The organism is Verticiella alkaliphila (assembly GCF_018904615.1).
Classification (GTDB): Bacteria; Pseudomonadota; Gammaproteobacteria; order Burkholderiales; family Burkholderiaceae_B; genus Verticiella; species Verticiella alkaliphila.
The window spans coordinates 1-115,343 of record NZ_JADCNH010000006.1 but is presented as its reverse complement, the minus strand read 5'-3'; the positions used below and the strand labels follow the sequence as shown (position 1 = coordinate 115,343).

Sequence of the window (115,343 nt, the reverse complement as noted above, 5' to 3'; positions counted from 1 at the left end):
GACTGCGCCTTCTGTGTGAGGCGGCGCACGGCCCAACGCTCTGCATTCGTGCCCGCATCGTTGCTGTGCTGCAACAATGAGTTGAGGGTTTAGGGACTTATCGGACCTCGGGTAAACCCGGAGAATCTGGGTCATGGCGAATCAACGCCGCAACTCAGAACGAGGCTCCATCATGAAAAACGTCCTTACGATTTCGCTTCTTTCGGCAACAATGCTGGCTGGCCAGGCGTTCGCTGCACCCAGCACGATCGGTGAAATGCCCGACTACCCCGCCAATGTGATGGTGAAGTCGAATGCCCCGGCCAAGACGCGTGCCGAGGTGGTTGCCGAGTTGCAGGCCACTCCGGTGACCGGCACCGAGCTGGGCGACATGCCCGACTATCCGCAGGCCTATCAGCATGCGAGCGCTGCACCCGCCAAGACCCGCGCTGAGGTGCGTGCCGAGCTGAACCAGGCCGTGGCAGACGGCACGATGCTCTCGAGTGGGATCGACTACCCCGGCGCCTTCTAAATCAGTCCGACATTGGGATGGCGACCGGTCGCACCCGGCGCTCGCCCAGCGCGACATGCGGTGGATCCGGCATCTCCTGATCCGAAGACTGCAACAAGGCCGTCAGGTGCTCCGCGAGGTAGTCGATGAGCACCCGCACGGCGGGCACCATCCCGCGCCGGGAGGCATACGCGCCGTAGACGATGCCCTCCGGTGCGCGCCAATCCGGCAGTAGTGGCACCAGATTCCCTGAGCCGTTATCCACCCGTCGCCACAGCTTATGGGGCAGAAGGCCTATGCCTTCGCCGCTGCGCACGCTCTCCAGCAATGCCTGGAACTCGGCGCACACGAGTCTTGGGTAATGCACGACATCCAGCGCCTGGCCGGAAGGGTCGTACAGCCGCCACGTATCGGCGCCCGTGCTCGCAGCATCCCAGCTCACGGTCGTGTGGTCCCGCAAGTCTGAAGGTGAGGTGGGCGCGCCGCAGCGTGCGATGTAGTCCCGGCTGGCGACGAGGCTCAGTTCGCTCACGCCGTAGCGTCGCACGATGACGTTGGCGTCTTCTTCGACTTTCTCGCGTACGCGCAACGCGATGTCCACCCGGTCCTGGAACAGATCCACGATCGTGGCGGTCGCGTGCACGCGCAGTGTCACCTTCGGGTACGCCCGCAAAAAGCCGGGTAATACCACGGGCAACACCGCCTGGGCCAGACCGATCGGCGCGCTCAGCGTGACGGGCCCCGTCGGCTCGGCAAGCAGGTCCAGCATCGCCTCGTCCGCCTCCTGCGCCGTCTCCGCGATAATCCGGCAATACCCCAGATAACGCTCACCGGCCTCCGTCGGGATGAGCTTGCGCGTGCTGCGCTGAAGCAGGCGCAGGCCCAGACGCTGCTCGAGCGCCGCCACGCGCCGGCTCAGGTGCGACTTGGACACTTCCAGAGCGCGGGCAGCGGCGCTGAATCCGCCATCGTCCACGACGCGGGCGAAATAGTAGAGATCGTTCAGATCCCTGAGGCTTGTCGGTCGAAGCCCCGGCAGGTCGTGCTCGGCAGAGTCAGGCATGGAATTCCGGTTGCAGGGTCCGTTTCTTGCATGGGCAGGGCTCACGTCTTCAGCCATCCCATGAGGAGAATACGCCATGACACAGCCTAAGGACCCCTCCGAGCGCCGCGGCGAGACTGCCGAACAGAATCATGTCGGCGAAAAGCGCCCCAAGCTGCCGCACGAGCACGACGAGTCGTCCGGCAGCCAGGCCAGCGAGCCGCGTGATGTCATGCGACAGGCCAAGGCGGACATCGACAACGGGCAGGAGGATACCGATCTGCGGGGTAGCCAAGGCCGACGCGAGAAGGCCATACCGCCGAGCACGGGACGAGGCTAGCGGCACGCTGTTTGCTGGACTGTAAGCACCTTTCCTCAGGAGTACCACCATGTTGTATTACGCCGTCGTGTTCTTCGTGATCGCTTTGATTGCTGCGTTCTTCGGGTTCGGCGGTATCGCCGCGGGTGCAGCGAGCATCGCCAAGATTCTGTTCTTCATCTTCCTCGTGATCTTCGTCGTGACGCTGGTCATGGGGCTGATGCGCCGCTGAGCCCGTCCACTCACGAACTTGTCAGGAGAATGCCCGGATGAACTTCAATAGCAAAGATATCAACGCCAGCCGCCGCAAGGTGTCCGAAGGCTTTCATGACCTCCTCGAAGGCGTGGAAGAGATGCTGCGTGCCTCGGGCCGCCAGGTGCGCCAGGAAGCCGACGCCTCGCACGGTCGCGTGGGCCGCGGCGTGGAACAGGTCCGCGATTGGGCCGATGACGTAGGCACGCAGGTGCGCCGCGGGTATCACGACGTGGCGGAGTCCGCCTCTGGCTACGTGAACACCGCACAGACCTACGTGCGCAGCCACCCCGGCACCGTGGCCGGCATCGCTGCCGCCGTGGCCGGCGTCGTGATCGCCTGCCTGCTGACCCAGCGTCGTTGAATCGAGCGTCGGGGCGAACCTTGTGTCGCCTCGACGCTGTCCACGAGGAGATTGCATGAGCCAGGATGACACCACGCCCACGCCGCCGCCCGTCGGCGACCCGCCGATTTCTCCCGCCGGCGATCCGCCGGTGCAGGATCCGCCGCCAGCGCCGGGCCATCCGCCGTCTGAGCCGCCGCCACCCAGTGCCCCGCCGGCAGAGCCGCCGGTCCGCTAGCGCCAGGGCGTCCGGAAGGAGAGACGCCATCACCCGAATGAGGAGGAGAACCATGTCCAGGATTGTTGCCGCACGATTCGACACCTTCGAGGCTGCCGAGCAGGCGTCGTTGGCCTTGCAGCGGTCGCAGTTCGCGGCCGACGCGATCTCGGTATTCTTCGTGACCCAGCCTGGGGAGCACGGCAGCTATCCTGTCGGTGGCGATCGCACGAATGATCCGGCCGCCAAGCACTCGCCCAAGGGGGCCATCATCGGTGCCGTGGGGCTTGGGCTGGTCGGTCTCGTCGTGGGTCTGGTCATTCGCTACGGCTTTTCCATCTCGCCCTGGATCCTCTTCGTGACGACTTTGCTCGGGGCCTACATCGGCTCGTTGCTGGGGGCGCTCATCGCGACCAAGCATCGACGTCCTGCGCGCCAGCCGGGTCGGCCCACCGGGCGCCGACAGGCGGGTGTGATGGCTGCCGTGCGCGTCGACGCCACCACCGAGACGCAGGCCGTGCGCACGCTGCGTGACGCCGGCGGCCTTGATATCGAGCAAGCCGAAGGCCAGTGGCGCGACGGCCAGTGGGTTGACTTCGACCCGGTGCATTCGCCAGTGCTCACCGACAAGTTGCCGGCGACGGCCCACTGAGACCGCGGACCCGACGCGGGTTGCGTACAATACGCCCACGCTAGGCGGCCCTGGCGCGCGGCCCGTCACGGGCTCGCGCCGGTGCCCGTTCATCAAGGAGTTGGGATTGGCCTCGAGCCCACGTGACAAGTTCATCCATCAGGATGCCGAGGAGTGCGCGCGCGAGCCGATCCATATCCCGGGCAGTATCCAGCCGCATGGCGTCCTACTCGTCGTTGGCGCGTCCGACGGCACCATTCTGCAGGCCAGCCGGAATGCGGCCATGTGGTTTTATCGTCCGACCGACGCCATCCTCGGCCGGACGCTGTCGGAAGTGGCCCCCGAGGCGGCGGCTCTGCTGAGCGCGCGGCCTGTGCTGCTGGAAGGCGGTGCCACGCATCTGGGTGATGTGGCGATCGACGGTGGCCGGCGCGTCGCGCTGCTCGTGCATCGCGTGGATGACGCCTTCGTGGTCGAGTTCGAGCCGGCGGACGATCTCGTCCAGATTCACGAGACGCTGTACCCGCTGGTGCGCACCTTTCTGCCTCGATTGCAGGCGGCGCAGGACGTGCGCGCCATGTGCGAGCTCGCGGTCCAGGAGATTCAGCGCGTCACGGGCTTCGGTCGCGTCCTGGCGTATGACTTCGATGCGGAAGGCCATGGGCACGTGCTTGCCGAGGCGTGTGCGGAAGGCTATGCAACGTATGACGGCCTGCATTTTCCGGCGTCCGACATCCCGCCGCAGGCCCGCGATCTTTACGTGCGAAACCGGATTCGCGTCATTCACGATGCCGATTACGAGCCATCGCCCATCGAGCCTGCGCTCGATCGGCCCCTCGATCTGAGCTACTCCGTGCTGCGCAGCGTGTCACCAGTGCACGTGCAGTACATGAAGAACATGGGCACGTTCGCGTCCATGTCGGTGTCCATCATCGTCGATGGAGAGCTCTGGGGGCTCATCTCCTGCCACCACCTGCAGGCGCGGCACGTACCGCTGCACGTGCGCACGGCATGCGAACTCCTGAGCCGCGTCCTGTCATTGCAGATCGAAGCGGGCGAGCGCCACGCCCTGGTGTCGGCTCGGTTTCGTCTGCGCCGCGACATCGTCACGATGCTCACGGCCATGTCCGACTGCGACAGCGTGACGCGCGGCCTGATGTCGGTGCCCGATACCTTTGTGTCGTTCGTGGAAGCGGACGGTGCCGCGGTGGTGGCCGGGGAGCGCTGCGAACGCTTTGGTCTCGCGCCCTCTCGGGAGACAGTGCTGGCCCTGTGCCAGTGGTTGGGCGCACGCGAAGGGCAGGACGTGTTCCAGTCCATCAATGTTTCCCAGGATATCCCCGAACTCCCGACGCTGGCCGACGCCTGCGCGGGCGTGCTCGCCGTGCCTATCTCGTCGCTGCACTCGCATTATCTGCTGTGGTTCCGGCAGGAGCAGGTCCAGACCGTGAACTGGGCCGGCAAGCCCGAAAAGCTCCAGGACACGGCCGGCCGGCTTTCGCCGCGCCACAGCTTTTCGCTGTGGCAGGAGACCGTGCACGGTTACTCACGTCGCTGGGTGGACGTCGATGCCGAAGCGGCGCGCGAACTGCGCAACGCCGTGCTCGGCCTCGTCCTTCGCAAAGCCGAGGAAAAGGCCCAGCTCGCGTCGGACCTGGCCGAGAGCAACCGCGAACTCGAAGCGTTCTCCTACAGCGTATCGCATGACCTGCGCGCGCCGCTGCGGCACATCGCAGGCTATACGGAGCTCTTGACGGACACGGAGGGCGAGAAGCTCTCCGAGCGCGGTCGGCGCTTTCTGAGCAACATCGAGGAGTCGGCACGCTTTGCCGGCACGCTGGTCGACAATCTGCTGAGCTTCTCGCAGATGGGCCGGGCCGCGCTACGCTACTCCGATGTCAGCCTGCAGGCCCTTGTAGACACGATCCGCAGCGAAATGGCGCCGGATCTGGAAGGCCGCGTGGTGCAGTGGAAGGTGGCCCCGTTGCCCGTGGTGCTCGCCGACGCCGCCTTCGTGCACCTGGCGCTACGTAACCTCCTTGGCAATGCCGTGAAGTACACCCGGCAGCGCAATCCCGCTATCATCGAGGTGGGTGCCGAGCTGGGAGACGATGAAGTGGTCATCTTCGTGAAGGACAACGGCGTCGGCTTCAACATGAAGTACGCCAACAAGCTCTTCGGCGTATTCCAGCGCCTGCATCGCATGGAAGACTTCGAAGGAACCGGTATTGGTCTAGCCAGCGTGCGTCGCATCATCGAGCGGCACGATGGCCGCGTCTGGGCAGAGGGCGAGCCCGATCACGGCGCCACGTTCTATTTTTCGCTGCCGCATCACGGCGCTACCCGATGATTGTGTCTTCGCCTCTCATGCTCAAGCCCATTCTCCTGACTGAAGACAACCCCCGCGACCTGGAGCTCACGCTGATCGCGCTCGAGCGCAGCCAGCTCGCCAACGAGGTCGTCATCGCGCGCGACGGCGTGGAAGCCCTGGATTACCTGTTGCGCCGAGAGCAGTACGCTGATCGGCCGGAAGGCAATCCCGCGGTCATGCTGCTCGATCTGAAGCTGCCGCGCGTCGACGGCCTGGACGTACTGGCCACCGTGCGCGCCACGCCCGAATTGCGCAGCATCCCGGTGGTGATGCTCACGTCCTCGCGCGAAGAGCCCGATCTGCTTCGGGCCTACAGCCTGGGCGTGAATGCCTACGTGGTGAAGCCGGTCGAGTTCAAGGACTTCGTGGGCGCGATCTCCGATCTCGGCGTGTTCTGGGCAGTGCTCAATGAGCCACCGCCAGGCTCCATGCGCCTGCAGCGCGCACGTCTGGCACCTCACGAACCCCGAGAGGACGCCTGAGTCTTCCGCACGCGCTGTCACGGTTTGCCGTGACGGCCCCTTGTCGGACATCACCGGCGCAGCATGGTCACGCAGAACATCGACATCCTCCTCATCGAGGACAGCAAGCACGACGCGGAACTCGCTCTCATCGTTCTCGAGAGGGCGGGCTACGAGGTGGCTGCCAGGATCGTGCACGATCGCCAGGGCATGGACGAGGCGCTGCGCACTCAGCGCTTCGATCTGGTCATCTCGGACTATGTGCTGCCGAGCTTCTCTGGATCCGAGGCGCTGCAGATCGCCAGGGAATACGTTCCCGAGACCCCGTTTCTCTTCTTCTCCGGCGTCTTCGGCGAAGCCCACGCCGTCGAGATGATGCGCATGGGGGCGACGGATTACGTCCTCAAGCAGAACCTGTCACTGTTGCCCAAGGCGGTCGATCGCGCCTTGTCGGAAGTGCGGGAACGTCGCGAGCGCAATCGCATCGAGACCGAATTGCGCGAGCTCGAGTTGCAGTCGCGCCTGGCCATCGACGCGGCGCGACTGGGCGTCTGGGATCTGGATCCTCGCACCGGCCGTCTGATGTGGGACGAGCGGTGTCGCCAGCTGCTCGAATTGGAACCGGGTGCCGAGCCGTCGATCGCTGGCTTCCTGAAGCGCTGCCGCCCGGATGACCGCGCCCGCCTGATGGCCACCGTGCGCCAGGCCATGGAGGTCGAAGGCACCGGCGATTATCAGGAACAGTATCGCGTGAGGTTGCCCGGCGGACGACATCGCTGGATCTCCACCCGCGGCCGGGCCTTGTTCCAGGATGGTCAATGCGTCCGCTTCACGGGCGTCGTCATGGACGTGACGAGCGAGCGGCTGGCCACGCAGGCCCTGGAGCAGCAGAACGAGGCACTGGGCGAACGTGTCGAGCTGCGGACCCGCGAACGCGATCGCACCTGGGCGCTGTCGCGCGACATCCTCACGATCTGTGACTCGACGCTGCGACCGACGGCGGTCAATCCCGCCTGGCGCGACGTGCTGGGCTGGACCGAATCCCAGATCCTGGGTCATTCGTTCTTCACGCTCGTGCACCCCGACGACATGGCCGCCACGCACCGCGTGGTCGACGCGTTGGGGCAGGGCACCATCATCAGCCGTTTCGTGAACCGTCTGCGCCACGCGGACGGCAGCTACCGATGGATCTCATGGTCGGCCGTACCCGAGAACGACGTGATCTACGCGAGCGGGCGTGATATCACCCGGGACATGCATACCGTCGAGGAATTGGCGGCGGCCAATCGCGCGCTCACCGAACAGATCGACGAGCGCGAGCGCGTGGAAGCGGCGCTGCGGCAGATGCAGCGACTGGAAGCCGTGGGGCAACTCACGGCCGGGGTGGCACACGACTTCAACAACCTGCTCGTCGTGATCCTCTCCAGTGCGGCGCTGCTCGAGCGCGACATTCCGCCAGAACTGCTGCGAGAGCGCGCCAGCCAACGGCTGCGCAACATCCGCGAGGCGGGCGAGCGTGGGGCCAAGCTCACGGCCCAATTGCTCGCCTTTGCACGGCGCCAGCAGCTCGAACCGCGCGTGATCGACCTGAACGAGGCCATCACGGCCATGCTCGGTCTGCTGCAGAGCACGCTCGGGACTGCCGTCACGATCGAGACCTCGTTCGACCCGGCCGTGCGGCCCGCGCTGGCCGATCCGACGCAGCTCGAACTCATCGTGCTCAATCTCGTCATCAACGCGCGCGACGCGATGCCCGAGGGTGGACGACTGATGTTGTCCACCAGCAATTGCACGCTGGTGGATCCGCCGCAACGGGCCGAGGAGCCCGAGCCCGGCGAGTACATCGTGCTGGAAGTCACTGACAGCGGTACCGGCATGACCCCGGAAGTGCTCGCCAAGGCATTCGAACCTTTCTTCACCACCAAGGACGTGGGCAAGGGCTCGGGGCTGGGCCTCGCTCAGGTGTTCGGCTTTGCCAAGCAGACGGGCGGTGGCGCTCGCATCACCACGGTCCATGGCCAGGGCACGACCGTCACGGTCTTTCTGCCGATGGTGCCGGGTGGGCAGCCCACGACCGAGGCGGTCATCCCCGGGCTTGCCGCCGGCACCCAGATCGCGGGCCCGGTGCGCACCGTCCTGCTGGTGGACGACGATGACGCCGTGCGGGAAGTCACGGCCATCCTCCTGGAGGATCTGGGCTGCGACGTGATTCAGGCCAGTACGGGCCAGGCCGCGCTGGAGATCCTGCGGTCGGGCAGAGCCGTGGACGTGCTGATGACGGACTTCGCGATGCCGCGCATGAACGGCGCCGAGCTTGCTCGCGCCGCCCGTGCGCTCGATCCGACGTTGCCGCTCATCTTCGTGACGGGTTATGCCGAATTGCGTGGCCTGGAGATCCCCGACGCGCAACTGCTGCAGAAGCCCTTTGGCGAATCGGATCTGATGGAGCGCGTGCAGCGCGCCACCCGCGAGCCCGGCTGAACGCTCGCCCCACGGCGGGGGCAGGGCGGGGCCGCATGCCCCGCCGCCTCGCAGCGGGAGGCGCCCGGGTCGGTTACGTGAGGAACACCGCTAGCAGCACGATGCCCAGCAGCACCCGGTAGATGACGAAGGGCAGCAGCCCCGTGCGCGCCAGCAGGGCGAGAAATGCGCGAATGCACAGGTAGGCCGTTACGGCCGAGATCACGATGCCCCACCCGATGGCATGCCAGTCGATGGGCACGGCGCTACGCGCGAGCTCCAGACCTTCCACGCCACCGGCCAGCACGATCACCGGGATGGACAGCAGAAACGAGAATCGGGCCGCTGCCTGGCGCGTGAGTCCCGCCATCATGCCGGCGGTGAGGGTGATCCCCGAGCGCGACGTGCCAGGGATGATGGCCAGGACCTGCGCGCAGGCGATGAACAGCACGTCGCGCGGGCGCATCTCGCGTTCGGTGCGTGTGCCGCGATGGCGCCAGTCCACCCAGCCCAGGAGCAGACCGAAGACGATCATCCCAAACGCCAGCACGACGGGCGAACGCAACTGCGTCTCGACCAGGCCCTTCAGGAGCAGGCCGGCCAGACCGATGGGAATCGTCCCGAGCAGGACCGCCCACGCGAGCTTGGCATCGATGGTGGTGCCCTTGCCAGTGACGGAGGCGAACCAGGCCACGGTCATGTTGGCCAGATCGCGTCGGAAGTACCAGAGCACGGCGGTCAGCGTGCCGACGTGCAATGCGACGTCGAAAGCCAGGCCCTGGTCGGGCCAACCGAGCACCACGGGGACGAGCACCAGGTGGGCTGAGCTGGATACCGGAAGAAATTCGGTGAGGCCTTGAACGATGGCCAGCACCACGATATGTAGGAATTCCACTGCGACTCCCTGCCTGAGCAGATTCACGCCGCGGCCGCCGCTCGGTCGGGCATGGGCCGGGATCGTACCGCGAACCTGGGTGCCCTGTGAGCGACTTTGCAGGGTTTAGGACCCACGAAAAAGTCGCCTGTTGTAACATCGGTCGGTTATGCCCGTCGCACCGGGTTCAAGTCTCTCGGATTTATCTCACGATGATTGCTTCGCCCCGCCAATCGACGAAGGCTCTCTACGTTGCGATTGCGTTTGTCGTCGGCACGTTGCTCGTGGTGGATGCCCTCACGGCACGCGGTTATGCCGAATGGATACTGCATGCAAGTGCCATTGCCATGTGCCTGTTTGCTGCAAGCCGCTTTGCGCCGCTGGTCACGGCCGCGGCTGCCTCGCTCGCGTTGGCGCTCGGATTTCTGTTGTCGCCCGGTGGCGAGATCACCGAGATCGGCGTCTTCAACCGCACCGTGGGCGCGCTGACGTTCTGGATTCTGGCGGGCATCGTGTACCGCTACATCATCTCGCGCGATCGCTTTCAGCATCAGACCTGGTTGCAGCAAGGCTTGGGGCGCATCGCGAGCGCGGTGCGCGGCGAGGCCGTTCCCTCGCGCGTGGCGGGCAATGTCCTGCGGACGCTCACAGGCTACCTGCATGCCGACGTGGCCGCCTACTACATCATCGAATCCGGCAAGCTGCGCCGGCTCGCGACCTGGGCGGTGCCGGCTGAAGGCGACCTCCCCGAGACGATCGATATCGGCGCGGGTCTGCTCGGTCAGGCGGTGGTGGACAACCGGGTGATCCACGTGCGCGGCATCCCCGCCAACTACCTGCGCCTGGGCTCCACCCTGGGCTCGAGCCCCTCGGGCCAGGTGATCGTGGCGCCCATCACGGCGGATGGTGACGTGATCGGCGCCATCGAGCTTGGCTACGCTCGCGGCGATGGCGATCCGGCGGGGGTGATCGAGTTCCTGGGCGTGGCTGCCGAGGCTATCGGCATGTCGATTCGTGCGGCCCTGTACCGCCATCGTCTGGAAGACCTCCTCTCCGAGACGCAACGTCAGAGCGAAGAGCTCCAGGTGCAGCAGGAAGAATTGCGCGTGTCCAACGAGGAGCTTGAGGAGCGGGGCAGGGCGTTGATGGAGTCGCAGACGCGACTCGAAGCCCAGCAGGCCGATCTGGAGCAGTCCAACGTGCGCCTGGAAGAGCACGCACAGGATCTGGAACGTCAGAAGCAGCAGTTGCTCGCGGCCCAGCATGCGCTGGCCGAGTCCGCGCACCAGCTAGAGTCGGCCAACCAGTACAAGTCGCAGTTCCTCGCCAACATGTCGCACGAGCTGCGCACGCCACTGAACAGCTCGCTCATTCTGTCGCGTCTGCTCATGGACAACAAGCACGGCAACCTGAGCGAAGAGCAGGTGCGTTATGCCGGCACGATCCACTCGTCCAACGCGGATCTGCTCACGCTGATCAACGACATTCTCGATCTGTCGCGTGTCGAGGCAGGCCACATCGAGGTCGAGCTCGAGTCGGTGCCGGTCGCCAACATCCTGCAGTCGCTGGAGCAGACCTTCCGGCCGCAGGCAGTGCAGAAGGGGCTTACCCTGGCGCTGGAATCGGCGCCCGGCGTGCCGGCCGCCTTGGTGACGGACAATCAGCGGCTCACCCAGATCCTGAAGAATCTCATCGCCAACGCGCTCAAGTTCACGGAAGCCGGCGGCGTCACCGTGCGCGTGGCAGCCGAAGGCAGCACGCACGTGCGTTTCGAGGTGCAGGACAGCGGGATCGGCATCCCGCCCGAGCAGCACCAGGACGTCTTCGATGCCTTCCGGCAGGCCGATGGCAGCACGCGCCGCAAGTATGGCGGCAGCGGACTGGGCCTGGCCATCTCGCGCGAGTTCGCCGAGCTCCTGGGCGGACGCATCGAAGTGGCAAGCCAGGTGGGCGAGGGCAGCACCTTCACGCTGTATCTGCCCGTGGTGTCATCGCCTGCGCCGGCTCAGCGGCCGGCCGCACCGGATCCGGCACGATCCGCCCGCCCTGGGCGCGCGAGCACGCCGGCACCGATCGCCGCTGCGCCCGTGTCTGCCCCTGTGGCCGCGCCGGCGACGCCGGTCCGTGTGGTCGATGATCGGCACAGCCGCCAGCGGGGCGATCGCCTCATCCTGGTCATCGAGGACGACGCTGCCTTCGCGCGCATCCTCTATGACCTCGCCCACGAGCTCGACTTCGACTGCGTGCTTGCCGGCACGGCCCAGGAAGGCATCGCGCTGGCACGCGAGCACCAGCCCTGCGGCATCCTGCTGGACATGGGCCTGCCGGACAACTCCGGGCTGTCGGTGCTGGAACAGTTGAAGCGCAGCCCGGACACCCGCCACATCCCGATCCACGTGGCGTCTGTCGAGGATCATGCCGAGACGGCGCTGCACCTGGGCGCCGTGGGCTATACCTTGAAGCCTGTCGCCCGCGAGCAGATCATCGCCGCCATCGATGCGCTGCAGGATCGCCTGGCCCACCGGCTGCGCCGCATCCTCGTCATCGAGGACGACGACACGCTGCGCGAGAACATCGGTCTGCTGCTCAGCACCGACGGCGTCGAGATCCGCGGGGTGGGCACGGTGGCCGATGCCATCGCCGAGCTCACCACCGGCCGCTACGACTGCGTCGTCATGGACCTCGTGCTGCCCGACGGCACGGGCTATGACCTGCTCGAACTGATGTCCGAGCAGGGGCGCAACACCATGCCCCCCGTCATCGTCTACACCGGCCGCTCGCTCTCGGCCGAGGACGAGCGCCGTCTGCGCCGCTACTCGCGCTCGATCATCATCAAGGGCGCACGTTCCCCCGAGCGCCTGCTCGACGAAGTCACGCTCTTTCTGCACAGCGTCGAGGCCGAGCTGCCGCCGGATCGCCAGCGCATGCTGAAGGAGGTGCGCCAGCGCGACACGATGTTCGAAGGGCGCACGATCCTGCTGGCCGAGGACGACATCCGCAACATCTTCGCGCTCTCGCAGGTGATCGAGCCGCTGGGCGCCAAGCTGGAGATCGCCCGCAACGGACGGGAGGCCGTCGAGCGCCTGAATCGCGCTGGTGACGAGGTCGACCTCGTCCTCATGGACATCATGATGCCGGAGATGGACGGGCTGGCCGCGATGGAAGCCATCCGCGCGCAGCCGCGTCACGCCAAGCTGCCCATCATTGCGCTGACGGCCAAGGCGATGGCGTCCGATCGCCAGCGCTGCATCGACGCCGGCGCCAACGACTACATCGCCAAGCCCATCGACGTGGACAAGCTCCTGTCGCTGTGCCGCGTCTGGCTGCCGCACTGATGCCGCACAACGATCCGGAATCGATGTCGCTCTTCGATATCGAGCTCAGACTTCTCCTGGAGGCCATCCAGGCAAAGTACCAGCACGATTTCAGGGGCTATTCGATGGCGTCGCTGCGGCGTCGCCTCGGGCGCGCGTTGGAGGATCTGCGCGTCGACAGCCTCTCGCAGCTGCAGCACCGGGTGTTGCGCGAGCCGGCCGTGTTCGCCCGCCTCATGCAGTACCTCACCGTGCAGGTGAGCGAGATGTTCCGCGACCCGTCGTACTTTCGAGCCCTGCGCGAAGCGGTGGTGCCGGTCCTGAAGACCTACCCCTCGGTGAAGGTGTGGGTGGCCGGCTGCAGTTCGGGCGAGGAGCTCTGGTCGCTGGCCATCCTCTTTGCCGAAGAAGGCCTGGCCGAGCGCACCATCTTCTATGCGACCGACATCAATCCCGAGGCGTTGCGCTGCGCGCGCGAGGGGGTCTATGCAGTCGAACGCATGGCGGGCTTCAGCACGAACTATCTCGCTGCCGGCGGCAAGGCTTCGTTGTCGGACTACTATCACGCGAGTTATGGCGGCGCACACTTTTCGCGTGACCTGATCGGCCAGGCGGTGTTCGCGGACCACAGCCTCGCCACGGACAACGTGTTCTCGGAAGTCCATCTCGTGTCCTGTCGCAACGTGCTCATCTATTTCAATCGCGAGCTGCAGGATCGGGCCGTGGGTCTCTTCGGCGAATCGCTGGTGCGGCGCGGCTTTCTCGGACTGGGCAGTCAGGAGAGCCTGCGGTTCTCGCGGCACGCCGCGGATTTCGAGCCCGTCGTGCCCGCCGAGCGGGTGTACCAACGCCGATGACGACGCCGACCCGCTCTGTCACGCCCGCACCGCCCGACACCCTTGTCGTCATGGGCGCCTCGTCCGGCGGCGTCCAGGCTTTGCTGAGCCTGCTGCCCTCGCTGCCGGCCGATTTCGCGCCCGCCATCGTCGTCGTCCTGCACATTCCGGCTGACGCGCCAGCGCGCTTGGCGGAGCTTTTCGGGAGCCGATGCCGCTTGCCGGTGGCCCAGGCCGAGGACAAGATGCCGCTCGCGCCGGGCACCATTCTCTTCGCACCGCCCGGGTACCACACGCAGATCGAAGCCGACGGCAGCATTGCGCTCTCGGTGGATCCACCGGAACATTTCTCGCGCCCATCGATCGATGTCTTGTTCGAATCCGCTGCCTGGGCCTGGCGCGAGCGTTGCCTTGGCGTGCTGCTCACCGGCGCGAATGCCGATGGCGCTGCCGGGCTGGCGGCGATCCATGATGCTGGCGGGCGCACCTGGGTGCAGGATCCCATCAGCGCCCAGGCACAGGAAATGCCGCGCAGCGCCCTCGCGCTGGGCACCCCCGCCGACGTGCTGTCTCTGCGCGCCATCGCCGAACGTCTCGGCCGCATGACGCGCGAACACCCCACCGATTTTCCTTCATCGCCCTCCGGGCATTCACCTACCTAGCGATGGCAGATCCGATCAAAGTCCTCGTCGTCGACGACATCGAGCAGAACCTGGTGGTCCTGCAGGCCTTGCTCGAGCGTCCCGGACTCGAACTGCTCTGTGCCCATTCCGGCGCCGAAGCCCTCGAACTGCTGCTCACCCATTCGGTGGCCCTCGCCTTGCTCGACGTCCACATGCCCGCCATGGACGGCTTCGAGCTCGCCGAACTCATGCGCGGCAGCCCGCGTACGCGCCAGGTGCCGATCATCTTCCTCACGGCCACCGATCGCAATGCGATGCGTACCTTCCGGGGCTATGACGCCGGTGCCGTGGATTTCCTCTACAAGCCATTCGATCCGCACATCCTGCGCAGCAAGGTCGAAGTCTTCGTGAAGCTTTTTGCCGGGCAGCGGCAACTCGCCGAGCAGAACGCCGCGCTGCAGGAAGCGCTGCGCATGAACGACATGTTCGTGGCCGTGCTGGGCCACGACCTGCGCAATCCGCTCGCGGCGATGATGAACCTCGCCGAGATCGTGCATCGCGTGGGCGAGAGCGAGAAGGTGCGCTCAGCCGGCCAGCGCATCTCGCAGAGCGGCCAGCGCATGGCACGCCTCATCGAACAGATGTTGGACCTGGCCATGGTGAGGGCAGGGCGGGTCACGCTCGCCCCGGTCGACATGGACATGCGCCTGTTGTGCGAGCAGATCGTGGGCGAGTTCGCTGGCGCGAATACCGAGCAGCAGCTCGAATTGGAATGCATTGGCGCCACGCGCGGGCAGTGGGATCCGGACCGACTCGGGCAAGTCCTGTCCAATCTCATTGGCAACGCGGTGCAGTATGGTGTGGGAAGCGCTGTGCACGTCACCGTGGATGGCTCGGTGGCCGAGAGCCTGCGCGTGCGCGTGAGCAATGCCGGCCACATCGCGCAGGAAACCATCGAACGGCTTTTCGAACCGTTCGAACGCGGCGAGCGCGACGGTGCAAGCGACGGCTATGGCCTGGGGCTCTTCATCGTCCACGAACTCGTGACGCTGCACCACGGTACGATCGGGGTACACAGTCAGGGCGGGCAGACCACGTTCGAAGTCGTCCTGCCGAAGCGGCCGCCCTCCAGCGCTCGCGCGGCGCGGATCTGACCCGACTATCTGGAGCGATGCATGACGACCCCTGCCGATTCGCCTGCCTTTGACCGTATTCAGGCCCGCGTGGCTGACGTGGGCGGCATCCCGGTGCATCGCGTGCTGCCCACGCGGCTGCGGCGCACCATCGGCCCGTGGTGCTTTCTCGATCACGCCGGCCCCAGCGTCTTTCGCGTGGCCGCCGAAGGCATGCAGGTGGGGGCGCATCCGCACATCGGGTTGCAGACCTTCACCTGGATGATGGCGGGCGAGCTCATTCACCGTGACAGCCTCGGCAGCGAGCAGCGCATCCGGCCTGGGCAGGTCAACCTGATGACGGCCGGACGCGGCATCAGTCACACCGAATCCACGCCCGAGGGCTGCACCGCACTGCATGCCGCGCAGCTGTGGATCGCCTTGCCGCCCGAGCACCAACATGTGGCGCCACGCTTCGATCACTATCCCGAACTGCCGCAGCGCAAGGAGGGCGGCGTGACACTCACCCTGCTCGCAGGCACCGCCTTCGGACAGACCGCACCGACCCTGACCTACTCGCCGCTGGTGGGCGTCGATCTGAACTGGCATGCAGACGGCGAGGTCACGCTCGCGCTCGACCCCGCCTTCGAATATGGCGTGCTGCCCGTCACTCAGGCGATGGAAGTCGACGGCGAGGCCCTGCCGCAGGAATCGCTCGTCTATCTCGGCCGCGGCGCCATGAGATCCGCGTCAGCGCCGAGGCCGGCACGCGTGCCATCCTGGTCGGCGGCATCCCGCCTGCCGAGCCTGTGCTCATCTGGTGGAATTTCGTCGGCTACGACAAGACCGTGATCGCGCAAGCCCAGCGGGATTGGGAAGCGGCTGATGCCCGGTTCGGCACCGTGCCCGGGCCGTTGCAGGACAGAATGACGGCGCCGCCGCTGCCCTGGCCGGGGGTGTAGTCTTGCGTATCGCATCAAGGCTGCCATTGACGGTTACACGAATGCGCGGCAGGATGGGTGCAATCCTCACGTGATGTAACCATTCACGATAATTCTAAAAATACGGTGACTGGGTGAGGCCGACGTTGCGTAACTCGGTCATGGCTTGCATGCACCTCGCTTTCTGCTTCCCGCTACCGCCGTTTTCCTGGAGCTTGTCATGGCGCCCACGCCAATTGTTCACGATGCCAGCCACGATGCAACCAACAGTATGCTGGCCGATGACAGCCCGCCCTCGATCAGCGGCAACATCACCGTACCCGCCAACGCCGCTTATAGGGCAGGTCAGACGCTCGACTTTACGGTCACCTTCACCGAAGACGTGATCATCACCGGCACCAGCAGCATGTTGGTCATGGACGTTGGCGGCGCGGCACGCAGCGCGACGTACCACACGCATTCGAGCACCAGCATCACCTATCGCTATACCGTGCAACCTGGAGACAGCGACTCCAATGGCATCCAAGTCACGAATATCGTGCTCAACGGCAGCACCATTCGCGATGCGGCTGGCAACGACGCCATTTTTTGGCTGGCCGGTCACCTGCCGTCGACGGCAGGCATCCTGATCGATACCACCGCGCCCGCTGTGGCCACCGTCGCGGTGCCGTTCAATGCCGTGTATGGTGCCGGGCAAAACCTGGATTTCACCGTCAACTTCGACGAGAACGTCCAGGTGACGGGCAGCGACAGCACGCTCAGCCTGACCGTGGGCGACGCGACCCGCAGCGCGGTATTCCTGTCCAGCAGCGGCAACACCGTGACCTACCGCTACATCGTGCAGGCGGGCGACAGGGATGCGAACGGCATCGTGGTCGGCGCCTTGAACACGGGCAGCAGCACCATCCGCGATGCCGCCGGCAACCCGGCCGACCTGACCCTGCAAGGCGTTGGCGTGACGACCGGCGTGATCGTCGATGGGACCGTCCCGTCGATCAGCGGGACGATCGCCGTCCCGGACGACGGTAGCTACCCAGAGGGCCAGGTTCTGCACTTCACCGTGACGTTCGATGAGAACGTCATCGTCACCGGGACGGCAAGCACCCTGACCCTGACGATTGGCAGCGCGCCGCGCAGCGCCACCTACGAATCTAAGACGGCCAACAGCATCACCTACACCTACACCGTGCAGGCGGGCGACAACGACGCCGATGGCATTGCCATCAACGGTATCGCGCTCAACGGCGGCACCATTCGCGACGCTGTCGGCAACAACGCGGATCTCAGCCTGGCGGGGCATCTGCCATCGACTGCCGGCATCCTGATCGACACCGTGGCGCCTGTCGTCAGTGGTGACATCGGCGTGCCGGCCGATGGCCTGTACGGTTTGGGCCAGACGCTGAGCTTTACGGTGACGTTCGACGAAGAGGTGGCGGTCACGGGCACGGACAGCGCGCTGGGCCTGAGCATCGGCGGCACGCTGCGCGAGGCGGCCTACGCCGACAAGACGGCCAATGCCATCATCTACACCTATACCTTGCAGGCCGGCGACAACGCCGCCGACGGCATCGCGCTGGGCGCGATCACGCGCAACACGACCGCGATCACCGATCTCGCAGGTAACGCTGCCGTCCTTTCGCTGGACGGTGCGGTCCCCGCGCTGGACGGCATCCGGGTCGACACGGACGCTCCGATCTTCACGGGCGCCACCGTGAACGGCCGGACGCTCGTCATGACCTACAGCGACACGGCCGAGCTGGATGCGGTGCATGCGCCCCCCGTCAGCGCGTTCGCGGTGATGGCGGGCGGCAGGAGCGTGACGGTGAGCAGCGTGGCGATCGATGCGGCCGCGCACACCGTGACCTTGACGCTGGCTACGACCGTGACCTTCGGCCAAGTGGTGAGCGTCGCTTACGCCGACCCGACGCCCGACGATGACGTGCACGCCATCCAGGATGCGGCGGGCAACGATGCCGCGAGTCTGCCGGGCACTGCCGTGACCAACCACACACCTGCGCCGGTGCCGCCACCGACCCAGACGACCCTCATCGATGGGGTGCCTGTCGTCAGCAGCACGGCCGTGCGCAGCGACGGCACGGTGGTCCAGGTGCTGACCGTGCCCATCGTGACGCCGTCGCGGCAGGACCAGGGCGGCGACCGTGCACGGGCCGACATTCCGCTCGTGAAGCATGCGGCGGGGGATACGCTGCTGCTCGCGCAGGTGCCCGTGGGCTTCGGCCTGGAGGCGAGCGGCGTCCAGCCCCAGCTACCCAGCCTGTCGCTGAAGCATCTGATCCGTGAGATCACGGCGCACACGGCCGACGGCTCGGCAACGCAGCAGGCCATGACCGGCGGCGGTCAGGCCTTCGTGGAGGAGCTGGCAGCCGACAGCTTGCTCCTGGTGCAGACGATCGTCGTCATGGGTGAGGGCGATGGCAGCGGGATGCCACTGGTGCTGAGCAGCCAACTGCAGAGCGACGAATCGGTGCGTACCGCACTCGTGATCGATACACGCGGCTCGGCGAACAGCTCGCCTATCGAACTGCAAAACGTGGCGTTTGCCGCGATCATCGGCGAGGCGACCGTGACTGGCGGCAACGGCGCGCAGGTCGTCTGGGGGGATGATGCCGACCAGACCTTCATCCTGGGCGCCGGTAACGATACCCTGTACGGCGGAGATGGCGATGACCTGATCGTCGGTGGAGAGGGCGATGACTACCTCGACGGAGGCCAAGGTCATGACACCGCAGGCTTCAGTGGGCGTGCCGACGATTATTCGCTGCGCTTCCAGGATGGTGTGCTCGTCATCACCGACAAGGCCGGCAACGACGGCACGGACACGGTAGCCGCCGTGGAGACGCTGCGCTTTGCAGGCGGGCAGGGCACAGGAACGGACGCCGTGTTGGCGCGCCTCTACGAGGGCCTGCTTCAGCGCCCGGCGTCCGCCGCAGAAGTGGCATTCTGGGAGGATCAGCATGCGAAGGGCGCGTCGATGCACGACGTGGCGGCCGCGATCCTGGCGTCGGCCGAGGCTGGCCAGCCGGGGAATCTCGGCGGGGTCATCGACGACGCGGCGTTCGTGGCCAGCCTCTACGAGAGCGTGCTCGGCCGTGCAGGCGATGCGTCCGGCACGGCGTTCTGGCTGGCGGCCATGGCGGACGGAACCGACCGCGCAAGCGTTGCGCTGAGCTTCGTGAACGCCGTAGAGAAGCTGTCTGCATCCTACGATCTCGATTTCAACCACAGCGACCCGGCGGTGCTGGTGCGCATGTACCACGCGATGTTCGGCCGGGCACCGGACGAGGCGGGACTCAATTTCTGGCTCGGCGCCCGGGAGCAGGGCATGTCGATGGGCGCGATCGCTGACACCTTCGCGGCGTCTGACGAAGCCCGCAGCCTGCAGCAGCAAACCGGCGATGTCGGGTTCATCGATCATCTCTGTCACACCGCGCTGAACCGTGAGGCTTCCGGAGCCGAGAAAGCCCTGCTGCTGGCGCAGTTGCAGCAGGGCGTCTACGACTATGGTCAGGTGCTCCTGAACGTGGCCGAGTCTGCCGAGAGCATTGCCCTCGTGGGCAACGTGAACACCAGCCTAAGCTTCGTGTAGGGTCAGATCACGGCGCGCCGCAACCGGTTCGACACCCATTCCGACAGGAACACCGTGCCCAGGATGGCTGCGAAGATCACGGTCACCTGTGGCCAGGCGAGCGTGTCCACGGACGCGGCCAGCGGCATGCCGATGCCGCCCGCGCCCACGATGCCGAGGACCGTGGATTCGCGGATGTTGATGTCCCAGCGGTACAGGGCCGTGGCGATGAACGCAGGCTTGACCTGCGGCACGACGGCATAGGCGAGCGTTTGCGCACCGGTGGCCCCGGTGGCGGTGATCGCCTCCACCTGGCGCGCGTCGATCTCTTCGATCGCTTCATACACGAGCTTGCCCACGAAACCGACGGAGCGCAGGGCGATGGCGATGATGCCCGCGAGCACGCCGGGGCCCACGACCGTGACGAGCAGCATCGCCCAGATCAGTGAGTTCACCGAGCGCGAGGCCACGATCATCAGCAGCGCGACGGGCCGCACGAAGCGCACGCTCGGGCTGGTGTTGGACGCCGCTGCGAAGGCGATCGGCAGGGCGATCACGGTGCCGATGGCCGTGCCCAGCGTGGCGATGTTCAGCGTGTCCCACAAGGGCTTGACGATGGCCTCGGCATACGACCAGCGTGGCGGCCACATGCGTGAGACGAGATCCCAGCCGGCGGCCGGTGCATCCCAGGCGAAGGCCCAGATCGTGTGCTCGCTGATGCGCGACCAGCAGATGGCGAAGAGGAGGGCAGCACACAGCCACCCGAGCCAGGCGAGGCGAGCCTGGGCCGGCGTGCGGGCCTCCCAGGTGGTAGGGAACGTCGTCATAGGCAGCGGCGCCGCACCCAGCCCGAGGCATACTCGCAGGCAAGGACGATGGCGATGATGATGAGAAGAATGGCCGCAGCCGTCGTGAACTCGTAGCGGTCGAACGCCGTGTTGAGCGTGGCGCCAATACCGCCGGCCCCCACGATGCCGATGATGGCCGACTCGCGAAAGTTGATGTCGAAGCGGTACATGGCCAGGCCCGCCAGGCGCGGCATCACCTGGGGCTGCACGGCATAGCAGACGAGCTGCCACCAGCCGGCGCCCGTGGCGCGGATCGCCTCGAGCTGGGCGGCTTCGGTCGTCTCGATCTCTTCGGCCAGCAGCTTGCCGAGAAAGCCCATGGACGCGATGACGAGCGTGATCATCCCAGCCAGCGGCCCGAAGCCGAACATCTTCACGAGCAGGATGGCGATGATGAGCTCGGGAAACGCCCGCGACACGGCGATGAAGCCCCGGCACACTGCATACAACATCGGGTGGCTCAGGTTGCGGGCTGCGCCCAGCGCCAGCGGAATGCTCAGCACCACGCCGATCGCGGTGGCCACCACCGTCATGGCTAGGCTCTCCAGGATGCCTTCGGAGATCTCGCGCCAGCGCGTGACGAAGTCGGGTTCGGCGAAGGCAGCGACGAAACGCCAGCCCCGCACGAGGCCCTCGGCGACGCGGCCAGCGTCCATCTGCACGGAGCCCAGCGCCGCCCACAGGTAGGCCAGCGCAGCGGCCGCGACTGCCCAGCGCCAGCCGGGGGACAGGCGGCGCGGCGGCCGCCAGGTGGTGGGCATCGTCATGTCGCAGGCGCCCGTGAGTAGGACACGGCGGGCCGGGCAGCGGGCAGGGCGCTCACGCTGGGTACGGACTCTGGCGGTGGCTCGGTCTGACCGGCGTCAGTCGTTCCCGGCGCATTCCAGTCTTCCTCACCGTAGATGGCCGTCAACGCGGCGGCACCCAGACCCGCCGGTGCGCCGTCGTACACGATGCGGCCTTTCTGAAGGCCGACGATGCGATCGGCGAATCGCGTGGCGAGGGCCACGTCGTGGATGTTCACGATGGCCGACAGCCCGCGTTCGCGACACAGCTCGCACAGGAGCCGCATCACATGACGCGAGGTGCGGGGATCCAGGCTCGCGGTCGGCTCGTCCACGAGCAACAGCAACGGATCCTGCATCAGCGCGCGGGCGATCCCGACCCGCTGGCGCTGACCGCCCGACAAGGCGTCGGCGCGCTGATTCTCGTAGCCCGACAGGCCCACGCGCTCCAGAAATGCATACGCCTGGGCGACGTCCTCGCCGGAGAACCGGCGCAGCCAGCTGCGCCAGAACCCGGTGTAGCCCAGACGGCCCGAGAGCACGTTCTCCATGACGGTGAGCCGTTCGACCAGTGCATACTCCTGGAAGATCATGCCCAGCTGACGCCGAGCTTCGCGCAGGCCGCGCCGGCCCAGTCCGGCGAGTGAGCGACCGGCCAGGCTCAGCTCGCCGGACGACGGCTCGACCAGACGGTTCACGCAGCGGATCAGCGTGCTCTTGCCGGCCCCCGAGGGGCCGATGAGCGCCAGCACCTGACCGGCGGGCACGTCCAGATTGACGTCCGACAGGGCCGTAGCCCCCGTCGGATAGCGCTTGGACAGGCCACGCACGCGCAGCAACGGCAGGGCGCTCGTCACGGTTTCGGGCATCGTCATTGGCACGCGTAGCTCACGTCCATCGCCTTGTCGATGTCACGCACCACGGCCCAGTGCTCGCGGTAGGTGATAGGCAGGAAGGCTTCCTGAGCCGGCTCGGCCTTGCCGAACTCGGCCAGGAGCGCCGAATCCGTCCAGTCATACGTGAAGAAGGCTTCCTTGACCTTCTCTGCAAGCTCGGGCTTCAGGTTGTAGACGTAGCCATAGCCTGTGGTCGGAAACGACTGCGACTTGTAGATGCTGCGGATCTTGGTGCTGTCCACGGCGTTGCGCGCGAACATGCGCTTCATCACCGAATTGGCCACGGCGGCGGCGTCGTAGTCGCGGTTGGCGACGCCAATCACGGAGTTGTCGTGCTTGCCCGAGAACATCGGCGTGTAGTCCTTCTCGGCGTGCATCTGGTATTCGCTCGCGAGCAGTGCCGAGGGCGCCTTATAGCCGGAGTTCGACGTCTGCGACGTGAACGCGATGCGCTGGCCGCGCAGATCCGGGATCCGCTGGGCCTTGCTGTCCGCCGGCACGATGATCTCCATCTCGTAACCATAGGCGCCGTTGCGGTCGGCCATCATCGCGAAGGGCACGAAGCCCGCGCAGTTGACGGCGAGCGGGTTGCCGCCCGTGTTGAAACCCGCCACATGCAGGCGGCCGGCGCGCATCGCCTCGATCTGGGCCGCATTCGATTGCACAGGGAAGAACTGGCTTTCCATTGCCTCTCCTTTACCCACCTCAATCACACGCATAATGTGTATTATGTCAAGTTAAGTGCATATACGGATTCAGGAGGATCCAGCGGTGAGCCCTTCACGGGTCCATTGGGTCACCGGGAGCGTCGAGCATGCCACCGCTAGACTCGCGTGGGCGGCGTCGGCGTCCATCTTGCGCGACCCGCTTCGCGGCACAGATGATGAGTCGGTGACTCAGCGCTGCTCGTCCTCATGCCATGGGTGCAGACCCCATGTGCTCCCGTCTCCCAACGATCAGTCCAATGCCGGCTCGTCCGGCGGTGCGCTTGGCCGTGCACGCCGGACACGGCCTGCCGCTGCGGTGACGATGCGATCGAGACGTGCCTGGGCGTCGTGACATTGCTGCTTCCAGGCGTCGACCTGCGTGCCCAGATCCGTATTGCGTTCCCGGAGCGCAGTCTGGATGGCCTCCGCGGATGCCTGGACGTCCCGGCAGCGGGCTTCCCACTGTTGAGCCGCGGCACGCGCGATGGCGAGCGCCTCGCGCGCCTCACCTGCGCCGGATTCGGCCGCGGCGCAGCGCGCCGTGAGCGTGGCCACCTGACCGGTCAGGCCTTGTCGTTCCTGCTCCCAGGCCTTGTGCGCACGCCGGGCGGCCTGACGCTCGCTGTCCAGTTCGGTCAGCCAGCGCCGTTCATGCGTGGCGTGTCGTTGCTCGGCCTGTGCCAGAGCATCCCGCTGCGCTTGCACGGCCTCCTGCATGGCGCGCTCGTGGCTGCGCTGTGCCTCACTCATCGCCGCTTGATGATGGGCCTGTTCGTCCTGCAACGCCTGGGCGGCGGTACGTTCGGCCGTCTGCGCGGCATCTCGCTGCGCCAAGGCCGTCTGCAGCGACGCCTCTGCCTGGCGCAACCGTGCCTCCAGCGCCCGTGCGCGGCCCTCGGCCGCCTCCGCCTGGGCGCGCGCCGCGCCCACGGCAGCCACAAGATCGGCTTCGCGTTGCCGCAGGCGCTCGGCGTCGCGGTGCAGGGCCTCGCGATCCTTGTCCAGCGCCGAGCGGGCAGTCGCCAGCGCGTCGTGTTGCTCTGTGAGCGCCGCCTGGGCGGCCTCTCGCGCGGCATCGTTCGCACTGCGCCAGACAGCCTGGAAAGCCTGCGCCACGGGCGCCGGCATCGCACCGCCCTCCTCTGCCGCGCCCCCCTCCCCCGCGAGCCGCGCCCCGAGCGTGCGGAACCAGGCCTTGAGGTGAGGGCCGACGGTATTGGGCGATCCGCGACCCAGATGAGCCCGCACGCGCTCGATGGTGGGCTGGTCGCCCGCGAGCAGCAGCGCATCGGCCGCTGACCACACATCCGTTGCCTGAATTCCGATGGCCATGCGCCGCTCCTGGGAGGAAAATCACGAAACCGATGTTTAGGTTGGATAACAGAAGATTATCCGACGTAAACGATATCAATGTGTACTATATAATACGTATCACGTATTTATCAATACATTCCTGTTGCGACCATGCCCTACCCGCCCGATTCGGACCCGACCCATCCACCGACGCCCGATGATTCGGCACACCCTGCCATCGACGGCGCGGCACCGGACTCGAACGGCCCTGATTCAGCGCCGCGTCGGCCGCACCCTGCCCCTGTCGTGCAGCGCCGCGCCGTTGCCCGGCCCGCGGCACGCAGCACAGCACTCTCCCTGGAGGTGCTCGGCGACAGCGAGGCCTCGCTGCGTGCGCTGGTGCGCGAAGGCAGCGCGGACAACACCGTCGCCGCCTATCAGGCGGCCATGCGCTATTGGGAAGCCTGGTACGGCATGCGTTACGGTGGCGCCCTGCCCTGGCCCGTGCCTGAAACCGTCGTGCTGCAGTTCGTGGCCGACCACGTCGAGCACCAGAGCGCGCGCGGCATGATCCACGACCTGCCCAAGGCCATCGACGAGGCGCTGGTCGCCTGCGGTGCCAAGCGCGCCGTCGGACCCTACCGGCTGACGACGGTCATGCACCGCGTCGCCGTGCTGTCCGAAGCCCATGAAAGCCAGGGACTGGCCAACCCCTGCCACGGCCGCGCCGTGCGCACTGTGCTTGCCAAGACGCGCAGCGCCTACGCCCGCCGCGGCGAGCGTCCGGTGCGCAAGGAGGCCCTCACGCGCGAGCCGCTGGAGCAGTTGCTCGACACCTGTGACGACTCTCTGATCGGCTTGCGCGATCGTGCCCTGCTCCTCTTTGCCTGGGCCAGCGGCGGCCGCCGGCGCTCGGAAGTCGTTCGCGCCACCTGCGAGAACACGCGTCGCACGCCGGAGGGCTTTGTCTACAGCCTGAGCTATGGCAAGAACAATCAGGAGGGCCGCGACCGCGCCAACATGCACAAGCCCATCGTCGGCCGGGCGGCCGAGGCGCTGCAGGCTTGGCTGGACGCCGCAGGCATCCGCGACGGCGCGCTCTTTCGGCGTGTACGTCGTGGCGGCAACGTCGGCGAGGCGCTCGGCGCCGAGGCCGTGCGGCGAATCGTGCAGGCCCGCGCGCTGGCCGCCGGCCTGGACGGGGATTTCGGTGCCCACAGCCTGCGCTCTGGATTCGTCACCGAAGCGGGCCGTCAGGGGGTGCCGCTGGCCGAGGTGATGGCGATGACGGGGCACGTCAGCGTGGCCACTGCGATGCACTATCACCAGGCCGGTGCGGTGAGCGGTTGGCGCGGCGGGCGTCTTCTCGACGAGCCGGCCGCAGCGCACGGACGTGCGCGTTCAGGCCTGCAAGATCCGCGAGCGGTTGACGACGAGTAGGACGACACCCACGTCGACGACCGCCGCCATCCACATCGCGTTTGCGCGCACTCCATCTGGCGAGGGCGCGTAGCGCCGTGTACAGCCATCCGGGCACGTCGTGTGCAGAGCGGGCACTGTAACCAGGAGCGTCAGACAGTGCTTGCGGTGGCACGGGCCCCGAAGCGTGTCTGCAGTCATCGACGTGAGAATCATCGTGACCCGCATGCGCGGGATGGTGGACAGGTTGCACCCGTGCGGATCAGGGCTGGCAGGCAGCCATGGCATTGCTGCAAAACGGGCAGGAACACACAGGGCACACCCTGTATCTACGCCGGGGTCAACCCTGCAAGATCCAGGGTTGCTCATCCCAACGGCTAGGTCTACGCCTACCGCGCTTAGACCATTTTATTGTCCATACGACGCATCCGACGGATCGGACGTTGACATATCATCTGACCCATTACATCTTCATACCGGCACGGCCAGCATTTCCGGGAGTTATGGGTGGTTTTGCTTAAGCAGTGTAACTTGTTGTACCCGGATTTCGCCATGCGGACATAATACTTGCGGCGATGCCCGCGGTGTCCGATTCCTGGACGTAGGCCAACGCGCCCGCGCCAGGGATTGGTCACCCGGCAACTCGCCTCTGCTTAGGGGTGGCGCATGACCAAAGTCGTACTCGTCGAGGCACATCCATTGATACGCCTCGGCCTGCATCAACTGCTGGGTGCCATGGCGGGAAGCTGGGATGTCATGGCCCTGGATGCGCGGTCCATCAGCGAATTCGCTTACCTGGACTGCGATGTGGAGTTGGTCATCCTCGGCATGGCACCAGAGCCGGCACAAAGCTGGCAGACCCTGGCCGAGGTCGAGCGCATCCTGCATCCGCGCCGCACGCTGTTGCTGTCCGAGCCGGCCGCGGCCTGGCAGCCGCCCGCCGGCATGCAGTACGCCAGCGTCTACGGCTGTATTTCCCGGACCGCGCCCGTCGAGGTGGTCGAAGCCGCGATCCGTCTGGGGATGGCCGGCGAACACGTCGTGGCGCAACGCACCGCTGTCACCCCGCAGAGCAAGTCTGCCACGCCGTGGCCGGCTCCCCCCGAGCCCAATCGGTGGCAGCCGCCGCCGGTGCACTTGAACGGCGCCGAGCCGGAACTCGAATCCGAGCCGCCTGTGGCGGTGGCGCCCGTTGTACCGACGCGCACGGCCCTCGATCCCGTGGCCGGCGCTCAGCTCCTGAACGTCACGCCGCGCCAGTACGAAGTGTTGACGCTGCTTGCCCGAGGCTACCCGATCAAGACCGTGAGCCGGATGCTCAACATCTCGACGGCGACGGCCAAGGCGCACGCCTCGACCCTGTATCAACGTCTGCGCGTGAACAGCAAGGGCGAAGCGGTTTACGCCGCACGGCAACGAGGCGTGTTCTTCGACTGATCGGCCACCCGGCCTACCCGGGTTTAGACCGTACGTCCAATGGGCGCTCGCCCGTAAAAGGCGTGCAATGGTGTCAAGCGTTACCAATTCCGGTACCGCTACGCGCGAGGTCCGCGACCGGCCTCACGCCACCTGGCACAGGACGTTTCCATGCACTCGACCGCCAAAGCCGCTCAGGCCCGCTCCCAGCCCACGCTCTACGGTGCCGAGGGCATCCGCGGATTCTGGCCCGCAGACCTGCACCCCAACTTCGCTCGCAGCCTCGGCCAGGCCCTGGGACACTGGGTCCGCGCCCAGGGGGAGACGGCCATCATGGTGGGCCGAGACATGCGGCTGTCGAGCGTGCAACTGAGCGCCGCCCTGCAGTCGGGCGTGCGCGAGGCGGGCGTGAAGGTCTACGACGCTGGCATGTGCAGTGCCCCAGTGCTCTACTTCGGGGCCCGTCTTCTGGAATGCCCTGTCACCGTTCGCGTCGGCGCGGCACACGACCTGGCTGAACGCAATGGCGTCGAAATCGCGCACGACGGCAGCCTGCTCGACGCCGCGCAGTGGACGGCAGTGCGCGAGCGCATGAGTCATCCGGCGCCGAATGCGCCCACGCCCGCCGGCGCCTACGCGCCCGTGGCCTTGCAAGCCTGCTACATCGCACGCCTCCTGTGCGACATCCCGTCGCTTGCCGGTCTTCGCGTGGTGATCGACGCGGGCAACGGCACGGCAGGGCTCACGGCGCCGGCGCTCTTTCGGGCGTTGGGCTGCGAAGTGACCGAACTCTTCTGTGACCCGGACGAGACGTTCCCGCAACACTTGCCCGACCCCACCGATCCGCGCAATCTGCAGGACCTCACCTACTGCCTGCGGTATGCCAACGCCGACCTCGGTCTGGCCTTCGATGCGGACGCGCGCCGTGTGGTGGCCGTGACGCCGAGTGGACAGATCATTGGCGTGGATCAACAGCTGGTGCTCTTCGCACGGGACCTGCTCAAGGACAACCCCGGTGCGCGCATCCTGAGCGACACGCAGAACAGCCGGCGCGTCACGGCCGCCGTGGAGGATGCGGGCGGACAGTCGATCGCCGCCGCCGGCGGACGGGCCGGAATGCGCGAGCGCATGCAGGCGGTCGGCGCCGCGATCGCGGGCGATGCGGCCGGGCACGTGTGCTTCACCGATCGCTGGTTCGGCGCGCCCGACGCGCTCTACACCGCGGCGCGTCTGCTCGAGATCGCCTCGCGCACGAACGACACCGCCGCCGTGCTCGAAGCGCTGCCGCGCGCGTATGCAACGCCCGAACTCCAAGCCGATACCGGCGCCTCGGATCCGCTCAACGTCCTGCAGTCGCTCGCGAGCCAGGGGCAGTTCACCGGCTCGAGCCAGGCGGTCGATGCGACGGGCCTGCGGGTGGAATACGCCGATGGTGTGGGCGTCGCGCGCAGCGCCGACAGTCTTGCCGGGCTCGTCTTCCGGTTCGAGGCAGACACCCCACAGGCGCTCGTGCGCATCCAGAGCACTTTCCGCCGTCAACTGCGCCGCGTGGCGCCCCGTGTCCAGGTGCCTTTCTGATCATGGCTTCCTCTGTCTTCGGAACCGACGGCGTGCGCGGCACTGTCGGTGGCCCGCGCATTCATGCCGCTTTCGCCCTGCACCTGGGCTATGCCGCGGGTCGCGTGCTGGCGCGCGAAGCCGGCGGGCGCGCCGGCAGCCGCCCGACCGTCCTGATCGGCAAGGACACCCGGGTGTCCGGCTATATGCTGGAGTCTGCCTTGCAGGCGGGTTTCTCGGCCGCGGGTGTGGACGTGGTGCTCGCAGGGCCGTTGCCGACGCCCGCCGTGGCCTATCTCGTGCGGGCACAGCGCCTGACCGCCGGGGTCGTGATCAGTGCATCGCACAACCCCTTTCCCGACAACGGCATCAAGTTCTTCTCGGCGCAGGGCACGAAACTGCCCGACGCCACGGAGGCCGCGATCGACGCGGCCCTGGTCGACCCGCCCGGCTGTGTCCCGTCGCACCAGCTGGGCCGAGCGCGGCGCCTGGATGATGCCGCGGGCCGCTATGTGGAGTTCTGCAAGAGTACGTTCCCGACGCGGCTGGACCTGAACGGCATGCACATCGTGGTCGATGCCGCGCATGGCGCGGCCTATCACGTGGCTCCCGACATCTTTCGCGAACTCGGTGCGCGCGTCACGACGATCGGGTGCGAGCCCGATGGTTTCAACATCAACGAGAACGCTGGGTCCATGTACCCACAAGCGTTGGCGGATGCGGTGCGCGGCAGCGGGGCCGACCTTGGCGTGGCGCTCGATGGCGATGCAGACCGGTTGATCATGGCCGACAGCAGCGGCCGCATCTACAACGGAGATGAACTCCTCTATGCCATCGTGCGTGAGCGAGCACAGCATGCGACGGTGGACGGGGTGGTCGGCACGCTCATGTCCAACCTCGGCCTGGAGCGCCGCCTCCAGACGCTGGGCATCGGCTTTGCCCGCGCCGCCGTGGGGGACCGCTACGTGCTGGAACGCATGCAGGCACTGGGCTGGCACTACGGCGGAGAAACCTCCGGACATTTGCTCTGCCTGGATCGGCACACGACCGGCGACGGCCTGGTGGCAGCCCTGCAGGTGCTGAGCGCGCTGCGCCAGTCCGGCCTCGGGCTCGCGCAATGGGTGTCCGATCTCACACTGTATCCGCAGCACATGGTCAATGTACCGCTCGATCCGGGTACGCCCTGGGAGCAGCACGCCGGGCTGACGCGGGCGCGGGCCGACGTCGCGCGGCAACTGGGCGATCGGGGCCGCATCGTGATTCGCGCGTCCGGCACCGAGCCCAAGCTGCGTCTGATGGTCGAGGCCGAGGACGCGAGTCTCGCCCACAGCTGCGTCCAAGAGCTCGCCCACGCCGTCATGGCGCGCGGCTGATTCGCGCCGGCACCATGATGCCGGCGCCCTCCCTACTCCATTGAATCTAATCCCACGTGCGCCCGAGGCACGCGTGGGTCACCGTCAGTTGGTGTCGCCCGTGCGTGCCACGCTATCGCCCGGCAGCAGGTTGACGCCCCGCCGCGTGGCGAGCTGAATGGCTTCCTGGCAGTTGGTCACATCCAGGCGGCGATACATGGAGGACGCATGCGCTTTGACGGTCGCCTCGGAAATGCCCAATGCGCGGCCGACGGCCTTGAGCGACATGCCATGCGCGCGCAATACCAGAATCTCGAATTGACGCGGGGTGATGCGCAGTTCGCGCGAGCCTTGCGCGATCAGGCGCGGCCCGGGCAACAGCGTCGCCGGAGCCACCGGGGCAGGCTCGACGGACACGACGCCTTGCTCGGCGTGGGGCGTGTCCGGGAAACACCGCCCGCCAGCGAGGATCAGCTTGACGGCGGCTTCGACCAGGTCGGACGGCGCCGAGCGCCGAATGCGCCCGGCCACGCTGGCATGGCGCACCAGCGGGACGCGCAGCTCATCCGTCAGTAGCAGGATGTGTCGAGGCGCCGTGAGGGCGATCATGCGATCAAGCAGGAGCTGATCGTTCCTGTCGTCGCCGCTCAGGCCGAACAACAGGATCTGGACGGACAGCGAGGTCAGCGGCCCACCGGTGGGTCGAGCAACTCGGGATCGTAGGTGTGGATCTCGCCAATGCTGCTGATGGCTCCGAGAATGCGAGCCAATCCCAGACGCAGCAAGGGTTGCGGATCCATCAAGGCCGCGGCGAACATGAGGGGGCTGGCTCCCGTACTGGCCCTCGGTGGCGGCGTTCTGCGCCTGCTCGGGACCGACGATTGGTAACAGCCCTACATTAGAGGAAGTGACGTCACCCGGCATCGGCAAGATGGCGTAGGCGGGGGCAATGCGCTGGATTAGGCCCGCGAGCGCCCCAGCAGAGGCTCGCCGCCGCGCCGGTACAACAGGATACTGTCGATCCAGCCCATGAGGGTCATCAAGCCGGCCACGGCGTAGAGGTAACCTGCATGCGTCGACATCGCTTCCAGCAACGGCGCTTCGCTGGTGTGCGCAATAAAAGGCACTACGCCTCCGGCCACCAGCGCCAGAAAGGCTGCTGCCAGCGTCCAGCCGACGCCAGCCAACCACCATCGTTTGCGTTGCACCGCTTGCATGTCGTTCCCCGCGCGCCGAGCATGATTTCGCGCCGCAGGTGAGAACTATAACCCGCTACCGCCTTCTGGCGTAGTCCATCTGCAGCGTTGTAGCCACCCAAGGGGTTTTCCTAAGATGCCTCCCACGGGTCGCGATCTCTCGATGGACTCCCTCTACAGGCTGGTGCGATGAACCGACACGCTTCCCCTTTGTCCCGTGCAATGCTGCCAACGCTGCTGGCGGCCGGACTTTGCCTGGGCCACGCTGCGCACGCGCAGCCTTCGTCCCGCGATGCCGTGCGCAACGAGGTCGATGCTGCCCGCGCCGCGGGTGCCGCGGGGCTGGCGCTGGACATCGCCTCACGCCAGCGCAGCGCGTTCAGCGAGCTCGAGTTCGCTCGCCTGCGGCACGCGGCCCTCGCCCAGCGCTTGCGCTGGGCGCAGGACGAAATGCGTGAAAGCATTGCCCGCACCCGGACGCGGGATCTGGATGCAGCGCTGGGCGAAGGATGGCAGCTCCTGGACAGTCTGCCGGCCACGGGAGACTTCGCACCGCTGCGCATGCAGGTCACCTACGACATGATCTTCGGCCTGGCGCTGCGGGGTCGCGCCAGTTCGGCCACGCAGCTCTTCGAATCGCTTGGCAAGCAGATGGATGCCTACCCGCCCTACGTGCTTGTCGCCGCGGGCGATGCCTACGAATTCCAGGAGCGGCTGGATTCCGCCATTGCCGCCTATGAGACGGCGCTGCGCATCTCGGGCCCGGGCGACGTGGACGAAGTCGGTGTGCGCGAGAAGCTCTTCTACGCCTACCTGGACCGGGGCCGACCCGAGGAGGCTGGCGAGAACCTGGAGCGTATCGAGCGCGCCTCGCCCGCCCTCGTCGAGCTCGCGCCGAACCCGGAAACGCCGAACGCAGACTTCGAGCGTGCCAACCGAATGAAGGCACAATACCTTCTGTACACCGGCCGCACCTCCCAGGGCATCATCGCGGTGGACGCCCTGCGCCATGACGCGCCGTTCAGCACGGGTCTGCGCAATGCCGCTGCCGATGCCCGCATGAGCGATGGCCATCCCGAGCAGGCCCGGGAAGCCTTCCGCATCGCGACCCAGGAACAGCCGAACGACACCGAAGCGCTCATCGGGCTTGCCCGCTCATCCCTCACGTTGCGAGACATTCGCACGGCCAAGGAGATCAGCACAGCGCTTTCCGAGCGGCTGCCCGAATCCAGTGCGGTGCGCAATCTGCGCCGCGACGTGGACGTGTACGAATCGCCGCTGCTCGTCATGGAAGGCGCCGCTTCGCGTGGGCCGAGCGATGGCAGCATCGTCGCCGGCAAGGAGTGGTCGCTCGACACCAAGCTCTACTCCGCACCGATCGCCAACGACTTTCGCGTGTTCGCGCACCAGTTCACCGGACAGGCCAACATCGAGGACCAGAATCGCTCGCGCATCCGCAATGGCGTGGGCGTGGACTACCGGCGCGACCGCGTCGAGGCCTCGGCGGAGATCCACCGCTCCACCGGCATGGGCGCACGTACGGGCGTGAGTGGTGACATCCACTTCTATCCGGCCGACACCTGGCGGCTGACGGCGGGGTTCGACACGGACAGCAACGACCTGCCCTGGCGCGCGTACTGGAACGGCGTGCATGGCTGGACGGGCACGGTGGGCGTGCGCTATCAGCCCAATGCGCGCCGCTACCTGGATGCCACCTACAAGCGGGATGACTACAGCGACGGCAACGTGCGCCAGTCCGCCGGGCTCACCTGGTTCGAGACGCTCTATGAATCGCCGCGCCATGCGGTCTCGGGCTGGGCCTCGGTCACGACCTCGCGCAACAGTCTGACGGACGTGCCCTACTTCAGCCCGAGCCACGACGCCACCGCGCAGTTGACCGCGATGTACGAGTGGCGGCCCTGGCGCGATGGCCAGAAGGCCTTCCGTCAACGCGTGTACGGCACCGTGGGCGGCTACCGCCAGGCTGGCTTCAGCACCGAGCCGCTGTGGGAGATCCGCCTGGAGCAGGTGTGGGATCTGCCACGCCACACCACCATCACCTATGGCATCGGCTATGGCCGGCGCAGCTACGACGGTCAACCCGAGAACCGGGCCTCCGCCTACTTCAGCCTCAACGTACCTTTCTGACGCCATGCCACGCCTCCCGCGCTTCCTGTCCGTCCTTCTGCTCTGGACGAGCGTTGTCCTGGGTGCACAGGCCGCCTCGCTCGCGGCCCTGGACACGACACCGCCGCCTGACCCGGACGACGGCCTCACCTTCCGGGTGCTCTGTCTGCACGATGTGCGGGACGGGTTGCGCGCGTCCTTTCGCGACCATCCGGACGCCTACGCGATCGACACCCGCGCCCTGGTCGACATGTTCGAGTGGCTTCGTACGCACGACTACCATCCCGTGAGCCTGGCGCAGGTCGAGGCCGCGCGCAGCGGCGGCCCGCGGCTGCCCCCGCGGGCGATCCTGCTCACGTTCGACGACGGGCTGGCCAGTCACTACACCAAGGTCTTTCCCCTGCTCCAGCGCTTTCAGTACCCGGCGGTGTTCGCGCTGGTGACGAGCTGGGTGGAGCTGCCGCCCGCGCAGGCCGTCAAGCTCGGGCCTAAGCTCACCGTGCCGCGCGACACGTTCCTCAATTGGGATCAGGTCCGCGAGATGTCGCAATCGCCGCTGGTGGAGTTCATCTCGCACTCGCACGATCTGCACCACGGCATCCTGGCCAATCCGCAAGGCAACGAGCGCCCCGCGGCGGCCACCCGGCTCTACCTGCCCAAGGAGAACCGCTATGAGACGGACGACGAATTCCGCGCCCGGCTGCGCGGGGACCTGGCCGAGAGCATCCGGCTCATCACGCAGCACACCGGCAAGACCCCGCATGCGATCGCCTGGCCGTATGGCGCGCAGAATCGCGATTCGGACGCTGTCGCCGAATCCCTGGGTTTGACCACCATGCTCACTCTGCGCACGGGGCCGAACACCCCGGACGTGCCGCTCTCGCAGGTTCGTCGTTCGCTGGTCGATTACCAGACATCGGTTGGCAAGCTCGCGGCGCTGATCAACCAACCTACCTGGAAGAACGAGAAGCCCGCGCCCGTGCAACGCATCGTGCAGGTCGATCTGGACTATGTCTACGATCCAGATCCGGAGCAGCAGGAGCGCAATCTCTCGCGACTCATCGACCGCATCAAGGATCTGCAGCCCAGCGCCGTGTACCTGCAGGCCTTTGCCGATCCGGACGGCTCGGGCAACATCACCTCGCTGTATTTCCCGAACCGGCACATGCCGATGCGCGCGGATCTCTTTAACCGCGTGTCCTGGCAGCTGCGCACCCGGGCCAACGTCAGCGTCTACGCGTGGATGCCTGTGCTCACTTTCACGCTGCCGCAAGGCCATCCCATGCAGGGGCGTGTCGTGCAGTCCACGCGTTCTGCTGGCGAACGCGGCCTGGGTAGCCCCACACGTCTGTCCCCGTTCGATCCGGGCGTGCGCCAGGTGGTCGATGATATCTATGAAGACCTGGCCAAGTCGTCCTGGTTCGAAGGCCTGCTGTTTCATGACGATGCCGTGCTGGACGACACGGAGGACGTGAGTCCGGCCGCGCTTGCGACCTATGCGAGCTGGGGGTTGCCCGCCGACGTCGCCGCCATCAAGGCAGATCCCGCGGCGCACGACCGGTGGGTCCGGGGCAAGACACGCTTTCTGATTGACTTCACTCAGGAGATCACGCGCACCGTGGAGGCCTACCAGCGTGGCGAAGTGATGCGGCGTGCGCGCAACCTCTACGCCCGGCCCGTGATGGACCCGGCTGCCGAGAAGGACTTCTCGCAGAACCTGCCGGACTTCCTCGCCAATTACGACTATGTCGCCCTCATGGCCATGCCGCGCATGGAGGACGCCGCACATCCGCAGCGCTGGCTGCGGGCCCTGGCTGATCGCGTAAAGGCGATGGGCGGACTGGGCCGGACGATCTTCGAGCTGCAGAGCGTGGATTGGCGCAACGGACAACCCGTCGACAGTCACGAATTGCTCGCCGAGATGAATCTGTTGCGCAGCGCAGGCGCGGTGCACTACGGCTACTACCCGGATGACTTCGTCGCGGATCACCCGAACATCGAGGTGCTGCGTGAGGCGATGTCGCTCATGTCCACGTTGCAGGTGCGGCGCATGACCCCCGAACAGCAGGAAAGCCGCGAGCGTGTGCTCCAGGCTCAACAACAGCCCTGACGCGGAAAAAGTCGAGATCATGGAGCCCAATGTCCATTTCGGGGTGACGAGTTTCGTCTTCTACTACCCCTTCTTCATGTCGTACCTGTGGATCATCGGCGGGCTGCTGCACTACTTTCTCTTCGAGAAGGGACGCGAGCTGCACGACACCCAACTCCCCAGCCAACCCCGCGTGGCCGTGGTAGTGCCTTGTTACAACGAGGGCGAGAACGTGCGCGAGGTGATCGCGCACCTGCACACGCTGCGCTATGCGAACTACCACGTCATCGCCGTCAACGACGGCAGCCGGGACGACACGGGTGCGCTGCTCAACGCCCTGGCGGACGAGTATCCGGACATGCTCGTGGTGCACCAGCACCGCAACGAGGGCAAGGCAATCGGCCTGAACACCGCCGCCCAGCTGACCGACGCGGAGTACCTCCTGTGCATCGACGGCGATTCCCTGCCGGACCCGGACAGCATCACCTACATGCTGTCGCACTTCCTGAACGACCGGCGCATCGGCGCGGTGACGGGCAACCCGCGCATCCGCAATCGATCGACCATGCTGGGCCGCATGCAGGTGGGCGAGTTCTCATCGATCATCGGCCTCATCAAGCGCACGCAGCAACTCTACGGCCGCCTCATGACGGTGTCGGGCGTGATGGCCATGTTCCGCCAGCGCGCCCTGCGCGACGTGGGGTACTGGAGCCCGGAGATGCTCACCGAGGACATCGACGTCAGCTGGAAGCTGCAGATCGGCGGCTGGCTGATTCGCTACGAGCCGCGCGCACTCACGTGGATCCTCATGCCCGAGACCTTCAAGGGCCTCTTCAAACAGCGGCTGCGCTGGGCGAAGGGCGGCATCCAGACCGCGGTCAAGTACGCCCCCAAGCTGCTGCATCCGCGCCATGCGCTCATGTGGCCGATCTTCGCCGAGTTCTGGCTGAGCGTGATCTGGGCGCACAGCCTGATGCTGCTGATCGTGCTCGCGCTCGTCGGCCTCGCGATCCCGCTGCCGGACGGCTGGCGCTACGACATCATCCCGCGATGGCACGGCACGCTGCTCTTTCTGACCTGCCTGGCTCAGTTGCTGGCCGGGGTGATCATCGATCACAAGTATGACTACCGCATCTTCCGTTACTTCACGGACACGGTGTGGTATCCGGTGGCGTTCTGGGTCATTGGCATGATCACGACAGTGATTGCCCTGCCCCAGGTCGTCTTCAAGCGCACCGCCGGACGCGCACGCTGGGTGAGCCCTGACCGAGGAGTCAAGTATGAGAAGCCTGATCATTGATGCAAGCGCGGCCCCCTTCAGCGACTTCATGCGTCGCTATGGGCGCACGGACGGCATGCTCTACGCCGTTTGGTACCGCGTGGCGCGGCCCGCCATGGTGATCCTGATGTGGGTGCTGTTCGGGCTCTACGTGCACCATTCGCTGGTGACCGTGGGCGGCACGGCAGCCGAGATCGCCGAACTCATCGTGTACGTGGGCGTCGTGGCGAGCATGGCGGCTCTGCTCGTGAGCTGGATGATCATCGGCGGCTTTCACAGCTGGATCCGGTTGCGCGACATGGCCGAGACCCAGGCGCTGTACGAAGGCGACGCCCCATTGAACGTCGCAGACTGGCCGGTGCCTGAGCAGACGCAGCGCGTCCTCGTCGTGCACGACGATCTTGGCCGCATCGTGGCCGTCGAGCCCTGGCAGGCGACCGATGCCGAGCCTGATCCGGTGCTGGAGATCGTGCACGATGGCCTTCCGACCGTGCCGTCCTACCTCATGCGGCGCACGGGCTGAACGCGCGACACGATTGCACACAGCCTGTCACGGCGGGGCGTGAGACGATGCGGGCTTGTTGGCCCCGGCAGGGACCGGCGGCCTGCCACACGTTGGCGTAGCCGCTGGCGGATGCTCGGGGCGTCCACTCGGAGATGTGACGTGACGCGAGGCAACGTGCCGAATCCCCCCTGGCGGGGTCCCCTGGCCGCGACGCTGGCCGCCCTTGCGGTCGTGGCGGCGAGTCCGGCTCAGGCTGACGGCCCCTTTCCCGACATGCTGACCAGCGCGGATCGTGACCGCCTGTCGATGTTCGACCCGATCCGCCGGGACATCCTGGCCTACGTGGGCCAGCATGCGAGCCGACTGGACCGGGAAGAGCTCAATCACGTGCTCTCGGGCTCTGCCACCGATCTCGCGCCCGCCGATATGGCAGGCGACTGGCGCTGCCGCTCGATCCAGATGTGGCGCGACCCGGGGCTGCCGATCGTGATCTACGGGGACTTTCGCTGCCGCATCACCGATGATGGCGCGGGCTTGCGCCTGGAGAAGCTGACGGGCTCGCAACGCACGGGCGGCACGTTCTATGACGTGGGCGAGACACGTCTGGGCTACGCCGGCGCGCAGGCGCTGGGTAACGAGAAGACCATCCCTCGCTATGGCGCGAAGCGCGAGCGCAATCAGGCCGGTTATCTGATGCCGATCTCGCGCGATCGCATGCGCCTGGAATTCCCGCGGCCGACGAACGCGGAATTCGAGATCCTCGAACTGCGCCGCTGAGCCCGGGATCGACGCCGCTGGGGCCTGGCGCAGATCGCCGACCGTGCCTTGCGGCATGCCTGTTGCGCTCCGCGCGGAGTCGGGATCCATGACGGGGCGAAGGTAGCCCTTGAGTCTCCCTGACACGAGCCCTGCCGCGCTACCATATCGGCTTCTGCCTGCCTCACCTTTCGGACCCGCCATGAGCGCTCCCTCCCTGCCCGGCCTGGGCACTCCTCTTCTGCCCGGCGCATTGCGCGTCATGCTGCTGGGCGCCGGCGAACTCGGCAAGGAGGTCGTCATCGCCCTGCAGCGTCTGGGCGTCGAAGTCATCGCTGTCGACCGCTACGCCGATGCACCCGCTCAGCAGGTGGCCCACCGCGCCCACGTCGTGGACATGACGGACCCGGCGGCCCTGCGCGCCGTGATCGAGGCCGAAGCGCCGCACATCGTCGTACCCGAGATCGAGGCGATCGCCACGGATCTGCTCGTCGCCATGGAAGCCGCCGGCCAGATCCGGGTCACGCCCACCGCCCGCGCAGCCCAGCTCACGATGAATCGTGAGGGCATCCGCCGGCTTGCCGCCGAAACCCTCGGCCTGCCCACCTCGCCCTATCAGTTCGCCGACACGGAAGACGCCCTGCGCGCTGCCGTCACGGGCGGCATCGGCTTTCCCTGCCTGGTCAAGCCCGTCATGTCCTCCTCGGGCAAGGGCCAGTCGCTCTTGCGCAGCGAGGCCGATATCGCGCCGGCGTGGGCCTACGCCCAGGCGGGCGGGCGTGCTGGTGCTGGCCGTGTGATTGTCGAAGGCTTCATCCAGTTCGACTACGAGATCACGCTGCTCACGGTGCGAGCCCTGGGCGCGGACGGCAGCGTGCGCACCCATTTCTGCGATCCGATCGGCCATCGCCAGGTGGACGGCGATTACGTGGAGAGCTGGCAACCGCAGCGCATGTCCACGGCGGCGCTCGTGCGTGCGCGGGAGATCGCAGCCAAGGTCACGGGCAACCTGGGCGGCCTGGGCGTCTTCGGGGTCGAACTCTTCGTGGCGGGCGATCAGGTCTGGTTCTCGGAAGTCAGCCCGCGACCGCACGACACTGGCATGGTCACCCTGGTCACGCAGGCGCAGAGCGAATTCGCCCTGCATGCCCGCGCCCTGCTGGGCCTGCCGGTCGATACGCGCATGCGGGAGCCGGGTGCGAGTGCCGTCATCTACGGGAGCGTCGACGCCGAGGCGGTTGCGTTCGACGGCGTGGCCACTGCTTTGTCCGAGCCTGGCACGGAAGTTCGCCTCTTCGGCAAGCCGCGCAGCTTCGTCAAGCGCCGCATGGGCGTGGCGCTCGCCGTCGATGGTGACGTCGACAGCGCGCGCGCCAAGGCCAAGCGCGCGGCCGAGGCCGTGACGGTCCGAGTGCGCCCGAGCACAGGCCTCGCCTGATGGCGGGCACGGCGATTTTCTGGTTCCGGCGCGATCTGCGCCTGGCGGACAACACCGGCTTGCTACGCGCGCTGGCCGAAGCCGCGTCCGTGCAGCCGGTCTTCGTCTTCGACACCACCATCCTGGCGGGGCTGCCCCGCCAGGATCGCCGCGTGGATTTCATCCACCGGAGTCTGCAGGCACTGCACGAGACGTTGCAGACATGCGGCGGGGGTTTGCGCGTGGTGCACGGCGACCCCGTTCGCGAGCTGCCGGCGCTCGCCAGGGCCCTCAAGGCCGATGTCGTCTATTGCAACGACGACTACGAGCCTGCCGCCGTGGCCCGCGACGCTGCCGTCGAGTCCGCGTTGAACGCCATGGACGTGCGCTTCGAACGCAGCAAGGACGCCGTGGTGTTCGCCCGCGACGAGGTGCTGACCCAGCAGCGCAAGCCCTACACGGTATTCACGCCGTACCGCAAGGCGTGGTTCGCCCGCCTGAAGGCAGAGCCACTCGCCGATCTGGACACCTTGAGGGCAGAGCCGCTGGCAGCCTTGCACAAGCGGCTCGCGCCGTCGCGTGGCGGTCAACTGCCGAGCCTGGCGGATCTCGGTTTCGAGACGACCGATCTGGACGCCCTGGGCGTCGTCGCCGGGACCACCGGGGCAGAGGCTGCGCTGCAGCAGTTCCTGCAACACGCCATCGGCGAATACCCCACCGACCGTGACATCCCTGGCACGGAGGGCACGTCTCGCCTGTCGCTGCACAACCGCTTCGGCACCCTGTCGATCCGCCGACTCGTGGCCGAGGCGCAGGCGCACGCGCACGACCATCCTCGCCATGCCGAGGCCTGCACGACCTGGATCAGCGAGCTCGCGTGGCGCGACTTCTTCTTCCAGATCCTGCATCACCATCCGCATGTGGCCGAAGGACCGTTCAAGACGGTCTACGAGCATCTCGCGTGGGAGAACGACGACGCCCTCTTCGCCGCCTGGTGCGAGGGACGGACGGGCTACCCCATCGTGGACGCCGCCATGCGCCAGCTCGTCGAGACGGGCTTCATGCACAACCGGCTTCGCATGGTGGCGGCCTCCTTCCTCACCAAGGATCTGCTCATCGACTGGCGCCGTGGCGAGGCGTTCTTCGCCTTGCACCTGCTCGACTACGAGCTTGCCTGCAACAACGGCAACTGGCAGTGGGCGGCATCCACGGGGTGCGACCCGCAACCCTACTTCCGGGTCTTCAACCCGGCGCGCCAGAGCGAACGCTTCGACCCGGAAGCGCGCTTCATCCACGCCTATCTGCCGGCCCTGCGTGCCGTGCCGGCGGACTACCTCCATGAGCCGGCCAAGCATGCCAAGGTGCTGGCCCGGCACGGTGTGGTCCTGGGCAAGGACTATCCCGAGCCCGTCGTGGAGCACGCCGAGCGGGCGCGCCGTGCCGTGCGCCTCTTCGAGCTCGCCCGCCAGAGCGCCGAGTAGCCGAGCGCCGGCCTCATCGCCGATGAGCAGGATTCGCGGGTGGCCCAGCAGGATGTGCCACCCGCGCTTGCCCCTGACCCGCTGTTGCCACAGGGCACGCCCTTTGCCTTGATCCTTCGCACGCGCCGCGCACGTTGCCGCGGCAGGCTTCGGAGGAACAGCATGAAAGCCTTGTGTTGGCACGGCAAGCAGGATATTCGGTGGGACACCGTCCCGGACCCCATCCTCGAGCATCCCCGAGATGCCATCCTGAAAGTGTCGAGCTGCGCGATCTGCGGCTCCGACCTGCATCTCTTCGGCGGCTTCATGCCCAGCATGAAGTGCGGCGACGTGATGGGTCACGAGTTCATGGGTGAAGTCGTCGAGACAGGCAAGGAGACCGGCGACCTGAAGGTCGGCGATCGGGTCGTCATCCCCTTCACCATCACCTGCGGGGAGTGCGACCAGTGCCGTCGCGGCTTCTTCGCGGCGTGCGAACGCAGCAACCGCAATCGGGACATGGCCGCCAAGGTGTTCGGTCACACCACGGCAGGTCTCTTCGGGTACTCGCACCTCACCGGCGGGTATGCAGGCGGGCAGGCCGAGTATGTGCGCGTGCCCTTTGCGGATCACACGCATGTCAAGGTGCCCAAGGACATCCCCGACGAACAGGCCCTGTTCCTCGGCGACATCCTGCCCACGGGGTGGCAGGCAGCCGTGCAGTGCGACATCGAACCCACGGATACGGTCGCCATCTGGGGCGCGGGCCCCGTTGGCCAGATGGCGTTGCGCAGCGCCGTGCTGTTGGGTGCCAGGCAAGTCATCATGATCGATCATCTGCCTGACCGGCTTTCCATGGCGCGCGCCGGCGGTGCCATCACGATCAACTTCGATGAGGAGAGCGTGCTCGAGCGGCTTTGGGACCTGACCGCGGGCAAGGGGCCGGAGAAGTGCATCGACGCAGTCGGCATGGAGTCGCATGCGGCACGTTCGCTCGACTCGCTGGTCGACCGTGCCAAGCAAGCCATGTGGCTCGAGAGTGATCGTCCGCACGTGCTGCGCGAAATGATCTATGTGTGCCGGGCCGGCGGTGTCCTGTCGATCCCTGGCGTCTACGGCGGACTGATCGACAAGCTGCCCATGGGCGCCTCCATGAACAAGGGGCTCACATGGCGCATGGGACAGACGCACGTCAAGCGATGGACGGACGACCTCGTCAAGCGCATCCTCGACAAGCAGATTGATCCCTCCTTTGTCATCACCCACACCAAGCCCCTGCAAGAGGGCCCTGACATGTACCGGACATTCCGCGCCAAGGAAGATGGCTGCGTGAAGGTCGTGCTCAAGCCCTGAGGAGAATCCATGGAACGACAAACCATCGTGCGAAAAGCCGGGCGGCGTGTGCAGCGCTCCGGAGAGAGCGTGGCACACGGCGCGGCGTGGTTCAGCATTGCACTGGGCGTGGTGGAGCTGGTGGCGCCACACGCCGTCGCGCGGGTGGCGGGCCTTCGCCCCGGCAGCTCCCATGTCGTGCGGCTGTGCGGCATTCGCGAGATCGCCACGGGCATTGGCCTCTTGCGTGCGCGCAATGCGGCGCCCTGGCTGTGGGGCCGCGTGGCCGGCGACCTGCTCGACGCCGGCATCGTGGCCAAGCTCGCCGACAAGCACAGCGTGGCGCCGGTTGCCAAGGCCGTGAGCGCGGTCGCCGCTGTCGGCGCCATCATGAGTGTCGATGCCTTCACGGCTCACCATTACAAGCAGCCTGCCCGTGGCGTGGCCCCGTGGGAAGACTACAGCGATCGCAGTGGATTTCCTGGCGGCGTCGATGCCGCGCGGGGCGCAGCCAGCGATGCGCCTGTGCCAGCGGACACGCGCACACCGCCCGCCTTGCGGCCTTGGGAGGACGACAAATCGCCGACGCTCGCTGACGCCGCCCGTCTCGGTGACGCGCCGCCTCGGCCAGGGAATACGCCACCCAAGTCGCCGGCTGATCGCCCGGAAGGCGGCTCGCCGCCGCCTGCCAAGCCGGGCGACGGCGTGGCATCTGCGGCGACGTCGAAGGCCTGACGCCATCGGGGCGGCCGCGCGGCGGCGCGGTCAGTCTGCGCATGAGAAGAGGGACGGCCTCGGCCGTCCCTCTTCTCATGCTGCCAACGCGATCATTTCTTCTTGACGGGTGGCAGATCCGTGCAGTGGCCGTCCGCGGCCTCCGCCGCCAGGCCGATCGATTCACCCAGCGTCGGGTGCGGGTGGATGGTCTTGCCGATGTCCACGCTGTCCGCGCCCATCTCGATGGCCAGGGCCACTTCGCCGATGAGATCGCCGGCATGCGTGCCGACGATGCCGCCACCCACGATGCGGCCGGTGGCCTCATCGAAGAGCAGCTTCGTGAAGCCTTCGTCACGGCCGTTGGCGATGGCACGGCCCGAGGCGTTCCACGGCATCACGCCCTTCTTCACCTTCACGCCCTGCTTCTTGGCGTCGTCTTCCGTCAGGCCCACCCACGCGATCTCCGGATCCGTATAGGCCACGGACGGGATCACGCGCGCATCGAAGTGGCTCTTCTCGCCGGCGGCGGCTTCCGCGGCCACATGGGCTTCGTGCACGGCCTTGTGCGCCAACATGGGCTGGCCCACGATGTCGCCGATGGCGAAGATGTGCGGCACATTCGTGCGCATCTGCGAGTCGACCTCGATGAAGCCGCGCTCGGTCACCGTCACGCCTGCTTTGTCGGCATCGATACGCTTGCCGTTGGGCGCACGGCCCACGGCCTGCAGCACCAGGTCGTAACGCTGCGGTTCCTTCGGGGCGCCCTCGCCTTCGAAGGTCACGTAGATGCCATCCTCGCGGGCCTCGGCACCCACCGTCTTGGTCTTGAGCAGGATGTTGTCGAAGCGCGGGGCGTTCAGCTTCTGCCAGACCTTGACCAGGTCACGATCGGCGCCCGGCATCAGGCCATCGAGCATCTCGACCACGTCCAGACGCGCGCCCAGTGTGGAATACACCGTGCCCATTTCGAGCCCGATGATGCCGCCGCCGATGATGAGCATCTTCTTGGGCAGGCTGCGCAGTTGCAGCGCGCCCGTGGAATCGACGATGCGATCGTCTTCCGGCAGGAACGGCAGCTTCACCGACTGGCTGCCGGCGGCGATGATGGCGTTGCGAAACGCGACGATCTTGCCGTCCTTGCCCGTGACCGCCAAGTGGTTGGGGCCGACGAACTTGCCCTCGCCCTGCAGCACGGTGACCTTGCGCATCTTGGCCATGGCCGCGAGGCCGCCCGTGAGCTTGCCGATCACGCCGTCCTTGAAGCTGCGCAGCTTGTCCAGATCGATGGTGGGCTCGCCGAAGCTCACGCCGTGCGCGGCCTGGGCACGCGCTTCATCGATCACGGCAGCCGTGTGCAGCAGCGCCTTGGACGGGATGCAGCCCACGTTCAGGCACACGCCACCCAGGGTGGCATAGCGTTCCACCAGCACCACGTTCAGGCCGAGGTCGGCCGCGCGGAATGCGGCCGAGTAGCCGCCGGGGCCCGCGCCCAGCACGAGCACGTCGCACTCGATGTCGGCCTTGCCCTCGTACGCCGCGGCCGCCGGGGCCGGAGCTGCGCTCGAGGTGGCGGGCGCTGGCTTGGCAGGCTCGGCCGGCGCCTTGGGCGCGGCCGCCGCCTTGTCTTCGGTCGGCTTGGCGGCAGCCTGGCTGTCGCCTTCGCTCGCGGCGCCTTCGGCGGCGGGCTCGAGCTGCAGCAGCACGCTGCCCTGCTTGACCTTGTCGCCCACCTTCACGCTGAGCGCCTTGACTAGGCCGCCCTGCGACGCGGGAATCTCCATGGAAGCCTTGTCGGATTCCACCGTGACGAGGCTTTGCTCGGCCTCGATGGTGTCGCCGACGGCCACCAGGACTTCGATGACTTCGACTTCGTCGAAATCACCGATATCGGGAACCTTGATCTCTACGGTATTGGCCATGGATGTCCCGTCCTTACAGCATCACGCGGCGAAAGTCGGCCAGAAGGCCGGCCAGGTGGGCGTTGAAGCGCGCCGCTGCGGCACCGTCGATGACGCGGTGATCGTACGAGAGCGACAGCGGCACGGTGAGCTGGGGCACGAAGGCCTTGCCGTCCCACACCGGCTTCTGGTAGCTGCGCGACACGCCGAGAATGGCCACTTCCGGCGCATTGATGATGGGCGTGAAGTGGGTGCCGCCGATGCCGCCCAGGGACGAGATCGAGAAGCAGCCGCCCTGCATCTCCGCAGGCGAGAGCTTGCCGTCGCGTGCCTTCTTGGCGAGCGCGGAGGTCTCCTCGGCGATCTCAAGAATGCCCTTCTTGTCCGCATCGCGGATCACCGGCACGACGAGCCCATTGGGCGTGTCGGCAGCAAAACCGATGTGGAAGTATTGCTTGAAGACGAGGTTGTCGCTATCGAGCGACGCATTGAATTGTGGGAACTTTTTCAACGTGGCCACGACGGCCTTGATGAGGAAGGCCAGCATCGTCACCTTGATGCCGGATTTCTCGTTCTCGCGATTGAGCTGCACGCGCAGCGCTTCCAGGCTCGTGATGTCCGCTTCGTCGTTGTTCGTGACGTGCGGGATCATGACCCAATTGCGATGCAGGTTCGCGCCCGAGATCTTCTGAATGCGCGAGAGCGCCTTCGTCTCGATCGGGCCGAACTTGCTGAAATCCACCTTCGGCCAGGGCAAGAGGCCGAGTGCGGCGCCATCTGCGCTGCCCGAGGCCGCGGCTGCCGGGGCATTGCCTGCCAGCGCCTGCTTGACGAAGCCGCGCACGTCGTCCTGCGTGATGCGCTGCTTGGGGCCCGTGCCCCGCACCTTGTGCAGATCCACGCCCAGCTCGCGGGCGAACTTGCGCACCGAGGGCGAGGCATGCGGCACCGGCACCGCGCTGTCCGTGGCAGCAGCCTGCACGGGCGCACTGCGCGCGGCCTGCCCGGCGGGTGCCGTCGCCGGCTTGTCCTGGGCCGGCTCGGCCTTCACAGGCGCGGCCTCGGCCTTGGCCGGCTGGGCTGCCGGCGCTTCAGCCTTCGCGGGCGCGGCCGCAGGTTTGTCGTCTTCGGCGGGCTTGGCCTCGCCCTCGCCTGCAGGCTCGAGCTGCAACAGCACGCTGCCCTGCTTGACCTTGTCGCCCACCTTCACGCTCAGGGACTTCACCACGCCGCCTTGCGACGCGGGGATTTCCATGGAGGCCTTGTCGGACTCCACCGTGATGAGGCTTTGCTCGCCTTCGATGGTGTCACCCACCGCCACCAGCACCTCGATGACCTCGACCTCGTCGAAGTCGCCGATGTCCGGAACCTTGATCTCTACCGTTTGGCTCATCGTCTGCGTCCCCGATCAGGCAGTGTGCGGATTGGTCTTGCCGGCATTGATGCCGTACTTCTGGATCGCCTTGGCCACCGACTCGGCCGGCACCTTGCCTTCATCGGCCAAGGCGCGCAGCGCGGAGATCACGACGAAGCGGCGATCCACTTCGAAGTGCTCACGCAGCTTGGCGCGGAAGTCCGAACGGCCGTAGCCGTCCGTACCCAGCACGCGGAAGGCACGATCCGTCGGCAGGTAGGCGCGAATCTGCTCGGCGAACATCTTCATGTAGTCGGTCGAGGCAACCACCGGGCCGGGGTGATCGGCCAAGGCACGCGCCACGTAGGGCACGCGCGGGGCCTTGTCTTCCGGATGCAGGAGGTTGTGGCGCTCGGCATCCATGCCGTCGCGGCGCAGCTCCGTGAAGCTCGTCACGCTCCAGACGTCCGAGGCCACGCCCCAGTCGTCGCGCAGCAGGTCCTGAGCGGCCATCACTTCGCGCAGGATCGAGCCGCAGCCCATCAGCTGCACGCGCGGTGCGTCCTGCTTGTCGGTGCGGGCCGACTGCAGCAGGTACATCCCGCGGATGATGCCGTCCTCGTCGCCCGGCTTCAGGCCCGGGTGCGGGTAGTTCTCGTTGAGCAGCGTCAGGTAGTAGTAGACGTTCTCCTGGTCCTGCACCATGCGCTTCAGGCCATGCTGCACGATGACGGCGACTTCGTGCGAGAAGGTCGGGTCATACGAGACGCAGTTCGGGATGGTGCTGGAGATGAGGTGGCTGTGGCCATCCTCGTGCTGCAGGCCTTCGCCGTTCAACGTCGTGCGCCCGGACGTGCCGCCCAGGAGGAAGCCGCGCGCCTGCATGTCGCCAGCGGCCCAGGCCAGATCGCCGATGCGCTGGAAGCCGAACATCGAGTAGTAGATGTAGAACGGCACCATGATGCGGTTGTTCGTCGAGTACGACGTGGCCGCGGCGATCCACGAGCTGAAGGCGCCCGCTTCGTTGATGCCTTCCTGCAGGATCTGACCGTTCTTGGCTTCCTTGTAGTACATGACCTGGTCCTTGTCGACCGGGATGTACTTCTGGCCTTCCGGGGCGTAGATGCCGATCTGGCGGAAGAGCCCTTCCATGCCGAACGTGCGCGATTCGTCCGCGACGATGGGCACCACACGCGGGCCGAGTTCCTTGTCGCGCAGCAGCGTGGTCAGCACGCGCACGAAGGCTTGCGTGGTGGACACTTCACGGCCTTCGGCGGTGGGATCGAGCACGGCCTGGAACGCGGAGAGCGCCGGCACCGGCAGCGTCTCGTCGGCGCGCTCGCGGCGCTTGGGCAGGTAACCGCCCAGGGCCTTGCGACGCTCGTGCATGTACTGCATTTCCTCGGAATCCGCCGGGGGCATGTAGTACGGCAGCTCTTCGAGCTTGTCGTCCGGCACCGGGATGTTGAAGCGGTCGCGGAATTCGCGGATCGATTGCGTATCGAGCTTCTTCTGCTGGTGGGTCGGGTTCTTGGCTTCGCCCACGCGGCCCATGCCATAACCCTTGATGGTCTTGGCGAGGATGACCGTCGGCTGGCCTTCGTGGTTCACGGCAGCATGGAACGCGGCGTAGACCTTGTGCGGATCGTGGCCGCCACGGTTCAGGCGCCAGACGTCCTCGTCGGTCATGCGGCTGACCATCTCCAGGAGCTTGGGGTGCTTGCCGAAGAACTTCTCGCGCACGAAGGCGCCGTCATTGGCCTTGTAGGCCTGGTATTCGCCGTCGACCGTCTCTTCCATGATGCGGCGCAGGATGCCTTCCTTGTCGCGCGCGAGCAGCGGATCCCAGTAGCCACCCCAGATGAGCTTGATGACGTTCCAGCCGGAACCGCGGAAGTCGCCTTCGAGTTCCTGGATGATCTTGCCGTTGCCGCGCACCGGGCCGTCCAGACGCTGCAGATTGCAGTTGATGACGAAGACCAGGTTGTCCAGCTTTTCGCGGGCCGCGAGGCTGATCGCACCGAGCGACTCGGGCTCGTCCATTTCGCCGTCGCCGCAGAACACCCAGACCTTGCGGTTGCTGGTGTCGGCAATGCCACGGGCATGCAGGTACTTCAGGAAACGCGCCTGGTAGATGGCCATCAGCGGGCCCAGGCCCATGGACACCGTCGGGAACTGCCAGAAATCCGGCATGAGCTTCGGGTGGGGGTAGGACGACAGGCCCTTGCCCTCGACTTCCTGGCGGAAGTTGTTCAGCTGGTCTTCCGTGAGGCGGCCTTCCAGGTAGGCGCGGCCGTAGATGCCGGGCGAGGAGTGGCCCTGGAAGTAGACCAGGTCGCCGCCGTGGTTCTCGGATTCGGCATGCCAGAAATGGTTCTGGCCGGTGCCGATCATCGTGGCGAGCGAGGCGAACGAGGCGATGTGGCCGCCCAGATCGCCGCCATCGGCCGGCGCGTGGCGGTTGGCCTTGACCACCATGGCCATGGCGTTCCAGCGCACATAGGAACGGATGCGCTCTTCCAGGTCATGACGACCCGGCGACGGCGCTTCCTGGTGCGGGGCGATGGTGTTGACGTAGGCCGTGGTGGCCTTGAACGGCATATTGGCGCCGGAACGGCGGCCCAGCTCGATCAGACGCTCCATCAGGTAGTGCGCGCGGCCGGGACCCTCCCGATCGAGCACGGCTTCGAGCGCCTCGAGCCATTCCTGGGTCTCTTGGGCGTCGTCGTCGGGGGGCGTGGCGGGCAGCGCGGACATAGGATCGTCTCCGTGGAAATCGGTGAATGCGCGAATTCTAGGGGCTCGGACAGGCCCCCGGCAATCAAAATTTCATATTGCGGCGCATCATTTCATAATATGAAATCGCAAAACAGTGACCCCGAATTACACTACGCACGCTATGGCTCGTCCTCCCACCCCCGGCCAGTCCGCCGCCTCTCTCGAAGCCGGCCGCACGCGGCGCAACCTGTATTGGGTCACGCCCCTCATCGCCCTGGTGGCGGTGCTTGGGGTGCTCGCGGCCGTCATCGTCTGGATGGACCGGCTGGAGAGCCCATACTTGGCCCTGACCGGCGCTTCGCACCGCACGCTGCTGTGGGTGGTGGTCTCGCTGTCACTCGTGATCGTCTGGGCCTTGTTGACTCTGTGGCGTCATACCCGGTTCCGCCAGCGCGCCGAAGCCGCCCTCATCGCCGAGACGGCCTTTCGACGCGCCATGGAGAACTCCATGCTCACCGGCATGCGCGTGCTCGACATGGATGGGCGCATCACCTATGTGAACCCGGCCTTCTGCCGCATCATCGGCTGGAACGAGTCCGATCTCATCGGTCGCACCGCACCCTTTCCCTATTGGGTGCCAGGCCAGCACGCCGCGCACCAGCGCATGATGACGATGCTGCTGGCCGGCAATGCGCCCACGTCCGGCCTGGAGATGCAGGCACAACGCCGTGATGGCTCGCGCCTGACCACGCGGATGTACGTCTCCCCCCTGGTGGACCGGCACGGCGTGCAGACGGGCTGGATGACCTCGCTCACGGACATCACCGAATCCAAGCGCATCCGCGAGACGCTGGCCGCCGCGCACGAGCGTTTCATGACGGTGCTCGAGGGCCTGGACGACGCGATCTCCGTCACGGCCGATGGCGCCCAGGGGCTGGAGCTCCTTTTCGCCAACAAGACCTATCGTCGCATTTTCGGTTCCCAGGCAAGCGGCCATGGGCAGCTCCTGGCCGGCCGGCGCGGCCGCTACACCGAGGAAGCCGTCGAGGTGTTCTCGCCCGCGGTCAAGCGCTGGTTCGAGGTGCACCACCGCATGCTCGCCTGGACGGACGGACGACGCGTGCGCATGCAGGTGGCGCGCGACATCACCGAGCGCCGCGCCCAGGAGGAAGCCTCGCTGCTGCAGCAGGAGAAGATCCAGATCACGAGCCGGCTCATCACCATGGGCGAGATGGCCTCCTCGCTCGCCCACGAGCTCAACCAGCCGCTCACGGCCATCGCCAACTACAGCATGGGCGCCGTGGCGCTCGTGCGCGCAGGCAAGACCGAGCCCACCTACCTGCTGCCCGCTCTGGAGAAGGCCGCCGCGCAGGCCGAGCGGGCCGGGCTCATCATCCGGCGCATCCGCGAGTTCGTCAAACGCAGCGAGCCGCGTCACCAGCGCGTGCAAATCAACGGCATCATCGACAATGCCGTGGGCTTTGCCGAGATCGACGCCGAGAAGCGCCGCATCGAGATCATCCGCCAGGTGCCGCCGGATCTGCCCGAAGTGTTGGCCGATCCGATCCTCATCGAGCAAGTGCTGCTCAACCTCATCAAGAACGGCATGGATGCCATGGTCGAGGCCGAGCGACGCGTCGTCTTCGTGCGCGTCGTGCAGCGGCCCGACACGCTCGAGATCTCGGTCGTGGATCACGGACACGGCTTGGGCGATCTGGATCCGCAGCGCCTCTTCGAACCGTTTTTCAGCACCAAGGCCGAAGGCATGGGCATGGGGCTGAACATCTGTCGCACCATCATCGAGTCCCATCATGGCCGCCTCTGGGCGGTCCCGAACGCAGAAGGCGGCACGGTCTTCTCGTTCTCGCTGCCCTGGGTGGCACCTCAGCCCGCGGCCGACCGCGACGTCGACAACGAGACCGAGACCGGCAACGTACCGGCATTGGCATTCACAAAGGAGCAACCCGCATGAGAAACACCTCCCCCTCGAATACCGTCTTCATCGTCGATGACGACGAAGCGGTACGCGACTCCCTGCGCTGGCTGCTCGAAGCAAACGGCTATCGCGTGCGGGCCTACGAGAGTGCCGAGGCGTTCCTGTCAGCGTACGATCCCGCCGTCGTCGGTGTGCTGATCGTGGACGTGCGCATGCCGGGCATGAGCGGGCTGGAGCTGCAGGAGCACCTGATCGCTCGCCAGATTCCGCTGCCGACCGTCTTCATTACGGGCCACGGCGACGTGCCCATGGCCGTGTCCACCATCAAGAAGGGCGCGGTCGACTTCCTCGAGAAGCCGTTCAACGACACGGACCTGCGCCAGATCGTGGCGAACATGTTCGATCGTGCCCACCGCCAGGCCGCCGAGGCCGCCAACCGGCGCGACCGCGAGGCCATGCTCGCGCGCCTCACCTCGCGCGAACAGCAGGTGCTCGAACGCATCGTCGCGGGCCGGCTGAACAAGCAGATCGCCGATGACCTCGGCATCAGCATCAAGACCGTCGAGGCGCACCGCGCCAACATCATGGAAAAGCTCCAGGTGGCTACGGTGGCCGATCTCATGAAGGTCGCGCTCAGCAAGGCCGACGCCTGAGCCCCAAGCCTTCCCCCCTTTTTCGCATCGCCAAGGACTTACACGCATCATGACCGCGCGCATCATCAACGGAACCGAACTCGCCCGCTCCCTTCGTGCCCAGGCCGCCGAGCGGGCCGCGCGCCTCGTCGAGCGCCACGGCGTGAAGCCTGGCCTCGCCGTGCTGCTCGTGGGCGCCGATCCGGCCTCGCAAGTCTATGTGCGCAACAAAGTCAAGGCGTGCGAGGAAGCGGGCTTTCACTCCGTCATGGAGACCCTGCCGCCGGATCTCTCCGAGGCCGACCTGCTCGCTCGCATCGACGCCCTCAACCACGACCCGGCCATTCACGGCATTCTCGTGCAGTTGCCCCTGCCCGGCCACCTGTCCTCGCACACGGTGATCGAAGCCATTGCGCCCGAGAAGGACGTCGATGGCTTTCACGTCGCCAACGCTGGCCAGCTGATGACGGGCAAGCCGCAATTCATTCCGTGCACGCCGTATGGCGTCATGAAGATGCTCGAATCCGTCGAGGTGCCGCTGCGCGGGGCCGAGGCAGTCGTGGTGGGTGCGAGCAACATCGTCGGCAAGCCGATGGCCATGCTGCTGCTGCAGGCCGGCGCCACCGTGACGCTGTGCAACTCCAAGACGCGCGATCTCGCCGCGCACACGCGGCGCGCCGACGTGCTCGTGGTGGCCACGGGCCGCCCGGGCATGATCACCGGCGACATGGTCAAGCCCGGTGCCGTCGTGATCGACGTGGGCATCAACCGCGGCGCCGACGGCAAGCTCTGCGGTGACGTGGACTACGCCTCGGCGCAGGCCGTCGCCGGCGCCATCACCCCCGTGCCGGGCGGTGTGGGCCCCATGACCATCGCCATGCTGCTCATCAATACCCTGGAAGCCGCCGAACGCAGCCAGGCCGCCTGACGCGGCCACTTTCCTGACCCGCCGGGGGCATTCGCTTCGGGCGGTGGCGCGTGGGGACGGGGCCGGCCTGCGGGGCGCGGAACTTGTGTTTGCGCGCGCCATCCCAACCTGTCCTCCATTCTTCTGATACGGATCCCCCGCCGCCATGACCAACCCCCTGCTGCACATCGGTGAACTCCAGGCCTTCGCGGACATCCGTCCCGAGCATGTGGAGCCCGCCATCGATGCCCTGCTCGTGCAGGCGCGCGACGCCGTCGAGCGTGCCGCCGATCCGGCACTGCCGGCGACCTGGGAGGCCGTGGTCGACCCGCTCGACGCCGCCACCGAGCCGCTCTGGCGCGCCTGGTCGGCCGTCGGCCACCTGAACGCTGTCGTCAACACGCCGGAACTGCGGGCGGCCTACAACGCGGCCCTGCCCAAGGTGACGGAATTCTCCACCTGGGTCGGGCTGCATGAGGGTCTGTACCGCCAGTACCGACGACTGCACGAATCCGTCGCGGCCGAGCTGCCGGCCACGCGCCAGCGCATCCTCGAGCTCGCGCTGCGCGACTTTCGCCTGAGCGGTGTGGAACTGCCGCCCGAGCAACGTGCCCGCTTCGCCGAGATTTCCGAAGCAGAAGCCGCCGCCTCGCAGAAGTTCTCCGAGAACGTCCTCGACGCGACGGACGCGTTCGCCTACGTGACCGAGGACGCGGCCGAGCTCGCAGGCCTGCCCGAGGACGTACTCGCCACGGCGCGCGCCACGGCCGAGGAAGACGGCCTCGCGGGTTACAAGCTCACCCTGCAGGCGCCCTGCTACATCCCCGTGATGCAATACGCGGAGAATCGCGAGCTGCGCGCCCGCTTCTACCGCGCCTACGGCACGCGCGCGTCCGACAGCGGCGACACCGCGTACGACAACTCCACCCTCATCGAGCAGTTGCTGGATCTGCGCGCCGAAGAATCGGCCATGCTGGGCTTCTCGCACTTCGCCGAGCGCCAGTTGCAGACCCGCATGGCCGAGTCCGCCGACCAGGTGCTGGGCTTTCTGCGCGACCTGGGCGCGCGCGCCCGCCGCTTCGCGCAACGCGATCTGGAGGAAGTGCGCGCGTTCGCCGCCGATTCGCTCGGCATCACCGACCTGCAGCCGTGGGACGTGGCCTTCGCGTCCGAGCGGCTGCGCACCCAGCGCTACGCGTACTCCGAAGACGAGGTGAAGCAGTATTTCCCGCAGCCACGCGTGGTGCAGGGGCTCTTCGCGGTGCTGCAGGATCTGTTTGGCGTGCAGATGCGTGCGGTCGAGGCGTCCGTCTGGCACCGTGACGTCCAGGCGCTGCGGGTGGAGAATGCCGATGGCAGCCTTGCCGGGCACCTGTACCTGGACCTATTTGCCCGCACCGGCAAGCAGGGCGGCGCGTGGGTGGATCTGGACCGCAATCGCCATCGCACCGCCCAGGGGCTGCAGGCGCCGGTGGTGTTCCTCACCTGCAATTTCGCGGCGCCCTCGGCCGACACGCCCTCGCTGCTCACGCACGACGACGTGATCACCCTCTTCCACGAAATGGGCCATGCCCTGCACGCGCTGCTCTCCGAAGTGGACGATCCGGGCGCCTCGCCCTTCTCGAGCGTGGAGTGGGACGCCATCGAACTGCCGTCGCAGTTCATGGAGAACTTCTGCTGGGAGTACGACGTGCTCGCGCGGCTCTCGGGCCACGTGCGCACGGGCGAGCCGCTGCCGGCCGCCCTGCACGCCAAGCTGCTGGCCGCGCGCAACTTCCAGAGCGGGCTTGGCGCGGTGCGCCAGATCGAATTTGCCCTCTTCGACATGCTGCTGCATCAGGGCACGCGCCAACCCGCCATCTCGGACGTCCTGCAAGTGCTGGAGGACGTGCGCCGTGAAGTCGCCGTCATCACGCCGCCCGAGTGGCACCGTTCCCCGCACAGCTTCTCGCACATCTTCGCGGGTGGCTACGGCGCGGGCTACTACAGCTACAAGTGGGCCGAGGTGCTCTCGGCCGACGCCTTCGCGGCCTTCGAAGAGGAAGCGGGCGATGCCACGCGACTCTCGCCGGTGGTGGGCGAACGCTTCCGGCGCGAGATTCTCGCGGTGGGTGGCAGCCGCCCGGCGATCGATTCCTTCCGTGCCTTTCGCGGGCGCGAGCCGCAGATCGACGCGCTGCTGCGCCACTCCGGCATGGCGGATTGAGGGTGCGTCCGGCGCGCCCCGCGCTGCTACACTAGGTCGATAATTAGAAAATCCGGGATGGTCCACGCGGGCCTCCCGGCCGCAAACGACCTGGAGGAAGACGTTCCATGAAAGCGCTTTTGTGCAAGCAGTATGGTTTGCCGGACACCCTGAGCCTCACCGACGTGGCTGACCCTCAGCCCGGCAAGGGCGAAGTCGTCGTCGACGTGCAGGCCGCCGGGGTGAACTTCCCAGACGTGCTCATCATCCAGAACAAATACCAGTTCAAGCCGGAACTGCCCTTCGCGCCGGGCGGTGAGATGGCGGGCGTCATCAGCGCCGTGGGCGACGGCGTGACCGACCGCAAGGTGGGCGACCGCGTGCTCGGCCTGACGACCTACGGCTCGTTCGCGGAGAAAGTGGCCCTGCCCGCCGCGCGCAGCGTGCCGATCCCGGAGGGCGTGGGCTTCGACACGGCCGCGGCCTTCCTGCTCACCTACGCCACGTCCTGGCACGCTCTGAAGGATCGCGGTGCCCTGCAGGCGGGCGAGACGCTGCTGGTGCTTGGTGCGGCGGGCGGGGTGGGCCTGTCGGCCATCCAGATCGGCAAGGCCCTGGGCGCACGCGTGATCGCTGCGGCCTCCACGGACGAAAAGCTCGCCATCTGCCGCGCCAACGGGGCGGACGAGACCATCAACTACAGCACCGAGGACTTGCGCGAGCGCCTGAAGGCCTTGACCGATGGCAAGGGCCCGGACGTGATCTACGACCCGGTGGGCGGCGACTACGCCGAGCCGGCGTTCCGCAGCATCGCCTGGCGCGGGCGCTACCTGGTCATCGGCTTTGCCAATGGCGAGATCCCTCGCCTTCCGCTCAACCTCGCTCTGCTCAAGGGGGCGGCGATCATTGGCGTCTTCTGGGGCAACTACACCGCGCGCGAGCCGGCGCACTTCGCCAAGGACGTCGAAGACATGTTCGCCCTGGTGCGCGAGGGCAAGTTGAAGCCGCACATCTCTGGCCGCTACCCGCTCGCCGAGGGGGCGCGTGCGCTGGAGGACATGATGAACCGCAAGGTCACCGGCAAGGTGGTCATCGAGATGGGAGCCAAGGCATGACGACCCGCAATCGCCGCATCGTGCTCGCCTCACGTCCCGACGGGGCCGTGACACCGGACAACTTCCGCTTCGAGACCGTGGACGTGCCTGAACCCGCCGAGGGCCAGGTGCTCGTGCGCGTGCACTACCTCTCGCTCGATCCCTACATGCGCGGGCGCATGAACGATGGCCGCTCCTACGCCAATCCGCAGGCGCTGGACGAGACCATGGTGGGTGGCACGGTGGGCGAAGTCATCGCCTCCCGGGACCCGGGCTTTGCCGTGGGCGACAAGGTCGTCGGCAACCTCGGCTGGCAGGAATACGGCGTGGCTGACGCCAAGATCCTGCAGAAGGTGGACGACAGCCGCGTGCCGCTCTCGGCCTTTCTGGGGCCCGCCGGCATGCCCGGCGTCACGGCATGGTATGGCTATCGCAAGATCATCGCCCCCAAGGCGGGTGAGACCGTGGTCGTCAGCGCCGCCAGCGGCGCCGTGGGCAGCGTCGTGGGCCAGCTCGCCAAGGCCGACGGCATGCGCGCCGTCGGCATCGCGGGCGGCCCCGAGAAGTGCGACTACGTGGTGCGAGAGCTGGGCTTCGATGCCTGCGTGGACTACAAGGCCGCCCAGACGCCCAAGGAACTCGCCCGGCTCATCAAGGAGGCCACGCCTGACGGCGTCGACGGCTACTTCGAGAACGTGGGTGGCGACATCCTCAACACCGTGCTCGGCCGGCTGAATACGTTCGCGCGCGTGGCGGTGTGCGGCCTCATCAGCGACTACAACAACAAGCCGGGCGAGGCAGCCAAGAGTGCCATCCAGAATCCGGTGATGTTCCTCGTGGCGCGCTTTCGGATGGAAGGCTTCATCGTGTCCGACCATCTGGACATCTGGCCCGAGGCGGTGCGCGAACTCACGGGCCTGCTCGCCGAGGGGCGCCTGAAGTACCGCGAATCCATTGCCGAGGGCCTGGATGCCACCCCCGAGGCCTTCATTGGTCTTCTCGCCGGGCGCAACTTCGGCAAGCAGCTGGTGCGGCTGGTCTAGCGGCCCTACTGCCCGAGCACGGTCACGACCACGCTGCGATGGTGCGGCCGTGACCGGTGCTCCCAGAGATACACCCCCTGCCAGGTGCCCAATGCCAGCCGGCCGCCCGTCACAGGCACACTCAATGACGTCTGGGTGAGCACCGAGCGCAGGTGTGCCGGCATGTCGTCGGGGCCTTCGTCATCGTGCTGGTAGCGGGGATCGCCATCCGGCACCAGGCGGGCGAAGTAGGCTTGCAGATCCACATGCACGGCAGGATCCGCGTTCTCCGTGATGATGAGCGAGCAGCTCGTGTGCTGCGCGAAGACCTGGGCGAGCCCTGTCTGTATGCCGCTGGCGCGCACGATGCGCCCCAGCGCGGGCGTGATGTCGGTCAAACCCCGGCCGGGGTGTCGATGTCGAGGCGGTCCTGCGCAATGCGCAGGCCAACGGAAGATTCGGCGGGCATGCCGCCATCATCGCATGGCCGCGCTCGCCCGACACGCCTGCGAGGGCTAAAATCGGCCCTTTGCCCAGGCAAGGCCACGCTGCGCCAGGCGCCTCATGAGCGACGTCCCCTTCAACCTGCGCGCCATCGCCGTCCCGGCGTTCGGTCCGTCTCTGCTGTACGGCCTCTCCACGGGGGCGACCCTGCCGGTCACCGCGCTCACGGCGCGGGATCTGGGTGCCTCGGTGGCGGTATCCGGCATGATCGCCGCCTTGATGGGCATCGGCTCGCTGGTGAGCAACCTGCCGGCGGCGGCGCTGGCCGCCCGCGTGGGCGAGCGCCGCGCCATGATGGGTGCCGCCGTCTTCGGCGTGCTCGCACTGTTGCTGTGCCTCGCGGCCACCCACATCGCAATGCTGGCCACGGGCGTCTTCATGGTGGGCATGGCCTCCGCCGTCTTCCTGCTCGCCCGCCAGAGCTACCTCACCGAAGCCGTGCCGCTGCCCATGCGCGCGCGTGCCATGTCCACCCTCGGGGGTACCACCCGCATCGGGTTTTTCATGGGCCCTCTGCTGGGCGCAGGGTTCATCCAGTGGCTCGGCTTGTCCGGCGCGTACTGGGTGGCACTGCTCGGCATGGTGGGTACTGGCGTCATTGCTTACGCCTATGCGGATTTCGGCACAAGCGGCAGCTCGCGCAGCGCCCCGGGTCAGCGCGGCCCGAGCACGGTACAACTCATGCGCGACCACGGACGGGTGCTCGCCACGCTCGGCCTGGGGGTCGTGCTGGTCAGCGTGCTGCGCGCCTCGCGCCAGGTCGTGGTGCCGCTGTGGGCCGACCACCTCGGCCTGGAAGCCACGGTGATCTCGTTGATCTACGCCTTCGTGGCCGCCATCGACATGGCAGTGTTCTACCCGGCCGGCAAGATCATGGACGAGCGTGGCCGCGTCTGGGTGGCGGTGCCCTGCGTAGCGCTGATGGGCGCCGCCCTGATGCTCATCCCCCTCACCAGCGCGCCTGTGGCCTTCGTCCTCGTCTGCCTGGTGCTCGGCTTTGGCAACGGCATCGGCTCAGGCATCGTCATGACCCTCGCCGCCGACTCGGCCCCCGTGCAGGGGCGCACGCGCTTTCTCGGCATCTGGCGTCTGCTCTCGGACATCGGCAGCAGCGGCGGGCCGGCGCTGCTGGCCGGCATCACCGCCCTCGCCTCGCTGGGCCCGGCGATTGCCACCATCGGCGCGCTGGGCTGGGTCGCCGCCGCCCTCTTTTGGCGCCACCTCCCCCACGACACGCCGCCGCGGTGATCCCGCCCAAGTCCACGATGCGTATCTCCAGCCTGCAGAGCACCGCCTTGCGTTACTTCCTGGAAGTCGCGCGACACGGCTCTCTCGCCGGGGCTTCGCGCGCGCTGCATGTCGCCGCCTCGGCGATCAGTCGTCAAGTGGCCGGGCTGGAACGCAGCGTCGGGCAACGGCTTTTCGATCGACTGCCGCGCGGCATGGTGCTCACCCCCGCGGGCGAGATCCTCGCGAGCTACGCCCGCCGGGCCGACCAGGAGGCCGAACGCGCCATGCAGGACGTGCTCGGCCTGCAGGATCTGCACGCCGGCCAGGTGCGCGTCGTGGCCTCCGAGGGCTTCGCGAGCCACCTGCTGCCGCGCGCCATGGCGGCGTTTCGGCAGAGCTACGCCGATATCGCCTTCACGCTGGACATGGTCACGGCGGACATGGTCGCCGAGCGGGTGCGCGAGGGCGACGCGGACATTGGCGTGGCCTACCAGCTCGCCCCTGCCGCGGACATCCGTGTGGTCTACCGTCAGCGTGCCACGGCCAAGGCCGTGATGCGTGCCGATCACCCCCTCGCGCGGCACGCCAGTCTCACCTTGCGCCAGATCGCCGCCTACCCTTTGGCGGTATCGGATCGGCGCACGACGCTGCGGCAGGTGCTGGATGCGGCCTGTGCACGCCAACGCGTCGTGCTGGAGCCGGCGCTGGAGACGAACGCCATGTCCACGCTGCACGCCTTCGTGCTCGCGGGCGGCGGCCTCACCCTGCTGAGCGAAGTCTCGCTGCGCCACTTGCCCTCCGATGGCGAACTCGTTGCCGTGTCGCTCAAGGAACGCTTCCTGCCGGCGCGCGAGTTCACGCTGCAGGTGCTCCAGGGCCGCACCCTGCCGCCCGCTGCCGATCACTTCCTCCAGTTCCTCATCGCCCGTCTGGACGCGCCGCTGGACGCGAACTGATCCTGCAACGCAGGGCCGCGCAAGTGAGCGCAGGCCAGGGTGGCGCACTTTTGCCTTGCCGAATCGGCAATGGCTACCTCGACAATCGATGATTGTGGCAATGCAAGATCGCGGCGTACATTCCTCGCATTCTGCTTCGACGCCTGTTCATGTCACGAGACCATGCTATCGCCCTCGCCGTCCAGACGCTGGACTCTGGCCGTTTTGCCACGGCGCTTGCCCGCCGCGTCGCCTATGTGACGGAGAGCGAGGAGCCCGACGCCGCAGCAGCGGCATTGCGCGCCTATCTCGACGAGGAGATGCGACCCACCCTCGCCGGCCTGGGCTTCACCGTGCTCGACATCGCCAACCCGATCGATCCGCGTCTGCCCGCCATCATTGCCGAGCGCATCGAAGATCCTTCCCTGCCCACCGTCCTCCTGTACGGGCATGGCGACGTCGTGCGCGGTCATGCGTCACAGTGGCGCGACGGCCTCGCCCCCTACACGCTGACCGACGAAGGCGACCGCTGGTACGGTCGGGGCACGGCCGACAACAAGGGTCAGCACTCGGTCAATCTTGCCGCGCTCGAAGCCGTGCTCCAGGCGCGCGAGGGCCGGCTCGGCTTCAATGTACGCGTGCTCCTGGAGATGGGCGAGGAAGCCGGCTCGCCGGGGCTGCGCGAGATCTGCCAGACGCACCGTGACGCCCTGGCGGCGGATTTGTTCATCGCCAGCGACGGCCCCCGCGTGGCGGCCGAGCGGCCCACGCTCTTTCTGGGCTCGCGCGGCGCCATCAATTTCACCCTCACGCTGCAGCGCCGCGAGCGCGGCTATCACGCGGGCAACTGGGGCGGCGCGCTCGCCAATCCCGCCATCGAGATGGCTCACGCGATCGCGAGCCTGGTCGATGCGAATGGCCGTCTGGCTGTCGCCGGATTGCGGCCCGACAGCCTGCCAGAGGCCGTTCGTGCGGCGCTGCGCGATGTGCCGCTGGGTGGCGGCGCCAACGATCCCGCGGTCGACGCGCACTGGGGCGAGCCCGGACTCACGCCCATCGAGCGCGTGATCGGGTGGAACGACCTGGAGGTGCTTGCCATGACCGCCGGCACGCCCGGACGCCCGGTCGGCGCGATCCCCGGCAGCGCGACCGCGTGGTGCCAGATGCGCCTGGTGGTGGGCACTGACGTCAACGATGTGCCGCACCGAGTACGGGCGCACCTCGATGCGCACGGCTTCTCGCACGTGGCCCTGGAGGTGGGAATGCGCGCACCTGCGACCCGGCTGGACCCGACCTCGCCCTGGGTGTCCTGGGCGATGGACGCGATGGCGCAAGCCCTTGGCCAACCGATCACCTTGCTGCCGAACCTGGGGGGGTCCTTGCCCAACGACATCTTTGCCAACGATCTGGGCCTGCCCACGCTCTGGGTGCCGCATTCCTATGGCGCGTGTGGGCAGCACGCCGCCGACGAGCACATGCTCAAGCCCGTCGCCCGCGAAGGGCTGGCCATGATGGCCGGCCTTTTCTGGGCCCTGGGTGACACCGGCGATACCGTCCGTCAGGCGCACCTGCGCCACGCCGCCTCATCCGCTCATTCCCCCTCGCAGGCCTGAAGGAATCCTCCGCATGACGCCCGTTCGCACTCTCGCTCTTCTCACCGCCAGCGCGTTCGCTGGGACCGCTGCCGCGGCCGCGCCGTGGCCCGCGCAGCCGGTCACGATCGTCGTCCCCTTCCCGCCCGGCGGCGGGACGGACATCGTGGCGCGCCTGCTGGCCAACAAGCTGCAGCCTGCGCTTGGCCAAGCGGTGCTCGTGGAGAATCGCCCGGGCGCGGCCACCGCCATTGGCGCGCGCGCCGTTGCTGCCGCCAAGCCGGATGGCTACACCCTGCTGCTGTCGGGCTCGTCCACCTACGCTGTGGTGCCGGCCCTGCGCTCGGATCTGCCCTATGACCCCTTGAAGAGCTTCGCGCCGATCGCCATCGTGGCCGATGCCCCGCTCGCGCTGCTCGTGAGCAATCAGAGCGGCATCAAGAGCGTGCCGGAGTTGGTCAAGACCTTCCAGAGCGATCCCCAGAAAGGCATGTACGCGACCTTTGGCAGCGGCTCGGCGCCGCACCTGGCCGGTGCGATGTTCGCCGAGACGCTGAAGGTCTCGCTCACGCCTGTGCCCTACCGCGGCAGCGGCCCGGCCATGACCGCCCTGATGGGCGGCGAGGTGCCCTTGAGCTTCGACACGATCGCGGCCTCCGCGCCGCAAGCGCGCGCCGGCAGCGTGCGCGCCCTGGCCGTCACCGGCGATCGCCCGTCGCCCTCTTTGCCCGGCGTGCCAACCTATGCCGAGCTCGGCATCGGCGACGCCTCCATGGTGGGCTGGTACGCGCTGGCCGCACCGGCCGGCACGCCCGCACCTGTGCTAGACGCGATCTATGCCGCGGTGAAGACGGCCATGGAAGACCCGCAGGTGAAGGAGAGCTTCGTGACGAACGGTCTCGATCCCGTGCTGGTGGACGCTGAGGGTTTCCGCGAGCGCATGGAGCGCGAGCTCAAGCAGTTTGCGGAAGTGGCGCGGCGGTCTAATATCACCATGGAATAAACTTCAGGACTAAAGCAATGCACACGCTCACGCGCGAGGACTGCATCCAGCGGGACACCGCGGATCGCCTGGCAGGACTTCGCTCGCAGTTCGAGCTGCCGGACGGCACCATCTACCTCGACGGCAATTCGCTGGGCGTGCTGCCCCGCGCCACGCCGGACCGCGTCCAGGCCGTGATCCGCCAGGAATGGGGCCAGGATCTCATCCAGAGCTGGAACAAGGCGGGCTGGATCACGCAACCGCAGCGCGTGGGCGACAAGATTGGACGGCTGATCGGCGCCGGCCCCGGCCAGGTCGTGGCGACGGATTCCACCTCGCTCAACCTCTACAAGGTGCTGTCGGTCGCCCTCGCCCTGGTGCGGGCCCGCGATCCCAAGCGCACGGTGATCGTGTCCGAACGCGAGAACTTCCCGACGGACCTCTACATTGCCGAGAGCCTCGCGCGCCAGCACGGCTTCACGCTGCGCCTGGTCGAGCACGATGGCATCGATGCCTCGCTGGACGACACGCTGGCCGTCTTGATGCTCACGCAGGTGAATTACCGCACCGGCCGTCAGCACGACTTGCGGCGCATCACCGCGGCCGCGCACGCAGCCGGCGCGCTCACGGTCTGGGATCTGGCGCATTCGGCCGGCGCCGTGCCGCTCGCGCTGGAAGCCGACGATGCCGATTTCGCCGTGGGCTGCGGGTACAAGTACCTGAACGGCGGGCCCGGTGCACCGGCCTTCGCCTGGGTGCATCCGCGCGTGGCGGCCCAGCTCGATGCCGACGCCGCCTGGCAGCCGCTTGCCGGCTGGATGGGTCACGCGGCGCCTTTCGCCTTCACCACGGATTACCGGCCCGCCGGCGGCATTACCCGATTCCTGAGCGGCACGCCCTCGGCCATCGCACTGTCGGCCCTGGAATGCGGCGTGGACACCGTGCTCGCCGCCGAACCGCACGGCGGCATGGCGGCCCTGCGCGAGAAGTCGCTCGCGCTCACGGATGTCTTCTTGGATCTCGTCCAGTCCCGCTGCGCGGGTCACGGCCTCACCGTGCAGACCCCGCTCGCGCATGCCGAGCGCGGCAGCCAAGTGAGCCTCTTGCGCGACGAAGGCGCCTATGCCATCGTTCAAGCGCTCATTGCCCGCGGCGTCGTGGGCGATTTTCGCGATCCCGGCATCCTGCGCTTTGGCTTCACCCCGCTGTACGTACGCTTCGTCGACGTCTGGGATGCCGTCGAGCACCTCGTCCAAGTCCTCGAACGCCAGGAGTGGCGTGACGAGCGCTTCCACCAGAAGGCCGCGGTGACCTGACATCATGAGCAACGAACGCATTGTCCAAGAAGAGAAGGCCAAGCTCGACTTCAGCCGGGACATGAGCTATGGCGATTACCTGCACCTCGATGAGATCCTGAGCGCGCAGCACCCGCTGTCGCCTGCGCACGACGAGATGCTCTTCATCGTGCAGCACCAGACGAGCGAGCTCTGGATGAAGCTCATGCTCCACGAGCTCACGGCGGCCACGGCCTGCGTCACGCGCGACGAGATGCCGAACGCCTTCAAGATGCTGGCGCGCGTCACGCGCATCATGGAGCAGCTCGTGGGCGCCTGGACGGTGCTCGCCACCATGACGCCGCCCGAGTACACCGCGATGCGGCCCTATCTCGCAAATTCCAGCGGCTTTCAAAGTGCGCAGTATCGCTGCATCGAATTCGCCCTGGGCAACAAGAACGCGGCCATGTTGAAGCCCCACGCGCACCGGCCCGAGCTGCACGCCCGGGTCGAGGCCGCGTGGCGCACGCCGTCGCTGTACGACGAGGCGCTGCGCCTCATGGCGCGACATGGCCTGCCCGTCCCGCAGGACCGACTCGAGCGCGACTGGACCCAACCCTACGAATTCAGTGAGGCCGTGCAGGATGCCTGGCTCACCGTCTATCGCCACCCGCAGCAGTACTGGGATCTCTACCAGTTGGGCGAGAAGCTCACCGATATCGAGGATGCCTTCCGTCTGTGGCGATTCCGGCACGTCACCACCGTGGAGCGCGTGATCGGCTTCAAGCGGGGCACCGGCGGCACGGGAGGCGTGAGCTACCTGCGCAAGATGCTCGACGTCGTGCTGTTCCCCGAGATCTGGCGCTTGCGCACTGAGCTCTGATCGAGCCAAGCACGCCAAAAAGGCCGGCCATCGCCGGCCTTTTTTTATCCCGTTTGTGCCAACAAGGCACGTCCCTGTCGCAGATTAACCGACATCACGACGCATCACGATCGAGACACCCACTCCACAGGCGTTCCCAATTGATACCGACATAAAGTCGCGGGCTAATTCGACGTTAATACGAACTGGGCGGTCCTATTCATCATACAACCCGACAACGTTCGTCACTTCCTCGAGGTCATCGTGAATCCAATGAAGGTATCCACCCGTCTGGCTACAGGCTTCGGCCTCCTCCTGCTCGGTCTGCTGGTTGTCTCTAGCCTGGGGCTGTGGGGCATGGCGGACATGCGAGATGATCTCTCCCGCGTCGTCGATGTGCACGGCGAACAGACCCGCCTCGTAGGCATCATGCGCACTTCCGTGCTGGACCGCGGCATCGCCATTCGCAACGCCGCGCTGGTCGACGACAGCGCGTTGCGCGAGGAAGAGCTGCAACGCATGGAGCGCCAGCATCAGGTGTACACCGAGGCCGCGCGGCGCCTGGGCCTCATGATCGCCGACACGGGTGACGACGACAACGTGCACTCGACTGACACCGAGCGCCGATTGATGAGCGAGATCCAGCGCGCCGAGGCTGCGACGCTTCCTGGACTCACCCGGGCAGTGCAACAGGCCCGCGCAGGCGATGCCGATGCCGTGATCCGGACGCTCATGACCACGGTTCGTCCGGCCCAGCGCGACTGGCTCAATGCGCTCGCTGCGTTGAGCACCGAAGAGGAGACCATCAGCAAGGCCGCCTCGGATGGCGCTGCTGTTCATTACGTTCACCTGCGCAACGCGCTCGTCTTCACGGGAGGTCTGAGCGCCCTCCTCGGGCTGGTGATGGCTTATCTGATCGCACGCAGCATCCTGCGTCAACTGGGTGGCGAGCCGCGACTCGCCCAGCACGTCGCACAAGAGATCGCCAACGGCAACCTAGCCGTGCAGGTGCCCGTTTCCCAGGGCGATCGCAACAGCCTCATCGCCGCGCTGGAGGCCATGCGCCGGCAACTGAACGCCATCGTCTCCGATATCCAGGGCTCCACCGAATCGATCTCCAGTGCTTCGGCACAGATCGCCCAGGGCAACGCCGACCTATCCCAGCGCACGGAAGAGCAAGCCGCCTCGCTCGAAGAATCGGCCGCGAGCATCGAGCAGCTAACCGCCACCGTCAAGCAGAATGCCGACAACGCCAAGCAAGGCAGTGTGCTCGCCACCCGCGCCTCGGACATCGCCTCAGCGGGCGGCGATGTGGTCGGTCGCGTCGTGACCACCATGCAGGACATTTCCGCCAGTTCCGCGAAGGTCGCGGAGATTCTGTCGGTGATCGAGGGCATCACGTTCCAGACCAACATCCTGGCCCTGAACGCTGCTGTCGAAGCCGCCCGCGCCGGTGAGCAAGGTCGTGGCTTTGCGGTCGTGGCCGGTGAGGTGCGCACGCTTGCCCAGCGCAGCGCCACGGCCGCCAGGGAAATCAAGGAGCTGATCCAGACGTCCGTGCAGCACGTGGCCGCAGGCTCTGAGCTCGTGGCCTCGGCCGGCAGCACCATGGACGACATCGTGCGCGCCGTGGCGCGCGTGACCGACATCATGGGCGAGATCGCGTCGGCCTCCGACGAGCAAAGCGAGGGCATTGGCCAGGTGAACACCGCGGTCACACAAATGGACGCCGTCACGCAACAGAACGCTGCCCTCGTGGAAGAAGCCGCCGCCGCGGCCGAGGCGGTCGCAGAACAGGCGCGTCACCTGCGTCAGAGCGTGGCCACGTTCCGCGTGGACATGCAGGGCATGGTGGTCGAGGCAGCCGCCAAGGCCCTGAGCGGCCCGGGTCAGCGCCTATTGCCGGCCTGACCGGGCGGCATCTTGCGTCAGCGCGCCACGACCCAGTCGGCGCACGTCCCCATCCCGCCCACGCCCGAGACGTAGAGCGCGCCGTGCCGATACCAGTCGGCCTGGCGACGCACCGCCGGTGGCGGTGCGTTGGGCGGTTAACATGCCCTCCTTGCCTGCAGTTAGTGTGGTCCGCACGCTGGCCATCGTCAGCCGGTGCCCCTCCTGCCATCCCCCGCTCTCATCAAGGATGCAGTTCCCCATGAAAATCGCGACGTGGAACGTCAACTCGCTCAAAATCCGCCTGGGCCAGGTCCTGGATTGGCTTGCCGCCAATCCCGTGGATGCGCTGTGCCTGCAGGAACTGAAACTCACGGATGACAAGTTTCCGGTGGCCGAGATCCAGGCCGCGGGCTATCACGCGGCGTTTGCCGGCCAGAAGACCTACAACGGCGTGGCCGTGCTTTCGCGCACGGCACCGCGCGACGTGGTGCGCGGCATGCCGGGCTTCGAGGACACGCACCAGCGGCTGATCGCCGTCACGTTGGATTCGCCGGCGGGCGACGTGCGCGTCCTGAGCGCCTACTGCCCCAACGGCCAGTCGCTCGACAGCGAGAAATACCCCTACAAACTCGGCTGGTATGCTGCCTTGCGCGAGTACATGGTGACCGAACTCGCGCAGCATCCGCGGCTCGCGTTGCTGGGCGACTTCAATGTGGCGCCCGAAGACCGTGACGTGCACGATCCTGCCAAGTGGGAGGGTCAGGTACTGGTCTCGCCGCCCGAGCGGGCAGCGCTGCAGGCCTTGATCGACCTGGATCTGAGCGACGCCTTCCGGCTCTTCGAGCAGCCGGAGAAATCCTTCAGCTGGTGGGATTACCGCCAGCTCGGTTTTCGCCGCAATGCCGGCCTGCGCATCGACCACATCCTGCTCTCACCAGCGCTGCGCGAGGTGTGCGAGGCCTGCATCATCGACAAGGAGCCGCGTCGCAACGAACAGCCCTCGGATCACACGCCGGTGGTCGCCACGCTGGCACTCTGAAGCATCAGGCCGGGAATCGGCGAGCCGCGTCCAGCGCCAGCCCAGAGCCGATGCTGCCGAAGACGTCGCCCTCAACGTGCCGTGCCTGGGCAAGACGCGCCCCGATGCGTTCGCGCAGCAGGGGCACCCGGCTCGAGCCGCCTGTGAAGAACACCGTGTCGACCTGATCGGCGCGAATGCCCGCATCCGTCAGCAGCGTCCCGACGGTATCGTCCACCTTGGTGACGAGTTGATCGATGGCGCGGTCCAGGTCGGCGCGGGTGAGCGACACCGACAGTCCTTGCGCCAGCCGATCGAGTGACACATCCGCCGTACCGTTGTCCGACACGCCGATCTTCGCCTGCTCCATCTGGTGCGCCAGCCAATGCCCCGCACGCTCCTGCACCAGGCGCAGCAGCAGATCCAGGCGATCCTTGTCCACGGCTTCCGCACGCACCTGACGCAGCATGTCCTGCATCTTGCGCGTATAGACGTTGTTGATGGTGTGCCAGGACGCGAGGTGAATGTACGGCATGGCCGGTACCTGCTTGCCGCTCACGAGTTCGCCGCCCAGACCCAGCATCGGCATGACGGCCGTCAGGCTGAACTGCTTGTCGAAATCCGTGCCACCGATGTGCACACCGCCATTGGCGAGGATGTCGTCGCGCCGCTCGGTCAGGTGGGCGCGCGCCGGAGACAGGCGAACGAGGGAGAAGTCCGAAGTCCCGCCGCCGATGTCGACGACGAGCACGAGCTCTTCGCTCTGGATGCGGGATTCGTAGTCGAAGGCGGCCGCAAGCGGCTCGAACTGGAAGGCGACGTCGGCAAAGCCCACGTCGCGCGCGATCTCGCCCAGCGTATCCTCGGCGAGCTTGTCGGCCGCGGCATCGTCGTCCACGAAGAACACCGGCCTGCCGAACACGGCCTGGGTGAAGACGCGCTTGGCATCGCCCTGAGCGCGATCGCGCAGCTCACGGATGTAGGCCGTCAGCAACGCGCGAAACGGCATGGGCCGTCCGCGCACTTCGGTGGTGCCATCCATGAGGGAGCTGCCAAGCAGACTCTTCATGGAGCGCATGAGCCGCCCGTCGTAGCCGGCCAGGTAATCGGCCAACGCCGCGCGGCCGTGGCTCACGTCCTCGTCGTCGTCATGAAAGAAGATCGCCGAAGGCAGCGTGGGCTTGCCCTCTTCGAGGGCAAGAAGCGGGCTTGCCTGGGGGTGGCACTGGGTGCGGCACCAGCCGACGGTCGAGTTGGAGGTGCCGAAGTCGACACCGCAGGCAGACGTAATCATGGGCGGTCCGGGGCGAGCGGGCAAAACCGGCTAGTTTACCTGACCAGCGCAGATCCCGCGCCGCCCTCGTCCATGCCAGATCACATCGTGCGGGCGATGATCTCCTTCATGATCTCGCTCGTGCCGCCATAGATGCGCATGACGCGCGCATCGATCCACGCGCGGCCGATGCCGTACTCGCTCATGTAGCCGTAGCCGCCGTGCATCTGCAGGAAGGCATCGAGGAGCCGGCCCTGCATCTCGCTGGACGTGAGCTTGGCCATGGCGGCCATCTCGGGCGTGAGCTCGCGCTTCAGATGCAGCTCGAGGCAGTGATCGACGAACACCCGCATCATGGTGGCTTCGGCCTTGGCCTCGGCCAGCTTGAAGCGGGTGTTCTGGTAATCGGCAATGGGCTGGCCGAAGGCCTTGCGCTCGCGCGTGTACTGCAGAGTGCGCTCGAGCATCGTCTCGATGGAGGTGGCGGCCCGCAGTGCGATGATGAGACGCTCCTGCGCGAGTTCGTGCATCAGGTAGCCGAACCCCGCGTTTTCCTCGCCCAGCAGATTCTCCACCGGCACGCGCACGTCCTCGAAGAAGAGCTCGGCCGTGTCCTGCGCGAGCAGGCCGATCTTCTCGAGCTTGCGCCCGCGCGAGAAGCCGGCCATGCCCTCTTCCACCACCAGCAGCGAGATTCCTCGCCCGCCCTTTTCCGGGGCCGTCTTGACGACCACGATCACGAGGTCGGCATTCATCCCGTTGGTGATGAAGGTCTTCTGGCCATTGACGACGTAATGATCCCCCTCGAGGCGCGCGGTGGTACGTACCGACTTCAGGTCGCTGCCGGTACCCGGCTCGGTCATGGCGATGGCGCCGATGCGCTCGCCGCGGGCCATGGCGGGCAACCAGCGATCCCGCTGCGCCTCGGTGCCGTAGCGATACAGGTAGGGGCAGACGATGTCCGAATGCAGCGAGAAGCCCAGCCCGCTCGCGCCCACCCGCGTGGTCTCCTCCAAGATGACGGCCGAGTGGCCGAAATCGCCGCCCCCGCCATAGGGCTCGGGCAGCATCGTGTTCAGCAGGCCTTCCTCGCCGGCCTTGCGCCAGACAGACTTCGGGACGATGCCCGCTTTCTCCCAGTCGGCATGAAAGGGCGCGACTTCGCGCTCCATGAAGCGGCGCGCGGATTCGCGCAGTTGCTCGTGATCGTCGCGAAAGACGGTACGCATGGGGTTGTCTCCTCAGGGTTCTGAATGGCGCCGCTCAGGCGGCGGCCTTGTTGCGGCGCACGGCGAAGCCGCCGGGAGCGTTCGTCCGGAAGTGATCCTTCAGGCGGCGACGCAGGAGCTTGCCGCTTTCGAGGCGCGGCAGCGGATGGTCGAAGACGAAGCGACGCGGCACCTTCATGCCGGCCAGGTGTTCGCGGCAATGCGCGGCCAGCGCCTCGGCCATGGCCTCGTCGCCGACGACGCCAGGCTGCAGCTGGATCACGGCCAGCACGGATTCCCCGAATTCCGCGTCCGGCGCGCCGATCACGGCCGCATCGTCCACGGCCTCGTGCTGCATGAGCGCACCTTCGATCTCGGCCGGGTAGATGTTCACGCCGCCCGAGAGGATGAGGTCCACGCGCCGGTCGCTCATGTACAGATAGCCGTTGGCGTCGACGTGGCCGATGTCGCCGTACGTGGCCCAGCCCTTGTCGTTGTAGGCCTTGCGCGTCTTCTCGGGATCGTTGTGGTACTCGAAGCGCGGGCCGCCGGAGAAATAGATCGTGCCGACCTCATCCACGCCCAGCTCGTTGCCTTCTTCGTCCACGATGTGGAGCTGGCCGAGAATGGCACGCCCCACGGATCCCGGGTGGCGCAGCCAGTCCTGGCTGTCGATCGCGGTGAGCCCGACCGTCTCGGAGCCGCCGTAGTACTCGTAGACCACCGGTCCAAACCAATCGATGATGGCGCGCTTGACGTGCACCGGGCACGGCGCGGCGGCATGGATCGCGACCCTCAGGCTCGACAGGTCGTAGGTGCGGCGTTCGTCCTCGGGCAGATCGAGCAGACGAACGAACATCGTCGGCACCCACTGGCTGTGGGTGACGCGGAAGTCCTGAATGGCCTTCAACGCCACGCGCGCATCGAACTTGCGCAAGGCCACGCCCACGCCACCGATCTCGGTGGTGCGCATGAGATAGCGCAAGGGCGCGGCGTGATAGAACGGTGCGGGCGACAGGTATACCGTGTCCCGGGAGAAGCCATACGACTTCTTCCACGACGTCATTTCCGGCTCTTCCTTGTGCCGATCGGCGAACGGCACGAGCGCCCGCTTGATGCCCTTGGGCAGACCGGTGGTGCCCGACGAATACAGCAGGTCGCGGCCCAGCGCCCGCTCGGGCAGCGGCACCGTCACGTCCACGTCGACCAGGGCGTCTTCGAGCGCCGGTAGCCCGGGCACCGGTTCGCCCACGCTGTAGGTCGGGATGGCGTCATCCTCGCGCAGCGCGGCGATCTCGCGCGCCAAAGGCGCCATCGCCGCCGTGGTGAAGACGCGCTTCGCGCCGCAATCGCTCAGCACGTAGGCCGCCTCGGCCGCCGTGAGGTGGATGTTGATGGGGGTGTAGTACAGGCCCGCACGCCGCGCCGCCCAGGCGATGTCGAAGAGTGCGAGATTGTTCTCCATCAGGATGCCCACGTTCTCTCCGGCCTGCAGCCCCTGGTCCACCAGCCAGCGGGCGATCCGCGCGGAGCGCTCGTCCAGCTCGCGCCACGTGCGGGTCTGGGCGACGCCTGTGGTATCCAGCAGGTAGAGCGCCGTGTCATCGGGCCTCTCGCGGGCCCATGTCTGCAATGCGGTCAATGTCTTCTCCTCGTTCTGGGGTATTCGATGGGGGCGCCGAGGCGCTAGGGCGCGATGTTCATGGCCGTCTCGACGGTGCGCACCAGCGTGACGGCGCGCGGCCCGATGTCCTGGAGCAGTTCGTCACCCTGCAGATTGAACTTGCCCACGGAGGCCGCAAGCGTCCAGAACTCACCGTCCACCGGGGCGCGAAATGGCACGGAGACGGTCTCGATCTCGCGGTGCAGATCGCCGTGGCTGCGGCACACGCCGTGTTCGGCCATGTCGCGTTCGGCCTGGGCGAGACGGGCCTCGAGCCAGGGCCGACGGCTGCCGTCGGAATCGCGCAGGCCCTGCAGCAGATAGGCTTCGCGGGCCTGCGCGGGCAGGCTCAGCAGGTACGCGCGGCCTGACGCGGTGCGCGAGAGCGAGATGTTGCCACCCACTTCCGGGCGGAAGAGCACGCTCTGCGCGCCGTGCACGATCTCGACGTAGGTGAGCGTGTGGCGATAGCCCGCAATGAGGGCCACCTGCCCGCGGATATGGTCGGCCAATGCCTGCATCAGGGGGCGTGCCACCTGACGCACCGTCATGCGCGCCAACGCGGGCGCACCCAGCGTGAGCATGCCCAGCCCGGGCACGTAGCGTGACAGCCGCTCCGAATAGCGCAGCAGACCCAGCTCACAGAGCGTGTCCACCAGCCGCACGAGCGTGGGCTTGGGCAGGCCGGTGACCAGGGCAAGCTCCTTCAAGCTGAGCTCGGGGCGGCCGGGCGTGAAGGCGCGCAGCACCGCGACGCCGCGCGCCAAGGCGCTGACGAGACGAGATTCCATCTCGGCATCCGGCGCGGTATCCCGCGCGATCGAGGCGAGTTCTGTGTCCATGCGATGTCCGTCACCAGTTGAAGGCGGATGATAAAAGAGAGTGGCTCAATAACCAACACTTGCGAATCAAAATTTTGCTGTTGACCATCCGAATAATGAAATCTATAGTCCACAAACCAGATATCGATGGCCGGTTTCCACGGCCACCCTGAGACATTTCCTGCCCGGTCCCGGGCACACCGGAGTCCCCCATGAAGAATCCCGTCATCGTCGACGCCATCCGCTCGCCGCTGGGCCGCTCCAAGCCCGGCTCGCTCTTCACCGAGATGCATCCCACCGAATTGCTCGCCCAGGTGCTCAAGGCCCTGGTCGAGCGCAACGGCATCGATCCCGGCAGCGTCGATGACGTCATCACGGGCTGCGTGAGCCAGGTGGGCGAACAGTCGGGCTCACCCGGGCGCATCGCGTGGCTGGCCGCCGGTTTCCCGGAGCACGTGCCCTCCACCACCGTCGAGCGCAAGTGCGGCAGCAGCCAGCAAGCCGTGCATTTCGCCCATCAGGGCATCGCCGCTGGCGCCTACGACATCGTGATCGCCTGCGGCGTGGAATCCATGAGCCGGGTGCCATGGGCATTTCCCGCATCGACCAGAATCCGTATGGCCCCTCGTTCCTCGAGCGCTATGCCCCCGGCCTGATCGGCCAGGGCGTGTGCGCCGAGCGGGTGGCCGCGAAGTGGCAGATCAGCCGCGAAGCCATGGACGCCTACTCGGCGCGCTCCCACGCCCGGGCCGACGATGCCCGCAAGGCTGGCTACTTCGCCAAGGAGATCGTGCCGATCCAGACCCCGACCGGCACGGCAGAACAGGACGAGACCATTCGCGCGGGCACCACGGCCGAAAAGCTGGCGGACCTGAAACCGTCGTTTCGCAATGACGAACTGCACGCGCGCTTTCCGGAGATCGAATGGTCGGTCACGGCGGGCAATGCCTCGCAGATCAGCGATGGCGCTTCGGCCGTGCTGATGATGAGCGAGGACACCGCGCTGCGCCTGGGCCTCACCCCGCGCGCCCGGGTCGTGGCGATGGACGTGATCGGCGACGATCCGCTCATGATGCTCACCGCGCCCATTCCTGCCACGCAGCGCGTGCTGCGCAAGGCCGGCCTCACGCTGGATGACATCAGCCACTTCGAAGTGAACGAAGCCTTCGCCTCGGTGCCGATGGCCTGGCAGCGCGAGTTGGGCACGGACGACGCGCGACTGAACCCGTGGGGCGGCGCGATCGCCCTCGGCCACCCGCTGGGTGCGTCGGGCACCCGCATCATGGCCACCCTCATCAACGGCTTGCATACGCAGGGCGGGCGCTATGGCCTGCAGACGATGTGCGAAGCCGGCGGCATGGCCAACGCCACCATCATCGAGCGCCTGTAAGCGCCACCTTTTCCTGGAGACATACGTCGTGAAACTGCAGAACATCGTTGCCCTCGTCACGGGCGGTGCATCGGGCCTGGGCCTGGCCACGGCCCGTCGCCTCATCGAAGGCGGTGCCAAGGTCGTGATCGCCGATCTGGAACGCTCCAACGGTGCCGACGCCGCGCTGTCGCTTGGCCCCAATGCGCGTTTCTCCATTGCCGACGTGACGGACACCGACCAGATGAACGCGGCGCTCGACGTGGCCGAGAGCCTGGGCGAGCTGCGGGCCGTGGTGCATTGCGCCGGCGGTGGCGCGGCCATTCGGCTGGTCGAGAAGGACGGCAGCCCGGGCTCAATGGAGAAGTTCGAATCGGTGATCCGCCTGAACGTGATCGGCAGCTTCAACGTGCTGCGCCTGTCGGCAGCGCGCATGGCCAGGAACGAAGTCATCGACGGTGAGCGCGGCGCCTGCGTGCTGACGGCCTCGGTGGCGGCTTTCGAAGGTCAGATCGGCCAGGTCCCCTACGCCACGGCCAAGGCCGGTGTCGTGGGCCTCACGCTCGTGTCGGCGCGCGATCTCGCCTCCAAGAACATCCGCGTCAACACGATCGCCCCCGGCATCTTCGACACGCCGATGCTTGCGCGCCTGTCCGAAGACATCCGCACCTCGCTGGGCCGCTCGGTGCCGAACCCGGCGCGCCTGGGCCAGCCGGAAGAGTTCGCCGAGCTCGCGACGCACATGATCCAGAATGGCTATCTGAATGGCGAGACGATCCGCCTGGATGGCGCCATCCGCATGCAGCCGCGCTGAGCATACGGGCCGGTGTGGCGCGCATGCGCGCCCCCGGCCCCTGGAACACCCATCTCACGATTCGAGGGAGGAGACACCCCATGAACGAAGAACTCCTGGTCGAGGTACGCGACGGCGTGCAGATCATGACGCTGAACCGGCCCGAGGCCCGCAACGCCGCCACCCTGGCGCTCTCGCAGGCCATGGCCAAGGCCCTGGACGAGCTGGACGCCCGCGACGACATTCGCCTGGGCATCATCACGGGCGCCGGCGGCAACTTCTGCGCGGGCATGGATCTGAAGGGATTTCTGCGCGGCGAGCGCCCCGCCGTCGAAGGCCGAGGCTTTGCCGGCTTGAATGAGCGGCCGCCGCGCAAGCCGCTGATCGCCGCCGTCGAAGGCTATGCGCTGGCCGGCGGCTTCGAAGTCGCGCTTGCGTGCGACCTCATCGTCGCTGCCGACAACGCCAACTTCGGGCTGCCCGAAGTCAAGCGTGGCCTGATGGCGACCGCGGGCGGCCTGCTGCGTCTGCCGCACCGCCTGCCGTATCACATTGCGATGGAGTACATCCTGACCGGCAACCTCCTGCCCGCGGCCGACGCCCACCGCTTCGGACTCGTGAACCGGCTCGTGCCAGCGGGCCAGGCGCTGGAGACGGCGCTCGAGCTGGCCAAGACCATCGCGGCCAATGGCCCCCTCGCCACGGCGGGCAGCAAGCGCGTGGTGGTGGAATCCGGCGCGTGGGCGCCAGACGAGCAGTTCGCCCGCCAGCGCGAGGTCGCGACCCCTGTCTTCGAATCCCAGGACGCCCGCGAGGGTGCCCGCGCCTTCGCCGAGAAGCGCGCGCCTGTCTGGCAGGGCAAGTGACATGAGCGAGACCGAAACCTCCCCGATCCGTACGCACCGCGACGGCGCCATCGGCATCCTCACCATCGATCGACCGGCCCGCATGAACGCGCTGACGCCCCGTGCGGGTCTGGCGCTCAAGCGCGAACTCACCGCCCTGCTCGATGACGATGCCGTGCGCATCGTGGTGCTGACGGGCGAAGGCGGCCACTTCTGCACGGGCGCGGATCTGAAGGACCGCACGCCCGGCCCCAACGGAGAGCGGCTGCTCGGCGTGCTGCACGACGTGTTCGCCTTGATGGTCGAGTCGCGCAAGCCGCTGGTCGCGGCCGTCGAAGGCAATGCCTACGGCGCAGGCTTCTCGCTGGCGGTGGCCTGCGATTATGTGGTGGCCGCGGAGAACGCCAAGTTCTGCGCGCCTTTCACGGGCATCGGCCTGGTGCCGGACGTCGGCCTGGCTCTCACTCTGCCGGCGCGCATCGGCATGGGCCGCGCACGCCGCATGATGATCGAAGGCTTGGCAGTGCAAGCTCCGCAGGCGCTCGACTGGGGCATGATCGAGCACACGGCACCGGTCGGCGAGGCCCTGCCTGCCGCCGTCGAGTGTGCACGCAAGCTCCTCACGCGCGCGCCGCTGGCAGTCGCGGCCTTGCGTCGCCTCCTGGGCCAGCAGTGGCAGGATCCGCACGCGTTCCTGCGTGAGGAGCGCCGACTGCAGGATTCGCTGCAGCAAAGCAGCGACTTCGTCGAGGGCGTACGTTCCTTCGTCGAGAAGCGCCCCGCGCAGTTCACGGGCAAGTAGTCGTCCTCGGCGGCCGGCGTCAGCCGGCCACCGCCGCATCCTGCTGCACCTCGCAGCGGATGACGTCCAGCGCGGTGTGTGTCGACGTGAGCGCCCGCTCACCCAGCCGCCGCGCCCAGTACGCGGCAGAGCCGAGATCCGTGCTCCACTGCTGCAGCCGGCGCGTATAGACCTGCAGGACGTGTTCCACGGTCACGCCAATCGCGCCGTGCACGGCATGGCCGATCGCTGCCACCTGCCCTGCGCGCTCAGCGCACACCGCCATCCCTGCCTCCACGGCTGCCGCGACGGGCGCCTTGCCCGGGCCTGCCGTGCACGCAATCTGTGCCGCCATGCGCATCATCGCCGCGTGTTCGGCCATGACCGCCAGCTGATGCTGGATCGCCTGGAACTTGCCGATGCTGCGACCGAACTGGCAGCGTTCCTGCACGTACTGCAGCGAGAGCTGCAGTACGCGATCGGCGGCGCCCGCGAGCAGCGCGGTCTGCCCTGCGGCGGCATGGTCCAGCAGGCCAGCAGCCGGGCCCAGCGGCGCGACGTGGCTTTGCGACGGCCACGTCAGCGACACGACCAGACTGCGCTGCACGCCGTCGGGTTCGGCCGAGGCCTCGGCCACGGGCAGCAGGCACGCCTGGCCATCGCACACGCCCAGCACCTGGTCTGCCTGCGCACCCAGCGCCACCCGGGCAGCCTGACAGCCTTGGGCATGGCGCCGCACACCCAACGGCGCCAGGGCCATCAACCCCGCTGGGCAGGCGTGGCCGTTCGCATCAAGCCAGCCGCGCGCCAGCAGTGTGGCCGCCAGCGGCACGGGCACGGCGTGCCGGCCCGCCGCGAACAGCACACCGAACACATCGGTCAGGCCCAGGCCCGCGCCCCCGTGCGACTCGCGCACGAGCGCGTTGGCAAAGCCGGCCTCATCCAGCGCTTCCCACATCGGCAGCGGATTGCCACCCGCCTCGATGGCGTGTACGGCCTTGGGCGTGCACACGTCCGCAAACAACGCCTCGGCGGCTTCAAACAACATCGTATCCATCATCGCTCCTGTCTCAACGCAGCCCGAGGCCCCGCGCGATCATCCCGCGCAGGATCTCGCGCGTGCCGCCTCGCAGCGAGAAGGTCGGCGCAACCTGCAGCAGATAGGCGGCCGTGCGTACGAGCTCGGGCGGCACGGGCTGATCGGGATCGGCCGCGAGCGCCTGGGCGATCTCCTGGGGCAATGCCTGCTCCACCGTCGTCCCGGCATCCTTGACCAGAGCGGCTTCCACGAGCGGGCTTTCGCCCTGGGCAAGGCGGGCCGTCACGCCGATCGACAGCCCGCGCAGGGCCGAGAGCTCGGCGAGCAGCCGGCCCAGGCGCTCGGAATGGACGCCCGCGGCGCGCCCGCTCGGGCCGTCTCGCGCTGCCAGGCGAGCCAGCGCTCGAGCAGCACCATGCTCGAGTAGAGCCGTTCGGGGCCGCTGCGCTCGAACGCGAGTTCGGCGTTCACCTGCAGCCAGCCATCCCCCTCGGCACCGACCAGGGCTTCCTCGGGCAGGTGAACGTCGTCGAAGAACACCTGCGAGAAATGGGCGTCACCCGCCAGATCGACGATGGGGTGGATGTTCACACCGGGCCGGGCCAGGTCGATGATGACCTGCGACAAGCCTTTCTGGCGATCCGCCGGCGTGCCGCTCGTACGCACCAGCGCGATCATGTAGTGCGAGTGCTGCGCGTTGGTCGTCCAGATCTTGCCGCCGTTCAAACGCCAGCCATGCGCGGTGCGTTCGGCGCGCGTGGTGACGCTGGCCAGGTCCGAGCCCGCGCCCGGCTCGCTCATGCCGATGCAGAAGAACGACTCTCCACGACAGATACGCGGAATGTGGCATTGCCGTTGCGCCTCGTTGCCAAAGCGCAGGATGAGCGGCGCGCTCTGGCGATCCGCGATCCAGTGTGCCGCGACAGGCGCCCCCGCGCACAAGAGTTCCTCCACCAGCACGAAGCGCGCGAAGTGACCGAGCCCCGCGCCGCCGTATTCCGTCGGCAGTGTGAGGCCGACCCAGCCGCGTTGTGCCAGACGCCGGCTGAAGTCGGCGTCAAAGCCCATCCACGAGCGGGCGCGGCGCTCGGCCGGCATGTCGCCAATGGCCTCGGCGATGAAGGCACGGATCTCGGCGCGCAAGGCTTCGTCCGTGTCGGGAATGCGGTGACGTTCGATGGTGTGCATGCCCAAGAGCGTAGCCATCCGTATCACGGCCGTCCAATGCCGATCGAGGAAGCAGTGATAGCGCGAAGTGATCACAGGGCGGGCAAACCATATTGGACCCGAAAAGGCGACGCCCGTAGCATGGCCTTTTCCCCGGACGATGCAGCCATGACCTTTCTTCGCTATGACCAGGACGGCCCCGTCGTCACGCTGACGATGGACCAGCCCGAGGTGCGCAATGCCTTGACCGGCAACACGGCCGTGGCCGAATTCACCGCCGCCTGCCGGCGCATCGAGGAGGACCACAGCGTCAAGGTGGTTATCCTGACGGCCACGGGCTCCGTGTTCTCATCAGGCGGCAACATCCGCACCATGCAGGAGCAACTCGATCCAGCCGTCTCCGTCGCGCAGCTGCGCCATGTCTATCGCGAGGGCATTCAGCGGCTGCCCCTGGCCCTGTACAACCTGGAGGTGCCCGTGATCGCGGCCGTCAACGGGCCCGCGATCGGCGCGGGGTGCGATCTCGCCTGCATGTGCGACATCCGCGTCGCGGCCGACACCGCGCGCTTTGCCGAGAGTTTCGTCAAGCTCGGAATCATTCCGGGCGACGGGGGCGCGTGGCTGCTTCCGCGGGCGATCGGCATGTCACGCGCCGCGGAACTGACCTTCACGGGCGACATGATCGATGCGCACCAGGCGCTGGCCTGGGGACTGGTGTCGCGCGTGGTAGCTGCAGACGACCTGATGCGCGAAGCGCGTGATCTCGCCCAGCGCATTGCCCAGCAATCCGGGCCGGCGCTGCGCCTGAGCAAACGTCTGTTGCGCGAAGGGCAGCATACCCGTCTGGATACGCTGCTGGAGCTCTCTGCCGGATTTCAGGCCATTGCCCACCGCACGGAAGAACACCGCGCGGCGGTCGAGGCCTTCGTGGCGCGCAGCGACACGCGCCGGCCATAAGACGCAGGGCGCCGTCTGCCCTACTCCATGCCCAGCTCACGCATCTTGCGTGTGATGGTGTTGCGGCCCAGGCCGAGCCGCCCGGCCGCATCCACGCGACGTCCACCGCACGCGTGCAGGGCCGCCGTGATCAGCACGCGTTCGAAGTCGCGGGTCATCTCGTGCATGATGTTGCTCTCGCCCGAGCGCAGGCGGCCCATGGCGTCGGTCTGCAGGCTGTTCAGCCAGGCCGCACCCACCGGTGCGCCGACAGTCGACGAGGATCGCTCGCCGGCGTAAGCGACGCCGCCTGCCATGTCGGGTTCGCGAGCGGGCGCCGGCGCGGGTGCGGGCTCGCCCAGGCTCGTCGTGTCCGACTGCCAGCCCCCCTGAGCGACGTGCCCGGCAGTCTCGCTCTCGCGCAGTCCGCCTTCGCGAAGCTCCGGGGGCAGATCGCGCAGATCGATCACCTGCGACGGCGCCATCACCGTGAGCCAGTGGCAGATGTTCTCGAGCTGACGCACGTTGCCCGGGAAGGGAAAGCGCATCAGGGCCTGCGAGGCAGACGGATTGAGCCGCTTGGGCTCCACGCCCAGGCTGCGCGCGCTGGACGCCAGGAAATGCGCGGCCAGCAAGGGAATGTCTTCAGCGCGCTCGCGCAACGGCGGCAGGCGCAGGCGAATCACGTTCAACCGATGGAACAAGTCCTCACGGAACGTGCCTTGACGCACGCGCTGCTCCAGCGGCTGGTGCGTGGCAGCGATCACGCGCACATTCACGCGGATCGGGCTCGCGCCTCCCACCCGATAGAAGGTGCCGTCGCCCAGCACCCGCAGGAGCCGCGTCTGCAACTCGGCGGGCATGTCGCCGATCTCGTCCAGGAAGAGCGTGCCGCCATCGGCTTCCTCGAAGCGACCGGCGCGGCGTGCATGCGCGCCCGTGAAGGCGCCGCGCTCATGGCCGAAGAGTTCGGATTCGAGCAGCTCGCCCGCGATCGCCGCGGTGTTGATCGCCACGAAGGGCTTGTCGGCGCGCGGGCTGTGACGGTGCAAGGCGCGTGCAACGAGCTCCTTGCCGCTGCCCGATTCGCCCGTGATGAGCACGGTGGCGCTGGAGGCCGAGAGCCGACCGATCGCGCGAAAGAGCTCCTGCATCGCGGGCGCCTGGCCCAGCATGCCGGGCTGGAATGCCGCGCTGCTCATGGCGGGGGTGATGGCATCGGCGCTCGGCTCATCCTCACGCCCGCCGGCATCGCTCGTGCCGCCGATGGCCCGGCGGATGAGCGCCAGCGCCGCGTCCACGTCGAAGGGCTTGGCGAGGTAGTCGAAGGCACCGCCCTGGAACGACGCCACAGCGCTGTCCAGATCCGAGTAGGCGGTCATGATGATGACCGGCACCTCGGGGTGGCGTGCCTTGATGGCGCGCAACAGTTCCAGCCCGCCCAGGCCCGGCATGCGGATGTCGGACACCAGCACCTGCGGGCGCTGATGTTCGAGGGCTGCCAGGGCGTCGGCGGCGTTGGCAAAACTCACGCACGGGATGGCCGCGCGCTCCAGGGCTTTTTCGAGCACCCAGCGGATGGAACGATCGTCATCGACGACCCAAATCGGTTTCATCGCGTGCTCCGGTTAAGCGGGAGAGGTCAGGGGCAGCATCAGCCGGAACTCCGTGCAGCCTGGGCGGCTCTCGACATCGATCTCGCCGCCGTGCTGCTGCACGATGGTCTGCACCACCGACAGGCCCAGCCCCGTGCCGCCATCGCGGCCCGAGACGAGCGGCAGGAACACGCGCTCGCGGATCGCCTCGGGGATGCCGGGGCCGTTGTCGATCACCTGCAGCACGAGGATCAGCGGGTGGCGCTGCCGCGCCAGGGTCACCTGCCGGGCCACCCGCGTGCGCAACGTGATCTCGGCCTGCCCCTGGCGGCGACGCTCTGCCAGTGCCTGGGCGGCATTGCGCACCACGTTGAGCAGCGCCTGGATCAGCTGTTCGCGATCGGCGGTGAGTTCGGGTGCAGAGATGTCGTAGTCGCGGATGAGCTTCAGCCCCGCACCACATTCGGCCATCACGAGGGCGGCGACGCGCTCGCAGACTTCATGGATGTTCACGGGGCCGAGTCGTCGCGGCGTGCGGTGCGGCGCCAGCAGCCGGTCCACCAGGGCGTGCAGGCGATCGGCTTCGGCAATGATGACCTGGGTGTATTCGGTCAGGCGGGGGTCGCCCAGCTCGGCTTGCAGCAGTTGTGCTGCGCCGCGCAGGCCCCCCAGGGGATTCTTCACTTCATGGGCGAGATTGCGCAGCAATTCCCGATTCGCATCGGCGTGCTCCAGGCGCTCTTCGGCGCGCTCGATCCGCGTGCGGTAATGGGTTTCGCGCAGTTCCAGCAGCACGGGCCAGGGTTGGCCATGCTGCACCACCACGGCTGCGCTCAAGTCCAGCGGCTCGCCGCCACCGGGACGCGCCAGCTGCAATGGCAATGTCTTGTGGGCGAAGGCCTCGTCCAGGGCTTCGCGCAAGGATTGGCGCAGGTCCTCGGCTTCCTCGAAGAGGTTGCACGCGTCCAGGCCCAGCAGGTGACGCCGCGACAGGCCGAAGATGTCTTCGGCCGCCGCATTGGCGTGCACGATGGTGCCCTGCTCGTCGAGCAGGAGCACCGCACTCACCAGCAGGTCCAGAACCGAGAGATCATGTGCGCCAGCGTCCAACATTCCGGGGCCCCTGTCTTCGATGCCGGACCTGAACATCACAGACCGTAGTACAGGTCGAATTCGACCGGGTGCGTGGTCATGCGCAGGCGATTCACTTCTTCGTACTTCTGGGTGATGTACGCATCCAGCATGCTGTTGCTGAACACGCCGCCACGGGTCAGGAACTCGCGATCCTTGTCCAGGGCTTCCAAGGCCTGATCCAGCGAGGAGCAGACGGTCGGGATCTTCGCGTCTTCTTCCGGCGGCAGGTCGTACAGGTTCTTGTCGGCGGGATCGCCGGGGTGGATCTTGTTCATGACGCCGTCCAGGCCGGCCATCATGAGCGCCGAGAACGCCAGGTACGGGTTGGCCATGGGATCCGGGAAGCGCGTCTCGATACGGCGAGCCTTGGGGTTGCTCACGTACGGAATGCGGATCGAGGCCGAGCGGTTGCGGGCCGAGTAGGCGAGCTTGACCGGGGCTTCGAAGTGCGGGACCAGACGCTTGTACGAGTTCGTGCTGGGGTTGGTGATGGCGTTCAGGGCACGGGCGTGCTTGATGATGCCGCCGATGTAGAACAGGGCGAACTCGGACAGACCGGCGTAGCCGTTGCCAGCAAAAAGGTTCTGGCCGTCCTTCCAGATCGACTGGTGCACGTGCATGCCGGAGCCGTTGTCACCGACGATGGGCTTGGGCATGAAGGTCGCCGTCTTGCCGTAGGCGTCAGCCACGTTCCAGACGGTGTACTTCAGGATCTGGTTCCAGTCGGCGCGGCGCACCAGCGTGTTGAACACGGTGCCGATCTCGAGCTGGCCCGGGGCGGCGACTTCGTGGTGGTGCACTTCGACCGGCACGCCTTGCTCTTCGAGCAGCGTGCACATTTCCGAGCGCATGTCCTGGAAGGAGTCGGTGGGAGGCACGGGGAAGTAGCCGCCCTTCACGCGCGGACGGTGACCGGTGTTGGTGCCGTTCTCGTACTCGACGCCGCTATCCCAGGGCGCTTCTTCGGCCTTGATCTTGTAGAAGGCGCCGGAGGCGTTGGCCGCCCAGGTCACGCCGTCGAAGACGAAGAATTCGGGTTCGGGGCCGAAGTAGGCGGTGTCGCCGATGCCGCTGGACTTCAGGTAGGCTTCAGCGCGCTTGGCGAGCGAACGCGGGTCACGATCGTAGCCCTTCAGGTCGGCCGGCTCGACGACGTCGCAGGTCAGGATCAGCGTGGTTTGTTCGCGGAAGGGATCCAGATGGGCCGTGTCGGCATCGGGCATGAGCAGCATGTCCGAGGCTTCGATGCCCTTCCAGCCGGCGATGGACGAACCATCGAAGGCCTGACCGGACTCAAGCTTGTCTTCGTCGACGGCGTGGGCCGGCACGGAGATGTGGTGCTCCTTGCCCAGCGTGTCGGTGAAGCGGAAGTCGACGAACTTGACTTCCTTGTCCTGAATCAGCTTGAGAACGTCTTGATGCGTGGCCATGAATACTCCTCTACGGAAAGTGGCGGTCAAGTCTTGGAAATGCGATGAAAACGATAATGCACGTACTGTGCCAATTCATGACACCGAGCACGATTTCGAGGCGGGGCAGGCGAAACCGCCTGCACTGCCCCTGGGCAGCCGGATGACGGCGGCTGCGGACGGACACCCCGAGACGGTGCATGCCACCGCCGGAATCGAGACTCAGGGGCGGGAATGCTCCACTATAGGGCATGATAAGCACCAAACGGTGGCATTGGGATCCATGACGCACCGATCTGATGCACTTAACGGGAAGGTGCGCACTGAAACGGCGTGCGACGCCCAGCGGCGGCGCACGCGTTACCAACGCATTGGCTCAGTCACGCGCGCCGAAGATCGATGTGCCCAAACGCACGATGGTCGCGCCTTCGGCGATAGCGAGTTCGAAATCCCCAGACATCCCCATCGACAGTTCATCGTAGCGCCAGTGGGCCGGGCCATCCTGCCTGGCCCGCTCCCGGACCTGCGCCAATGACTGGAAGCAGGCGCGCACGAGCGCATCGTCCTCAGAAGGCAAGGCCAGCGTCATGAAGCCAGCCACGGCGAGACTCTGGCAGGCCGAGATCGCCTGCAGGAAGTCCGGCACTTCCTCGGGGGCCAAGCCCGACTTGGAGGCCTCGCCCGAAGTATTTACCTGGATCAGCACCCGCAGGCTGCGCCCGGCCGACTGCAGGCGTCGGTCCAGCTCCTCGGCAAGCCGCACGCTGTCGAGCGAGTGCAGTTCCGCGGCGAACTGCACCACGTGCCGTGCCTTGTTGGTCTGCAGGTGCCCGATGACGCACCAGTCCGCCGCGAGATCGGCCATGGCCTCGGCCTTGGCCTGCGCCTCCTGAACCTTGTTCTCACCGAACCAGCGACATCCGGCCGCGTGCGCGGCGCGAATGAGCGGCTCGCTCACCGTCTTGGTCACGGGCAGCAGCCGCACACTCCCCGCGGGGCGCTGCGCGGCCTCACACGCGGCATCGATGCGCGCCTGGATCTCGGCCAGTCGGCCGGCGATGTCGGTAGGGGAAACATCCACAGTCATATCAAGAGCACGCGTGGTCTACAGGAACATCGCCTGAAGGTCGTTGAGAAAGCGCCAGCCCAGCGGCGTCGGCATGATGCGACCGGGATCCGGGTCGAGCAGCCCCTTGGCGCTCGCGGCAGCCAACGCCGGCGAGATCGCCGCCAGCGAGACGCCGGTGCGTGCCGTGAACTCGGCCGTCGCAATGCCTTCACGCAGGCGCAGGGCGTTGAGCATGAACTCGAAAGGCAGTTCGTCCGGCGGGATCACGCGGTCTTCGGCCAGATGCGAGCCATCGCGGCGGCCCGCCTGCGCAAGCCAGGTCTGCGGACTGCGCACGCGGGCCTGGCGCACGATGCGGTCCGGGAAGGAGATCTTGCTGTGCGCACCGGGGCCGATACCCAGGTAATCGCCGAATTCCCAGTAGTTCACGTTGTGCCGGCAGCGCGCACCGGGCCGCGCCCAGGCCGACACCTCGTAGTGCTCAAGACCGGCTGCGGCGGCCGTCTCCACGACGGTGTCGTGCATGGCGGCGGCCGTGTCGTCGTCAGGCAGGCCTTGCGGCGGGTACTTGGCGAACACGGTGTTCGGCTCTAGCGTGAGCTGATAGAGCGACAGGTGCTCCGTGCCCATGCCGAGCGCCAGGCGCACGTCGCGGGCCAGCGAATCCGTGGTCTGCCCCGGCAGGGCCGTCATGAGATCCAGGTTCACCCGGCTCACGGCGCGCTGTGCCGCTTCGACAGCCGACACCGCGGCCTTCGCGTCGTGGATGCGCCCGAGCGCCCGCAGACAGGCGTCATCGAAGCTCTGCACCCCCAGGGAGATGCGGTTCACGCCGCTCTGGGCATAGGCCGCGAAGCGTTCGGCTTCGGAGGCGCCGGGATTGGCCTCCAGCGTGATCTCGGCTTCCGGCAGGAGCGGCAGATACGAGCGCACGAGCGCCAGCATGCTGTCCACCGCGTGGGCCGAGAGCAGGCTGGGCGTACCACCACCCACGAAGACGCTCACGATCTTGCGACCCCAGATGAGCGGCAAGGCCTGCTCGAGATCGGCAGCCAGGGCCGCCAGATACTCGGCCTCGGGCAACGCCGTAGGCGCCTCGTGCGAATTGAAGTCGCAGTACGGGCATTTGCGCACGCACCATGGCACGTGAATGTAGAGCGCCAATGGGGGCAACAGCGTGAGCTGGGTGCCCCTGGCCGGCGCGAGCGGCGCCGCCCCGGCAGGCGCACGCCCGGCCGCTTCGCGCTGAATCGGGATGGTTCGCATGGATGCGTCAGCCTGCCGCCTGCAGCTTGGCCACGAGTTCGGCCAGTGCCAGCGCACGGTGGCTCACAGCATTCTTCTCTGCCGGGGTCAGCTCGGCCGCAGTGCGACCCAGGTCGGGCAGGAAGAAGTACGGGTCGTATCCGAAGCCGTTGGCGCCACGCGGCGTGGCGAGGATCTCACCGTTCCAGATTCCCTCGCCCACCACGGGCTCGGCATCTTCGGCGCTGCGTACCAGCGCCAGGACGGCCACGTACCAGGCCGACCGATCCTCGGCACCTTCCAGGCGCTCCACCAACAGCGCGTTGTTCGCCGCGTCGGATTTCTCGCCGCCGTTCATGGCGGCAAAGCGCGCGGAGTAGACGCCGGGTGCGCCGCCCAGGGCGCGCACACACAGACCGGAATCGTCGGCAAGCGCGGGCAGGCCCGTCACCCGGCTGGCGTGTCGCGCCTTCTCGACGGCATTGCCGAGGAAGGTGGCGTGCGGCTCTTCGGCCTCGGTCACACCCAGCTCGGATTGGGGCACGAGGGTGATGCCCAGCGGGGCGAAGAGCGCGGAGAACTCGCGCAGCTTGCCCGCATTGTTGGAGGCAAGCACGACGCGCGTGAGCGGCCCGTTGGCAGGCGGCACGGCGCCGAGCGCTTCACCCGACGACGCCAATGCCGCGCCCTCGTCGTGCCCATGGGCGGGCGTGTCAGCCCCGCCATCCGGACGCGTCGTGCTCATGCCAGCGCCTCGCGCTGCAGCCGCACGAGTTGCCCGATACCCGACTGGGCCAGGTCGAGCAGCGCATCGAGCTGCGCGCGCGAAAAAGCGTTGCCCTCGGCCGTGCCCTGCACTTCGACGATGCCGCCCTCGCCCGTCATGACGACGTTCATGTCGGTGTCGCAGTCCGAATCCTCGGCGTAGTCCAGATCCAGCACCGGCTGGCCACGATACAGCCCCACGGAGACCGCCGCCACGTGATCGCGCAGCGGCGACACGGCGAGCTGGCCACGGTCCATGAGCCAGCGCACGGCATCGGCCGCGGCCACGTAGGCGCCAGTGATGGCCGCCGTCCGGGTGCCGCCGTCGGCCTGGATGACGTCGCAATCCAGATGCAGCGTGCGCTCGCCGAGGGCTGCGAGATCCACGACGGCGCGCAGACTGCGGCCGATCAGGCGCTGGATCTCCTGCGTGCGGCCGCTCTGCTTGCCGCGCGCGGCTTCGCGGTCGCCCCGGGTGTGCGTGGCGCGCGGCAGCATGCCGTATTCGGCCGTCACCCAGCCCTGGCCGCGGCCCTTGAGGAACGGCGGCACCTTCTCGAGCACGCTCGCCGTGCAAAGCACCTGCGTGTCGCCAAAGCTCACCAGCACCGAGCCTTCGGCATGCCGCGTGAAGCCGCGTTGCAGGCGGATGGGACGCAGGGCGTCGGGACGACGGCCGGAGGGCCGGGCGACGGCCTGGCCGTCGGTTGCGAACGCTGTCATATATGATGGCTACCCGTTGCCGCGGAACGCGCGCCGGCCCCTGTCAAAGGCGCCTGACCCGTTCCCGCGGTCTGCATGCAAACCTTCATTGTACGAGCCGCCATGATCCGCAGCATGACTGCCTTCGGCAGCGCCAGCGTCAACCTCGAGCGCGGCACCCTCGCCCTCGAGTTGCGCAGCGTCAACAGCCGCTTTCTCGATCTGCACTTTCGCCTGCCCGACGAACTGCGCCACCTGGAAGGGGCGCTGCGCGAGCGCATCTCGGCCGCCGTCCCCCGCGGCAAGGTCGAAGTGCGCATCAACCTCACCCGCCGCGCCAGCACCGATCCGACCCGCCTGAACCTCGCGGCCCTCGAAGGCGCCGCCGAGCTGTTGCGCGCGGTACGCGCCATCGTGCCGGACACGGCCACGCCCCGTTTGGCTGAGCTGCTCGCCTGGCCAGGCGTACAGGCGGACGCCGACGACCCTGCCCACTGGGATGAAGCCGCCCTGCAATCGGTGGACACGGCCCTGGTCCAGTTGCAGGACGCGCGCGTGGCCGAGGGCGCGCGCCTCGCGGGCATCATGCGCGAGCGCGCCGACGCGATCGGCGAGATCGTGACGCAGATCCAGGGCCAGCTGCCGCAGATCCTCGTCGACTACCGCGAACGCCTGGGCCGCAAGCTGCGTGACGCAGTGGAATCGGCCTTTCCCGGCGGGCTGCAAAGCATCACGGGTGCCGAACTCTCCGAGCGCCTCGCGCACGAAGCCACGCTCTTCACGCTGCGTATCGACGTTGACGAAGAACTCTCACGTCTGGGTTCGCATCGCGCCGAGCTCGACCGGATCCTCAGCGGCAGCGCCACACCGGGCAAGGGCAAAGCGAGCGGCAGCCCGGGCAAGCGCCTGGACTTCCTGTTCCAGGAGATGAATCGCGAAGCCAACACGCTAGGCTCTAAGGCCGGCGCGATCGAGATGACCCGCGCGGCAGTCGACCTGAAGCTCCTTATCGAACAGCTGCGCGAGCAGGCGCAGAACATCGAGTAGCGAGCGCGCACGGGCCGGCGTTGGCAAGCCGGCTTTTTTCGCAACCTAATTAGCCGCCCGGCAAGGGTAAACCCGTAAGCCACTGTTACCATTTAATTTGTATGATGACATGGTCAACCTAGGACCATGCGTCGACGACCCGCTTTGTCGGTCCTCGTGCACCGTGCGGTCCAAGGCAGGATTTCTCCCACTATGCTTTTGCCTGGACCTTCCGTATGGCCTTCACGCTTTCCCGCCGCGCTGTCCTGTGCGCCGCTGCCGGCTCCCTTCTCGCGCTGACCACCCCGCTTGCCCTCGCGCAAGCCTGGCCCGAGCGCCCGATCCGCCTGGTCGTGCCCTTCCCGCCCGGCGGCCTCATCGACAGCATGGCGCGCCTGGTGAGTGCTCACCTGGGGCAGGCCCTGGGTCAGACCGTGGTCGTGGACAACAAGCCCGGTGCGGGCGGCAACATCGGCGCAGCCGATGCCGCGCGCGCCAACCCCGATGGCTACACCCTGCTGATGGCGTCGCCCGCCATCACGATCAGCCCTGCGGTCTACAAGAGCCTGCCCTACGCGCCCGACTCACTCGAAGCCATTGCGATGCTGGGCCGCGTACCCAACGTGCTGGTCGTCAACACGGAATCCGGCATCAAGACGGTGCAGGAGCTCGTGGCGCAGGCCAAGGCCAAACCCGGTGCGCTGAACTACGCCTCCAACGGCAACGGTACCTCGTTGCATCTGAGCGCCGAGCTCTTCAAAAGGCTCACCAACACGGACGTCACGCACGTGCCCTATCGCGGCTCGGCCGCCGCGTCTTCGGCCATGCTGGGCAACGAAGTCAACATGATGTTCGACAACCTGCCCTCGGCCATGGGCCAGATCCAGGCGGGCCGCCTGCGAGCATTGGCCGTCACCACCGCGCAGCGCAGCGAGTCGCTGCCGGACGTGCCTACGCTCATGGAAGCGGGTCTGAGCAACTTCAACGTCAGCGCCTGGTTCGGCGTGGTCGCGCCCGCCGGCGTGCCGCCCGAGGTCGTCGCACGCCTGTCCGCCGCGCTGGCTGAGGTGGTCAAGAATCCGGAAGTCGTGGCCGCCATGAAGCGTCAGGGCGCCGAGCCGGCGTTCATGGATCCCAAGGCGACGAGCGCTGCTCTGGCCAGCGATGCGGCGCAATGGAAGCAGGTGGCCACCGCGGCGAACATCATCATCGATTGACGCGACGGTTCCCGCGCCCGGTAACGTCAGGGCTTGAGGTACAGTCGCAGGCACCCCGTGTGCTGCCCTGGAATCCTCTTGCCCCCTGACGTTGCGCCCATGTCTTCTCCGTTCTCCGCCATCAAGCCGGGCATCAAGCTCGCCGACCAGGTCGCCAGCGCCCTGGAGACGGCGATCCGTACCGGGCGCATCCAGGCTGAAGAGAAGCTGCCCACGGAGGTCGTCCTCGCGCAGCAGTTCCAGGTGAGCCGAACGGTGGTGCGCGAGGCCATTTCGCGGCTCAAGTCGCTGGGCCTGGTGGAATCGCGCCAGGGCAGCGGGATGTACGCCCGGGCGCCTGGCATCGAGCCGCTGCAGTTCGATCTGCAGGAGGCCGCCTCGCGCGAGGCCGTCATGCAGATCGTCGAGGTGCGCCGCGCGCTGGAGGCCGAGGTGGCCGAGATGGCCGCCCAGCGCCGCACCCGCAAGGACATCAGCGCGATCCGGCAGGCGATGCAGGCCATCCAGACTGCCGTACTCGCGGGCCGTGACGGCGTGGAAGAGGACGTGCAGTTCCATCGCGCCATTGCGCATGCCGCCGGAAACCCGTTCATGATCAACACGCTCGACTATCTCTCGCAGTTCCTGCAGGGCGCGACCCGCGTCACGCGCGCCAATGAGGCGCGCCGCGGTGATTTCGCCCAGGCTGTCACGCGCGAACACGAGCGCATCGTGGCGGCGATCGAAGCCGGCGATCCTGCCGCGGCCCGGCACGCGGCGGCCGAGCACATGCGCAACGCGCTGACGCGCATTGCGCACGCCGATCCGGACTTCTGGACCGGCGATGGCGCGCGCCTGGCCGAACCGTTGCTGCGCCGGCCGCCGACGGTCTGACGGCCGGGGGGCCACCCCTGTGAGTCATGACACCCCCGCTACCGAAATGTCGCGCAAATTTGTATGATGACCTGTTTGCCACATAAATTATGCGCTGCGACGCCGTATCGCAGCCTGTCGTCTGGAGACTCACTCCCATGTCCACGTTGACCCTGCTCGGCATCGGCGCCGGCAGTATCGTCCTGCTCCTCCTGCTCATCGTCCGCTGGCAGATGCACGCCTTCGTGGCGATGATCCTCGTCAGCCTACTGGTGGCCTTCGCCACCGGCATGCCGATCGCCGACATCATCACCAACGTGATCGCCGGCATGGGCGGCACACTCGGCTCGGTCGCCATTCTCGTCGCCCTGGGCGCCATGCTCGGTCGCATGATCGAGGTCTCAGGCGGCGCCGCGGGCCTGGCCAGCCGCTTCACGCAGATTCTCGGGCCCTCGCGGGTGCCGATGGCGCTGACGGCAGCCGCCCTGGTGTTGGCCATTCCGGTGTTCTTCGACGTCGGCTTCATCATCCTCGTGCCGATCATCTATGGCTTCTGCAAGGCGGCGGGCGTCAATCCCGTGAAGTTTGGCCTGCCCGTGGCCGGCATCATGCTGGCAGCACACGTCGTAATGCCGCCGCACCCGGGCATCGTCGGTGGCGCGGCCATCGTTCAGGCTGACGTGGGCTGGATCACGATCATCGGCCTTGCGATCTGCATCCCACTTGCCGTGCTGGCGCAGTACGTGGCAGGCTGGCTCAACCGCAAAGGCTATCCGATGCTGCCCACGACGGCAGAGCAGTTCGCGGCCTTTGGCACGGGCGGCTCCGCATCGGCATCCGAGCGTCGCGCCCCGGGCGTGGGCACTATCCTGGCCCTCATCCTGATCCCGCTTGCCCTCATCATGGCCGGCACCACCGGCGCCACGCTCCTGCCCAAAGGTGACAGCGTGCGCAACGTGCTGGGCTTCATCGGCTCTCCGGTCTTCGCCCTGCTTGTGGCTGTCGGCCTCGCGATGTGGCTCCTCGGCCGCAGCCAGGCCTGGAGCCGAGAGCGCACCAATGCGATCATGGAATCCGCACTGCCGCCGGCCGCCACCGTGATTCTCGTGACTGGCGCAGGTGGCGTCTTCGCCAAGGTGCTCACGGCCAGCGGCATCGGCGCGGCGCTCTCGGCGAGCCTCACCGCCACGCACCTGCCGCTCATCCTGCTCGCCTTCGTGATGTCGCTCGCGCTGCGTGCAGCGCAAGGCTCGGCAACCGTGGCCATCATCACCACGTGCGGCCTGCTGGCCGAAGCCATCGCCACCGGCGGGTACACCGCGCTGCAGGTGGCCTTGATCACCGTGGCCATCGGTTTCGGCAGCCTCGGGTTGTCGCACGTCAACGATTCGGGCTTCTGGATCGTGACCCGCTATCTGGGGTTGAGCGTGGGCGACGGCCTGCGCACCTGGACGGTACTCACGACCGTGCTGGGCCTGGCTGGCTTCGCGTTCACGGCCGCGCTGTGGACCCTGGTGGCCTGAGCCCGCGCTCACTGATCTTTCAAGGACAACACTATGACTCAACCGACCGTTGGCATCATCGGCCTGGGCGCCATGGGCGCTGGCATCGCCAAGACCCTGCGCAACAACGGCTTCACCGTGCATGTGTGCGACGTGCGCCCCGGCGTGGCGGCAGCCTTCGCAGCCGAAGGCGGCACGGCCCATGACACGGCGGCCTCGCTGGCGCAGGCGAGCGACGTGGTCGTGTCCGTCGTCGTCAACGCCGCGCAGACGGAGAGCGTGCTCTTTGGCGACAACGGCGCAGCCGCGGCCATGCGCGCGGGCAGCACCTTCGTGATGTGCTCCACCGTGGACCCGAACTGGTCCGTGGCGCTGGAAGCCCGCCTGAATGCGCTGGGGCTACATTACGTCGACGCGCCCATCTCGGGCGGTGCTGCGAAGGCGGCTTCGGGTCAGATGACCATGATGACCTCGGCCAAGGCGGAGGCCTATGCAGCGGCCGGTGCCGTGCTCGACGGCATGGCCGGCAAGGTCTATCGCCTGGGCAATGCCGCGGGCGCGGGCAGCAAGGTCAAGATCATCAACCAGCTGCTTGCGGGCGTGCACATCGCCGTGGCGGCCGAGGCGATGGCCCTGGGCCTGCGCGAAGGCGTCGAAGCGGACGCCCTGTACGAAGTGATCACGAACAGCGCCGGCAACAGCTGGATGTTCGAGAATCGCATGGCGCACGTGCTGGCGGGCGATTACACGCCGCTGTCGGCGGTGGACATCTTCGTGAAGGATCTGGGCCTGGTGCTCGATACCGCACGCGCGACCAAGTTCCCGCTGCCTCTGGCCGCCACCGCACACCAGATGTTCATGCAGGCCTCCACGGCGGGCTTCGCCAAGGAAGACGACAGCGCCGTCATCAAGATCTTCCCGGGCATCACCCTCCCGGAAGGCAAGGAGCAGGCATGACGCGGGCTCGACTGGGCTGCATCGCCGATGACTTCACCGGCGCGACCGATCTTGCCAACAATCTCGTGCGTGCGGGCATGCGCGTCGTGCAGGCCATGGGCGTGCCCCAGGCACCGCTCGACACCGATGCCGACGCCGTCGTGGTGGCGCTGAAGTCGCGCACGATTCCTGCGCAGGACGCGATCGCCGAATCGCTCCAGGCGCTCGCCTGGTTGCAGGCGCAAGGCGTTGAGCAGATCTACTTCAAGTACTGCTCCACCTTCGACAGCACCGCGCAAGGCAACATCGGTCCGGTCACGGATGCCCTGATGGCAGCACTGGGCACGGACTTCACCATTGCGACACCGGCTTTCCCGGACAATCATCGCACGGTGTTCAAGGGCTACCTCTTCGTGGGTGACGAGCTCCTGAACGAGAGCGGCATGAAGAACCACCCGCTCACGCCGATGACCGACGCGAACCTGGTGCGCGTGCTGCAGGCACAGACGCCCAGCCGGGTGGGCCTCATCGACCACCGCGTCGTGGCGCAGGGCGACGCCGCCATCCGCGCGCGCATCGATGCGCTCAAGGCCGAGGGTGTGCGCATGGCTGTGGTCGATGCCGTCTCCAACGCCGACCTGATGCGTCTGGGCCCGGCGTTGAAGGGCATGCCGCTCGTGACCGCTGGCTCGGGCGTGGCGATCGGCCTGCCGGGCAACTTCGACGTGGTGCCGGGCGAGGACGCCGCGCGCCTGCCCGCACCGCAGGGCCTGCAGGCCATCGTATCCGGCAGCTGCTCCGTGGCCACCAATCAACAGGTCATGGACTTCATCCAGTCCGGCAAGCCGGCGCTGGCCATCGATCCCCTGCGCGTGGCCGCGGGCAAGGACGTCACCGCCGAAGCCCTGGCCTGGGCCGACACGCACCTCGCCCAGGGCCCGGTGCTGGTCTACTCGACCGCAGAGCCCTCGGCGGTACGTGCGGTACAGGCAAAGCTCGGCTCGGCACAGGCCGGTGCCATGCTGGAAGACACCATCGCCGCCATCGCCCGTGGCCTGGTCCAGCGCGGCGTGCGCCAGCTCATCGTGGCGGGCGGCGAGACCTCGGGCGCCTGCGTGCAGGCCCTGGGCATCACGCAGATGCGCATCGGCGCCCAGATCGACCCGGGCGTGCCATGGTGCCATGCGGTGGCGCCCGACGCGCCCGAGGGCATGCACGTCACGCTCAAGTCCGGTAACTTCGGCAGCCGCGACTTCTTCACCAAGGCCTTTGCCCACGGAGCGACATGACCGCCACGCCCCCCTTCCTGGACGAAGCCCAGGCTCGCGAGGAGATCTGCCGCGTCGGCCGCAGCCTGTACGAGCGCCGTTACGTGCACGCCAGTGCCGGCAACATCAGTGTGCGTCTGGCCGACGGTTATCTCATCACGCCCACCGACGCGTGCCTGGGCGTGCTGCAGCCCGAACGCCTGGCGCGGCTCGACGCCCAGGGCCAGCAGGTCTCCGGGGATCGAGCCAGCAAGACGATTGCCCTGCACCGTCACATCTACGACGCCACGGCCGCAGCAGGCCAGCCCGCGCGCTGCGTGATCCACACCCACAGCACGCAGCTCGTGGCGTGCTCGCTCGCAGCAGACCACGCCGCCGGCGGTGCGCTCGCGGACGACGCGGAACTGCTGCGCCCGATCACGCCCTACTTCGTGATGAAGGTGGGGCGCGTGCCGCATATCGCCTACCGCCGGCCGGGCGACCCGGATGCCGCGCACGCCGTGGCCCGCACGATCGCGCAGCACGCGGCCCAGGGTCGCCGTTTGCGCGCCGTGATGCTGGCCCGGTTGGGGCCAAACGTCTGGCATGACACGCCGGCCGAAGCCATGGCCGTGCTGGAAGAGCTGGAGGAGACCGCCCACCTGCATCGCCTGCAGCCAGACGTCATCCCGCTCACCGACGCCCAGATCGACAAGCTGCGCCAGACCTTCGGTGCGAGCTGGTGACATCGGCCAGCCGCCCTACGCTTTCCTGAGACGACTCACCATGCCCCGTTTCGCTGCCAACCTGTCCATGCTCTACAACGAGGTGGACTTCCTCGACCGCTTCGCCGCGGCCGCCCGCGATGGCTTCACGGCCGTCGAATACCTCTTTCCCTACGCCTATCCCGCGGCAGAACTTGCTGCGCGCCTGCAAACCAGCGGTCTGCAGCAGGTGCTCTTCAACGCCCCGCCGGGCGACTGGGACGCGGGTGAGCGCGGCATCGCCTGCATTCCCGGGCGCGAGGCCGAGTTCCGTGAAGGCATTGCCCAGGCCATCGCCTACGCCCAGACGCTAAAGTGCCCGCGCATCCATGTGATGGCCGGCCTGGTGCCGGCAGGCTTGGATGCCGCCACCGTGCGTGACACGTATGTGGCCAACGTGCGCTACGCCGCAGAGCTTGCCGCGCCCCACGGCATCCAGATCCTGCTCGAGCCGATCAACGGCCGCGACATGCCGGGCTTCTTTCTGAGCCGCCAGGATCAGGCGCACGCGCTGATCGCTGAGATCGGAGCGGCCAACGTCAAGGTGCAGATGGATCTGTATCACTGCCAGATCGTCGAAGGCGACCTCGCCATGAAGATCCGCCACTCTCTTCCGACGGGCAATGTGGGACATATCCAGATCGCCGGCGTGCCCGAACGCCACGAGCCCGACGTGGGCGAGATCAACTACACCTACCTCTTCCACCTGCTCGACAGCCTGGGCTACGACGGGTGGATCGGCTGCGAGTATCGCCCAGGTCGCACCAGCGCCGCGCATCCGACGACCGAAGGTCTGGGCTGGCTCAAGGCCTGGCTTTGAACTCGATCACCACCGATAGCGCAGGCTGGCGCGCACGGATCGCTGATAGCCGTAGTAGCAGAACGACGTCGACCAGCACGACGCGAAGTATTCCTTGTTGAAGAGGTTGGACACGTTCAGGGCCACCTGCATGCCCTTCAGATCGGGTGACACGCGGCCGAGGTCGAGGTCCAACGCCGCATCGACCAGCGTGGCGGCCGGCACCTTGAACGTGTTCTGAGGGTCCCCTGCGCTCGTGCCCAGATAGCGCACGCCGGCGGCCATCCCGAGGCCGGCCAGCGGACCGTCCTGCAGCTCATATCGTGTCCAGACCGACGCCTGGTGCACGGGCACGCCCGTGGGCGCCTTGCCGACCAGACTGGGGCTGCTCGAGCTGGCGTTGTCCCGCGTATAGGCGTTGTCGATGTAGGAATAATTGCCGATCACGGTCAGGCCACGTGCAAGCTCGCCACGCGCTTCGAACTCAAGCCCCCGCGTGCGCAATTCGCCCGTCTGCTCCTGGCAGCCGGTGCCGATGCACCCCGGAATGGCCGTCAGCAGATTCTTGCGTCTTACGTCGAAGGCTGCCGCCGTGAACAAGGCGTTCGTGCCGCGCGGCTGGTACTTCACGCCGACTTCGATCTGCTCGCCTTCGGTGGGGTCGAACGGATTGCCGTCGCGATCCGTGCCGCTCTGCGGCTCGAACGACTCGGAGTAGCTGACGTAGGGTGCCACGCCGCTGTCGAAGTTGTAGATCAGCCCGGCCCGCCCTGTGAAGGCCTTGGCGCGCTGCGGCGTATGCCGCGTCACGCCTGTCGCCAGTGTCGTCGCGTCACTCATGGTGCGAGACCAGTCGTAGCGCCCGCCCAGCAGCACGGACAGGCGGTCCAGTTTGATCTGGTCCTGCGCATACACACCGGTCTGATACTGACGCTGATGCGTCTGCGAGATCCAGTTGGGTTCGGGAATGACCTGCCGATAGTCAGGATTGAAGATGTCCAGCGGCGGCGCCGCATCGAACGAGCTGCCCAGCGTGTCCGAATCCAGGTGCGCGAAGTCCACGCCCACCAACGCCGTATGGTGCAAGGCGCCCGTGGCGAAGTCCGCCTGCAGGCGGTTGTCGAGCACGACCTGGTCCATCTCGACGTTCGTGCCGCCCCGTCGGCGTTGCATCAAGGTGAGGCCGGGATCGACGAACCCGGTGCCGGAGGAATCCGCGTAGACCGTGCGGTAGATGCCTTCGGCATGCAGCAGGCGCCCGTTCGAGCGCCAGGCGAGCGCGTCGCTGAACCGATGCTCGAACTGATAGCCCACGAGATTGTGGCGGCGGTCGCTGGTCTCGTAATTCGCATCGCCGTCGTAGAACCCTGCTCGCAGCCGATATCCATCGGCCGGCACGGTCAACGCGCGCATGGCGGGCACGCCGCCGTAAGACCCCATGTCAGGATCGCGTTGGAAGTTCGTGAGGATCGTGAGGCGCGTATCGCGGTTCGGCTGCCAGGTGAACGAAGGCGCGATCCAGTAGCGCCGCTCCTTCGTGTGATCGATCTGGCCGTCCGACAGGTAGGCCGAGCCCGTCACGCGATACAGGAAGCGCTTGTCCGCATCGAGCGGCCCAGAGAAGTCGGCGTCCAGCCGCCGATAGTCGAAGTTGCCTACGTGCAGCCCGATCTCGTTGAGCCGCTCAGTGAGGGGGCGCTTGCTGATCTGGTTCACGATGCCGCCCGGCCCGCCCTGCCCGAACATCACCGATGACGGGCCCTTCAGGACATCGATGCGTTCGAGCCGGTACGCGTCGACCTGGGGCAGCGCATCACGCGAACCGAACACGCGCAGGCCATCCAGGAAGGAAGCTGCGGAGAAGCCACGGACAGTGAACTGATCCAGTCGGGTGGCCACCGCGCCGCGGTTCTCGGGTGTGACGCCCGAGGTGTAGCGCAACGCCTGATTCAAGGAGGTCGCGCCCTGCTGCCGAAGCTGATCCTGGGTGACGGTGGAGATCGATTGCGGGATCTCGATGACGGGCGTATCCGTCTTGGTCGCGGTCAGGCTTTCCTGAGCAAGGTAGCCGGACGTCGGTTCCAGCGCACTGGCCGTGCTCTGCACGAGAATCGGGGCAAGCGCAGGCACGGGCGTGCCCGCCGCGGCCTGCGCCATCGCCATCGCCGGAAGCGGCAACAGCATGGCAATCGTGGTGCATAAAGGCTTGGGCAGAGCGCGCCTGACGGGCATGGGAACTCCTGAGAAATCGCGCGACAGCGCATAAGAAACGACCGAGACCTTAACATGAATGATAATTATTGTTATTTTTATTTTTGTTTATTCAAATGTATGCGCGTCGGTCGTACACGTCCGTGCGTGAAGGCCTTCTCAGGAATTAGATGTGCGCGGCCCCCTCGCTCACCCGCGCACCGCCGCCTCGATCGCGGCCACGTCGATCTTGCGCATGGTCATCATGGCCTCGAAGGCCCGCTTGGCCGCTGCCCGGTCAGGGCTGGCGATCGCGTCCGTCAGCACGCGCGGGGTGATCTGCCAGCTCACGCCCCACCGGTCCTTGCACCAGCCGCACACGCTTTCCTGGCCGCCGTTGTCAACGATCGCCTGCCAGAGCCGGTCGGTCTCGGCCTGATCGTCCGTGGCGACCTGAAACGAGAAGGCCTCATTGTGCGTGAAGTCGCTGCCCCCATTGAGGCCCAGACATGGGATGCCCATCACCGTGAACTCGACGGTGATGACGTCGCCCGCCTTGCCGGCGGGATAATCGCCAGGGGCCTGGTGCACGGCCGTGACAGCGCTGTCGGGAAAGGTCCGGGCATAGAATTCGGCGGCTTGCTGCGCGGTGCCGTCGTACCACAGGCAGATCGTGTTCTTGGGGGTCATCGCCAGGCTCCTCGGGGTTGAGACTGCAGGGACACCAACAGGCGACGCTGTCGCAGGACGCGTTACCCTGCGCCAAAGCATACGCCCTCTGTCGTCTTTCCCGTCATGCCGCACCCACCTGTCCTCACCCCTGCCCGCATCGATAGCCTGGACGCCCTGCGCGGCCTCGCGCTGCTGGGCATTCTCGTCGTCAACATCCAGCTCTTCGTGTCCGGCGCCGGCAATCTTGGCCTGCAGCCAGAGGGCACAGGGCCGCTCGATCAGGCCGTCCGGTTCCTGGTGGCGCTGGCGTTCGAGGGCAAGTTCTACCTGCTCTTCTCGTTCCTCTTCGGCTACAGCTTCACCTTGCAGGCGCAGTCCGTCGAGCGCGATGGCGCGGACTTCGCGGCACGGATGCGCCGGCGACTAGCCATGCTGTGGATCTTCGGTGCGCTGCATGCCGTGTTCGTTTTCTATGGCGACATCCTCGCCACCTACGCCGTGATGGGCCTGGTGCTGCTCGCCTGGCGAGACAAGGACGACCGTCAGCTGTGGCGAGCCGCCTGCGCGCTGTTTGGGATCACAACCGTGGTCTGGCTCGCGATCGGCGTGGCGCTGGAAGTGCCCGCCGTGCCGGTGGATGTTGCCGCGCTCGCGGCCGATGCCCAAGGGGTCGTGGCCGCCTACACGCAGTCGGCATCGAGCGCCTGGCAGCAGAACCTGCGCGATGTGGCGCTGGCCGCCATCGGCCTCATCTTCGTCCAGGCACCGATGGCACTGGCCATGTTCTGCGTCGGCCGCGTGGCGGCGCGCCACGAGCTGCTGGCCCGTCCGAATCAGCACGCCGCGCTGTTGCACCGCATGCTGGCGTGGGGCATCGGGATCGGGCTGCCCGGCGCGGTGGTTTACGCGTACCTCTCTCTCTACACCCCCATGCCCCTGCTCGGGCTCGCCATGGGTCTGGCCACGGCGCCCTTTCTGACCGCCGCCTACGTGGCCGGGGCTCTGCTTCTGCTGAGATCGAACGTCGGGCACACCCTGCGCCGCCTGCTGGTTCCCGTGGGCCGGATGGCCTTGTCGCACTACTTGACGCAATCCGTCGTGCTGGCGTGGTTGTTCTACGCCTATGGGCTGGGCTGGATGGGGCAGCGCTCGCCCGTCGCGGTGCTGGGCATCGCCCTGGCGCTGTTCGCGGTGCAGGTCGCCATCAGTCGCTGGTGGCTGCACCGCGCCCCGTATGGCTGGATGGAATGGCTGCTGCGCGCCGCCACCCTGGGCCACCGCCCCACGAGGCGGCGGCCGGAGGATGCGGGCTAGCCGCGCATCAGAACGAGCCGAACAGCGTGCCCAGCGTGATCACCGTGATCAGGGCCACCAAGGGCGCTACCATGGTCACCATGGCGATGTTGGCGTACGACTGACGGTGGTTCAGCTTGCAGATCGCCAGAAGCGTGATGATGGCGCCGCAGTGCGGCAAGGTGTCCATGCCACCGGCGGCCATCACCGCCACCCGGTGCAGCAGTTCGGGGCTCATGCCCACCTGCTCGGCCATCGCCAGATACTCGGCGCCCAGCGTCTGCAGCGCAATGCTGAGGCCACCGGAGGAGGATCCGGTGATGCCGGCCAGCACGTTCATGGCGACCGCTTCCGAGATCAGCGGATTGTTGGGCGACACATTGAGCACCGCATCGCGAATCAGCGCGAAGCCCGCCAGGCCGGCGATGACGGCGCCATAACCCACCTCAGAAGCCGTGTTGAAGAGCGGCAGCATGAAGCCGAAGACGCCCTTGTTGACCGATTCACGCAGGTTCTCCCACTTGCCCAGCCGCACCAGCACGAGCGTGAGGCAGGCCACCGCCAACGCGATGATGAGCGCCCACAGGCCGGTCGTCTTGGCCGGATCGACGTTGGGAAAGCTTGCCTGCATGAAGGCGAAATCCATGCGCGGGAAGATGCCGTACGTGAAGAGCGCGTTGATGCCGATCACGAGCAGCAGCGGCAACACCGCCAGCGCAAGCGGCATCACGGAAAGCCCGCCACGTTCGGCGCCCTCGGCAGGCGCCTGAGCGCCATCGTCCTCGTGCACGCCGTAGCCCTCTCCATCGGCCCGTGCCCGCGTGGCGCGTGAACGCAGCCAGGCCATGCCGCCCACCAGCATGATCGCCGAGCCGATCAGGCCCAGGCCCGGTGCGGCAAACACGTTGGTGCCGAAGAACGGGATCGGGATCGCGTTCTGAATCGCGGGCGTGCCGGGCATCGCCGTCATCGTGAACGTGAAGGCGCCCAGGGCGATCGTGGCCGGGATCAGGCGCTTGGGCACGTCAGCGGCGCGGAACAGCGCTTTGGCAATGGGATAGATCGCGAAGGCCACGACGAAAAGCGACACGCCCCCGTACGTGAGCACGGCGCAGGCGAGCACCACGGTGAGGATCGCATGCCGATGCCCCAGCCGCCGCGTGATGGCCTGCGCAATAGTGTTGGCCGCACCGGAATCGGCCATGAGCTGACCAAAGAGCGCGCCCAGCAAGAAGATGGGCAGGAACTGGATGACGTAGTTGCCAAGCGCACGCATGAACGTGTCGGTGTAGATCGGCAGCAGCTGCATGGCATCGCCGGACAGCAGCACGGCGAGCGCGGCCATGATGGGCGCGAGCAACAGCACCGTGACGCCTCGGTAGGCAAAGAACATCAATAAAGCGAGCGATACCATGATCGCCAGAATGCCGGGCATGCGGGGGTCTCCTCGGGTCAGGGGTGTACGGGTTACGAGATGATAAGCAATCGGGATGACACGCGAGATCAGGGCTTGGCCGAACCGCGCCGGCCATGGCTTGCCCGCCGACGCGGCGTCATCGGCTGGCCCATGCCGCGCGCGGCCTCGCGCAGGCACGCCACGAGCCGCTCGCTGGCTGGATTCAACGGATGCTCACGCAGCGTGATGATGCCCACGGGCGGCAGATCCAGCGGCAGCACGAGCGGGAGGATGTCGAGCCAACCCTGACGCGCGTAATGCTCGGCCACGCTGCGGGCCACGAAGCCCACCGCCTCGCGTTCACGCAGGAATGTCATCACGGCCAAGTGCGAAGCCGATTCGATGACGTCCGTGGGCGGAGCGAGCCCATGCTGGTGGAAGGTCTGCTCGAGCTTGACGCGAAGCGACGCCCATGGCGGTGGCATCACACAGGGCTGGGCTGCGATCGTGCCCCAGGTCGGCCGCCGGGCCCTCGTCAAGGCATGCCCTGGCCGCACGACCACCACCATGGGTTCGTCGTACAACGCCTCCGTGAGCAGATCCGGCGCCGCGTAGCCGGGCTCGAGCCGGCCCACGAAGACGTCGAGTTCGCCAGAACGCAAGCGCGGCAGCAGTCGGGTGAGATCGCCCTCCTCCACGAGCACGGTGGCCTGGGGGGCCCGCGCCTTGAGCGCCGTCACCGCCTGCGCGAGCAGCACCGGCAGGGCGACGACCATGGCGCCGACGCGCGTGCGCCCCGCGGTCCCGCTCGCCATGGCCGCGATCTCCTCGCGCGTCGTCTCGTACTGGGCCAGCACCCCGCGCGCGAAGCGCACGAGCGACACCCCCGCGGGCGTGGGCTCGCTGCCCCGCGTGGAGCGCGTGAAGAGCGTGAGATCGAGCATGGCTTCGACGTCGCCAAGCATCTTGGACACCGCGGGCTGCGACACCGCCAGGAACTCTGCCGTGCGCCCGAGATGACGGAATTCGTCCAGGGCGACGATGAGCTGCAGGTGGCGCAGCTTGATGTTGGAGCGCAATACGCGGTCTAGTTGGGTCATGCACGCAGTGTAGATAACCCAAACCTCATGAAGCAATTCCACTTTTCGATTGGATTGTTATGGGGCAGACGCGCAGAATCCGCTCCACACACAAAGCCCCCGCCGCACGGCGGGTCACAACAGACGGAGACTCCATGTCGCGTTCCCCTCTTGCCAATCCTCGGCGTCGTCAGCTCATGGCCGGCAGCGCAGCGCTGATCGCCTGCGGCGTGGCCGGCCGCATGCCCACGGCGGTGGCCGCCTCGGCCACGTATCCGGCCCGGCCCATCACCTTCATCTGTCCGTGGCCCGTGGGCGGCACGGCCGACCAGTCGATGCGCGCGCTGTGTCAGGCCGCGAGCGAAGCCTTGGGCCAGTCCGTGGTGTTGGAGAACAAGGCGGGGGCTTCCGGGATGATTGGGGCGCAGGCGCTGGCGCGCGCGGCGGCCGACGGGTACACGATCGGGCAGATCCCGATCTCGGTGACGCGCTTCTCCCAGCTCGGCACCCTGGCGCTGGATCCGCGCCAATCCTTCACGTATCTCGCGCGCACCTCGGGTCAGACCTTCGGCATCGCCGTGCCGGCAGAATCCCGCTTCCAGACGCTCAAGGACGTGGTGGAAGCGTCCAAGGCCAAGCCGGGCAGCCTCACCTACGGGCATGCGGGCATTGGCGGCGCGACGCACGTCGGCATGGAAGAATTCGCGCTTGCCGCCGGCATCGAGCTGCACGCGGTGGCCTACCGCGGCGGCGCGGCAGCCCTGATGGACGTGCTCGGGGGCCAGGTCGATCTGCTCGCGGATTCGAGTTCCTGGGCGCCCCATGTGGAGAGCGGCAAGATGCGCCTGCTCGCGACCTGGGGCGACACGCGCCCCCCGCGTTTTGCACAGGCCCCCACGCTGCGCGAGCTGGGCTACGACGTCGTGGTGCAGGCGCCCAATGGCGTCGGGGCCCCCGCGGGCATGGACCCGGCCATCGCCCAGGTGCTGCGCGACGCCTTTCGCCAGGCCGTGCAAAGCGAGTCGTTCCGTCGTGCGACGGACCTCATCGACGCGCCGCTCATGTATCTCGACGGCCCGGAATACGCCCAGTACATCGCCGCGGAGTACGACCGCGAGACCGTGCTCATCGAACGTCTCGGCCTGAAGGCCCTGCTGCAGAAAGGTTGATGCCCGTGAGTGAGCTGCCTCTGACGCTGCGCCTGCACGCGTCCGACAACGTCGTGATCGCCCGTCAGGTGCTGGGGCTGGGCATCACCCTGCCCGAACTCGGCGCCCGCCTGCGCTCGCAGGTGCCCGCAGGCCACAAGCTTGCAGCCCGCGCGATCGCCCAGGGCGAGATCATCCGCAAGTACAACACCGTGATCGGCGTGGCCACGCGTGACATCGCCCAGGGCGAGCACGTGCACGCGCACAACATGGCACTCGCGCACGGCGACGTCGATCCGGCCTTCGGCGCGGACGTCGCGCCCGTCGCCTATGTGCCGGTGGCCGAACGCGCCCGCTTCGACGGGTACGTGCGCGCCGATGGCCGCGTGGGCACGCGCAACTTCATCGGCATTCTTTCCACCGTGAACTGTTCGTCCTCGGTGATCTCGCGCATCGCCGCCCACTTCACGCCCGAGCGCCTGGCCGACTGGCCAAACGTGGACGGGGTCGTGGCCTTCGCCCAGACGAGCGGCTGTGGCATGTCCTCGCCCAGCGAGCACTTCGATACGTTGCGCCGCACCTTGGCGGGCTACGCACGCCATCCCAATCTTGCCGGCGTGCTGGTGGTCGGGCTGGGCTGCGAGCGCAACCAGGTGGCGGGCCTCGTGGAATCCCAGGCCCTCGAGTCGCGCGTGCAGACCCTCGTCATGCAGGACACAGGGGGCACCCGCGCCACCATCGCGGCGGGCATCGCCGCCGTCCAAGCGCTGCTGCCGGCCGCGAACGAAGCCCGCCGCGAGTCCGTGGATGCGAGCCACCTCACGATCGGCCTGGAGTGCGGCGGTTCCGACGGCTTCTCTGCGATCAGTGCGAACCCTGCGCTGGGCGCCGCCATGGACATCCTGGTCCGCCACGGCGGCACGGCCATTCTCTCGGAGACGCCCGAGATCCACGGGGTGGAGTTCATGCTCACGCGCCGCGCGGTCACGCCCGCGGTGGGCCACGCGCTGCTCGATCGGCTGGCGTGGTGGGAGACCTACGCGCAAGGCCACAACGCGCAGTTCAACGGCGTGGTCGGTCATGGCAATCAGCAAGGCGGCCTTGCCAACATCGTCGAAAAATCCCTGGGCTCGGCGATGAAGGGCGGCACAACGCCCTTGCAGGCGGTGTATCGGTACGCCGAGCCGATCCAGCATCACGGTCTGGTGTTCATGGATTCCCCGGGCTATGACCCGGTGGCCGTGACCGGCCAGATCGCGAGCGGCGCCAACCTGATCTGCTTCACCACGGGCCGAGGCTCGATGTTCGGCTCCAAGCCGGCACCCACGCTCAAGCTCGCGAGCAACACGCCCATGTTCGAGCGACTGGAAGAGGACATGGACATCAACTGCGGACTCGTCATCGACGGCGAGCGCGACATCGCCGGCATGGGCCAGGCGATCTTCGAACACATCCTCGCCGCGGCCTCGGGCCGCCCCACCAAGAGCGAAGCCCTGGGCCTGGGCGACCACGAATTCGTGCCCTGGCATCTGGGCATTGTGAGCTGAGCATGACTGAACTGCGTTCCCAAGATTGTCTTTCCCGCGTCCCTGCCGCGCTTCGCCTGGATACCCACTGCATCGGCGGGCGCTGGCAGCCCTCCGCCGATGCGGCCCGCTTTGCCGTGACGGATCCGGCCACCGGTGCCACGATCGCCGACGTGGCCGATGGCAGCGCCCTGGAAGCCACGCAAGCCGCGGACGCCGCGAGCACCGCCCTGCCGGGCTGGCGTGCCACACCGGCCCGTGAGCGCGCCCGTCTGCTGCGCCGCTGGCACGCCGCCATCGTCGAGCACACGGAGGCGCTTGCCGCGCTGATCTCGGCCGAACAGGGCAAGCCGCTCGCCGAAGCGGCCGGCGAAGTCGCGTACGGCGCGTCCTATGTGGCCTGGTTCGCGGAAGAAGCCTTGCGCATCCAGGGCGACATCCTGGCGGCCGCCGGGACGGGCCAACGCATGTGGGTACAAAAGCACCCGGTGGGGGTCGTCGCCGCGATCACGCCGTGGAACTTCCCCCTCGCCATGATCGCGCGCAAGATCGCCCCAGCGCTCGCAGCCGGTTGCACGGTGGTGGCCAAGCCGGCCGAGGACACACCGCTCACCGCCCTCGCGCTGGCTGAGCTCGCCGCGCAGGCGGGCCTTCCCCCCGGCGTGCTCAACATCGTCGCGGCTTCGCGCGAGCGCGCTCCGGCTGTCGTGGATGCCTGGCTCGCCGACGGCCGGGTGCGCAAGCTCACCTTCACCGGCTCGACCGCCGTGGGCAAGCATCTCGCGCGCGCCTCTGCCGACACGTTGAAGAAGGTGTCGCTGGAGCTGGGCGGCAACGCCCCGTTCATTGTGTTCGAGGACGCCGATCTGGAGGCCGCGGTCGCCGGCCTGATGGCAGCCAAGTTCCGCAACGGTGGTCAGACCTGTGTGTGTCCCAACCGCGTCTACGTGCACGACTCGGTCCACGATGCTTTCGTCGAACGGCTACGCGAAGCGGTGACGGGCCTCACGGTGGGTCCGGCCTGGGAGCCGGACGTGCGCATCGGCCCCATGATCAATGCCCGTGCCGTCGAGAAGATCGGCCAGCACCTGGCCGATGCCGTGGCCCAGGGCGCCCGGCTGATAACCGGCGGCATGCGGGTGCGCGAGGCCGATGGCCCGCACTACGTGGCGCCGGCGGTGCTCACGGGGGCCACCCCCGCCATGCGCCTCGCCTGCGAGGAAACCTTCGGGCCGGTCGTACCGGTGTTCCGGTTTCACGACGAGGCCGAGGTGATCCGCGCCGCCAACGACACGCCGTACGGCCTGGCGGCCTACTTCTACAGCCGGGATGCCCGCCGCATTGCCCGGGTGGCGCCGCAACTCGACACCGGCATGGTGGGCATCAACGAAGGCGCCATCGCCTCGGAAGTCGCGCCGTTTGGCGGGGTCAAGGAATCCGGCTACGGTCGCGAGGGTTCCCGCTACGGCCTGGACGACTACCTGCAAACGCAATACCTGTGCGAAGGCCAGCTCGGCTGAGCCATCACGACGAGGATTCCCGCATGCCTGCCGACAACACTTTCAAGACCGCGCTCGCCGCGCGACACCCCCGCATCGGCCTGTGGCTGTCCATGGCCGATCCGTATCTGGCCGAAGTGTCCGCCACCGCGGGCTTCGACTGGATGCTCATCGACGGGGAGCACGCGCCCAACGATCTGCAGAGCATGCTCCAGGCGCTGCAGGCGGTGGCCCCGTATCCCGTACATCCGGTGGTGCGCCCGGTCAAGGGCGACACGGCCTTGATGAAGCAGCTGCTGGACATCGGCGTGAAGAGCCTGCTCGTGCCCATGGTGGATACGGCCGACGAGGCGCGCGCCCTGGTCGCGGCCACCCGCTATCCGCCCGCCGGTGTGCGCGGAGTCGGCAGTGCGGTTGGCCGCGCCTCGCGCTTTTCCGCGCGTGCCGACTACCTGGACGTGGCCGATGACGAGATCTGCCTGCTCGTGCAGGTGGAGAGCGCGACCGCGCTGCAGAACCTGGACGCCATCTGCGCAGTCGAGGGGGTGGATGGCGTCTTCATCGGCCCGGCCGATCTCGCGGCCTCGCTCGGCCATCGCGGCAAGCCCGGCCACCCCGAGGTGCAGTCCGCCATCGACGCGGCCATGGCCGTTATCATCGGGCATGGCAAGGCGGCCGGCACGCTCACGTCCGACCCCGCGCTGGCCGAGCGTTACCTGGCGCAAGGCGCCACCTTCGTGGCCACTGGCGTGGACGTGCTGCTGTACGCGCAGGCAGCGCGCAGCCTGGCAGCCCGCTTCGGGCGCGGGCCGGCCGCTTTGCCCGCCGATCGCTCGGCGTATTGACGCCTTCCCCGGGCTTGCCCGATCTTGGACGACACCGCACGCATGACCTCTCCTTTGCTCCCCTCGCCCGCCGACACCCTCACCGCACTGCAGGCGATCGTTGGCGCGGATGCCTGCCGCACCGAACCCGACGACGTGGCTGGGTTCGTCACGGACTATCGGGGCCTGTATCGCGGCAGCGCGCACGTGGTGGTGCTGCCGGCCGATACGGACCAAGTGAGTCGCGTCATGGCGTGGTGTCACGAACACGGCGTGCCGGTGGTGCCGCAAGGCGGCAACACCTCGCTCATGGGTGGCGCCGTGCCGGACGACACGGGCACGGCCGTGCTCGTCAACCTGCGCCGGCTGAACCGTGTGCTCGCGGTGGACACGACCAACGACACGCTCACGGTGCAGGCGGGCGTGACGCTGCATGGCGCCCGCATGGCCGCCGAGCAGGCTGGCCGCCTCTTTCCGTTGCGCATCGGCTCGGAGGGCTCCTGCCAGATCGGCGGCAACCTCGCCACGAATGCCGGCGGCACCGCCGTGCTGCGCTACGGCAACATGCGCGACCTCGTTCTCGGCCTGGAGGCGGTGCTGCCGGATGGCCGCGTCTTCTCGTCGCTGCGTGGCCTGCGCAAGGACAACACCGGCTACGACCTGAAGCAGCTCTTCGTGGGCTCGGAGGGCACGCTGGGCATCATCACGGCCGCGGTGCTCAAGCTCATGCCGCAACCGCGGGCCACGGCCGTGGCATTCGTGGCGGTCGCGGATCCCGCCGCCGCCGTCGCGCTGCTGGGCCTCGCCAAGGCGCGCTCGGGCCAGGCCGTGACGGCCTTCGAACTCATCTCAGGCACGGCACTGCGCCTCGTGCTGGACTACCTGGGTGACGTGGCCTCGCCGCTCGCCGGCACCCCGGGCTGGATGGTGTTGATCGAACTTTCCGGTGGCGACGACAGCCTGCAGCAGACGCTGGTGGACGTGCTCGAAGCCGGGATGGAAGACGGGCTCGTGCAGGATGCGGCGATTGCCGCGAGCCTGTCCGATGCGGAGCGCTTCTGGCGCATCCGCGAAGAGATCTCGGATGCGCAGACGCGCACCGGGGGCAGCATCAAGTGCGATGTCTCCGTACCGCTGTCGCGGATCGCGGATTTCATCGCCGAGGCCACGCGCCAGACGCTCGCCATCGAGCCTCACGCGCGCATGGTGATCTACGGCCACATGGGCGACGGCAACGTGCACTTCAACCCGCTGCGGCCGGCCGACGTCCCGGGCAAGGAATTCCTCGCCCGCAGCTACGCCGCGATCTCGCATGCCGTGGATGGCTTGGCCCACGCCGAGCACGGATCGGTGTCGGCCGAGCATGGCATCGGGGTGGCCAAGCGTGACGACCTCCTCCTCTACAAGAGCGCGGTCGAACTCGACATGATGCGTGCCATCAAGGCGGCGCTCGATCCGCAGGGGCTGCTCAACCCCGGCAAGCTCCTGCCGCCCGCCTAGCAGCCGTTGCCGCGTTGCCCCCGGCGCGGAGTCTCGGTGTCGCGTGGACGTCTTGTTCCGCCCTGGGGGTGCCCTGCAGGCGCGCACCATGACGGTGCGCGCCTGCAGGAGTAAGATCAGGCCTTGCCCCATTCTGGCGCCACCTGACCGCACATGCGGATCTCGTCACGCCGCCTTGCTGCCCGCCATGACCGCCTCCACCCGCAGTCGCCTGCTCGCGCAGGTGTCGATCACCCATCTCACCAGCCACCTGCACATGCTGACGCTGCCGGCGCTCCTGCCCGTGCTGCCGGCCTACCTGGATGTGAGCTTCATCGAGCTGGGCGTGGCCTTGAGCGTGTTCAACGTAGTGTCTGCGCTGGTGCAGACGCCCATGGGCTTTGCGGTCGACCGATTCGGCGCACGCAAGGTGCTGCTCTTCGGCCTGCTCCTGGGCAGCGCTGCCTTCGCGCTGGTCGGCGCGTTCGGCCACTACTGGGTGCTGCTGCTGGCGATGGCGCTGGCGGGCATCGCCAATGGCGTCTATCACCCGGGCGATTACGCGTTGCTCTCGCAAGGCATGCCCAAGGAGCGCATGGGTCGGGCATTCTCGATCCACACCTTTGCGGGTTATCTCGGCTCGGCGCTCGCGCCCGTCCTGATTCTGGGTACGGCCACACTCGTGAACGTCAGTGCCGGTTTCTTCCTGGCTGCCGTCATTGGCTTTGCGAGTGCGGCCTACCTCGCGCGTGGCGAGATGCCGGTGGGCCAGGCGCGCAAGCCCGCCGCCGGGGCCGCCAAGGCAAGCGGCGCGCCCATTGCCGTGCTGCTCTCGCCCGCGATTCTGTCGCTCACGCTGCTCTTCGTGCTGCTGAGCCTGAGCACCGGGGCGATCCAGAACTTCTCCGTGACCGCGTTGAACGGCGGATTCGCCGTTCCCTTGGCGACGGCCAACACCGCGCTGACCGCCTTCCTCTTTGCGAGCGCGTTCGGCGTGCTCGCTGGCGGCGTGCTCGCGGATCGCACCCAACGCCATGGTCTCGTCTCGGCGGGCGCCTACCTCGTTGCCGCGGCCCTGGTGGCGATCGTGGCCATGGCCGCGCTGTCCGGCACTGCGCTGGTGATCGTGCTGGGCATCACCGGCTTTCTCACCGGCCTCATCGCACCTTCGCGCGACATGCTGGTGCGGGCAGCCTCGCCAGCCGGCGCCGAAGGCCGCGTCTTCGGCTTCGTCTCCACGGGCTTCAACATCGGTGGCGCCGTAGGCCCCATCGCCTTCGCCTGGCTCATCGACACCGGCCGGCACGCCGGCATCTTCTGGGCCTCCATGGGCTTCATGCTGCTGGTGGTGGCGATGACGCTCGCCCAGGAATTGCGCACGACGCGGCCGGTGGCCGTGGCCGAGGCCTCAGGCCGATGAAGCGCCACCTCGCACGCCAGCCTCGCCGGTCGCCGGGCTGGCGTGTCGGTGCCCTGTGCGCGGCCGTCGGCGCCGTCACGCTGGCCGTCGTGGGCGGGATCCTCAGTGCGGGCGAGCCGCTGACCATCATCATGATGGGCGCGTTCGGCCTCTTCTTCGGCCTGCTGGCGGCGCCTTCGATCCAGCCCGCCGCCTTTCGCCGCCCCGCGCTCGTGCAGACGCTCTGCGGCGCCATCACAGGCGGCCTCGCCACGGTGATGCTGGGCCTCGGTGGCGAAGGCATTGCGTTCGGGCTCCTGGCCGGCGGGATCATCGGCTGGCTCGCGCCCGCCTGGCTACGCTACGTCACGATGCCCTGAGATCGCGCTGGCCCGCCTGCGCAGTGGGCCAACCTGCGCGACGTGATGCACACGTCGTCTGTTCGCATCGTGCGTCTGGACGGCATTGGCGTTCAACGGTCACCGCTGCGATGGGCTATGCAATCGTCGATCCGGTCGACGTCGGAATGCCGTGTTGTTTGGTGTATCGATATATCGTAAGATATATCGTATGATTCAACATTCAGATTCGCCGCCAGGTTGGGCCCAGGCAGGCCCCGAACCGTCCCTGGTGCGCGGCCGCAAGTTTTCCGGGGACGACGTCGCCCTGCTGCTGCTCTCGCTCCTGGCCGACGAGCCTGCCCATGGCTACGCCCTGCGTCAGGCGCTGGAGGCACGCAGCCAGGGTTACTACGTACCCAGTCCCGGCGTGCTGTATCCCGCCTTGGCCTTGCTGCAAGAACGCGGTTGGGCGGACGTGTCGGCACACGGTACGCGCAAGGCCTACGCCGCCACCCCTGCGGGCCTGGACCATTTGCAGGCCGAGCAGGCACGGCTCGCTCGCCTCTGGGCCCTCCTCGACCATGCCGCCCGCAAGACGGCGTGGCTGCGTCGCACGTGGTCCAAGGAGCCGCAGGCGCTCGGGCCGGACGGCGAGGATCCTGCCAGTGGCTGGCTGCCGGAATTCGTCGCCGCCCGGCGCGCGCTCAAGGAAGCACTGCTGCTGCGCAGCGCCGCGGCCCCGGCGCAGCAACGCCAGCTCGCGGCCATCCTCGCGCGTGCCGCGGCCGACATCGAGACGGCCTGTCCCTTATCTCCTTCGGAGTCTGCTTCTCATGACTGATACCCAAGACACCGCCGGCCCGCTCGACACCCAGCGCGTGCGGCATCCGCTCAAGTTCCGCCTGCTGCAGGTACAACGCGTGACCGCGGTCTCGCCCTTTCTGCGCTGCATCACGCTGCGCGGCGACGACTTGCAGGACTTCGTGAGCGCGTCCTTCGACGACCACGTGAAGCTCTTCTTTCCGCTGCCCGGCCAGACGCAGCCGACCCTGCCCACGGCAACTGAGCAAGGCATCGTGTTTCCGGAAGGGGTGGCCCGACCGCCAGCGCGCGACTACACCCCACGCCGTTTCGACCCGGTGGCCGGCGAGCTGGACATCGAGTTCGCCTTGCATGGCGACGGGCCGGCGGCGGAATGGGCCGCCCGGGCTGCCCCTGGCGACTGGCTGGGCGTGGGCGGCCCGCGCGGCTCCTTCGTCGTCCCGACGGCCTTCGACTGGCATGTGCTGATCGGCGACGAGACGGCACTTCCTGCGATGGCCCGGCGTCTGGCGGAGCTCCCGGCGTCCGCCACGGCGCTGGTCATCGCCGAAGTGCCATCGCCGGACGGTGAGGTTCCCCTGCCCAGTGCCGCACGCGTCCAGTTGCAATGGCTGCATCGCGACGGCGCACCGGCCGGCGAGCCCGCACGCTTCGTTGCGGCCGCGCAGGCCCTGGTGCTGCCGGATGGGGAGGGCTATGTGTGGGTCGCTGCCGAAGCCGGCATCGCCAAAGCCGTGCGTGCGGTCATGGTCGAACGCCACGGCATCAATAAGTCGCGCATCCGCGCGGCCGCGTACTGGAAGCGCGGCGCGGCCAACGTGCACGAGACCTTGCAGGACTGAGACGTCGGGCCTGCGGCTCCCCCTGAACGAGGCCGCGGGCGCCGATGGTGCCGTGGATGATGTCCCGACCTGCTGGTTGTCGGCCCGGTCAGCCCGGCGGCATCGCAAACGCTCGCGCAACGATGGGCTTGGCCCAGGTCGGCACCTCGCCGAGCGGCGCGTGACGCACGATGCGCCCGTGTTCCATGACAAGCAGCAACGTCGGCTGCGGGCGGGCGCCAGTCTTCGGGTCCGCATCCGCACTGTTGTCGTAGACGCGCAGGCTGGCCAAATGCGGCAGCAGGCGGATCAGGTTGGCGCGGCTGCTGTCGAAGCGCTCGCGAATCTTGGCTTCCGGAATGTCATGGCCGCCCGCCTTAACCCGTTCGCGCACCCGCTGAAGGTGCAGCTCGGGCGACGCGAGCCCGGCAAACCAGACATGCACCTGGGCGCCATCCAGCGCGCCCGCGAGCAGCATGTCGGGCAGCGTGCGCGCACCCAGGGTCGTTTCGAACGCAAAGTTGCCGCCTTCGCGAAGCGCCCGCTCGAGGCCCGCGCGGCCGAGCTCCCACGCGGCCGCGTTCGCCTGGCCCGACCCGAGCGTGGGATCGGCTTCGCGCAATGCGCGCGCAGCCAGATCGGGATTGAAGTAATCCGCCCCGCGCGCCAAGATTGCTGCCCCGCCGATACTGCTTTTGCCGGCACCATTCACGCCGGCCAGGACGAAGATGCGTGCGCTCACCGGCCGGTGACGGCGGCGCGCTGCGCGACCTCGCCGAGTTCGTCAGGATCCATGGCGAAGGCGGCAGCGAGTCGGTCGGCAGCCTGCGGCGTCTGCAAGCGCGCATACAGGGCGTCGAACTGCTGCGTCAGGGCGTCCAAATCCGGCTCGGCCGCATGCTCGAGCGCCAGATAACGCTCCACGGACATCAGCACCATGGCCGGTTCGTCGTGCTTGGTGACGACGATGGCACCATGCGTGAGTACGTCGCGGCTGGCCTTTTGCATGCCCGCCACAAGACGGCTGGCCGAGATGCTGGGAAGCCGCTCGAGCGTCGTGTGTCGAACCGAAGATGCAGCGAGTGTCATGGCAACCTCCTGGAGAGCCATCCTGCGACGCGACGGATGCCGCGCTGGCAAGAGGACGATATCCCTATTTTAGGTATTTTGGGCAAAACATGCACTTTTGCCCCAAATCGCTGCTGTCGATGACACAACAGCCTTTGATATACTGGCTTTCCATCCAGCCCATCCTTCATGACTGACGAGCTCGCTCCCCCGGTGCCGGCGCGCTACGTGGTGGCCGTGCGAACGCTCTGCGAATTCACGGCTCGCACGGGCGATATCGACGTGCGCTTTGCCATCACGCCGTCCGCCCAGGAGGGCACGGCCGGCCATGCCGCGGTCACCGCACGCCGTTCGTCAGACTATCTGCGTGAGGTCAGCCTGCGCGGCACCTATGAGGGGCTGGAGGTGCGCGGTCGCGCCGATGGCTTCGACGTCGAGGCGCAGGTACTGGAGGAGATCAAGACCCATCGGGGCGATCTCGCGCGCCAGCCTCCCTCCCAGCGCGCCGTGCACTGGGCGCAGGCACGCATCTACGGCTGGCTGCTGTGCGAATCCCGGGGGCTTGCTGCGCTGACCATCCGCCTGGTCTATTACGACCTGGATGCCGCCCGCGAGACGTGGTTCGACGAGACGCTCTCGGCCGACGCGCTGCAAGCCTTCTTCGTGACGCAATGCGCGCGTTTCACCGCGTGGGCCGACGCCGAGAAGGTCCACCGCAGCGCCCGGGATACCGCGCTAGCCGCCCTCGGCTTTCCTCACGCGGCATTCCGGCCAGGCCAGCGCGCGCTGGCCGCCGCCGTCTATCGCTGCGCGCGCGACGGGGGCGTCACCGCCATCGAGGCGCCCACGGGGATCGGCAAGACGCTGGGCACCCTCTTTCCCATGCTGCGGGCCATGCCCGTGCGCCCGCTCGACAAGGTCGTTTTTCTCGCGGCGCGCACGCCTGGCCGTGGCCTCGCGCTGCAGGCCCTGCGCACGCTGGACACTGCGGGCGCGCGCCCGCTGCGCGTCCTGGAACTCGTCGCGCGCGACAAGGCGTGTGAGCACCCGGGCTCCGCCTGCACAGGGGCGACCTGTCCGCTGGCGCGCGGCTTCTACGACCGCCTGCCCGACGCACGCGCTGCGGCAGCGCAGGCAGGCTGGCTCGATCGCGCGGCCCTGAAGGCCGTCGCCGCCCATCATGCCGTCTGCCCCTACTACCTCGGCCAGGAAATGATGCGCTGGGCCGACGTGATCGTCGGCGACTACAACTACGTCTTCGACACCCGGGCGGCGGTCTTCTCTCTGGCGCAAGCCCAGGGGGACGCCTTGGGTGTGCTCGTGGATGAAGCCCATAATCTCGTGGAGCGCGGCCGCAGCATGTATACGAGCGCCCTGGGGCGCGAAGCGGTGGCGCAAGCCCGTCTGGAGGCGCCCGCGCTGGCGTCGGTGTGGCGCCGTCTGGGCGCCGCCTGGCGTGGTCTGGCCACGCGGCATGCCGCCCCGTACACCGCCGCCGACAAGCTCGACGCCGACTTCGTGGCGGCCCTCACGCAGTCGGTGGCACCGTTGGCAGAATTCCTGGCCGGCCCGAGCGGCGCGAGCGCCACGGCCGTGCAGCAACTCTACTTCGACCTGCTGCACTTTCTGCGGCTGGCCGAGCGCTTTGGCGATCACTCGCTCTTCGAGGTCACGCAGCCACCGGCACCCGCCAGCAGACCGCGCACGGGTGCGGCCATCCGCTGTGTGGTGCCGGCGCCGCACCTTGCCTCGCGCTGGGCCGGCGTCAGCGCCGCCGTCCTTTTCTCAGGCACCTTCAGCCCGGCCGATTTCTACGCCGACATGCTGGGGCTGCCCGCGAACACGCAGCGCCTGAGCGTGCCCACGCCCTTCTCCGCCGAGCAACTCGAGGTGCGTATCGCCCGGCATGTCTCCACCCGATATGCCGATCGTGACCGCTCGCTCGCGCCGATCACGGATATCCTCGCAGCCCAGTTCGCGGCACGCCCAGGCAACTATCTGGCGTTCTTCGGCAGCTTCGCCTATCTGGAATCCGTCCTCACGCACGTCGTCGCGCAGCATCCGGACGTCCCCGTATGGTCACAGACACCCGGGATGGACGAAGCCGCACGGGACGCGTTTCTCGCGCGTTTCGTGGCGGGGGGACAGGGGATTGGGTTCGCGGTCCTGGGAGGCGCCTTCGCGGAAGGCGTGGACCTGCCGGGCGAGCGCCTGATCGGCGCCTTCGTGGCCACGTTGGGCCTGCCGCAGGTGAACGCGGCCAATGAGGCGCTCAAGGCCCGCCTGCAGAGCGCGTTCGGCACATCACGCGGCTACGACTATGCCTACCTGTACCCCGGGCTGCGCAAAGTGGTGCAGGCCGCCGGGCGGGTGATTCGCACGCCCACGGACCGGGGCGTGCTGCACCTCATCGACGATCGCTTTGCGCGCCCGTCGGTGGGCGCGCTCCTGCCGTCGTGGTGGGATCAGAACGTCGTCCAATCGTCTTCGTCGACCGTGCTCACCGGCTCGCGGGGCGGGGCCGCGCCGAGGCACGTGGCGCGGGCGCATCGGCAGACGCCGGCTGACG

Annotated in this window: 98 protein-coding genes and 2 pseudogenes (1 of these 100 running past the window's edge); 67 read left to right on the top strand and 33 right to left on the bottom strand. The window is 67.4% G+C overall.

Going from position 1 to position 115,343, the window contains the following annotated elements:
- Both IMZ29_RS06630 and IMZ29_RS06625 read left to right on the top strand, forming a co-directional pair.
- Positions 1-19 carry the end of a TatD family hydrolase gene (locus IMZ29_RS06630; RefSeq protein ID WP_216181910.1) on the top strand. 761 nt of this gene lie to the left of the window's left edge, so 19 of the gene's 780 nt are visible here — the last part of the coding sequence; its start codon lies off the left edge, out of view; it ends in the stop codon at positions 17-19.
- A 153-nt stretch (positions 20-172) separates the two neighbouring features.
- Positions 173-511: a DUF4148 domain-containing protein gene (locus tag IMZ29_RS06625; protein ID WP_216181907.1), complete on the top strand. Its 339-nt coding sequence runs from the start codon at positions 173-175 to the stop codon at positions 509-511.
- Between the two features lies 1 nt (position 512).
- Here the strand turns inward: IMZ29_RS06625 and IMZ29_RS06620 are convergent, their stop codons facing one another.
- Positions 513-1,553, bottom strand: a complete 1,041-nt coding sequence (locus IMZ29_RS06620) for a LysR substrate-binding domain-containing protein (RefSeq protein ID WP_216181904.1) — start codon at positions 1,551-1,553, stop codon at positions 513-515.
- Between the two features lie 76 nt (positions 1,554-1,629).
- Between IMZ29_RS06620 and IMZ29_RS06615 the strand changes: the two genes are divergently transcribed.
- The 7 genes from IMZ29_RS06615 to IMZ29_RS06585 all read left to right on the top strand — a co-directional run bounded on the left by IMZ29_RS06615 (position 1,630) and on the right by IMZ29_RS06585 (position 8,608).
- Positions 1,630-1,872, top strand: coding sequence for a hypothetical protein (locus tag IMZ29_RS06615; RefSeq protein ID WP_216181901.1), 243 nt, complete (start codon positions 1,630-1,632; stop codon positions 1,870-1,872).
- A gap of 49 nt (positions 1,873-1,921) precedes the next feature.
- Complete coding sequence (locus tag IMZ29_RS06610) at positions 1,922-2,083, top strand: DUF1328 domain-containing protein (RefSeq protein ID WP_216181898.1); 162 nt, start codon at positions 1,922-1,924, stop codon at positions 2,081-2,083.
- A gap of 37 nt (positions 2,084-2,120) precedes the next feature.
- The gene (locus IMZ29_RS06605; RefSeq protein WP_216181895.1) at positions 2,121-2,468 is read left to right on the top strand and encodes a DUF883 family protein; all 348 of its coding nucleotides are present in this window, start codon (positions 2,121-2,123) and stop codon (positions 2,466-2,468) included.
- Between the two features lie 269 nt (positions 2,469-2,737).
- Positions 2,738-3,316 carry a hypothetical protein gene (locus tag IMZ29_RS06600; RefSeq protein ID WP_216181892.1) on the top strand — a complete coding sequence of 193 codons (579 nt, stop codon included), beginning with the start codon at positions 2,738-2,740 and terminating at the stop codon, positions 3,314-3,316.
- 106 nt (positions 3,317-3,422) lie between these two features.
- Positions 3,423-5,645 (top strand): ATP-binding protein, encoded by a 2,223-nt coding sequence (locus tag IMZ29_RS06595; protein ID WP_216181889.1) that lies wholly within the window; start codon positions 3,423-3,425, stop codon positions 5,643-5,645.
- A gap of 17 nt (positions 5,646-5,662) precedes the next feature.
- A complete protein-coding gene (locus IMZ29_RS06590; protein ID WP_216182046.1) occupies positions 5,663-6,148 on the top strand; it encodes a response regulator in 486 nt (161 codons plus the stop codon).
- A gap of 63 nt (positions 6,149-6,211) precedes the next feature.
- Positions 6,212-8,608, top strand: coding sequence for a PAS domain-containing hybrid sensor histidine kinase/response regulator (locus IMZ29_RS06585; protein WP_216181886.1), 2,397 nt, complete (start codon positions 6,212-6,214; stop codon positions 8,606-8,608).
- A gap of 73 nt (positions 8,609-8,681) precedes the next feature.
- Here IMZ29_RS06585 and IMZ29_RS06580 read toward each other — a convergent pair whose 3' ends face one another.
- Positions 8,682-9,482, bottom strand: a complete 801-nt coding sequence (locus tag IMZ29_RS06580) for an undecaprenyl-diphosphate phosphatase (protein ID WP_216181883.1) — start codon at positions 9,480-9,482, stop codon at positions 8,682-8,684.
- A gap of 191 nt (positions 9,483-9,673) precedes the next feature.
- Between IMZ29_RS06580 and IMZ29_RS06575 the strand changes: the two genes are divergently transcribed.
- The 7 genes from IMZ29_RS06575 to IMZ29_RS06550 all read left to right on the top strand — a co-directional run bounded on the left by IMZ29_RS06575 (position 9,674) and on the right by IMZ29_RS06550 (position 19,894).
- A complete protein-coding gene (locus IMZ29_RS06575) occupies positions 9,674-12,796 on the top strand; it encodes a response regulator (RefSeq protein WP_253206914.1) in 3,123 nt (1,040 codons plus the stop codon).
- Positions 12,796-13,632, top strand: coding sequence for a CheR family methyltransferase (locus IMZ29_RS06570; RefSeq protein ID WP_216181880.1), 837 nt, complete (start codon positions 12,796-12,798; stop codon positions 13,630-13,632). Before IMZ29_RS06575 ends, IMZ29_RS06570 begins: the two co-directional genes overlap by 1 nt.
- Complete coding sequence (locus IMZ29_RS06565; RefSeq protein WP_216181877.1) at positions 13,629-14,273, top strand: chemotaxis protein CheB; 645 nt, start codon at positions 13,629-13,631, stop codon at positions 14,271-14,273. Before IMZ29_RS06570 ends, IMZ29_RS06565 begins: the two co-directional genes overlap by 4 nt.
- Positions 14,274-14,275: 2 nt before the next feature.
- Positions 14,276-15,388, top strand: a complete 1,113-nt coding sequence (locus IMZ29_RS06560; protein WP_216181873.1) for a hybrid sensor histidine kinase/response regulator — start codon at positions 14,276-14,278, stop codon at positions 15,386-15,388.
- 21 nt (positions 15,389-15,409) lie between these two features.
- Positions 15,410-16,198 carry a pirin family protein gene (locus tag IMZ29_RS23220; protein WP_371820141.1) on the top strand — a complete coding sequence of 263 codons (789 nt, stop codon included), beginning with the start codon at positions 15,410-15,412 and terminating at the stop codon, positions 16,196-16,198.
- Positions 16,123-16,308 (top strand): pirin-like C-terminal cupin domain-containing protein, encoded by a 186-nt coding sequence (locus IMZ29_RS23215; RefSeq protein ID WP_371820145.1) that lies wholly within the window; start codon positions 16,123-16,125, stop codon positions 16,306-16,308. The genes IMZ29_RS23220 and IMZ29_RS23215 overlap by 76 nt, the downstream gene beginning before the upstream one ends.
- A 199-nt stretch (positions 16,309-16,507) precedes the next feature.
- Entirely contained in the window at positions 16,508-19,894 is a 3,387-nt protein-coding gene (locus IMZ29_RS06550) for a DUF4214 domain-containing protein (RefSeq protein WP_216181870.1), read from the top strand.
- Between the two features lie 2 nt (positions 19,895-19,896).
- Here IMZ29_RS06550 and phnE (IMZ29_RS06545) read toward each other — a convergent pair whose 3' ends face one another.
- From phnE (IMZ29_RS06545) to IMZ29_RS06525, 5 genes are all read right to left on the bottom strand, one after another.
- The gene (phnE, locus tag IMZ29_RS06545) at positions 19,897-20,700 is read right to left on the bottom strand and encodes a phosphonate ABC transporter, permease protein PhnE (protein WP_216181867.1); all 804 of its coding nucleotides are present in this window, start codon (positions 20,698-20,700) and stop codon (positions 19,897-19,899) included.
- The gene (gene phnE / locus IMZ29_RS06540) at positions 20,697-21,488 is read right to left on the bottom strand and encodes a phosphonate ABC transporter, permease protein PhnE (protein ID WP_216181864.1); all 792 of its coding nucleotides are present in this window, start codon (positions 21,486-21,488) and stop codon (positions 20,697-20,699) included. The genes phnE (IMZ29_RS06545) and phnE (IMZ29_RS06540) overlap by 4 nt, the downstream gene beginning before the upstream one ends.
- Entirely contained in the window at positions 21,485-22,381 is an 897-nt protein-coding gene (phnC, locus tag IMZ29_RS06535) for a phosphonate ABC transporter ATP-binding protein (RefSeq protein ID WP_253206913.1), read from the bottom strand. The genes phnE (IMZ29_RS06540) and phnC overlap by 4 nt, the downstream gene beginning before the upstream one ends.
- Entirely contained in the window at positions 22,378-23,088 is a 711-nt protein-coding gene (phnD, locus tag IMZ29_RS06530; protein ID WP_253206912.1) for a phosphate/phosphite/phosphonate ABC transporter substrate-binding protein, read from the bottom strand. The genes phnC and phnD overlap by 4 nt, the downstream gene beginning before the upstream one ends.
- A gap of 270 nt (positions 23,089-23,358) precedes the next feature.
- Complete coding sequence (locus tag IMZ29_RS06525; protein WP_216181858.1) at positions 23,359-24,441, bottom strand: DNA-binding protein; 1,083 nt, start codon at positions 24,439-24,441, stop codon at positions 23,359-23,361.
- Positions 24,442-24,798: 357 nt separating this feature from the next.
- Here IMZ29_RS06525 and IMZ29_RS06520 point away from each other — a divergent pair, with 357 nt between their 5' ends.
- From IMZ29_RS06520 to glmM, 4 genes are all read left to right on the top strand, one after another.
- Entirely contained in the window at positions 24,799-25,842 is a 1,044-nt protein-coding gene (locus tag IMZ29_RS06520) for a site-specific integrase (RefSeq protein WP_253206922.1), read from the top strand.
- A 645-nt stretch (positions 25,843-26,487) separates the two neighbouring features.
- On the top strand, positions 26,488-27,258 hold the full coding sequence (locus IMZ29_RS06515) for a helix-turn-helix transcriptional regulator (RefSeq protein ID WP_216181852.1): 771 nt from the start codon (positions 26,488-26,490) through the stop codon (positions 27,256-27,258).
- Between the two features lie 150 nt (positions 27,259-27,408).
- A complete protein-coding gene (locus tag IMZ29_RS06510; protein ID WP_216181849.1) occupies positions 27,409-28,815 on the top strand; it encodes a phosphomannomutase/phosphoglucomutase in 1,407 nt (468 codons plus the stop codon).
- A 2-nt stretch (positions 28,816-28,817) separates the two neighbouring features.
- Positions 28,818-30,167: a phosphoglucosamine mutase gene (gene glmM, locus IMZ29_RS06505; RefSeq protein WP_216181846.1), complete on the top strand. Its 1,350-nt coding sequence runs from the start codon at positions 28,818-28,820 to the stop codon at positions 30,165-30,167.
- A gap of 84 nt (positions 30,168-30,251) precedes the next feature.
- Here the strand turns inward: glmM and IMZ29_RS06500 are convergent, their stop codons facing one another.
- The 3 genes from IMZ29_RS06500 to IMZ29_RS06495 all read right to left on the bottom strand — a co-directional run bounded on the left by IMZ29_RS06500 (position 30,252) and on the right by IMZ29_RS06495 (position 31,363).
- Complete coding sequence (locus IMZ29_RS06500; protein WP_216181843.1) at positions 30,252-30,806, bottom strand: helix-turn-helix transcriptional regulator; 555 nt, start codon at positions 30,804-30,806, stop codon at positions 30,252-30,254.
- A gap of 23 nt (positions 30,807-30,829) precedes the next feature.
- The gene (locus tag IMZ29_RS23060) at positions 30,830-30,964 is read right to left on the bottom strand and encodes a hypothetical protein (RefSeq protein ID WP_256445159.1); all 135 of its coding nucleotides are present in this window, start codon (positions 30,962-30,964) and stop codon (positions 30,830-30,832) included.
- Between the two features lie 141 nt (positions 30,965-31,105).
- Positions 31,106-31,363, bottom strand: a complete 258-nt coding sequence (locus tag IMZ29_RS06495; protein ID WP_216181841.1) for a hypothetical protein — start codon at positions 31,361-31,363, stop codon at positions 31,106-31,108.
- Between the two features lie 201 nt (positions 31,364-31,564).
- Here IMZ29_RS06495 and pgaA point away from each other — a divergent pair, with 201 nt between their 5' ends.
- From pgaA to IMZ29_RS06450, 9 genes are all read left to right on the top strand, one after another.
- Entirely contained in the window at positions 31,565-33,490 is a 1,926-nt protein-coding gene (gene pgaA, locus IMZ29_RS06490; protein WP_253206911.1) for a poly-beta-1,6 N-acetyl-D-glucosamine export porin PgaA, read from the top strand.
- Positions 33,491-33,494: 4 nt separating this feature from the next.
- The gene (gene pgaB / locus IMZ29_RS06485; RefSeq protein WP_216181837.1) at positions 33,495-35,579 is read left to right on the top strand and encodes a poly-beta-1,6-N-acetyl-D-glucosamine N-deacetylase PgaB; all 2,085 of its coding nucleotides are present in this window, start codon (positions 33,495-33,497) and stop codon (positions 35,577-35,579) included.
- A gap of 19 nt (positions 35,580-35,598) precedes the next feature.
- Positions 35,599-36,858, top strand: a complete 1,260-nt coding sequence (gene pgaC / locus IMZ29_RS06480; RefSeq protein ID WP_216181835.1) for a poly-beta-1,6-N-acetyl-D-glucosamine synthase — start codon at positions 35,599-35,601, stop codon at positions 36,856-36,858.
- A complete protein-coding gene (locus IMZ29_RS06475; RefSeq protein WP_216181833.1) occupies positions 36,839-37,360 on the top strand; it encodes a PgaD family protein in 522 nt (173 codons plus the stop codon). The genes pgaC and IMZ29_RS06475 overlap by 20 nt, the downstream gene beginning before the upstream one ends.
- A 141-nt stretch (positions 37,361-37,501) precedes the next feature.
- Positions 37,502-38,119 (top strand): DUF4893 domain-containing protein, encoded by a 618-nt coding sequence (locus tag IMZ29_RS06470; protein WP_216181831.1) that lies wholly within the window; start codon positions 37,502-37,504, stop codon positions 38,117-38,119.
- 181 nt (positions 38,120-38,300) lie between these two features.
- Positions 38,301-39,536 carry a formate-dependent phosphoribosylglycinamide formyltransferase gene (gene purT, locus IMZ29_RS06465; protein ID WP_216181828.1) on the top strand — a complete coding sequence of 412 codons (1,236 nt, stop codon included), beginning with the start codon at positions 38,301-38,303 and terminating at the stop codon, positions 39,534-39,536.
- Positions 39,536-40,996 (top strand): cryptochrome/photolyase family protein, encoded by a 1,461-nt coding sequence (locus tag IMZ29_RS06460; RefSeq protein WP_216181826.1) that lies wholly within the window; start codon positions 39,536-39,538, stop codon positions 40,994-40,996. The genes purT and IMZ29_RS06460 overlap by 1 nt, the downstream gene beginning before the upstream one ends.
- Before the next feature lie 162 nt (positions 40,997-41,158).
- Entirely contained in the window at positions 41,159-42,328 is a 1,170-nt protein-coding gene (locus IMZ29_RS06455) for a zinc-dependent alcohol dehydrogenase (RefSeq protein ID WP_216181823.1), read from the top strand.
- 9 nt (positions 42,329-42,337) lie between these two features.
- Positions 42,338-43,042, top strand: coding sequence for a PDZ domain-containing protein (locus tag IMZ29_RS06450; protein ID WP_216181819.1), 705 nt, complete (start codon positions 42,338-42,340; stop codon positions 43,040-43,042).
- A 92-nt stretch (positions 43,043-43,134) separates the two neighbouring features.
- On the opposite strand, the gene lpdA is transcribed toward IMZ29_RS06450, so the two are convergent.
- From lpdA to aceE, 3 genes are read right to left on the bottom strand one after another with little or no spacing between them, the layout of a single operon-like run.
- Entirely contained in the window at positions 43,135-44,943 is a 1,809-nt protein-coding gene (gene lpdA / locus IMZ29_RS06445; protein ID WP_216181817.1) for a dihydrolipoyl dehydrogenase, read from the bottom strand.
- A gap of 13 nt (positions 44,944-44,956) precedes the next feature.
- Positions 44,957-46,315 (bottom strand): dihydrolipoyllysine-residue acetyltransferase, encoded by a 1,359-nt coding sequence (gene aceF, locus IMZ29_RS06440; protein WP_253206910.1) that lies wholly within the window; start codon positions 46,313-46,315, stop codon positions 44,957-44,959.
- A gap of 15 nt (positions 46,316-46,330) precedes the next feature.
- Positions 46,331-49,033 (bottom strand): pyruvate dehydrogenase (acetyl-transferring), homodimeric type, encoded by a 2,703-nt coding sequence (aceE, locus tag IMZ29_RS06435; protein ID WP_216181815.1) that lies wholly within the window; start codon positions 49,031-49,033, stop codon positions 46,331-46,333.
- A gap of 142 nt (positions 49,034-49,175) precedes the next feature.
- Here aceE and IMZ29_RS06430 point away from each other — a divergent pair, with 142 nt between their 5' ends.
- From IMZ29_RS06430 to IMZ29_RS06405, 6 genes are all read left to right on the top strand, one after another.
- On the top strand, positions 49,176-50,966 hold the full coding sequence (locus tag IMZ29_RS06430) for a PAS domain-containing sensor histidine kinase (RefSeq protein WP_216181813.1): 1,791 nt from the start codon (positions 49,176-49,178) through the stop codon (positions 50,964-50,966).
- Positions 50,963-51,583 carry a response regulator transcription factor gene (locus IMZ29_RS06425; protein WP_216181811.1) on the top strand — a complete coding sequence of 207 codons (621 nt, stop codon included), beginning with the start codon at positions 50,963-50,965 and terminating at the stop codon, positions 51,581-51,583. Before IMZ29_RS06430 ends, IMZ29_RS06425 begins: the two co-directional genes overlap by 4 nt.
- Before the next feature lie 49 nt (positions 51,584-51,632).
- Complete coding sequence (gene folD / locus IMZ29_RS06420) at positions 51,633-52,490, top strand: bifunctional methylenetetrahydrofolate dehydrogenase/methenyltetrahydrofolate cyclohydrolase FolD (RefSeq protein ID WP_216181809.1); 858 nt, start codon at positions 51,633-51,635, stop codon at positions 52,488-52,490.
- 145 nt (positions 52,491-52,635) lie between these two features.
- Positions 52,636-54,675: a M3 family metallopeptidase gene (locus IMZ29_RS06415; RefSeq protein ID WP_216181807.1), complete on the top strand. Its 2,040-nt coding sequence runs from the start codon at positions 52,636-52,638 to the stop codon at positions 54,673-54,675.
- 107 nt (positions 54,676-54,782) lie between these two features.
- Positions 54,783-55,769 (top strand): NADPH:quinone oxidoreductase family protein, encoded by a 987-nt coding sequence (locus IMZ29_RS06410; protein ID WP_216181804.1) that lies wholly within the window; start codon positions 54,783-54,785, stop codon positions 55,767-55,769.
- On the top strand, positions 55,766-56,791 hold the full coding sequence (locus IMZ29_RS06405; RefSeq protein ID WP_216181802.1) for an NADP-dependent oxidoreductase: 1,026 nt from the start codon (positions 55,766-55,768) through the stop codon (positions 56,789-56,791). The genes IMZ29_RS06410 and IMZ29_RS06405 overlap by 4 nt, the downstream gene beginning before the upstream one ends.
- A 5-nt stretch (positions 56,792-56,796) precedes the next feature.
- Here IMZ29_RS06405 and IMZ29_RS06400 read toward each other — a convergent pair whose 3' ends face one another.
- A complete protein-coding gene (locus IMZ29_RS06400) occupies positions 56,797-57,168 on the bottom strand; it encodes a secondary thiamine-phosphate synthase enzyme YjbQ (protein WP_253206909.1) in 372 nt (123 codons plus the stop codon).
- 166 nt (positions 57,169-57,334) lie between these two features.
- Here IMZ29_RS06400 and IMZ29_RS06395 point away from each other — a divergent pair, with 166 nt between their 5' ends.
- From IMZ29_RS06395 to xth, 8 genes are all read left to right on the top strand, one after another.
- On the top strand, positions 57,335-58,522 hold the full coding sequence (locus tag IMZ29_RS06395; protein ID WP_216181800.1) for an MFS transporter: 1,188 nt from the start codon (positions 57,335-57,337) through the stop codon (positions 58,520-58,522).
- Between the two features lie 17 nt (positions 58,523-58,539).
- Positions 58,540-59,460 (top strand): LysR substrate-binding domain-containing protein, encoded by a 921-nt coding sequence (locus IMZ29_RS06390; protein WP_253206908.1) that lies wholly within the window; start codon positions 58,540-58,542, stop codon positions 59,458-59,460.
- A gap of 149 nt (positions 59,461-59,609) precedes the next feature.
- The gene (locus IMZ29_RS06385) at positions 59,610-61,052 is read left to right on the top strand and encodes a M20 family metallopeptidase (protein ID WP_216181797.1); all 1,443 of its coding nucleotides are present in this window, start codon (positions 59,610-59,612) and stop codon (positions 61,050-61,052) included.
- 13 nt (positions 61,053-61,065) lie between these two features.
- The gene (locus IMZ29_RS06380; RefSeq protein ID WP_216181794.1) at positions 61,066-62,034 is read left to right on the top strand and encodes a Bug family tripartite tricarboxylate transporter substrate binding protein; all 969 of its coding nucleotides are present in this window, start codon (positions 61,066-61,068) and stop codon (positions 62,032-62,034) included.
- A gap of 17 nt (positions 62,035-62,051) precedes the next feature.
- Positions 62,052-63,329, top strand: a complete 1,278-nt coding sequence (kynU, locus tag IMZ29_RS06375) for a kynureninase (RefSeq protein ID WP_216181791.1) — start codon at positions 62,052-62,054, stop codon at positions 63,327-63,329.
- A 4-nt stretch (positions 63,330-63,333) separates the two neighbouring features.
- Positions 63,334-64,170: a tryptophan 2,3-dioxygenase gene (gene kynA / locus IMZ29_RS06370; RefSeq protein ID WP_216181788.1), complete on the top strand. Its 837-nt coding sequence runs from the start codon at positions 63,334-63,336 to the stop codon at positions 64,168-64,170.
- A 252-nt stretch (positions 64,171-64,422) separates the two neighbouring features.
- Complete coding sequence (locus tag IMZ29_RS23105; RefSeq protein WP_305852511.1) at positions 64,423-66,060, top strand: methyl-accepting chemotaxis protein; 1,638 nt, start codon at positions 64,423-64,425, stop codon at positions 66,058-66,060.
- 241 nt (positions 66,061-66,301) lie between these two features.
- Positions 66,302-67,081, top strand: a complete 780-nt coding sequence (xth, locus tag IMZ29_RS06360; RefSeq protein ID WP_216181785.1) for an exodeoxyribonuclease III — start codon at positions 66,302-66,304, stop codon at positions 67,079-67,081.
- 4 nt (positions 67,082-67,085) lie between these two features.
- Here the strand turns inward: xth and IMZ29_RS06355 are convergent, their stop codons facing one another.
- The 4 genes from IMZ29_RS06355 to IMZ29_RS06340 all read right to left on the bottom strand — a co-directional run bounded on the left by IMZ29_RS06355 (position 67,086) and on the right by IMZ29_RS06340 (position 72,046).
- Positions 67,086-68,354: an Hsp70 family protein gene (locus IMZ29_RS06355; RefSeq protein WP_216181782.1), complete on the bottom strand. Its 1,269-nt coding sequence runs from the start codon at positions 68,352-68,354 to the stop codon at positions 67,086-67,088.
- Between the two features lie 80 nt (positions 68,355-68,434).
- On the bottom strand, positions 68,435-69,562 hold the full coding sequence (locus IMZ29_RS06350) for an acyl-CoA dehydrogenase family protein (RefSeq protein ID WP_216181780.1): 1,128 nt from the start codon (positions 69,560-69,562) through the stop codon (positions 68,435-68,437).
- 34 nt (positions 69,563-69,596) lie between these two features.
- Complete coding sequence (locus tag IMZ29_RS06345; RefSeq protein WP_216181778.1) at positions 69,597-71,183, bottom strand: AMP-binding protein; 1,587 nt, start codon at positions 71,181-71,183, stop codon at positions 69,597-69,599.
- Positions 71,184-71,227: 44 nt separating this feature from the next.
- Positions 71,228-72,046 carry an IclR family transcriptional regulator gene (locus IMZ29_RS06340; RefSeq protein ID WP_216181776.1) on the bottom strand — a complete coding sequence of 273 codons (819 nt, stop codon included), beginning with the start codon at positions 72,044-72,046 and terminating at the stop codon, positions 71,228-71,230.
- A gap of 191 nt (positions 72,047-72,237) precedes the next feature.
- Between IMZ29_RS06340 and IMZ29_RS06335 the strand changes: the two are divergent.
- From IMZ29_RS06335 to IMZ29_RS06320, 4 genes and pseudogenes are all read left to right on the top strand, one after another.
- A pseudogene (locus IMZ29_RS06335) lies at positions 72,238-73,415 on the top strand (thiolase family protein).
- A 28-nt stretch (positions 73,416-73,443) separates the two neighbouring features.
- Positions 73,444-74,208: an SDR family NAD(P)-dependent oxidoreductase gene (locus IMZ29_RS06330; protein ID WP_216181774.1), complete on the top strand. Its 765-nt coding sequence runs from the start codon at positions 73,444-73,446 to the stop codon at positions 74,206-74,208.
- A gap of 80 nt (positions 74,209-74,288) precedes the next feature.
- On the top strand, positions 74,289-75,053 hold the full coding sequence (locus IMZ29_RS06325; RefSeq protein WP_216181773.1) for a crotonase/enoyl-CoA hydratase family protein: 765 nt from the start codon (positions 74,289-74,291) through the stop codon (positions 75,051-75,053).
- A 1-nt stretch (position 75,054) separates the two neighbouring features.
- Positions 75,055-75,834 (top strand): enoyl-CoA hydratase/isomerase family protein, encoded by a 780-nt coding sequence (locus IMZ29_RS06320; protein ID WP_216181770.1) that lies wholly within the window; start codon positions 75,055-75,057, stop codon positions 75,832-75,834.
- Between the two features lie 19 nt (positions 75,835-75,853).
- Here the strand turns inward: IMZ29_RS06320 and IMZ29_RS06315 are convergent, their stop codons facing one another.
- Both IMZ29_RS06315 and IMZ29_RS06310 read right to left on the bottom strand, forming a co-directional pair.
- Positions 75,854-76,870, bottom strand: a complete 1,017-nt coding sequence (locus IMZ29_RS06315) for an acyl-CoA dehydrogenase family protein (protein ID WP_216181768.1) — start codon at positions 76,868-76,870, stop codon at positions 75,854-75,856.
- Between the two features lie 13 nt (positions 76,871-76,883).
- A pseudogene (locus IMZ29_RS06310) lies at positions 76,884-78,040 on the bottom strand (acyl-CoA dehydrogenase family protein).
- A gap of 147 nt (positions 78,041-78,187) precedes the next feature.
- Between IMZ29_RS06310 and IMZ29_RS06305 the strand changes: the two are divergent.
- The gene (locus IMZ29_RS06305; protein WP_216181765.1) at positions 78,188-78,976 is read left to right on the top strand and encodes a crotonase/enoyl-CoA hydratase family protein; all 789 of its coding nucleotides are present in this window, start codon (positions 78,188-78,190) and stop codon (positions 78,974-78,976) included.
- A gap of 20 nt (positions 78,977-78,996) precedes the next feature.
- Here the strand turns inward: IMZ29_RS06305 and ntrC are convergent, their stop codons facing one another.
- The 7 genes from ntrC to rph form a co-directional block, all read right to left on the bottom strand.
- Positions 78,997-80,571: a nitrogen regulation protein NR(I) gene (ntrC, locus tag IMZ29_RS06300; protein ID WP_216181762.1), complete on the bottom strand. Its 1,575-nt coding sequence runs from the start codon at positions 80,569-80,571 to the stop codon at positions 78,997-78,999.
- A gap of 12 nt (positions 80,572-80,583) precedes the next feature.
- Positions 80,584-81,663: a nitrogen regulation protein NR(II) gene (glnL, locus tag IMZ29_RS06295; RefSeq protein WP_216181759.1), complete on the bottom strand. Its 1,080-nt coding sequence runs from the start codon at positions 81,661-81,663 to the stop codon at positions 80,584-80,586.
- Between the two features lie 35 nt (positions 81,664-81,698).
- Positions 81,699-83,114, bottom strand: a complete 1,416-nt coding sequence (glnA, locus tag IMZ29_RS06290) for a type I glutamate--ammonia ligase (RefSeq protein ID WP_216181756.1) — start codon at positions 83,112-83,114, stop codon at positions 81,699-81,701.
- A 355-nt stretch (positions 83,115-83,469) separates the two neighbouring features.
- The gene (locus tag IMZ29_RS06285; RefSeq protein ID WP_371820137.1) at positions 83,470-84,174 is read right to left on the bottom strand and encodes a YggS family pyridoxal phosphate-dependent enzyme; all 705 of its coding nucleotides are present in this window, start codon (positions 84,172-84,174) and stop codon (positions 83,470-83,472) included.
- A gap of 24 nt (positions 84,175-84,198) precedes the next feature.
- The gene (gene hemW / locus IMZ29_RS06280; RefSeq protein ID WP_216181749.1) at positions 84,199-85,428 is read right to left on the bottom strand and encodes a radical SAM family heme chaperone HemW; all 1,230 of its coding nucleotides are present in this window, start codon (positions 85,426-85,428) and stop codon (positions 84,199-84,201) included.
- A gap of 7 nt (positions 85,429-85,435) precedes the next feature.
- The gene (gene rdgB / locus IMZ29_RS06275; RefSeq protein ID WP_216181746.1) at positions 85,436-86,152 is read right to left on the bottom strand and encodes an RdgB/HAM1 family non-canonical purine NTP pyrophosphatase; all 717 of its coding nucleotides are present in this window, start codon (positions 86,150-86,152) and stop codon (positions 85,436-85,438) included.
- Positions 86,149-86,895, bottom strand: coding sequence for a ribonuclease PH (rph, locus tag IMZ29_RS06270; protein ID WP_216181743.1), 747 nt, complete (start codon positions 86,893-86,895; stop codon positions 86,149-86,151). The genes rdgB and rph overlap by 4 nt, the downstream gene beginning before the upstream one ends.
- Positions 86,896-86,997: 102 nt before the next feature.
- Between rph and IMZ29_RS06265 the strand changes: the two genes are divergently transcribed.
- The 8 genes from IMZ29_RS06265 to otnI all read left to right on the top strand — a co-directional run bounded on the left by IMZ29_RS06265 (position 86,998) and on the right by otnI (position 95,238).
- On the top strand, positions 86,998-87,921 hold the full coding sequence (locus IMZ29_RS06265; RefSeq protein WP_216182030.1) for a YicC/YloC family endoribonuclease: 924 nt from the start codon (positions 86,998-87,000) through the stop codon (positions 87,919-87,921).
- Between the two features lie 215 nt (positions 87,922-88,136).
- Positions 88,137-89,117: a Bug family tripartite tricarboxylate transporter substrate binding protein gene (locus tag IMZ29_RS06260; protein ID WP_216181740.1), complete on the top strand. Its 981-nt coding sequence runs from the start codon at positions 88,137-88,139 to the stop codon at positions 89,115-89,117.
- Between the two features lie 99 nt (positions 89,118-89,216).
- Positions 89,217-89,990, top strand: a complete 774-nt coding sequence (locus IMZ29_RS06255; RefSeq protein ID WP_216181737.1) for a FadR/GntR family transcriptional regulator — start codon at positions 89,217-89,219, stop codon at positions 89,988-89,990.
- 137 nt (positions 89,991-90,127) lie between these two features.
- Positions 90,128-91,492, top strand: coding sequence for a GntP family transporter (locus IMZ29_RS06250; protein ID WP_216181735.1), 1,365 nt, complete (start codon positions 90,128-90,130; stop codon positions 91,490-91,492).
- A 33-nt stretch (positions 91,493-91,525) separates the two neighbouring features.
- Positions 91,526-92,428 (top strand): L-threonate dehydrogenase, encoded by a 903-nt coding sequence (ltnD, locus tag IMZ29_RS06245; protein WP_216181733.1) that lies wholly within the window; start codon positions 91,526-91,528, stop codon positions 92,426-92,428.
- The gene (gene otnK, locus IMZ29_RS06240; protein WP_216181731.1) at positions 92,425-93,696 is read left to right on the top strand and encodes a 3-oxo-tetronate kinase; all 1,272 of its coding nucleotides are present in this window, start codon (positions 92,425-92,427) and stop codon (positions 93,694-93,696) included. Before ltnD ends, otnK begins: the two co-directional genes overlap by 4 nt.
- On the top strand, positions 93,693-94,400 hold the full coding sequence (locus IMZ29_RS06235) for a class II aldolase/adducin family protein (RefSeq protein WP_253206907.1): 708 nt from the start codon (positions 93,693-93,695) through the stop codon (positions 94,398-94,400). The genes otnK and IMZ29_RS06235 overlap by 4 nt, the downstream gene beginning before the upstream one ends.
- 40 nt (positions 94,401-94,440) lie before the next feature.
- Positions 94,441-95,238: a 2-oxo-tetronate isomerase gene (gene otnI, locus IMZ29_RS06230; protein WP_216181729.1), complete on the top strand. Its 798-nt coding sequence runs from the start codon at positions 94,441-94,443 to the stop codon at positions 95,236-95,238.
- A gap of 6 nt (positions 95,239-95,244) precedes the next feature.
- Here otnI and IMZ29_RS06225 read toward each other — a convergent pair whose 3' ends face one another.
- On the bottom strand, positions 95,245-97,401 hold the full coding sequence (locus IMZ29_RS06225) for a TonB-dependent siderophore receptor (RefSeq protein WP_253206906.1): 2,157 nt from the start codon (positions 97,399-97,401) through the stop codon (positions 95,245-95,247).
- A 216-nt stretch (positions 97,402-97,617) separates the two neighbouring features.
- Positions 97,618-98,097, bottom strand: a complete 480-nt coding sequence (locus IMZ29_RS06220; protein WP_216181725.1) for a VOC family protein — start codon at positions 98,095-98,097, stop codon at positions 97,618-97,620.
- Positions 98,098-98,202: 105 nt separating this feature from the next.
- Between IMZ29_RS06220 and IMZ29_RS06215 the strand changes: the two genes are divergently transcribed.
- Positions 98,203-99,393 (top strand): DUF418 domain-containing protein, encoded by a 1,191-nt coding sequence (locus tag IMZ29_RS06215; protein ID WP_216181723.1) that lies wholly within the window; start codon positions 98,203-98,205, stop codon positions 99,391-99,393.
- A 7-nt stretch (positions 99,394-99,400) separates the two neighbouring features.
- Here IMZ29_RS06215 and IMZ29_RS06210 read toward each other — a convergent pair whose 3' ends face one another.
- On the bottom strand, positions 99,401-100,807 hold the full coding sequence (locus tag IMZ29_RS06210) for a GntP family permease (protein WP_216181721.1): 1,407 nt from the start codon (positions 100,805-100,807) through the stop codon (positions 99,401-99,403).
- Between the two features lie 68 nt (positions 100,808-100,875).
- A complete protein-coding gene (locus IMZ29_RS06205) occupies positions 100,876-101,868 on the bottom strand; it encodes a LysR substrate-binding domain-containing protein (RefSeq protein WP_216181718.1) in 993 nt (330 codons plus the stop codon).
- 134 nt (positions 101,869-102,002) lie between these two features.
- On the opposite strand from IMZ29_RS06205, the gene IMZ29_RS06200 reads away from it, so the two are divergent.
- The 9 genes from IMZ29_RS06200 to IMZ29_RS06160 all read left to right on the top strand — a co-directional run bounded on the left by IMZ29_RS06200 (position 102,003) and on the right by IMZ29_RS06160 (position 111,727).
- On the top strand, positions 102,003-103,016 hold the full coding sequence (locus tag IMZ29_RS06200; protein WP_216181715.1) for a Bug family tripartite tricarboxylate transporter substrate binding protein: 1,014 nt from the start codon (positions 102,003-102,005) through the stop codon (positions 103,014-103,016).
- The gene (locus IMZ29_RS06195) at positions 103,016-104,542 is read left to right on the top strand and encodes a UxaA family hydrolase (RefSeq protein ID WP_216181712.1); all 1,527 of its coding nucleotides are present in this window, start codon (positions 103,016-103,018) and stop codon (positions 104,540-104,542) included. Before IMZ29_RS06200 ends, IMZ29_RS06195 begins: the two co-directional genes overlap by 1 nt.
- Positions 104,543-104,544: 2 nt before the next feature.
- Entirely contained in the window at positions 104,545-106,041 is a 1,497-nt protein-coding gene (locus tag IMZ29_RS06190; protein WP_216181709.1) for an NAD-dependent succinate-semialdehyde dehydrogenase, read from the top strand.
- Positions 106,042-106,064: 23 nt separating this feature from the next.
- Positions 106,065-106,865 (top strand): 4-hydroxy-2-oxoheptanedioate aldolase, encoded by an 801-nt coding sequence (hpaI, locus tag IMZ29_RS06185; RefSeq protein ID WP_216181706.1) that lies wholly within the window; start codon positions 106,065-106,067, stop codon positions 106,863-106,865.
- 42 nt (positions 106,866-106,907) lie between these two features.
- On the top strand, positions 106,908-108,344 hold the full coding sequence (locus tag IMZ29_RS06180; RefSeq protein WP_216181704.1) for an FAD-binding oxidoreductase: 1,437 nt from the start codon (positions 106,908-106,910) through the stop codon (positions 108,342-108,344).
- Between the two features lie 187 nt (positions 108,345-108,531).
- On the top strand, positions 108,532-109,743 hold the full coding sequence (locus IMZ29_RS06175) for an MFS transporter (protein WP_216181702.1): 1,212 nt from the start codon (positions 108,532-108,534) through the stop codon (positions 109,741-109,743).
- Complete coding sequence (locus IMZ29_RS06170; protein WP_216181700.1) at positions 109,740-110,102, top strand: hypothetical protein; 363 nt, start codon at positions 109,740-109,742, stop codon at positions 110,100-110,102. Before IMZ29_RS06175 ends, IMZ29_RS06170 begins: the two co-directional genes overlap by 4 nt.
- A gap of 190 nt (positions 110,103-110,292) precedes the next feature.
- Positions 110,293-110,904, top strand: coding sequence for a PadR family transcriptional regulator (locus IMZ29_RS06165; protein WP_216181698.1), 612 nt, complete (start codon positions 110,293-110,295; stop codon positions 110,902-110,904).
- Complete coding sequence (locus IMZ29_RS06160; protein ID WP_216181696.1) at positions 110,897-111,727, top strand: siderophore-interacting protein; 831 nt, start codon at positions 110,897-110,899, stop codon at positions 111,725-111,727. The genes IMZ29_RS06165 and IMZ29_RS06160 overlap by 8 nt, the downstream gene beginning before the upstream one ends.
- An 88-nt stretch (positions 111,728-111,815) precedes the next feature.
- On the opposite strand, the gene IMZ29_RS06155 is transcribed toward IMZ29_RS06160, so the two are convergent.
- Positions 111,816-112,448, bottom strand: coding sequence for an ATPase (locus IMZ29_RS06155; protein WP_216181694.1), 633 nt, complete (start codon positions 112,446-112,448; stop codon positions 111,816-111,818).
- Positions 112,445-112,795, bottom strand: coding sequence for a hypothetical protein (locus IMZ29_RS06150; protein WP_216181692.1), 351 nt, complete (start codon positions 112,793-112,795; stop codon positions 112,445-112,447). The genes IMZ29_RS06155 and IMZ29_RS06150 overlap by 4 nt, the downstream gene beginning before the upstream one ends.
- A 168-nt stretch (positions 112,796-112,963) precedes the next feature.
- On the opposite strand from IMZ29_RS06150, the gene IMZ29_RS06145 reads away from it, so the two are divergent.
- On the top strand, positions 112,964-115,343 hold a 2,380-nt coding region (locus tag IMZ29_RS06145), incomplete at its 3' end, for a helicase C-terminal domain-containing protein (RefSeq protein WP_216181691.1).

Excerpts from the sequence above, each read along its gene's own strand:
- IMZ29_RS06525 (WP_216181858.1), bottom strand. The coding sequence starts at position 24,441 with ATGGCCATCGGAATTCAGGCAACGGATGTGTGGTCAGCGGCCGATGCG.
- rdgB (WP_216181746.1), bottom strand. The coding sequence starts at position 86,152 with ATGAGCACGACGCGTCCGGATGGCGGGGCTGACACGCCCGCCCATGGG.
- pgaC (WP_216181835.1), top strand. The coding sequence starts at position 35,599 with ATGGAGCCCAATGTCCATTTCGGGGTGACGAGTTTCGTCTTCTACTAC.
- hemW (WP_216181749.1), bottom strand. The coding sequence starts at position 85,428 with ATGCGAACCATCCCGATTCAGCGCGAAGCGGCCGGGCGTGCGCCTGCC.
- IMZ29_RS06220 (WP_216181725.1), bottom strand. The coding sequence starts at position 98,097 with ATGACCCCCAAGAACACGATCTGCCTGTGGTACGACGGCACCGCGCAG.
- IMZ29_RS23220 (WP_371820141.1), top strand. The coding sequence starts at position 15,410 with ATGACGACCCCTGCCGATTCGCCTGCCTTTGACCGTATTCAGGCCCGC.
- IMZ29_RS06620 (WP_216181904.1), bottom strand. The coding sequence starts at position 1,553 with ATGCCTGACTCTGCCGAGCACGACCTGCCGGGGCTTCGACCGACAAGC.
- IMZ29_RS06460 (WP_216181826.1), top strand. The coding sequence starts at position 39,536 with ATGGCGGGCACGGCGATTTTCTGGTTCCGGCGCGATCTGCGCCTGGCG.
- IMZ29_RS06510 (WP_216181849.1), top strand. The coding sequence starts at position 27,409 with ATGCACTCGACCGCCAAAGCCGCTCAGGCCCGCTCCCAGCCCACGCTC.
- IMZ29_RS23105 (WP_305852511.1), top strand. The coding sequence starts at position 64,423 with ATGAAGGTATCCACCCGTCTGGCTACAGGCTTCGGCCTCCTCCTGCTC.
- kynU (WP_216181791.1), top strand. The coding sequence starts at position 62,052 with ATGCACACGCTCACGCGCGAGGACTGCATCCAGCGGGACACCGCGGAT.
- phnC (WP_253206913.1), bottom strand. The coding sequence starts at position 22,381 with ATGACGATGCCCGAAACCGTGACGAGCGCCCTGCCGTTGCTGCGCGTG.
- IMZ29_RS06410 (WP_216181804.1), top strand. The coding sequence starts at position 54,783 with ATGAAAGCGCTTTTGTGCAAGCAGTATGGTTTGCCGGACACCCTGAGC.
- phnE (WP_216181867.1), bottom strand. The coding sequence starts at position 20,700 with ATGACGACGTTCCCTACCACCTGGGAGGCCCGCACGCCGGCCCAGGCT.
- IMZ29_RS06315 (WP_216181768.1), bottom strand. The coding sequence starts at position 76,870 with ATGGATACGATGTTGTTTGAAGCCGCCGAGGCGTTGTTTGCGGACGTG.
- hpaI (WP_216181706.1), top strand. The coding sequence starts at position 106,065 with ATGCCTGCCGACAACACTTTCAAGACCGCGCTCGCCGCGCGACACCCC.
- IMZ29_RS06235 (WP_253206907.1), top strand. The coding sequence starts at position 93,693 with ATGACCGCCACGCCCCCCTTCCTGGACGAAGCCCAGGCTCGCGAGGAG.
- IMZ29_RS06200 (WP_216181715.1), top strand. The coding sequence starts at position 102,003 with ATGTCGCGTTCCCCTCTTGCCAATCCTCGGCGTCGTCAGCTCATGGCC.
- xth (WP_216181785.1), top strand. The coding sequence starts at position 66,302 with ATGAAAATCGCGACGTGGAACGTCAACTCGCTCAAAATCCGCCTGGGC.
- purT (WP_216181828.1), top strand. The coding sequence starts at position 38,301 with ATGAGCGCTCCCTCCCTGCCCGGCCTGGGCACTCCTCTTCTGCCCGGC.
- folD (WP_216181809.1), top strand. The coding sequence starts at position 51,633 with ATGACCGCGCGCATCATCAACGGAACCGAACTCGCCCGCTCCCTTCGT.
- IMZ29_RS06195 (WP_216181712.1), top strand. The coding sequence starts at position 103,016 with ATGCCCGTGAGTGAGCTGCCTCTGACGCTGCGCCTGCACGCGTCCGAC.
- glnA (WP_216181756.1), bottom strand. The coding sequence starts at position 83,114 with ATGGCCACGCATCAAGACGTTCTCAAGCTGATTCAGGACAAGGAAGTC.
- IMZ29_RS06325 (WP_216181773.1), top strand. The coding sequence starts at position 74,289 with ATGAACGAAGAACTCCTGGTCGAGGTACGCGACGGCGTGCAGATCATG.
- IMZ29_RS06225 (WP_253206906.1), bottom strand. The coding sequence starts at position 97,401 with ATGCTGTTGCCGCTTCCGGCGATGGCGATGGCGCAGGCCGCGGCGGGC.
- IMZ29_RS06550 (WP_216181870.1), top strand. The coding sequence starts at position 16,508 with ATGGCGCCCACGCCAATTGTTCACGATGCCAGCCACGATGCAACCAAC.
- phnD (WP_253206912.1), bottom strand. The coding sequence starts at position 23,088 with ATGGAAAGCCAGTTCTTCCCTGTGCAATCGAATGCGGCCCAGATCGAG.
- glnL (WP_216181759.1), bottom strand. The coding sequence starts at position 81,663 with ATGTTGGACGCTGGCGCACATGATCTCTCGGTTCTGGACCTGCTGGTG.
- IMZ29_RS06430 (WP_216181813.1), top strand. The coding sequence starts at position 49,176 with ATGGCTCGTCCTCCCACCCCCGGCCAGTCCGCCGCCTCTCTCGAAGCC.
- IMZ29_RS06165 (WP_216181698.1), top strand. The coding sequence starts at position 110,293 with ATGATTCAACATTCAGATTCGCCGCCAGGTTGGGCCCAGGCAGGCCCC.
- ltnD (WP_216181733.1), top strand. The coding sequence starts at position 91,526 with ATGACTCAACCGACCGTTGGCATCATCGGCCTGGGCGCCATGGGCGCT.
- IMZ29_RS06565 (WP_216181877.1), top strand. The coding sequence starts at position 13,629 with ATGACGACGCCGACCCGCTCTGTCACGCCCGCACCGCCCGACACCCTT.
- IMZ29_RS06605 (WP_216181895.1), top strand. The coding sequence starts at position 2,121 with ATGAACTTCAATAGCAAAGATATCAACGCCAGCCGCCGCAAGGTGTCC.
- IMZ29_RS06355 (WP_216181782.1), bottom strand. The coding sequence starts at position 68,354 with ATGATTACGTCTGCCTGCGGTGTCGACTTCGGCACCTCCAACTCGACC.
- IMZ29_RS06350 (WP_216181780.1), bottom strand. The coding sequence starts at position 69,562 with ATGCGTACCGTCTTTCGCGACGATCACGAGCAACTGCGCGAATCCGCG.
- IMZ29_RS06425 (WP_216181811.1), top strand. The coding sequence starts at position 50,963 with ATGAGAAACACCTCCCCCTCGAATACCGTCTTCATCGTCGATGACGAC.
- IMZ29_RS23060 (WP_256445159.1), bottom strand. The coding sequence starts at position 30,964 with ATGTTCGCCGCGGCCTTGATGGATCCGCAACCCTTGCTGCGTCTGGGA.
- glmM (WP_216181846.1), top strand. The coding sequence starts at position 28,818 with ATGGCTTCCTCTGTCTTCGGAACCGACGGCGTGCGCGGCACTGTCGGT.
- IMZ29_RS06585 (WP_216181886.1), top strand. The coding sequence starts at position 6,212 with ATGGTCACGCAGAACATCGACATCCTCCTCATCGAGGACAGCAAGCAC.
- IMZ29_RS06160 (WP_216181696.1), top strand. The coding sequence starts at position 110,897 with ATGACTGATACCCAAGACACCGCCGGCCCGCTCGACACCCAGCGCGTG.
- otnK (WP_216181731.1), top strand. The coding sequence starts at position 92,425 with ATGACGCGGGCTCGACTGGGCTGCATCGCCGATGACTTCACCGGCGCG.
- ntrC (WP_216181762.1), bottom strand. The coding sequence starts at position 80,571 with ATGAAACCGATTTGGGTCGTCGATGACGATCGTTCCATCCGCTGGGTG.
- rph (WP_216181743.1), bottom strand. The coding sequence starts at position 86,895 with ATGACAGCGTTCGCAACCGACGGCCAGGCCGTCGCCCGGCCCTCCGGC.
- IMZ29_RS06395 (WP_216181800.1), top strand. The coding sequence starts at position 57,335 with ATGAGCGACGTCCCCTTCAACCTGCGCGCCATCGCCGTCCCGGCGTTC.
- IMZ29_RS06495 (WP_216181841.1), bottom strand. The coding sequence starts at position 31,363 with ATGCAAGCGGTGCAACGCAAACGATGGTGGTTGGCTGGCGTCGGCTGG.
- IMZ29_RS06515 (WP_216181852.1), top strand. The coding sequence starts at position 26,488 with ATGACCAAAGTCGTACTCGTCGAGGCACATCCATTGATACGCCTCGGC.
- IMZ29_RS06575 (WP_253206914.1), top strand. The coding sequence starts at position 9,674 with ATGATTGCTTCGCCCCGCCAATCGACGAAGGCTCTCTACGTTGCGATT.
- IMZ29_RS06600 (WP_216181892.1), top strand. The coding sequence starts at position 2,738 with ATGTCCAGGATTGTTGCCGCACGATTCGACACCTTCGAGGCTGCCGAG.
- IMZ29_RS06265 (WP_216182030.1), top strand. The coding sequence starts at position 86,998 with ATGATCCGCAGCATGACTGCCTTCGGCAGCGCCAGCGTCAACCTCGAG.
- IMZ29_RS06210 (WP_216181721.1), bottom strand. The coding sequence starts at position 100,807 with ATGCCCGGCATTCTGGCGATCATGGTATCGCTCGCTTTATTGATGTTC.
- IMZ29_RS06170 (WP_216181700.1), top strand. The coding sequence starts at position 109,740 with ATGAAGCGCCACCTCGCACGCCAGCCTCGCCGGTCGCCGGGCTGGCGT.
- IMZ29_RS06205 (WP_216181718.1), bottom strand. The coding sequence starts at position 101,868 with ATGACCCAACTAGACCGCGTATTGCGCTCCAACATCAAGCTGCGCCAC.
- IMZ29_RS06450 (WP_216181819.1), top strand. The coding sequence starts at position 42,338 with ATGGAACGACAAACCATCGTGCGAAAAGCCGGGCGGCGTGTGCAGCGC.
- IMZ29_RS06250 (WP_216181735.1), top strand. The coding sequence starts at position 90,128 with ATGTCCACGTTGACCCTGCTCGGCATCGGCGCCGGCAGTATCGTCCTG.
- IMZ29_RS06625 (WP_216181907.1), top strand. The coding sequence starts at position 173 with ATGAAAAACGTCCTTACGATTTCGCTTCTTTCGGCAACAATGCTGGCT.
- IMZ29_RS06475 (WP_216181833.1), top strand. The coding sequence starts at position 36,839 with ATGAGAAGCCTGATCATTGATGCAAGCGCGGCCCCCTTCAGCGACTTC.
- IMZ29_RS06180 (WP_216181704.1), top strand. The coding sequence starts at position 106,908 with ATGACCTCTCCTTTGCTCCCCTCGCCCGCCGACACCCTCACCGCACTG.
- IMZ29_RS06255 (WP_216181737.1), top strand. The coding sequence starts at position 89,217 with ATGTCTTCTCCGTTCTCCGCCATCAAGCCGGGCATCAAGCTCGCCGAC.
- otnI (WP_216181729.1), top strand. The coding sequence starts at position 94,441 with ATGCCCCGTTTCGCTGCCAACCTGTCCATGCTCTACAACGAGGTGGAC.
- IMZ29_RS06385 (WP_216181797.1), top strand. The coding sequence starts at position 59,610 with ATGTCACGAGACCATGCTATCGCCCTCGCCGTCCAGACGCTGGACTCT.
- IMZ29_RS06405 (WP_216181802.1), top strand. The coding sequence starts at position 55,766 with ATGACGACCCGCAATCGCCGCATCGTGCTCGCCTCACGTCCCGACGGG.
- aceF (WP_253206910.1), bottom strand. The coding sequence starts at position 46,315 with ATGAGCCAAACGGTAGAGATCAAGGTTCCGGACATCGGCGACTTCGAC.
- IMZ29_RS06380 (WP_216181794.1), top strand. The coding sequence starts at position 61,066 with ATGACGCCCGTTCGCACTCTCGCTCTTCTCACCGCCAGCGCGTTCGCT.
- aceE (WP_216181815.1), bottom strand. The coding sequence starts at position 49,033 with ATGTCCGCGCTGCCCGCCACGCCCCCCGACGACGACGCCCAAGAGACC.
- IMZ29_RS06260 (WP_216181740.1), top strand. The coding sequence starts at position 88,137 with ATGGCCTTCACGCTTTCCCGCCGCGCTGTCCTGTGCGCCGCTGCCGGC.
- IMZ29_RS06390 (WP_253206908.1), top strand. The coding sequence starts at position 58,540 with ATGCGTATCTCCAGCCTGCAGAGCACCGCCTTGCGTTACTTCCTGGAA.
- IMZ29_RS06455 (WP_216181823.1), top strand. The coding sequence starts at position 41,159 with ATGAAAGCCTTGTGTTGGCACGGCAAGCAGGATATTCGGTGGGACACC.
- pgaA (WP_253206911.1), top strand. The coding sequence starts at position 31,565 with ATGCTGCCAACGCTGCTGGCGGCCGGACTTTGCCTGGGCCACGCTGCG.
- IMZ29_RS06305 (WP_216181765.1), top strand. The coding sequence starts at position 78,188 with ATGACCTTTCTTCGCTATGACCAGGACGGCCCCGTCGTCACGCTGACG.
- IMZ29_RS06320 (WP_216181770.1), top strand. The coding sequence starts at position 75,055 with ATGAGCGAGACCGAAACCTCCCCGATCCGTACGCACCGCGACGGCGCC.
- lpdA (WP_216181817.1), bottom strand. The coding sequence starts at position 44,943 with ATGGCCAATACCGTAGAGATCAAGGTTCCCGATATCGGTGATTTCGAC.
- IMZ29_RS06415 (WP_216181807.1), top strand. The coding sequence starts at position 52,636 with ATGACCAACCCCCTGCTGCACATCGGTGAACTCCAGGCCTTCGCGGAC.
- IMZ29_RS06340 (WP_216181776.1), bottom strand. The coding sequence starts at position 72,046 with ATGGACACAGAACTCGCCTCGATCGCGCGGGATACCGCGCCGGATGCC.
- IMZ29_RS06590 (WP_216182046.1), top strand. The coding sequence starts at position 5,663 with ATGCTCAAGCCCATTCTCCTGACTGAAGACAACCCCCGCGACCTGGAG.
- kynA (WP_216181788.1), top strand. The coding sequence starts at position 63,334 with ATGAGCAACGAACGCATTGTCCAAGAAGAGAAGGCCAAGCTCGACTTC.
- IMZ29_RS06150 (WP_216181692.1), bottom strand. The coding sequence starts at position 112,795 with ATGACACTCGCTGCATCTTCGGTTCGACACACGACGCTCGAGCGGCTT.
- pgaB (WP_216181837.1), top strand. The coding sequence starts at position 33,495 with ATGCCACGCCTCCCGCGCTTCCTGTCCGTCCTTCTGCTCTGGACGAGC.
- IMZ29_RS06190 (WP_216181709.1), top strand. The coding sequence starts at position 104,545 with ATGACTGAACTGCGTTCCCAAGATTGTCTTTCCCGCGTCCCTGCCGCG.
- phnE (WP_216181864.1), bottom strand. The coding sequence starts at position 21,488 with ATGACGATGCCCACCACCTGGCGGCCGCCGCGCCGCCTGTCCCCCGGC.
- IMZ29_RS06175 (WP_216181702.1), top strand. The coding sequence starts at position 108,532 with ATGACCGCCTCCACCCGCAGTCGCCTGCTCGCGCAGGTGTCGATCACC.
- IMZ29_RS06570 (WP_216181880.1), top strand. The coding sequence starts at position 12,796 with ATGCCGCACAACGATCCGGAATCGATGTCGCTCTTCGATATCGAGCTC.
- IMZ29_RS06560 (WP_216181873.1), top strand. The coding sequence starts at position 14,276 with ATGGCAGATCCGATCAAAGTCCTCGTCGTCGACGACATCGAGCAGAAC.
- IMZ29_RS06610 (WP_216181898.1), top strand. The coding sequence starts at position 1,922 with ATGTTGTATTACGCCGTCGTGTTCTTCGTGATCGCTTTGATTGCTGCG.
- IMZ29_RS06615 (WP_216181901.1), top strand. The coding sequence starts at position 1,630 with ATGACACAGCCTAAGGACCCCTCCGAGCGCCGCGGCGAGACTGCCGAA.
- IMZ29_RS06215 (WP_216181723.1), top strand. The coding sequence starts at position 98,203 with ATGCCGCACCCACCTGTCCTCACCCCTGCCCGCATCGATAGCCTGGAC.